Source organism: Xylophilus sp. GW821-FHT01B05 (assembly GCA_038961845.1).
Classification (GTDB): domain Bacteria; phylum Pseudomonadota; class Gammaproteobacteria; order Burkholderiales; family Burkholderiaceae_C; genus Xylophilus.
In genome coordinates this window covers 506840-616607 of the sequence record CP152408.1, presented here as the reverse complement: position 1 = coordinate 616607, position 109768 = coordinate 506840, and the positions used below count along the sequence as shown (strand labels likewise).

Sequence of the window (109768 nt, the reverse complement as noted above, 5' to 3'; positions counted from 1 at the left end):
GCTCTATGCCGACCTGGGCTTCGAAGAGGTCCCGCCCTACTACCTGAGCCCCTTGAGCGGCGCGCATTACCTCAAGGCAAGTATTTGAATTTAAGCCCACCCCCAGGCTTCGCGCACTGCGTGTCGCTGCGCCAACCCCCTACCGGGGGCAACACCTGCGGCCCGGCGGAGCCGGTTCCGCGGTGTTTTTGGCATTGGGCTGTGCTGGCTTCGCGCGCAGTGCGCCGTGTGGGTGCTGAAATGGAAACGGCGCCTTGCGGGCGCCTTTTTTGAAGAAAAGCGGCTGAATCCCTTTATTCGCGCCGGCTTTTAGCTATTAAATAGCTAGCATCACTTCAAACTCAAGCCGTCTTGGCCTGCGCCAGCAGCGTGGCGGCATCGCTCACTTCGAACTTGCCGGGTGCTTCGATGTTGAGCGTCTTGACCACACCGTCTTGCACCAGCATCGAGTAGCGATTGCTGCGCAAGCCCATGCCGCGGCCGATCAGGTCCAGCGTCAGGCCGGTGGCCTGCGCAAAGGCGGCGCTGCCGTCACCCAGCATGCGCACCTTGCCGTCGGTCTTCTGGTCGCGCGCCCAGGCGCCCATCACGAAAGCGTCGTTCACCGACAGGCACCAGATCTCGTCAACGCCCGCTGCCTTGAGCGCGGCGGCATTTTCCACGTAGCCCGGCACATGCTTGGCCGAGCAGGTGGGCGTGAACGCGCCCGGCACGGCAAACAGCGCGATGGTCTTGCCGGCCGTGGCCTGCAGGACGTCCACCGGGTTCGGGCCGATGCTGCAGCCATTGCCTTCGACCTCGGAATATTCCATCAGCGTTGCCGCTGGCAGCTTGTCACCAATCTTGATCATGCGTCTCTCCTTGCGGGTTACGGGGCGCCCGATAGGGTGCCCCAAAAAGAAAAACGGCCCGCCAAAAGGAGGGCCGTTTTCATACGGTACGGGACCGAAGCCGAATCAACGGCTTCAGACCACCGCAGCCTTTTGAACCAGGCGGGTAGCAACCCAGTTCTTGGTGCGGGAGATCGGGCGGCTTTCCGTGATCTCGATGGTGTCGCCCAGCTTGTACTCGCCATTTTCGTCATGGGCGTGGTACTTGCTCGACTTGCCCACGATCTTGCCGTAGAGCTCGTGCTTCACACGGCGCTCGACCAGCACGGTCACGGTCTTGGCACGCTTGTCGCTAACCACCTTGCCAATCAAGGTGCGCTTGAGGGATTTTTTAGCTTCCGTCATGGTCACTCCTTACTTGGCAGCCTGGGACTCGGCCTGCTTTTGGGCAAGGATGGTCTTGGCGCGGGCGATGTCGCGGCGCGTGGTGCGCAGCGTCGACGTATTGTTGAGTTGTTGCGTGGCCTTCTGCATGCGCAGACCGAAGTGGGCCTTTTGCAGGGCCTTGATTTCGGCTTCGATACCAGCAACATCCTTTTGGCGCAGTTCAGCAGCTTTGGTCATGTCATTTCTCCTGATCAAGTGCCAAGCTGGCGAGCGACGAACGTGGTGCGCAGCGGCAGCTTGGCAGCAGCCAGGCGGAACGCTTCACGGGCCAGTTCTTCCGGCACACCGACAATCTCGAACACGATCTTGCCGGGCTGGATTTCAGCCACGTAGTACTCGGGGTTGCCCTTGCCGTTACCCATCCGCACTTCTGCGGGCTTGGTAGAGATTGGCTTGTCAGGGAACACACGAATCCAGATGCGGCCGCCACGCTTCACGTGACGGGAAATCGCACGACGTGCGGCTTCGAGCTGGCGGGCCGTCAGACGGCCGCGGTCGGTGCACTTCAGACCGAAGTCACCGAACGCCACCGAGTTGCCCCGGGTGGCGACGCCGGTGTTGCGGCCCTTTTGCTCCTTGCGGTACTTGCGGCGAGCGGGTTGCAGCATGATGTTTTTTCCTTAAACGACCGATTACTCGGTCTTGGCACCGTCCGCTGCTGCAGCGGGCGCGGCTACCTTGCGGACGCGCTTAACGGCTGAGGGGTCGGCGGCACCACCGGCACCGGCGGGCTTGTCGCTGCCATCGGCAGGCGCCACGTTGCCACCACCCACTGGGCGGGCATCGCGACGCGGACCACGGCGGTCGGCACCCGGACGGTCGCCACCTGGGCGGCCATCACGGCGCGGACCACGCGGGCGACGTTCGTCGTCACGCGGCTCGACCACGGCGGGCAGGTCGTTACGACCCAGGGTGTCACCCTTGTAGACCCAGACCTTGACGCCGATGACGCCGTAGGTGGTCTTGGCTTCAGAGGTACCGTAGTCGATGTCGGCACGCAGGGTGTGAAGCGGCACGCGACCTTCGCGGTACCACTCGCAACGAGCGATTTCGATGCCGTTCAGGCGGCCCGACGACATGATCTTGATACCTTGAGCGCCCAGGCGCATCGCGTTCTGCATGGCGCGCTTCATGGCGCGGCGGAACATGATGCGCTTTTCGAGCTGCTGGGTGATCGAGTCGGCGATCAGCTTGGCATCGATTTCAGGCTTGCGCACTTCTTCGATGTTGACGGCGACCGGCACCTTCAGGCGGGCTGCGAGCTCGCGCTTGAGGTTCTCGATGTCTTCACCCTTCTTGCCGATCACCACGCCCGGACGTGCCGAGAAAATGGTGATGCGGGCGTTCTTGGCAGGACGCTCGATCAGGATGCGCGAGACGGCGGCGTTTTTCAGCTTGGCCTTCAGGAACTCGCGCACCTTGATGTCTTCAGCCAGCATGCCGGCGAAGTCACGGTTGTTGGCATACCAGCGGCTGGACCAGTTACGGCTTACCGACAGACGGAAGCCGGTTGGGTGGATTTTCTGTCCCATATCTTCCAGACCTTCTGTTAGTTGCCCACCGTCACGTACACATGGCACGTGGGTTTGCTGATGCGGTTGCCACGGCCCTTGGCACGCGCGGTGAAGCGCTTGAGGGTGGCTCCCTGCTCGACGTAGATGGTCGTGACCTTCAGTTCGTCGATGTCGGCACCGTCATTGTGCTCGGCGTTGGCAATAGCCGACTCCAGCACTTTCTTGACGATCCCAGCTGCCTTCTTCTGCGTGAAGGACAGGATGTTGAGGGCTTGGTCCACTTTCTTGCCGCGGATCAGGTCAGCGACCAGACGACCCTTGTCGACCGAGAGACGGACGCCGCGGAGGACTGCACGTGTTTCAGACATGTCGGTGCTCCTTACTTCTTGACTTTCTTGTCCGCGGGGTGACCCTTGAACGTGCGCGTCAGGGCGAATTCGCCCAGCTTGTGGCCGACCATTTGGTCGGTGATGTAGACGGGCACGTGCTGCTTGCCGTTGTGCACGGCGATGGTCAGACCGATGAACTCGGGCAGAACCATGGAGCGACGCGACCAGGTCTTGATCGGCTTCTTGTCCTTGGTGGTCACCGCCTTGTCGGCCTTGGCCACAAGGTGATGGTCAACAAACGGACCCTTTTTGAGAGAGCGAGTCATTTGCTATCCCTTACTTCTTGCGACGCGACACGATCATGACCTGCGTGCGCTTGTTGTTGCGGGTGCGGTAACCCTTGGTCAGATTGCCCCACGGATCGACTGCGTGACGGCCTTCGCCGGTCTTGCCTTCACCACCGCCATGGGGGTGATCGACCGGGTTCATTGCCACACCGCGAACGGTCGGGCGAATACCCTGCCAGCGCTTGGCACCGGCCTTGCCGAGTTGGCGCAGGCTGTGTTCTTCGTTGGCGACTTCACCAATGGTGGCGCGGCACTCGATGTGGATCTTGCGCACTTCACCCGAGCGCAGGCGAACCTGAGCGTAGGTACCTTCGCGCGCCAGCAGCGTGGCCGAAGAGCCAGCCGAACGAGCAATTTGCGCGCCCTTGCCGGGTTGCATTTCGATCGCGTGGATGGTCGAACCCACCGGGATGTTGCGGATCGGCAGCGTGTTGCCGACGCGGATCGGGGCTTCCGAGCCGGACAGCAGCGTCGCGCCAGCTTCAACACCGCGCGGGGCGATGATGTAGCGGCGTTCGCCGTCGGCATACACCACCAGAGCGATGTGGGCCGTGCGGTTCGGATCGTATTCGATGCGCTCCACCTTGGCTGGGATGCCGTCCTTGTTACGGACGAAATCGACCACGCGGTAGTGGTGCTTGTGACCACCGCCCTTGTGGCGGGTGGTGATGTGACCGTTGTTATTACGGCCAGCCTTCTGGAACTGAGGTTCCAGCAGGGCTGCGTGCGGAGCACCCTTGTACAGGTGATCACGCGTGACCTTCACCACGGCACGGCGGCCAGGCGAGGTCGGTTTCATCTTGATGACAGCCATGATTACGCGGCCTCCCCGGACAGGTTCAGCTCTTGACCCGGTTGCAGCGTCACGTAGGCCTTGCGCACGTTGTCGCGGCGGCCAATGGACTTGCCAAAACGCTTGGTCTTGCCTTTGGTGTTGAGCACGGACACGCCCTTGACCTGGACCTTGAACATCAGTTCAACGGCAGCCTTGATCTCTGGCTTGGTGGCGTCCTGCAGCACCTTGAACGTGACGGCATTGGACTTCTCACCCACCATCGTGGCCTTTTCGGACACGATCGGTGCGAGCAGCACGGCCATCAAACGACCTTCATCAAACTTCGCGATGGGGGTGCTCATGCGAACATCTCCTTGAGTTTGTCGATCGCGCCCTTGGTGACGAGCACTTTCTTGTAGTGCACCAGCGACACCGGATCGGCGTAGCGCGGTTCAACAACCAGCACGTTCACCAGATTGCGCGATGCAAGGTACAGGTTTTCGTCGACTTCTTCGGCAATCACCATCACCGATTGCAGGTTCATCGCCTTGAACTTGTCGGCGAGCTGCTTGGTCTTGGGCGAATCCACGGTCAGCGAGTCAACCACAGCCAGGCGGCCTTCGCGGGCCAGCTGCGAGAAGATGGAGGCCATGCCGGCGCGGTACATCTTCTTGTTGATCTTCTGCGTGAAGTTTTCGTCAGGCATGTTCGGGAAAATCCGGCCGCCCCCACGCCACAGAGGCGAGGACGTCATACCGGCACGGGCGCGGCCCGTTCCCTTTTGCTTGAAAGGCTTCTTGGTCGAATGGTGGACCTGTTCGCGATCCTTCTGGGCACGGGTGCCCTGGCGCGCATTGGCCTGGAACGCGACGACGATCTGGTGCACCAGATCTTCGTTGTAGTCGCGACCGAACACGGTTTCCGGCGCTTCGAATTTGGAATCAGCCTGGCCTTGTGCGTTCAGGAGTTCGAGTTGCATCACTTCGCTCCCTCAGCAGCTGGCTTGGCCTTGATGGCCGGACGCACGGTCACGAAACCGCCCTTGGAGCCAGGAATGGCACCCTTGATCAGCAGCAGCTGACGGACTTCGTCCACGCGGATCACGTCGAGGTTCTGGGTGGTGACGAGGTCGTCGCCCAGGTGGCCCGACATCTTCTTGCCAGGGAACACGCGACCCGGATCCTGCGCCATCGAGATGGAGCCCGGAACGTTGTGCGAACGGCTGTTACCGTGCGACGCGCGTTGCGACTTGAAGTGATGGCGCTTGATCGTGCCGGTGAAGCCCTTACCGATGGTCGTGCCTTGCACGTCCACCTTCTGGCCCACCGTGAACAGCGACTCGGCCTTGACCACGCCGCCGGCTTGGTACTGGCCCGCTGCATCAGCGGTCACGCGGAATTCGCGGATGATTTCACCGGCTTCCACGCCAGCCTTGGCCAGGTGGCCCGCCAGGGGCTTGACCACGCGCGAGGCCTTACGTGCGCCGAACGTCACCTGAAGGGCGACGTAGCCATCGTTCTCTTGGGTTTTAACCTGGGTCACGCGGTTGTTGGACACGTCCACCACCGTGACAGGCACTGCGTCCCCGTCATCGGTGAAAAGACGCATCATGCCCACCTTGCGACCCAGCAACCCGAGGGAGTTGCTCAGACTCATGTGTTTTCTCCAAAACTCTCGCCGCAACGACTGCAATTGGCCGCTGCGTTTGCACGCGCGCCAAATCGAAGTTGCGCGTGCGCGAAAGAAGGTTGATAAAAATTCCGCCAGACCTACGCAAGACGCAAATCGGGCAGAGCCGCGCATTCTAGCCCGCCTAAAAAAATAGCGCAAGCATCCGATCTGGCAATGCCAGTACGCCCCATGAAAAAAGCCCATCCGGCGCAGGCACCGGATGGGCTTCAGACGGGCGCGCTGCGTGTTACTGCAGCTTGATTTCCACGTCGACGCCTGCCGGCAGGTCGAGCTTCATCAGCGCGTCAACCGTCTTGTCGGTTGGGTCGACGATGTCCATCAGACGCTGATGGGTGCGGATTTCGAACTGATCGCGGCTGGTCTTGTTGACGTGCGGCGAGCGCAGGATGTCGAAACGCTTCATGCGCGTCGGCAGGGGCACCGGGCCCTTGACGATGGCGCCGGTGCGCTTGGCGGTGTCAACGATTTCAGCGGCGGACTGGTCGATCAGCTTGTAATCGAAAGCCTTGAGGCGGATGCGGATCTTTTGCTTGGACATGATGGTGTTTCCTCGTGTTCGCGCAAATTACGCAATGATCTTGGCGACGACGCCCGAACCCACGGTACGGCCACCTTCGCGGATAGCGAAGCGCAGGCCTTCTTCCATGGCGATGGGGTTGATCAGCTTGACGGTGATCGACACGTTGTCGCCTGGCATGACCATTTCCTTGTCGGCCGGCAGCTCAATGGCGCCGGTGACGTCGGTGGTGCGGAAGTAGAACTGTGGACGGTAGTTGTTGAAGAAGGGCGTGTGACGGCCGCCTTCGTCCTTGCTCAGCACGTAGACTTCTGCGGTGAAGTGCGTGTGCGGCTTGATGGAGCCGGGCTTGCACAGCACTTGGCCGCGTTCGACGTCTTCACGCTTGGTGCCGCGCAGCAGCAGGCCGACGTTGTCGCCAGCTTGGCCCTGGTCGAGCAGCTTGCGGAACATTTCGACGCCGGTGCAGATGGTCTTTTGCGTGTCGCGGATGCCGACGATTTCGATTTCTTCGCCAACCTTAATGACGCCGCGCTCGACAGCGCCGGTCACGACGGTGCCGCGGCCAGAGATGGAGAAGACGTCTTCGACGGGCATCAGGAAGGCACCGTCCACTGCGCGCTCAGGCGTGGGGATGTAGGTGTCGAGGGCTTCGGCCAGCTTCATGATGGACTCTTCACCCAGCGGGCCCTTGTCGCCTTCGAGGGCGAGCTTGGCAGAGCCGTGGATGATGGGGGTGTCGTCGCCAGGGAACTCGTACTTGTCGAGCAGCTCGCGCACTTCCATTTCGACGAGTTCGAGCAGTTCGGCGTCGTCGACCATGTCGCACTTGTTCAGGAACACGATGATGTAGCCAACGCCCACTTGGCGGGCCAGCAGGATGTGTTCACGGGTCTGGGGCATCGGGCCGTCAGCGGCCGAGCACACCAGGATGGCGCCGTCCATTTGGGCAGCACCGGTGATCATGTTCTTGACGTAGTCGGCGTGACCAGGGCAGTCGACGTGTGCGTAGTGGCGGTTGGCCGTTTCGTACTCGACGTGTGCGGTGTTGATCGTGATGCCGCGGGCCTTTTCTTCGGGCGCTGCGTCGATCTGGTCGTAGGCCTTGGCTTCGCCGCCAAACTTGGCCGACAGCACGGTGGCGATCGCTGCCGTCAGCGTCGTCTTACCGTGGTCAACGTGGCCAATCGTGCCCACGTTCACGTGGGGCTTCGTGCGGGTGAATTTACCTTTTGCCATTTTTTCAACTCCAAAGAGCAATGTCCGTGTAACGGTTTAATGTCTGCACCCGATTGCTGGTTCGCCCCGCACGGACAACAGGGCGGCACCGGATCGCAGACAGGAAGAAAGCCACCAGAGCATCAAGCTCCGGTGGCTCAGTTTTTACTTGGCGCGCGAAGCGACGATGGCTTCAGCCACGTTACGCGGGGCTTCCGCGTAGTGCTTGAATTCCATCGTGTAGGTAGCACGGCCTTGCGACATCGAACGCAGCGTGGTCGAGTAGCCGAACATTTCGGACAGCGGCACTTCGGCCTTGATGGCCTTGCCGCCGCCGACCATGTCGTCCATGCCCTGCACCATGCCGCGACGCGAGGACAGATCGCCCATCACGTTGCCGGCGTAGTCTTCAGGCGTCTCGACTTCCACAGCCATCATGGGCTCCAGGATGACCGGGCCGGCCTTGCGGCAGCCTTCCTTGAAGCCGAAGATGGCAGCCATCTTGAACGCGAGTTCGTTCGAGTCCACATCGTGGTACGAGCCGAAGTGCAGCGTGACCTTGACGTCGACCACCGGGTAGTTGGCCAGCACACCTTGCGTGACGGCTTCATTGATGCCCTTCTCGACCGCAGGAATGAATTCGCGCGGCACGACACCGCCCTTGATCGCGTCGACGAACTCGATGCCCTTGCCCGGCTCGTTCGGCTCGATCTTCAGCACGACGTGGCCGTACTGGCCCTTGCCGCCGGATTGACGCACGAACTTGCCTTCAGCCTCTTCCACCGTCTTGCGGATGGTTTCGCGGTAGGCCACTTGCGGCTTGCCGACGTTGGCCTCGACACCGAATTCGCGCTTCATGCGGTCCACGATGATTTCAAGGTGGAGCTCGCCCATGCCGGCGATGATGGTCTGGCCAGACTCTTCGTCGGTCCGCACGCGGAACGAAGGATCTTCCTGGGCCAGGCGCTGCAGCGCGATGCCCATCTTTTCCTGGTCAGCCTTGGTCTTGGGCTCAACGGCCTGCGAGATCACGGACTCCGGGAACACCATGCGTTCGAGCGTCACGATAGCCGCTGGATCGCACAGGGTTTCGCCCGTGGTCACTTCCTTCAGGCCCACGCAAGCCGCGATGTCGCCGGCGCGGATTTCGCTGACTTCTTCACGGTTGTTGGCGTGCATTTGCACGATACGGCCGATACGCTCTTTCTTGCCGCGCACCGGGTTGTAGACGCTGTCGCCCTTGCTCAGCACGCCGGAGTAGACGCGCACGAAGGTCAACTGGCCCACGAACGGGTCGGTCATCAGCTTGAATGCCAGAGCCGAGAACTTCTCGTTGTCATCCGCCTTGCGGACCACCGGAGCTTCGTCTTCGTCCAGGCCATTGACCGGAGGAATGTCGGTCGGAGCCGGCATGTACTCGATCACGGCGTCGAGCATGGCTTGCACGCCCTTGTTCTTGAAGGCCGAGCCGCACAGCATCGGCTGGATTTCGCCAGCGATGGTGCGTTGACGGATGGCCGCCTTGATTTCTGCCTCGGTCAGCGCTTCGCCTTCGAGGTACTTGTTCATCAGCTCTTCGCTGGCTTCGGCAGCCGCTTCGACGAGCTTTTCACGGTATTCGTTGCAGACGTCGGTCAGGTTGGCGGGAATCTCGCCGTACTGGAAGGTCACGCCCTTGTCTTCGTCCCAGATGATGGCCTTCATCTTGACCAAGTCGACGATGCCCTGGAAGTGCTCTTCGGCACCGATCGGGATCTGGATCACGACGGGGTTGGCCTTCAGGCGGTCCACCATCATCTGGCGCACGCGCAGGAAGTCGGCGCCGGTACGGTCCATCTTGTTGACGAACGCGAGGCGGGGCACCTTGTACTTGTTGGCCTGGCGCCAGACGGTTTCGGATTGGGGCTGCACGCCGCCAACCGCGTCATACACCATCACGGCACCGTCGAGCACGCGCATCGAGCGCTCGACTTCAATGGTGAAGTCAACGTGGCCGGGGGTGTCAATGATGTTGATGCGGTGTTCTTCGAACTTGCCAGCCATGCCCTTCCAGAAGCAGGTGGTGGCAGCCGAGGTGATCGTGATGCCGCGCTCTTGCTCTTGCTCCATCCAGTCCATGGTGGCAGCGCCGTCGTGCACTTCACCAATCTTGTGGTTCACGCCGGTGTAGAAAAGAATGCGCTCGGTCGTCGTGGTCTTGCCAGCGTCGATGTGCGCCGAGATACCGATGTTGCGGTAGCGCTCGATAGGGGTCTTGCGGGACATGTGTTTCTCCTGGAACGGCGGAGAGCCCGCCCGCCGCGATATCGCAGCAGGTCGGGCTCACGCAGCCTGGGGGACTGAATAAGGACGGGTTCTTAGAAGCGGAAGTGGCTGAAGGCCTTGTTCGCTTCGGCCATGCGGTGCACTTCGTCACGCTTCTTCATGGCGCCGCCACGGCCTTCGGTGGCTTCGAGCAGCTCGTTGGCCAGGCGTTGAGCCATGGACTTTTCGCCACGCTTGCGAGCGGCTTCCTTGATCCAGCGCATCGACAGCGCCAGACGGCGCACGGGGCGCACTTCCACCGGGACCTGGTAGTTGGCACCACCGACGCGGCGGGACTTCACTTCCACCATGGGCTTGACGTTGTTGATGGCAACGGTGAAGGCTTCCAGGGGATCCTTGTCCGGGTTCTTCTTCTCGATCAGGTCGAGCGCGCCATAGATGATGCGCTCGGCGACGGCCTTCTTGCCGCCTTCCATGATGACGTTCATGAACTTGGACAGTTCGACATTGCCGTACTTAGGGTCCGGCAGGATTTCACGTTTAGGGACTTCGCGACGACGTGGCATTTTTCACCTCTTGTTTGCTTCAGTTGGCGCCCTGGCGGACACCGCGAGAGCCAGCAGGACTCTCACTTACTCGACCCGGACATCGGGTCACTACGCTGCATCTCCGCGCCACGCGGGAAACAGCACCTTCTAGACTGACGAAAAGCGCAGGGCTTACTTGGCCTTGGGCTTCTTGGCACCGTACTTGGAGCGCGATTGCTTGCGATCCTTGACGCCTTGCAAGTCGAGCGAACCACGAACGATGTGGTAGCGCACGCCTGGAAGATCCTTCACACGGCCGCCGCGGACCAGCACGACGCTGTGTTCCTGCAGGTTGTGGCCTTCACCGCCGATGTAGGAGATGACTTCGAAGCCGTTGGTCAGGCGAACCTTGGCGACCTTCCGCAGAGCGGAGTTTGGCTTCTTTGGCGTCGTGGTGTACACACGGGTGCATACGCCACGGCGCTGGGGCGAGTTTTGCATCGCGGGGCTCTTGGACTTGGTCTTTTCGACCTCGCGCCCCTGACGCACGAGCTGGTTGATGGTTGGCATTAAAACGTCCCTAAACGTTTGGAAAACGAAAACGTGAATCCCTTCGGAAGTTTTTCCGAAAAGCCCGCGAGTATAGCAGTGCCCCCCGATTGAGGGCAAATGCCGGCGATTTACTTGATCCAGAGGCGCATGGAATCCCAGGCGCGGCCGAAGAAGCCGGCCTGCGGCACGGCCTCCAGCACGACCAGCGGTACGTCGAGCAAGGGCTGGTCGGCCAGCGTCACCTTGAGCGTGCCGACGGCCTGGCCCTTGTCGAAGGGCGCCACCAGCGGATCGGGGCGCGCGACTTCGGTCTTGATCTTGGTGCCGCTGCCTGCAGGCACGGCAACGACGATGGCGCTGGGCCGGCCGAGCTTGATCTGGTTGCTGGAGCCCTTCCAGACGCTGGGGGTGACCACGGCCTGGTTGGCGTCGAACAGCTTGACCGCATCGAAAGCGGTATAGCCCCAGTTGAGCAGCTTCTGCGATTCATTGGCGCGCGCGCTGTCGCTGGCGGTGCCGAGCACGATGGATAGCAGGCGGCGCGAGCCAACGCCCGGGATGTCGCGCTTGGCGGTGGCGACCAGGCAGTAGCCGGCGGCTTGGGTGTGGCCGGTCTTCAGGCCGTCGACGGTGGGGTCGCGGTAGAGCAGCGTGTTGCGGTTGTGGCCGTTGCTGGCGGGCGTACCGGGATAGCGGTAGTCCTTCATGGCGTAGTAGCCGACGTATTCCGGGAAGTCCTGCATCAGCCGCGTGGCCAGGATGGAGAGGTCGCGCGCGGTGGTGGTGTGGCCGGGTTCGGTCAGGCCTTCAGGGTTCTTGTAGCCGGTGTTCTTCATGCCCAGGACCTTGGCCTGGTCATTCATCATCTGCACGAAGCGCTCGGCGCTGCCGCCGACGGCTTCGGCCAGGGCCATGGTGGCGTCGTTGCCGGACTGCACGATCATGCCCTTGATCAGGTCTTCCACCGGCACCTGCATCTTGGGGTCGATGAACATGCGCGAGCCGGGCATCTTCCAGGCGCGCACGCTGACCGGCATGGTCTGCTGCAGCGTGATCTTCTTGGCGCGTAGCGCGTCGAACACCAGGTAGGCCGACATCAGCTTGGTGAGCGAGGCGGGCTCGACCGGCATGTCTGCGTCTTTTTGCGCCAGGGTCTGGCCCGAGGTGACGTCAAACAGCAGGTAGGCGCGCGCGGCGATTTCCGGCGGTTGCGGCACCTGGGCGGCGGCCGGCAGCGCGGCGAGGAAAGGCGCGGCAAGCGCGGCGAAGACGAGCGCGCGAAGCGCCGGCAGGATGCGGGTCATGGAGGACGGAATACGGGGGATGAGGATGGAAGAAAGAGAAGAAACGCCGGAGCAGGCCACGCTCACGGCACCAGCAGGTGGCGCACCACCAGGCCCTTGAGCAGCGGCAATTGTCCGTGGAAAAAATGGCCGCCTCCGGGGACGACTGTGACAGGAAGTGTTTGCGGCCGGGCCCAATCCAGCACCGCGGCCAGGGGCACGGTGTCGTCCTGTTCGCCGTGCACGACCAGGGTGCGCGCATGGGCTTCGGGCGGCAGCGTGGCGACCTTGAAGCGGCTGGCTGCGGTGCCGACGAAGACGACCTGCTCGGCCGGCCGGGTGGGCCAGAGCGTGGCCAGCGCCTGGCTGGTGACGAAGGAGCCAAAGGAGAAGCCGGCCAGCGCCAGCGGGCCTTCGGGCGCCACCTGCTGGATCACCGCCAGCAGGTCTTCGGCCTCGCCACGGCCTTCGTCGTAAGTGCCGGCACTGGCGCCGACGCCACGAAAGTTGAAGCGCACCACCGTCCAGCCGCATTGCACGAAGGCGCGCGCCAGGGTTTGCACGACCTTGTTGTCCATGGTGCCGCCGAACAGCGGGTGCGGATGGCTGATGACGGCGACGCCGCGCGAGGGCGTGCCGTCGGCGGGCGCGTCGCGCAACGCCTCGATGGCGCCGGCGGCGCCGGTCAGGCGCAGGGACTCGGTTTGGGCATTCATGCGATTACTACTTTTTTCATAGCTATTAGCCCAGGCTGCACCTGGGCTAAAGCCACTTTTTATTCAAAAAATGTCAGCGACCCACGTGCGGCGGCAGCAGCAGGCGCTCGACGACTTCGCCGCGGCCCAGGTGGGCGTCGACGATCTCGTCGATGTCGGACTCGTCCACAAAGGTGTACCAGACCGCCTCGGGGTAGACCACGGCCACCGGGCCGCCGGCGCAACGGTCCAGGCAACCGGCCTTGTTCACGCGCACCTTGCCCGGGCCGGCCAGGCCGGCCGCCTTGACGCGTGCCTTGCAGTGGTCGAAGCCGCGCTGGGCGTCGTGCAGCGCGCAGCTGTCCTCGCCGTTCTTGCGCTCGTTCAAGCAGAAGAAGATGTGGCGTTCGTAATAAGAGGCGGAAGAGGAAGGCGCGGGCGTGCTCATCCGCGCCATTCTAGGCAGGGGCCTGTACCCGATCACGGCGCGATACCCGCACCAGCACATAGGCCAGCACCGCATACGGCCAGATCCAGCCCAGCCACTGCACCACGCCGTGGAAACGGATGAAGCGGCCCTGCTCCCAGGTCTGCAGGGTTTGCGCAAAGTAGGCGCTGGTGGGTGCGTCGTTGAGCAGGTTCAGGTGCACCGCCAGCGCCAGCAGGGCCAACGCCGCGCAGCCGCGGCGCGGCAGCGGCAGGGCCAGCGCGGCCAGTACCAGCGCGGCCGCCAGCCCGACCTGCACCGGGAAGGTCAGCCAGACCCAGGCATGGGCCGGCGCGTAGGTAAGGGCGGACGACAGCGTGGTCGCGGCCACGCCCAGTGCCAGGATGCAGACCGCGAACACCGCGCGCTGGCGCAAGGTGCGCACGATGCAGTAGCCCAGCAGGCAGGGGATGAGCGCGCCCAGCACCACGCACAGCAGCTCGGCGCCGGGCAGCAGGGGCTGCAGCTCGACGTCGCGCATCGGCAGCCATTCGAGGAAGGGCGTGCCGTCCAGCAGCGTGGCCAGGCCGTCTTCCAGGCGCTCCAGCACCTGGCCCAGGCCGAAGGGCACGGCCACCGGGAACAGCAGTGCCACCGGCCACAGCGCCAGCAAGGCCAGCGCGCCGCGGGCGTCGGGCACGAACCAGCGCTCGCGCAGGCGGTCCCAGCGGGCGATGGCGCCCAGCGGCTCCAGCAGCCAGGCCAGGAAGGCGCCGGCCGCAGCACCGGCGGTGTTGAGCGCCAGGTCCACATTGGAGGGCACGCGCGTGGGCAGGTAGCTTTGCAGCGTCTCCATCACCAGCGACAACAGGCCGCAGGCCAGCACCGCCCACAGCACGCCGCGCACGCCACGGCCCGAGCGCAGCGCCGCCAGCCCCAGCAGAAAACCCAGCGGCGCATAGCCCAGCACGTTGGAGACGACGTCGAACCAGGTCCACCAGCGCGGCAGCGGCGCCGCCAGGAAGGCCCAGGGCACGATGCCCTGGTCGCGCCAGTCAAAGAACGGGTACAGGCTGGCGTAGACGATCAGCGCCGCATAGGCCAGCGCCAGCGGCCAGGCCACGGTTTTGGGGCTGATCCCGAGCGGCTCGCCGCTTGGCCGGCGCATGATCAGAACGGCTTGACGACCACCAGCACGACGGCCGCCAGCAGCAGCAGCACCGGCACTTCATTGAACCAGCGGAACCAGACATGGCTGCGCTGGCTGCGGCCGGCCTCGAACTTGTGCAGCAGGCGGGCGCAGGCGTGGTGGTAGCCAATGGCCAGCAGCACGACGAACAGCTTGGCGTGCATCCAGCCGTTGCCCGGGCCGCGGCCAATGCCATAGCCCAGGAACAGCCAGCCGCCCAGCAGCACGGCCGGCACCGCCAGCAAGGCGGTGAAGCGCAGCAGCTTTCTGGCCATCAGCAGCAGGCGGTCGCGCTCTGCAACCGACCCAGGCGATACCTGCGCCAGGTTCACGAAGATCCGGGGCAGGTAGAACAGGCCAGCAAACCAGCTGGCGACGAAAACGATGTGCAGGGCTTTGATCCAGAGCATGGCCATCGGTCAAGTGTAGGACCAGGCCCGCAAGCAGGCCGGGCCGGCAAAAAAAAACCCGGCCCCTCTGAGAGGGCCGGGTGGAGGAAGCCTTTTTGCTGTCACACATCAAGGCACCCGCTCAGGGAGGAAAAGCGGGGGACGGCGCAAACCGTCCATGGGCGAATTTAGCGAAGTGTGACTTTTGTCGCAAGAAAAACTGTAACCATCGCCAAGCAGAATTCGGGCGGTGTGGTGCAATTGCCTCTCTCGCCCCATCTTCTGGCGCCCTGCCCCTTCGCTTTGCTGCCCGCCATGCACCACTCCGCTCCCACCCCCTACCCTCTCGCCCGGCCACGCCGGCTGCGCCGCGATGCCTTCAGCCGCAACCTGGTGCGCGAGCACATGCTGACCGCGCATGACCTGATCTACCCGGTTTTTGTGCTGGATGGCACGCAGCAGCGCCAGGCCGTCGCGTCGATGCCGGGCGTCGAGCGCCTGAGCCTGGACCTGCTGCTGCCGGTGGCCGAAGAGTGCGTCGCCCTGGGCATCCCGGTGCTGGCGCTGTTCCCGGTGATAGACCCGGCGCTGAAGACGCCCGACGGCCGCGAGGCGACCAACCCGAACGGCCTGGTGCCGCGCGTGGTGCGCGAGCTGAAGTCCCGCTTCCCCGAGCTGGGCGTGCTGACCGACGTGGCGCTGGACCCATACACCAGCCACGGCCAGGACGGCCTGCTGGATGACAACGGCTATGTGCTGAACGACGAAACCATCGAGGTGCTGGTGCGCCAGGCGCTGACCCAGGCCGAGGCCGGCGTGGACATCGTCGCGCCCAGCGACATGATGGACGGGCGCATCGGCGCGATACGCACCGCGCTGGAGGAGTGCGGCCATATCCACACCCGGATCATGGCCTACAGCGCCAAGTACGCGAGCGCCTTCTACGGCCCCTTCCGCGACGCCGTGGGCTCGGCCAAGAACCTGGGCAAGAGCGACAAGAAAACCTACCAGATGGACCCGGGCAACAGCGACGAGGCGCTGCGCGAGGTGGCCATGGACATCGCCGAAGGCGCCGACATGGTGATGGTCAAGCCCGGCATGCCTTACCTGGACATCGTGCGCCGGGTGAAGGACGAGTTCCGCGTGCCGACCTTCGCCTACCAGGTCAGCGGCGAATACGCCATGCTCAAGGCCGCCGCCGGCAACGGTTGGCTCGACAACGACGCCGCCGTGCTGGAAAGCCTGCTGGCCTTCAAGCGCGCGGGCTGCGACGGCATCCTGACCTACTGCGCGGTAGAAGCGGCACGGCTCCTTCAAAAACGATAGCTATAAGCCCAGGCGGCACCTGGGCTAGAGGCATATTCATGCGTATTTTCCAGATCCAGGCCAGCGGCGTCCAGGAAACCGGGGAACTGCCGCAGGCAGCGCCGGCTGCCGGCTTTGTCTGGATTTCATGCGCGCGCAGCGAGTTCACGGCGCAGCAGGCGCAGATCCAGGCCGCGCTGCAGGCCGCCGCCGGCACGCCGCTGGTGGACCTGCACATCAGTGACCTGCTGAACCCACACCTGCCCTCGCACTACGACTACACCTCGCAGTACGACCTGCTGGTGTTTCGCCGGCTGGCCACGCAATCGCGCGACAACGGCGCGGCCGCCCCTGACTCGCCGCCCGGCCCGCCCGCCATCCCGCTGCGCCGGGGCGGCCTGCCAGTGCTGCGCCGCATCGACACCCGGCCGGTGGGCTTTGCCGTGTTCGACCAGGTGCTGCTGACCGTGCACCCCGAAGACTGCACGGTGCGCGACGCCTACGCCCTGCGCCTGCTGGCCGGCCCGGGCGCCGAGGCGCGCGCCACCGGCAGCCGCCTGCCCAGCAGCCCGGCCGACCTGATGCTGCGCGTCGTCAACCTGATGGTCGACGGCTACCTGGAGCTGCGGCGCGACCTGACGCGCCAGCTCGACCACTGGCAGACCGAGCTGCTCAACCCGCGCAGCCGCTTCACCAACTGGACGGCGCTGCTGCAGGCGCGCATGGCGCTGCACCAGTTGGACGAGATCTGCGAAGACCAGCGCGCCGCCGTGCAGGACTGGATCGACACGCTCGAAGCCTTGCCCGCAGCCGGCACGCCCGCCGCGCAGCGCGAACGCGAACTGCTGCAGGTGCGCAGCCGCGACGTGCTGGAGCACATAGAGCGCGTGGTGCACCACGTGCGGCGGCTGGAGCAAAGCGCCGAAACCACGGTGCAGATGCACTTCAGCCTGCAGAGCAACCGCGCCAACGACACCATGCGCGTGCTCACCACGCTCACCGCCGTGTTCCTGCCGCTGAACCTGATCGCCGGCATCTTTGGCATGAACTTCGAGTTCATCCCGCTGGTGCACAAGCAGAACGGCTTCTGGTGGGCCATGGGCAGCATGGGCGTGATTTCCGTCGTACTCGTAGCCCTGTTCTGGCGCAAGCGATATCTCCGATCAGAGAGATAAACCACCCCCAGGCTGCGCGCTTCGCGTCTTCGCCAACCCCCTCAAGGGGGCACATCCAGCGGCCCGGCGGAGCCGGTTCCGCGGATGTCTTGGCATGGCCTGCTCCGCGGCCTTTTGAATCGTTCAGTTCGCGCGACGGTGGACGAATGAAAAAAGAGCCGGCGGCCTCACGGCCCCGGCTCTTTTGCTCTTTGTGGGCAGCGCCCGACCAGAACTTACATGGCGGAGTAGTCAGCCTCGCCGTGGGCGATCTGGCCCATGCGCACGGCTTGGCGGGCTTCAGCGGCCACGGCGGCACGGCTGACGGTGGAGGATTCCACTTGGGCCGCGTACTGCGAACGCTGGTCGCCTTCACCGTTGGCGGCCACTGGCGTCACGTCGCCCGTGGCGCGGGCCAGGATGGTGTAGCCAGCGGGTGCGACTTGCGGCTGGATCTGCAGTGCGCGCGACGATTGTTGGTCGCCTTCACCCATGGAGGTGGAAGCGGCTTGGGCGCCCACGGAGGCGGTGACGGCGAGAGCGGCGATAGCGAAGAGCTTGGATGCGTTCATGATGATTCTTTCTTAGTAGTAGTGGCAACTTCTGACAGCAGCCCCGGGCATCTGCTCTTGGACTTCGAGAAGCCCAGGGTTTGCATCTATTGCCCGGAGTGTGAATTCCATATGACACCAAAGTTTCGTGCTTAAATGCCCGCCGGAGGAATCACGGCATTTCGAAAATAGAAACAATCACCCGCCACGCCCCCAGGAATCCCGCTTTACACACAGCTTGTAAGCCGGCTCCTACAGAGGTAGAGCGCAACCGGAATGCCAGAGACTGGTTTCAGGAACTGAAACAATGGATTCCCTGGATTTGATCCGGACTTTTCGTGAAGTGGCCCTGCGCGGCAGCTTCTCCCGCGCCGCGGCACCGCTGGCCATGTCCAAGGCCAACGTCAGCAAGTACGTGGCAGAACTCGAATCGCGGCTGCAGGTGCGCCTGTTGCACCGCTCCACCCGCATGGTCAGCCTGACCGATGCCGGCAGCCTGCTGCTGGAGCGCAGCACGCCGCTGATCGAGATGATGACCCTGACCCACAACGAGCTGAGCCAGCGCGCGCTGGAGCCCAGCGGCCGCATCCGCATCGCCGCGCCGCACGGGCTGGCCGCAACCATGCTGCCCGAGCTGATCGGCCGCTTTCTGGAGCGGCACCCGCTGGTCAGCATCCACATGCAGCTGAGCAACCGCAAGGTCGACCTGATCGAGGACGGCATCGACCTGGCGCTGCGCGTGGGCCCGATCACCGATGCCAACGTCATCGTGAAGAAGCTGCGGCAGGTCGACTTCGCCGTCTGCGCCGCGCCCGCCTACTGGGACCGCCACGGCCGCCCGACGCACCCCGACGCACTGGCCCAGCACGCGGCGCTGGTCTATGCCCAGCCCGGCCCGCAGCCGCACTGGCGCTTCGAGGTGGACGGCCGGCCGCTGAGCATCGACCTCAAGAGCCGCATGGAGGCCACCGACGCGGCCCCGCTGATTTCATTGGCGATGCAGGGGCTGGGCGTGGTCTGCCTGCCCAAGCTGCTGCTGCAGCCGCATATCGACAGCGGCGCGCTGGAGCGGGTGCTGTGCGGCACCTCGCCGCGCGACACCTGGCTCTACATCGCCTACGCCCAGCGCCGCCACCAGAGCGCCGCGTTCAAGGCGCTGCTGGCATTTCTAGACGAACACTGGAAGGGCACTTAGCCCAGGTGCTTGGCGAAGAACGCCAGCGAGCGCTCGCGCGCCAGCTTGGCCGCGGGGGCGTCCCAGGAGCCGCGCTGGTCGCAGTTGAAGCCGTGGTCGGCCGGGTAGATGTGCACTTCGACCTCGGGCTGGCGCTTGATGAAGGCTTCCACGCTGGGCAGCGTGATGTGCTGGTCCTTGTCGCCGAAGTGCGCCAGCACCGGCACCTTGGGCGTGCGGCCGGCCTCGGCCTCGGTCGTGGCGCCGCCGCCGTAGTAGGCGACCGCGGCCGACAGGCCTTGCACCTGCTCGGCCGAGCGCCAGGTCAGCAGGCCGCCCCAGCAGTAGCCGACGATGCCGACCTTGCCGGCCTTGGCCGCGTACTGCACGGCGGCCTGTACGTCTTGCAGCACGCCCGGCGCGGGCAGGGCCTCGACGGCGGCCTTCAGCTCCATGCCGGCGCCCATGTCAGGCCCGGTGTAGCCCAGCTCCACGCCCGGCTTGACGCGCGTGAAGGTGGCCGGCGCCACGGCCAGGTAGCCCTCGGCGGCATAGCCGTCGGCGACCGAGCGGATGTGCGAGTTGACGCCGAAGATCTCTTGCAGCACCACGATGGCGCCCTTGGGCGTGCCCACGGGCTCGGCCACGTAGGCGGGGAACTGGAAGCCGTCGGCGGCGGTAAGGGTGACAGTGGAAGAACCCATGGTGGTCATGCTCCTGGTGATGAATGGCGTTGAAGTTTGCGTTGCAGAAAGTCCAGGCGGTCCTGGCCCCAGAAAATCTCGCCGCCCACGACATAGCTCGGGGCACCAAACACGCCGGCGGCAATCGCCTCTTCGGTGTTGGCCTCGTAGCGTTCGTGCGCGGCCTGGCTCAGCGACTGCTCCAGCAGTGCGGCGGGCAGCCCGGCCTCGTCGAGCAGCGCGGCCAGCACCTTGGGGTCGGCGATGTTGCGCTGCTGGGCCCAGACCGCGGCAAAGACGGCACCGCACAGGCGCATGGCGGCGGGCGTGCCCTCGCGCTGGTCGGCGGCAACGATAAGCCGCGCGGCGTCGCCGCTGGCCACGGGAAAGTATTTGGGCTGCGGGTGCATGGGCAAGGCCAAATACTCAGCCACGCGCCGCAGCTCAAGCAGGCGGTAGACCTGGCGCTGTGGCGCGCGCTTGCCCACCGGCACGCCACCCGACACCGGGAACACCTGGCCCAGATCCACCGGCAGCACCCGCACCCGGGCCCCATGCTGCTGCGCCAGCGCGGCAAAGCGCTGGTGGCCCAGGTAGGTCCAAGGGCTTTGCGGCGAGAAGAAGTAGTCGATCGTCAGCGGCCCTGGCGGGCTGGCCTGCGGCCGGGCGTGGAGGTCTTGGCTCAAGGCGGGTCTGCTTCGGGTGGAGATGCGCGTATGTGCGGCAGCGGGACGAAGCATGGGTTGTAGCGCATCTGCCGCAACCCTGCCGACGTGAGGTGATGCGGGCCCCATCGCCACGGGCGAAAGCCGGCGGCTCAGCCCAACACCGCCCAGCGAGGCTTTGACCACAGGGAGCGCAGGCCCTCTTTGGCGTCCTCTATAGTCATTGCGGCAGCGAGGCCGCATAGGGAGTACACGAGGCCCGCCATGCCTTCCCCCAACTACATGAGGAGTGATGCGATGCAGTTCCCGATTCCGTATTCCGCCGCCATGGCCGCCATCCTGTCGATGGGTGCCGCGCTGCCATCAACAGCGGGCGTATCGATAGCAGGCACCGGGGGCGCAAACGCGTTGTCGGTAACCGATGCGCAGACCTTCCAGATCAACCGCGGCGGCGGCACCGGGCACATTGCCATCGTTCCGTACTTCAGCACGCAGAACGGCAACTCCACCTTGCTGAGCATCACCAACACCGACTCGTACAACGGCAAGGTGGTCAAGCTGCGCTTCCGCGGCGCGAGCAACGGGGACAACCTGCTGGACCTCACGATCCTGCTGCAGGCAGGCGATGCCTGGGCGGCCAGCATTTCGCAGGACACGGACGGCCTGTCGCGCATCACGACGGAAGACACGTCCTGCACCTTGCCACGGGATACAAACCTCGCCTTCAGTACCAGCCGCGTGTCTACCGCCTTGAGTGCCACCGAGCGGGCCGCGTGGACGCGCGAAGGCTATATCGAGATCATTACGGCGGCCGACATACCGTTCGCAAGAGCCCAGAACGGAGGCTCCTACAGGCCACTCCCTGTCGCCATCGGAGCGGCAGGGCAGTACAAATGCCCCAAGGCCGATGCCCCAGCACTGGCCGCGCTGCTGAACGAACCGGCATCCGAGCAAGAGGCGCTCAGCATGGGCCTGGACACCCCCAGCACCGGCCTGCTGGTCAACTCCATCATCATCAATGTCGCCGGTGCCTCGGTGGCCTGGTCGACGCCGACCACGATGCTGACCGCCGTCACCGCTGCAGGGACGCCGGGCCGCGGCCGGCTGGTGTTTTCGCCGCAAACCGATGACACCGCCACGCAGGTAGACCAGCTCACCAACGATCCGCTGCTGCGCAGCGCAGCGCGGCGCGTGCAGCCCAGGCAGTTTGACCTGCCGGACCTGTCCACGCCCTATCTGGGTACGGCCGCCATCGATGCCGACGCGCCCTTTCGCCATGTCGAGGCGCTGTCTGCCGGCCTCTCCGTGCCGCGCCTGGTGAACGAATTCGTCCGCGACCTGCGCATCGACGCGCGCACCGACTGGACCGTCACCATGCCCACGCGGCGCTATGCCGTGGCGATGGAGCCCACCGCATTGCAGCCGGTGTTCAACGTAGGTGCGCATGGGAATTCGCGGTACTTCACGCCCGCCGTCTTCACGTCCCAAGCGCAGCGCATCTGCGCGACAAAACGCTATGTCTTCATGGAACGCCAGGGATACACCAGCGATGTAGAGTCCGGCGCGACGATCACCGGCTCCAACCAGTTCCGACTGACCACCCTGTGCGGCAACGCGAGCGTGTTGCCCATGGCGCTCACCTCACAGTCGGCGCTCAATGCGAGCCTCACAACGGCGGCCCGACTCTCCGGCAGGTTTGACCCGCCACCTTACCCGTACTACCAGGACCCCAACATCGCCGACGACGGCTGGGCGGTACTGGACCTGGATGGCCTGCCCGCCATTGGCAGCGCCTACTTCTACGCGCGCGGCCCGCTGGTGGCAGACAAGTCCACCAGCTTCGGCTGGGTCTACAACCACGCGATGAAGCCGTAGGCCCGGCGGCGCGCCCGGCTAGGGCGTGGCGGCTTGCGCCAGCCAGTCGCTGATCTGCTGGGCCGCATCGTCCGTGGCCGCCACCAGCGCCTTGGCGCCGCCAGCGGCATCGGCCGTGGGCGCGGGCTGGCGCGCCAGCACCAGGCGCTGGGCGATCAGGCGGTCGCCCTCGGGGGTGTTCTCGACCAGGGTGGCGCGCAGGCGGACCACGCCGCTGCTCTGGCTGGGGCTGTCGAAGATCTGGCTGAACTCTTCCAGTTGCAGGCGCAGGATGTTGGGCAGCTTGCCGTCGACGCGTTTGAGCGAAGCGCTGTCGTCCACGTCGAGCACGGCGCGGCGCTCGCCCAGGCGCTGGCGCAGGCGCTGGCTGACCAGTTGCGAGGGCGGCAGGGTCCAGCGCGCCAGTGCATAGGGCTGCAGCTGCTGGGCGTCGGCGTAGGCCAGGCGGTACATGACGGCGGCGCTGTCTAGCAGGCCGCTGGTGTCGATGTCGGCCAGCGCCAGGGGCGGCAGGTTGGCCTCGCGGGTCTGCGGCTGCGGCGCGACCTGGCCGGGGCCGAAGTCGTAGAGCACCGGGCGCGTGGGCCGGTCCGGCAGGGCCGAGCAGCCGGCCAGCGCTGCGGCCAGCAGGAATACAGAGCCAAATCGGCCCCAAGCCCAGGAATGGCCCCGGTTAATAGCTACCGATTCAATAGCAAAAGAAGCAGGCGTTTTCATCGGGTTCCTCCGGGGGCGGCAAAGCCGGGTTCGCCCGGGCCGGGGCGGGCGGCGCCGTTGCCAAAGAGCAGCGACTGCGGGTTGTCGTTGATGTTGGTGACGGTGCGGCCCAGTTGGCGCACGGCGCGCGAGGCGTCGTCGCCGACGCGGTTCAGGCGCGGCAGCGTGGTGGCGCCGAATTGGTCGACGGTGTGGCTGAGCGCGCCGGTGCCTTGCGCCAGGCGGTCGAGTGGGCCGTCTTTCTCGTTGAGGCGGCCGGCGGCGGTGCCGATCTCTGTCGCGGCGCTGGAGACGTTTTGCGCCGCAGCCTGCAAGGAGCGCAGCGTGACGCCGGCGTCGCCCATGACGCGCGGCATGCCGGCCAGCACCGGGTCGACGCGGTCGGTCAGGGTGCTGTCCAGGTGCGAGGTCAGGCGCGCGATGTTGTTCGAGGCCAGCGACAAGCCGCTGAGCGTGCTGGAGAAGCGCTGCTGGTTCTCGTCCGACAGCAGCGTGTTCAGCCGGCGACCGGCTTCTTCGACCTGCGCCAGGATGGCCGGCGCGCTCTCCGTCAGCTTGCCCAGTTGCGAGGGCTTGACCGGCAGGCGCGGCACGCCGTCGCTGCCCGCTGGCGGGGCCGGCAGCGCCTGGCCGTCGTCGTCCAGCAGGATGAAGGCCAGGCCGGTGATGCCCTGGTAGGCCAGGGTGCCGAAGGTGGTGGGCGTGAGCGGCGTGCCGTCTTCCACCGCGATGCGCACCAGCACGTTGCCGGCGGCCTCGCGGTCGAAGCCTATTTGCGTGACCTTGCCCACCGGCACACCCTTGTAGCGCACCGGCGCCTGCAGTTGCAGGCCGGTGACGGTGTCCTTGGTGGAGAGTTCGTAGGTCTTGTAGCTGCCGCTGTCGCGCGTGAGCCAGAAGGCCAGCAGCACCAGCAGCCCGGTGACCACCAGCACGAACAGGCCGGCGGCGAAGGCATGGGATTTGTTTTCCATGGAAGGACCTCTTTCTCTCTAGCTTTCAGGGCTCGGCCGGCCAGACCAGGGGTGGCGCTGGCGCCATGGCACGCCGGCCACGCTCGCCCAGGAAGTAGTCGTGAATAAACGGGTGGTCGACCAGCGCCACCTGCTGCGGCGTGCCGCTGGCGACGATGCGCTTGTCGGCCAGCACCACGACGCGGGTGCTGAGCGCAATCAGCGTGTCCAGGTCGTGCGTGACCATGACCACGGTCAGGCCCAGCTCCTGGTGCAGCTCCTGCAGCAGCGTGCAGAAGGCGTCGGAGCTGCTGGGGTCGAGGCCGGCGGTGGGCTCGTCCAGCAGCAGCAGCGGCGGGTCCATGGCCAGCGCGCGCGCCAGGGCCACGCGCTTGATCATGCCGCCCGACAGATCGGCCGGCATCTTGATGGCGTCGGCCGGCTTCAGGCCGACCATCTGCAGCTTGACCATGGCCGCGTCGCGCGCCATGGCCAGCGGCAGCGTGCCCAGCTCGCGCAGCGGGAAGGCGACGTTCTCCAGCACGTTGAAGGCCGAGAACAGCGCGCCCTGCTGGAACAGCATGCCGACCCGGCTCGACGCGCCGCGCCGGCCCATGCGCGCGGCCGGCTCGCCCAGCACGGAGACCTCGCCGCGCGCCGGCGCCTCCAGGCCCAGCATCTGGCGCAGCAGCACCGTCTTGCCGGTGCCCGAGCCGCCGACCAGGCTCAGGATCTCGCCGGGCTCGATCGTCAGGTCCAGGTCCTGGTGCACCACCACCTGCTGGCGGCCGCTGCCAAAGGCGGTCCACAGGCCACGGATCTCGACCACCGGCGCATCAGGGGCGCGCGGTGCGGCGGGGGTGTCGGTATCGCACAGCGTCACGCTATATCCCTACATTGCGAAAGACGATGGCGAATAAGGCGTCGATCAAGATCACCGCCGTGATCGAGGTAACCACCGAGGTCGTCGTGCCCTGCCCCAGGCTCTCGGTATTGGGCTTGACGCGCAGGCCGAAGTGGCAGCCCACCAGCGCGATCACCACGCCGAACACCAGCGACTTGAACAGCGCCACCGCCAGGTTGGAGGGCAGCACCGCCTGCGGCAGCGCATTGAGGAAGAAGGCCGGCGTCACGCCCATGGCCAGGTCGGCGGCGAACATGCCGCCGGCGAGCGATGCCAGCGTGGTCCACACGGCCACCAGCGGCATGGCAAGGGCCAGCGCAATGGCGCGCGGCATGACCAGCCGAAAGCCGTGCGGGATGCCCATGACGCGCATGGCGTCCAGCTCTTCGGTCACGCGCATCACGCCGATCTGCGCGGTGATGGCCGAGCCCGAGCGCCCCGCCACCAGGATGGCGGCCAGCAGCGGCCCGAGTTCACGGATCAGCGAAATGCCCAGGATGTTGACGATGAAGGAATCGGCGCCGAACTGCTTGAGCTGCATGCTCATCAAATAGGCCAGCACCACGCCGATCAGGAAGCCCACCAGCGCGGTGATGGGCAGCGCCATGGCGCCCATGCTGTAGAGGTGGCCCGAGATGTCGCGCCACGGCCCCTGCCAGGGCGCGCGCAGCAGGCGCAGGGTGTCGAACAGCAACTGGCCCAGCATGCGCGTGCCATAGCGCATGTGGCCCAGCGCCAGCAGCACCTTGCGGCCGAGCGAGTCGATGCCTTCGGCGACGCTGCTCTTGCACACCGTGGGCGGCGTTGGCACGGTGAAATGCGCCACGCGCTCGAGCATGGCGCGCTGGCCGTCGGACGCATCGACCGCATCGGGCCAGCGCTGCTGCCAGTGGTCCCACAGCAGTTGCGCGCCGATGTGGTCGAGCTGCTGCACGCTGCGCAGGTCCCAGCGGCCACCGGCGGCGGGCGCGCCCTGCAACTGTGCCCACAGGCCGCGCCAGGTGGCCCGGTCCGCCAACTGCGCCGCCGTCCAGCGGCCCTGCAACACGTACCCGCGCGCGCCGCCGTCGGTGTCGGCGGGGGTGATGCGGGGTTGGGCGTCGTCCATCAGTGGTGTTGGGGGCTTGGTGCGTGCCGGTGGGTGAAGAGGCCGTCTGATGCTAGTGGCGGCAGCGGGGGAACATTGTCAGCCAACAGCGCGCATTGTGGGTACGGTGTGTGAAGAGGCAGCGCGGGGCGGGTAAGCAGGTGCACGCAGCCTGGAGCGAACCCGGCTCACCACACGCGCTGCAGCGCCGCCAACGCTGCAGCCAGCGCCGGCTCGGCCTGCCGCGTGCGCAAACTGGCAAAGCCCAGCGTGCAGGCCAGCGACACCCGGTCTGCCACCACCAGCCCGCGCGCCTGGCTTTCGCGGATGGCGATGGCATCGCGCACCAGCGATAGGCCCACGCCGGATCGCACCAGATCGAGCATGGACGCCTCTTGATCGACCCGGGCGACGCGGCGCGGCTCCACGCCCAGCGGGCCGAACACGCCGGCCAGCAGGCGGTGGTGCACGGATTCTGGCGGCGTGCCCAGCCAGGGCAATGCGGCCAGCGCCTTCCACTGCCGGCCCAGCACCTGCGGGCCCCAGCCGGCCGGTGCCAGCACGCGGTAGGTGAAGCGCACCAGCGGGCGCAGCAGGATGTCGGCCGGCGGCGGCGCGGGCAGCTCGCCGAGGTAGAAGGCGCCATCCAGCGCGCCGCTGGCAAGCGCGGGCAGGTGGTCGCCGCTCATAGCCTGGCGCAGGTCGGTGTCGATCTGCGGCGCGGCCTCGAGCAGCTCGCGCAGGAAGGCGCCCAGGCGGGTGAATTCCGGGTCCAGGATGGTGCCTATGCGCAAGCTGCCGCGCGCCGTGCCGCGCAGTTGGCCGGCGTTGTGGTCGAAGTCGGTCAGCGCGGCCAGCGCGCGCTCGGCCTGCGGCAGCAGCGCCGCGCCGTCGGCCGTCAGCGCCAGGCCCTGCGGCGTGCGGCTGAACAGAACCAGGCCGGTGCGCGTGGCCAGCGCCTTCAACTGCAGGCTGACCGCCGGCTGCGACAAGTGCAGCTGCTGCGCGGCGCGCGTGACATTGCCCTCGCGCGCCACGGCGACAAAGGCGCGCAGGCTTTGCGGGTCGGGGCCGTAGGGGAGCGTTGCCATATTTGCATTATTTATGAATTGATTTGGCGATTCAATTGGCAATGCCCAGGCAGCTCCTGGACACTGGGCCTATTCAGCCATTTTTTATTCATAAATAAATCAAATATTAAAGGCGAGTGCTGCACTACCATGGCTCACTCCCTCCTCCGCCAAGGCTCGTCATGTCGCACCCCTCTTCCTCCCGGACCACGCTGGTCTCTGCCCTGCTCGCCTGCGCGCTGGCCTTTGCCGGCGGCACGCTGCACGCCGCGCCGGTGGCCGCCGTGCACGGCTTGGCCGAGCAGGAAAAAGCCCCCTTGCTCGACACGCTGCGCGACCTGGTCAACATCGAGTCCGGCAGCAAGGACAGCGAAGGCCTGGCGCAGATCGCAGCCCTGATCCGCGACCGCCTGGCGCAATTGGGCGGCCAGGTCGAGCTGATCCAGCCGACCGACATCTACCGCATGGACGACACGCCGCCGCAGCCCGGCGCCATGGTGCATGCGGTGTTCAAGGGCACGGGCAGCAAGAAGATCATGCTGATCGCCCACATGGACACGGTCTACCTGCGCGGCATGCTCAAAGACCAGCCGTTTCGCCTGGACGGCGAGCGCGCCTACGGCCTGGGCATTGCCGACGACAAGCAAGGCGTGGCGCTGATCATCCACACCATCGCGCTGCTGCAAAAGCTCAAGTTCAAGGACTACGGCACGCTGACCGTGCTGATCAACGGCGACGAAGAAATCAGCTCGCCCGGCGCGCGCAGCACCATCACGCGCCTAGGCGGCGAGCAAGACGCGGTGTTCTCTTTTGAAGGCGGCGGCCCGGACGGCCGCCTGCGCCTGGCCACCAGCGGCATTGGCGCGGCCTACCTGACGGTAGACGGCCGCGCCTCGCACGCCGGCGTGGCGCCCGAGAAGGGCGTGAACGCGCTCTACGAGCTGTCGCACCAGTTGCTGCAACTGCAAGACCTGTCGCAACCCGAGAAGGGCCTGAAGCTCAACTGGACCGTGGCCCAGGCCGGCACCAACCGCAACGTGATCCCGGCGCAGGCCACGGCCCAGGCCGATGCGCGTGCGCTCAAGGTGGCAGATTTTGAGCAGCTCGAAGCCGCGCTGCAGCAGCGCATACAGAACAAGCTGCTGCCCGAATCCAAGGTGCAGCTGCGCTTCGAGGTGCGCCGCCCGCCGCTCGAGGCCACGCCCGCCTCGCGCCAGTTGGCCGCGCACGGCACCGCCATCTATGAAGAAATCGGCCTGCCGCTGAAGGTGTTTGACAGCGCCACCGGCGGCGGCACCGACGCCGCCTTTGCCGCGCTCAAAACCAAGGCGGCCGTGATCGAAGGCTTTGGCCTGAGCGGCTTTGGCGCGCACTCCAACGACGCCGAATACGTGCACACCGGCACCATCGTGCCGCGCCTGTACCTGTCGGCCCGCATGGTCATGGACCTGTCGCAGGGCAAGCTGAAGTAGCCTCGCACCCACACCAAGAGGAGACAAGACAGATGAGCGAGACACTCGCCTTCGACTACATCGTGATCGGCGGCGGCACCGCCGGCGCGCTGCTGGCCAACCGGCTCAGCGCCGACGCGCGCCGCCGCGTGCTGCTGATCGAGGCCGGCCGCCGGGACGACTACCACTGGATCCACATCCCGGTCGGCTACCTGTATTGCATCGGCAACCCGCGCACCGACTGGCTCTACAACACCGAGCCCGACGCCGGCCTGAACGGCCGCACGCTGCGCTACCCGCGCGGCAAGACGCTGGGCGGCTGCAGCAGCATCAACGGCATGATCTACATGCGCGGCCAGGCGCGCGACTACGACGGCTGGGCGCAGGTCACCGGCGATGACAGCTGGCGCTGGGACCAGGTGCTGCCGGCCTTCCGCCACCACGAAGACCACTACAAGGGCGGCGACGCGCTACACGGCGCCGCCGGCATGGCCGCCAGCGACGGCTACCGCGGCAGCGGCCATGAATGGCGGGTAGAGAAGCAGCGTCTGCGCTGGGACATCCTCGACGCCTTTGCGCAGGCCGCGCAGCAGGCCGGCATCCCGGCCAGCGAAGACTTCAACCGCGGCGACAACGAGGGCGTGGGCTACTTCGAGGTCAACCAGAAGAGCGGCTGGCGCTGGAACACCGCCAAAGCCTTTTTGCGCCCCGTCTGCTACGGCCGGTCCAACTTCGAGATGTGGACCGGCGCCCAGGTCAGCCGCCTGCAGATCGAGCGCCAGCCCGACGGCAGCCTGCGCTGCAGCGGCGCCCAGGTCTGGAACGGCCAGCAGATGGTCACCGCCACCGCCACGCGCGAAGTGGTGCTGGCCGCCGGCAGCATCAACTCGCCGCAGTTGCTGCAGCTCTCCGGCATAGGCCCGGGCGCGCTGCTGCAGCAGCACGGCATCGCCGTGCAGGCCGAGCTGGCCGGCGTCGGCGCCAACCTGCAGGACCACCTGCAGATCCGCTCGGTCTACAAGGTGCAGGGCACGGGCACCGCCCACGCCACGCTCAACACCCTGGCCGGCAACCTCTGGGGCAAGGCACGCATAGGGCTGGAATACGCCTTGAAGCGCAGCGGCCCGATGAGCATGGCGCCCTCGCAACTGGGCGCCTTCACGCGCAGCGATGCGGCGCGGCCGCATCCCAACCTGCAGTACCACGTGCAGCCGCTGTCGCTGGACGCCTTTGGCGAGCCGCTGCACCGCTTCCCGGCCTTCACCGCCAGCGTCTGCAACCTGAACCCGACCAGCCGCGGCACGGTGCAGCTGAAGTCGCCGCGCTTCGAAGACGCCCCGGCGATCGCGCCCAACTACCTGTCCACCGCCGAAGACCGGCAGGTTGCCGCAGACTCCTTGCGCGTGACGCGCCGCATCGTCGCCCAGCCCGCGCTCGCGCCCTGGCAGCCCGAAGAATGGAAGCCCGGCACGCAGTACCAGAGCGACGAAGAGCTGGCGCGCCTGGCCGGCGACATCGCCACCACCATCTTCCACCCGGTCGGCACCACCCGCATGGGCCGCGCCGACGACCCGCAGGCCGTGGTCGACGCGCGCCTGCGCGTGCTCGACGGCCGTGGCGGCACCATCGCCGGCCTGCGCGTGGTGGACGCGGGCGTCATGCCCAGCATCACCAGCGGCAACACCAACAGCCCGACGCTGATGATTGCGGAGAAGGCTGCGCGCTGGATCATCGCGGAAGCGGCCTGAACCTTCCCATGGGCTGCTCCACGAACGCGGACGCACAAAACACAAAGGCTCAGAAGGCCGCGGAGCAGGCCAAGCCAAAACATCCGCGGAACCGGCTCCGCCGGGCCGCTGGATGTGCCCCCCTGGAGGGGGAAGGCGAAGACGCGAAGCGCGTAGCCTGGGGGTGTCCCAGGCTTAGCGTAGACGCCCGACGTAGCGGGGGTCTGGTCCGTCGGGCGCGGGCACGGGCGCTGCTGCCGCAGGTGGCGCCGCCGGCGGCAGCAGGCCCATGGCCCGCTCCAGCTTGTAGGCCCACTCTGCCAGCTCGGGGCGCTCTTCCTCGTCGGCCTTCTCCTGCGCAAAGTGCACTATCGCCGCCGCGTATTCCTTGTTGCTGGCCATCCATTCGGTGTCGGTCACGCGGCCGGTGATGCGCCGCAGCAGCACGTGCAGGTGGGCGGCGATGGCCAGTTTTTCGCTGTCGAGCATGTGGAATTCCTTCCTGTTCAGGAGGGGATGCGCTCCCGGTGCTGCGCCACGTCCAGGCCCTGCTGCTCGGCGCCCTCGTTCACCCGCAGCCCCACCAGGATGCGCACGATGGTCAGCACCACCGCCGTGCCCACCGCACTATAGGCCAGCGCCACCGCCGCGCTGATCGCCTGCACCGCGACACTGCCGGCGCTGCCGCCAATGCCCGGGTTGGCGAACACGCCCGTCAGCAGGCAGCCAACGATGCCGCCAATGCCGTGCACGCCGAACACGTCCAGCGAATCGTCCGCGTGCAGCAGGCGCTTGAGCCCGGTCGCGCCCCAATAGCAGGCCAGCCCGGCCACCAGGCCGATCACCAGCGCCGCGCGCGGCGTGACAAAGCCCGATGCCGGCGTGATCGCCACCAGCCCGGCCACCGCACCCGAGCACAGCCCCAGCAGCGAAGGCCGCCGGCGCATCACCCATTCGCCCACCATCCAGGCGATGGCCCCGGCCGAGGCCGCGATGTGCGTCACCACCAGCGCCAGCCCGGCGCGGCCATCGGCCGCCAGCGCCGAGCCCGCGTTGAAGCCAAACCAGCCGACCCACAGCAGTCCCGTGCCGGTCATGGTCAGGCCCAGGTTGAAGGGCTCGAACGGCTCACGGCCGTAGCCGCTGCGCGGCCCCAGCATCCAGGCGCAGACCAGCCCGGCCGCGCCGGCGTTGATGTGCACCACCGTGCCGCCAGCGAAATCCAGCGCGCCCAGTTGCGCCAGCCAGCCGCCCGGCTCCCAGACCCAGTGCGCCAGCGGCACATAGACCAGCACCGACCACAGGGCGGCAAACCACAGCACGGCCGAGAAGCGCATGCGCTCGACGAAGGCGCCCACCACCAGCGCCGGCGTGATGATGGCGAAGGTCAGCTGGAACATGGCGTACACGGCCTCGGGCACATGCGGCGCGATGTGGCTCACCGCCACCTGGCCCGCGCCCGGCAGCACCTCCAGGCCAGAGAACCAGAGCCGCTCGTTGCCGCCGATGAAGGCGTTGCCCGGCGTGAAGGCCCACGAGTAGCCCACAGAGAACCACAGCAGCGTGATGAGCGAGGCCACGCCGATCACGCAGGCCATGGTGTTGAGCACGTTCTTGCGCCGCACCATGCCGGCATAGAACAGCGCAATGCCCGGCAGCGTCATCAGCAGCACCAAGGCGGTGGCCGTCATCATCCAGGCCGTGTCGGCCGGCGCCAGGCTGTCGATAGGCACCAGAGAGGGGCGCACCACGGCGGGGGGTGCATCCGCCGCCCAGGCCGCAGCAAGCCCACTCAAACCCAGAAACGAGCCCATGAAAGCCCGCATCCATGCCCGTTGCCCAGTGATATTGCGCATCAGCGGCCTCGTTTTGTTGGATGCTTTGTGACAGCACGACCCGTGCCAACTGTTTCCGAAGGTAAAACACACGGGTAACACCCTATGCTCCGAAACAGTGCAAAGGCCTAAAGTCACGGGTACTCGCAGACAGGCCCCAGGCCAGTCTGGGCGGGGGCCGAGGAGACACAGCTAAGCAGAATCAGAACACCGATCCCAAGCATCCAGACACGAGATGCAGATCACCTATCCCAAGCGCCGCTAGTCGGCGCTTTTTTTTGGCCTGAAGTAGTAAGGCACACCCCCAGGCTACGCACTTCGTGTCTTCGCCTTCCCCCTCAAGGGGGCACATCCAGCGGCCCGGCAAAGCCGGTTCCGCGGATGTCTGCGCTTGGCCTGCTCCGCGGCCTCTTGTTCGATGCGGCCGTGGCGAGGGTCAGGGCGCGACTAGCTCCACATCTTCCACGCGGCGCGGCTTGCCTATTGGGGCGGTGGCCTTGCCGATGCGCACGGCAGCCATGTCTTCCTCGCTTGGGTACAGGCCGGCCAGCCAGTAGTCGAGCACGCGGCGCGCAATGGGTGCTGCGGCACCGGCGCCCCAGCCGGCGTTCTCGACGATGACGGCCACGGCGATCCTGGGCGCGTCGGCCGGCGCGAACCCCATGAACAGCGCATGGTCGCGCTGGTGCTCTTCGAGTGCGCGCGCGTTGTACTTGGTGTTCTGCGCCTGCGTCACCGCCTGCGCGGTGCCGGTCTTGCCGGCGGCGAGGTAGGGCGCGCCGGCAAAAACGCCGCGCGCAGTACCGCTGGTGACCACGCTGACCAGGCCGCCGCGCACCACCGCCACATTGGCCGGCTTGAAGCCCAGGTCCACCGCAGGCGGCTGCGGCACCGGCAACTGCTCGCCGCTCAACGGGTCCTTGGTGGCCAGCACCAGGTGCGGCCGGCGCTTGATGCCGCCGTCGGCCACGACCGACGCCGCCTGCGCCAGCTGCAGCATGGTGAAGCTGTTGTAGCCCTGGCCAATGCCCAGCGAGATGGTCTCGCCCGCATACCAGCGGCGTTGCTCGGGGCGCTTGTAGGCATTGCGCTTCCACTCGGTGCTGGGCAGCACGCCGCGCACCTCGCCGTTGATGTCGATGCCTGTGATCTGGCCAAAGCCCAGCGGCTTCATGAAGTCGTGGATCAGGTCCACACCCATCTCGTTGGCCAGGGTGTAGAAGTAGACGTTGGACGAGAGCTGGATCGCCCGCTGCATGTCGAGGTTGCCCAGGTAGCCCTCGGGGCTGCCGAAGCGGTGGCCCGCGAACATGTAGAAGCCCGGGTCGTTGATGACCACGCTGGGGCCGCGCTTGCCGGTCTGCAGCGCGCCCAGCGCCATGAAGGGCTTGTAGGTGGAGCCCGGCGGGTAGGTGCCGCGCAGGGCGCGGTTGAGCAGCGGCTTGTCGATGGATTCGTTCAGCGCGGCCCAGTTTTCCTGGTCGATGCCGTCAACGAACAGGTTCGGGTCGAAGGTCGGCTTGCTGACGAAGGCCAGCACCTCACCGGTGCGCGGGTCTATCGCCACCAGGGCGCCACGCCGGTCGCCAAACAGGTCCTCCACCATCTTCTGCAGCTTGACGTCGACCGACAGCACCACGGTCTTGCCGGGCGTGGCCGGATGGGTGGCCAGGGTGCGCACGGCACGGCCGCCGGCGGAGGTCTCCATCTGCTCGACGCCGGTGGCGCCATGCAGCTCACGCTCGAAGCTCTGCTCCACGCCCAGCTTGCCGATGACGTCGGTGCCACGGTAGTTGGGCGCGTCGTCGGAGTCCTCGATGCGCTCCTTCTCGCGCTGGTTGATGCGGCCGATATAGCCGATCACGTGGCTGGCGATATCGCCGAACGGGTAGCTGCGGAACAGCCGCGCCTTGATCTCCACGCCCGGAAAGCGGTAGCGCTGCACGGCGAAGCGCGCCACCTCTTCGTCGGTGAGGCGGGTGCGTACCGGCAGCGACTCGAAGCTGCGCGACTCCTCCATCAGCTTCTTGAAGCGGCGGCGGTCGCGCGGCGTGATCTCGACCAGCTCCGACAGCGCGTCGATCACCTCGTCCACCGGCCCGCTACGCGAGGGCGTGATCTCCAGCGTATAGGCCGAATAGTTGGTGGCCAGCACCAGGCCGTTGCGGTCCAGGATCAACCCGCGGTTGGGCACGATGGGCACGACCGCCGTGCGGTTGCTCTCGGCCTGCGCGGCCAGGTCGTCGTAGCGCACGATCTGCAAATACACCAGCCGCCCGACGATCAGACCGAACGCGCCCAGCACCACCAGGGCGATCACCAACAGCCGGCGCCGGAAACGCGCCAGCTCGGCCTCGACATTGCGCAGTTCAGTCATGGCAGCCGCCGATCAGAGTGGACGATTTTCGTCTGGATCGGGAGCGCGGCGCTGCGGCGCGAGCAAGACCACACTGGCCAGCGGCCACAGCAATGCCTCCAGCACGGGCGCAATGACAAAGCCCCAGCCCGGGAAGACACCGCCGGCGATCAGCCGCACCAGCAGCTCAATCACCTGCGCGCTGAGGAACACCGGCAGCAGCAGCACGGTCTGGGCCGGCACACCCAGCCACAGCAGCCGGCGCTGCAACCGAAAGCCCAGGTAGACCAGCACGGTATAGCCCAGCGCATGCTGGCCCAGCAGTGAGGCCTGGTGCACGTCCATGCACAGCCCCAGCACAAAGGCCGCGCCCATGCCCACACGAGCAGGCTGGTGCACGCTCCAGAACACCAGCAGCAGCAGCAGTGGGTCAGGGGCCCAGATGGCGCGGCCGATCGGCAGCAGATCCAGCAGCAGCGCCGCGCCCAGGCTGGCCCAGATGAAAAGAGGGTTGGCCGGCAGCAGCAGTTGCTGTTGGCCCTTGCGCATGATCATGGCTGCCTCCCGGCCGGTGCAGCAGGTGTTGTTGCGGGCGCCGCCGGTGTACGACGGGCCGGCGCCGCCGTGGCGCCGGGCTTTGCCGCTGCGGGCGGTGGCTCCGGCTTGCGCCGCTGCTGCGGCGTCGCGTCCGCCGCCGTTCCCGCAGGCGGGCGCGGCGGCAGTTGCGCCGACAGCGGCTGCAGCACCATCACATGGCGCGCGCCCTCCATGCGCGCCAGCGGCTCGCAGTGGATGCGGGCAAAGGCGGAATCCGAGCGGCGCTCGACCCGGTCCACGCGCGCCACCGGCAGGCCGGCAGGGTAGACGCCGTCCACGCCGCTGGTGGTGAGCAGGTCGCCCTCCTGCACGTCGGCATTGCCGGGCATGAAGCGCAGCTCCAAGCCGCCGCCCGGGCCGGACAACGGGTTGCCGTAGGCCACGCTGCGCGCGCCGGTGCGGGTGTTGAGCACGGGAATGGCGTAGTCGCGCTCGACCAGCAGCGTGACCTCGGCCAGGAACGGGTGCACCCGCGTGATCTGCCCCAGCACCCCGAATTCGTCTATCACCGGCGAGCCCGGCGCCACGGCCTGCAGCGTGCCGCGGTCGATGATGACGCGGCGGGTATAGGGATCGGGCGCGTCATACAGAACCTCGGCCGTCTGCTCGGGTGCCTGGAGCCGGCCGCGCAAGCCCAGCAGGTCGCGCAGGCGCTGGTTTTCCAGCAGCAGTTCCTCGACCTGGTTGGCCCGCTGCGACTGCTGCAGCATCTGCCGGCGCGCGGAGTCTTCCAGCTCTTGCGCCGCGCGCATGGTCTGGAAATAGGCCCCGGTGTTGCGCACCCACTGCACCGGCTGCAGCGCCAGTTGCTCCAGCGGATACAGCACCACCGAGATGGCCGAGCGCAGCGGCGGCGTCAGCCCCAGGCGGGCGTCAGCCACCATCAGGAACAGCGCCAGCGCACCAAAGAAGATCAGCGTGGACAGCGCCGACGGCCCCTGCTTGAAGAAAGGGGGCGCGGTGCGGTCCAGGGTTCCCAGGGGCATGGGGAGAGTCGGGCGAAGGGACGAACGGGAGCGGCGTCAGGGTGGAAAAAAGCCGGCTGCATCATAGGCCAGCCGGCTCGGATCGTCACAGCGGCCCCCGCAGGGCGCCGAGGTTTATTCGCTGGTAAAAATGCTGCCCAGGCGGTCCATGCGCTCCAGCGCCATGCCGCAGCCGCGCACCACGCAGGTCAGTGGCTCTTCGGCCACCAGCACCGGCAGGCCGGTTTCCTCGGCCAGCAGGCGGTCCAGGTCGCGCAGCAGCGCGCCGCCGCCGGTCAGCATCATGCCGCGGTCGGCAATGTCGGCACCGAGTTCGGGCGGGGTTTGCTCCAGCGCGTTCTTGACGGCCGAGACGATGTTGTTGAGCGGGTCGGTCAGGGCTTCCAGCACTTCGTTGCTGCTGATGGTGAAGCTGCGCGGCACGCCTTCGGAGAGGTTGCGGCCCTTGACTTCCATCTCGCGCACTTCGGAGCCCGGGAAGGCGCTGCCGATCTTCTTCTTGATGGCCTCGGCGGTGGGCTCGCCGATCAACATGCCGTAGTTGCGGCGGATGTAGTTGATGATGGCTTCGTCGAACTTGTCGCCGCCGACACGGACCGAGCCCTTGTAAACCATGCCGCCAAGCGAGATCACGCCGACTTCGGTGGTGCCGCCGCCGATGTCGACCACCATGGAGCCAGAGGCTTCACTGACCGGCAGGCCAGCGCCGATACCGGCGGCCATGGGTTCTTCGATCAGATAGACGGCGGTGGCGCCAGCGGCCTCGGCCGCGTCCTTGATGGCGCGGCGCTCGACCTGGGTCGAGCCGCAGGGCACGCAGATGATGATGCGCGGGCTGGGGGTGAACAGCGTACGCGGGTGCACCATCTTGATGAACTGCTTGATCATCTGCTCGGTGATCACGAAGTCGGCAATCACGCCGTCCTTCATCGGGCGGATCGCCTCGATATTGCCGGGCACCTTGCCCAGCATGGCCTTGGCCTCGCGGCCCACAGCCTGGATCACCTTCTTGCCGTGCGGGCCGCCTTCGTGGCGAATCGCCACGACAGAGGGCTCATCGAGCACGATGCCCTTGTCACGGGCGAAGATCAGGGTGTTGGCCGTGCCAAGGTCGATGGCGAGATCGGTGGAAAAGTACCGACGGAAGGCTCCAAACATCACATGTCCTCTCGGGCACGGCATGCGCTCCGGCGTGCCGTCGCCTGGTTCTTGGGGGGTCGAAACGGGTTCGAAAAGGGGTTTTTACGCGCTGTTGACGGCAGGATCGCCGGCCAAACGGGCCTGAACAGGCCTCTCGCGGCGAAGGCGGGATAATACTCCATCCCCCGTGCGCCAAACCCCTTGGCGCTAGCGGTTTCCCTGCCTTTACCCCTACTTTTCCGGCGTCCCGAAGACGCCCGCCCCGCCATGGCCCTCACCTCCCAGGACATCGGCCGGATCGCCAATCTGGCCCGGCTGGAGCTTCGCCCCGAAGAAGGCGAGCGCATGCTCACCCAACTCAACGGCTTTTTCGACGTGGTCGAGCAGATGCGCGCGGTGGACACCACCGGCATCGAACCGCTGGCCCACCCCGTGGCCGCGATACAGGAGGTAGCGCTGCGCCTGCGCGAAGACGCGGTCGGCCATTTCCCCTCGCGGGAAGACAGCCAGAAAAGCGCCCCGGCCGTCGAAAGCGGCCTGTATCTGGTCCCGCGCGTGATCGAGTGAGCAGCCCCGCAATGACCCAGAACCTCCCCCTGCACGACCATACCGTTGCCCAGCTAGCCGCCCGCCTCGCCGCCCGCGAGGTTTCCGCCGTGGAAACGGCCCAGCACTTCCTGGACCGCGCCCAGACGCATGCCGCGCTGGGCGCCTATGTGGCGCTGGATACCAATGCCACACTGGCCCAGGCCCGCGCCGCCGACGCGCGCATCGCCGCCGGTACCGCCGGCCGCCTGGAAGGCGTGCCGCTGGCGCACAAGGACATCTTCGTCACCCGCGACTTCCCGACCACCGCGGGCTCGCGCATGCTGGCCGGCTATCGCTCCCCTTTTGATAGCACAGTCGTCAAGAATCTGGCCGACCAGGGCGTGGTTACGCTCGGCAAGCTGAGCTGCGACGAATTCGCCATGGGCTCGGCCAACGAGAACGTGGCGGTGCCGGCCGAAGGCGGCAGCGCCGTGCTGCCGGTGCGCAACCCCTGGGACACGACGCGCGTGCCCGGCGGCTCCTCCGGCGGCAGCGCCGCAGCCGTGGCCGCGCGCCTGGCGCCGGCGGCCACCGGCACCGACACCGGCGGCTCGATCCGCCAGCCGGCGGCCTTCTGCGGCATTACCGGCATCAAGCCAACCTACGGCCGCGCCTCGCGCTACGGCATGGTGGCCTTTGCCTCCAGCCTGGACCAGGCCGGCCCGATGGCACGCACGGCCGAAGACTGTGCGCTGCTGCTGTCGACCATCTGCGGCCCGGACCCGGACCGCGATTCGACTTCGCTCGATCTGCCCGCAGAAGACTTCACGCGCGGCCTGAACGACAAGCTGGACGGCCTGCGCATTGGCATCCCAGCCGAGTTCTTTGGCGAAGGCCTGTCGGCCGACGTGCGCGCAGCGGTCGATGGCGCACTGAAGGAATACGAGAAGCTCGGCGCCAAGCTGGTACCGATCAGCCTGCCGCGCACCGAGCTGTCGATCCCCGTCTACTACATCATTGCGCCGGCCGAGGCCTCGTCCAACCTGAGCCGCTTTGATGGCGTGAAGTTTGGCCACCGCGCAGACAAGTACACCGACCTGCTCGACATGTACAAGAAGACCCGTGCCGAAGGCTTTGGCGACGAGGTCAAGCGCCGCATCATGATCGGCACCTATGTGCTGTCGCACGGCTACTACGACGCCTACTACCTGCAGGCGCAAAAAATCCGCCGCATGATCGCCGACGACTTTCAGAACGCGTTCAAGCAATGCGACCTGATCGCCGGCCCGGTGGCGCCCACGGTCGCGTGGAAGATCGGCGAGCACGGCAACGACCCGCTGGCCGACTACCTGGCCGACATCTTCACCCTGCCCGCCTCGCTCGCCGGCCTGCCCGGCATGAGCGTGCCGGCCGGCTTTGGCGAAGGCGGCATGCCGGTGGGCCTGCAGCTGATCGGCAACTACTTTGCCGAAGGCAAGCTGCTGAACGCTGCACACCAGTTGCAGCAAGCGACCGACTTCCACCTCCGCGCGCCGGAGGGCATTTAAGGATGAGCGAATCCATGAATTCCTTTGCCGCACAACAGGAAGGCCGCCCCACCGGGCCGCTGGTGCAGGGTTATGAAGTCGTGATCGGCTTCGAAACGCACGCCCAGCTCTCGACCGTCTCCAAGATCTTCAGCCGCGCGCCCACCGCCTTTGGTGCTGCGCCCAACACCCAGGCCGCGCCGGTGGACCTGGCGCTGCCGGGCACGCTGCCGGTGATGAACAAGGGCGCGGTCGAGCGCGCCATCGAGCTGGGCCTGGCGCTGGGCTCGCACATCGCGCCGCGCAGCGTCTTTGCGCGCAAGAACTACTTCTACCCGGACCTGCCCAAGGGCTATCAGATCAGCCAGTTCGAGATCCCGGTGGTGCAAGGCGGCAGCGTCGAGTTCTTCCTGGGGGACGAGAAGAAGACCGTGCGCCTGGTGCGCGCCCACCTGGAAGAAGACGCCGGCAAATCGCTGCACGAGAACTTCATTGGCCAGAGCGGCATCGATCTGAACCGCGCCGGCACGCCGCTGCTGGAGATCGTGACCGAGCCCGACATCCGCTCGTCCGGAGAAGCGGTGGCTTACGCCCGCGAACTGCACAAGATCGTCACCTGGATCGGCATTTGCGACGGCAACATGCAAGAGGGCTCTTTCCGCTGCGACGCCAACGTGTCGGTGCGCAAGCCGGGCCAGCCGCTGGGCACGCGGCGCGAGATCAAGAACCTGAACAGCTTCAAGTTCATGCAGCAGGCGATCGACTTCGAGATCCGCTGGCAGATCGAAGAGATCGAGGACGGCCGCGAGATCCAGCAGGCCACCGTGCTGTTCGACCCCGACACCGGCGAGACGCGCGCCATGCGCACCAAGGAAGACGCGGCCGACTACCGCTATTTCCCTGACCCGGACCTGCCGCCGCTGGTGATCGCGCCCGAGTGGGTGGAACGGGTACGCAGCGAAATGGCCGAGCTGCCGCGCGCCATGGCCGCGCGCTTTGTGGCCCAGCACGGCCTGCCCGAATACGACGCGGCCCAGCTCACACAGAGCAAGGCCACGGCCGCCTACTTCGAGGCGGCCGTGCAGGCCGGCGCTGCGCCCAAACTGGCCAGCAACTGGATCATGGGCGAGCTGTCGCGCCGGCTGAACACGGGCGGCACCGACATCGCGCAGGCGCCGGTCGCGGCAGCGCAACTGGGCGCGCTGATCGTCCGCATCGGCGACGGCACCATCTCCAACAACGCTGCGCGCCAGGTGTTCGAGGCACTCTGGAACGGTGAAGGCGCGGACGTGGACGCAGTGATCGAGGCCAAGGGTCTGCGCCAGGAAAACGACAGCGGCGCGCTTGAAGCCATCCTGGACGAGGTGATCGCGGCCAACCCGAAGAACGTCGAAGAGTTCCGCGCCGGCAAGGACAAGGCCTTCAACGCCCTGGTCGGCCAGGCCATGAAGGCCAGCAAGGGCAAGGCCAACCCGACGCAGGTCAACGAGCTGCTGCGCAAGAAGCTGCAGCAGTAGCCATGAGCCGCCAGCCCGTCAGCGCGATGCGCTGGCGCTGGCGTCCGGCAATTGCGCCCACAGCGGGCGCAGCCGCAGCAGTTCGTTGTCGAAGCGTTGCTGGATGCGGCGCCGATCCTGCTCCATATCCGCGACAGCGTTCTGCTGGGTGCGCAGCGCCTGCACGATGTCCAGTTGCTCGCGCAGCAGGCCGGGCGGCATGCGCGCCCGGTCGTTGTCGAAGCGCGCCATGGCGGCCTTGACCTCCAGATGCTGCTGGTCGAGCTGGGCGATGCGCAGTCGCACCAGGGCCGCGCTCTCGTCCACCCGCTGCAGGGCGGCGGCGCGCTCGGCGTCGTGCGCGGACTGCTGCGGATAGCGCATCAGCAGCACGCGTTCGCCGCGCTCCTTCTCTTGTTGGCGCGCCAGCGCCTCGGCGTCGCGGCGATCGCGCTCGGCCTTGGCCGCCAGCTCACTGGCGGTGGGCGGCGGCAGCAAGGTACGGCGCGTGGTGCCGGAAGCATTGAGCTCACGCTGCTCGCGGTCCAGGCATTCGCGGATCGGGCGGTCTGATGTCAGCCGCCGGCCCTGGGCGTCGACGCAGGTATAGATGCCGCCAGCAGGCGCGGCCGGCTGGGCCTGCAGCGCCGCCGCGGCGGCTACCAGGAGGCTGCCGAGGACCATTGTTCTGCATCCACGGTAGCCAGCATCCACAGGAGCCCCTTGTCTAGTCGTTGACCCCGTAGCGTTGCCGATAGGCCAGCACGCGGGCATGGTGGGCAGCCGATTCGCCGCCAGTTACGTCCAGATACAGCAATAAATCTGCCAGCTTTGCGATGGTGCAGACCTGCAGGCCCAAACGGCCGCGCATGTACTGCACCGCGCTGTGTTCCACGTCCTGGCCGTTCTCGGTGGCTTTCTCCTGCCGGTCCAGCGCCAGGGCGATGCCATGCGGGGTGGCGCCGGCGGCCTGGATGATGGCGATGGACTCGCGCGCGGCAGTGCCGGCGGACATCACGTCGTCCACGATCAGCACCCGGCCGGCCAGCTTGGCGCCGACCAGGGTGCCGCCCTCGCCATGGTCCTTGGCCTCCTTGCGGTTGTAGGCAAAGGGCACGTTGCGGCCGCGCCGCGCCAGTTCCACCGCTACGGCGGCGGCCAACGGAATGCCCTTGTAGGCCGGCCCGAAGATCATGTCGAACTCGACGCCGCCGTCGATCAGCGCCTGTGCATAGAATTCCGCCAGCCGGCCGAGCTTGGCGCCGTCGTCGAACAGGCCTGCATTGAAGAAATACGGGCTCATGCGGCCCGCCTTGGTCTTGAATTCGCCAAAGCGCAGCACGCCGGCTTCAACGCAAAACTTCACAAAATCCTGGGCCTGCGCAGCGCCTGACGCCACCTGCTGACCCGCCCGGACGCCTTCAACCAGCATGGGGAAATCCTTGTTCAAATTGACCAGCCTGAACCTCAACGGCATCCGTTCCGCCGCCAGCAAGGGCGTAGAAGAATGGATCGCGGCATGGCAGCCGGATTGTATTTGCGTGCAAGAGATCAAGGCCCAGGCGGCCGACGTGCAGGGCAGATTCGAGCAGTTGGCCGGCCTGCAGGGGCACTTCCACTTCGCACAGAAGAAGGGCTATTCGGGCGTCGGCGTCTATACCAAGCACGAGCCCAGCGAGGTGCTGATCGGCTACGGCTCGGAGGAGTTCGACGCCGAAGGCCGCTATGTCGAGGTGCGCTTTGACACGCCGCAGCGCAAGTTCTCGCTGATTAGCTGCTACTTCCCCAGCGGCTCCTCGGGCGAGGAGCGGCAGGCGGCCAAGTTCCGCTTCCTGGCGGGCTTTCACCCGCATCTGATGCGGCTCAAGGCCGAGCGCGAGTTCATTTTGTGCGGCGACATCAACATCGCGCACCAGCAGATCGATCTGAAAAACTGGAAGAGCAACCAGAAAAACAGCGGTTTCCTGCCCGAAGAACGCGCCTGGATGACAAAAGTGTTGCACCTGACGGACGCAGAGGGCGGCCTGGTGGACGTTTACCGTCAGCTCCAGCCCGACGCCACCGACACCGCCTACACCTGGTGGAGCAACCGCGGCCAGGCCTATGCCAAGAACGTGGGCTGGCGACTGGACTATCAGTTGGCGACTCCTTCCGTTGCAGCAACCGCCCGTATCGCTGCCGTCTACAAGGACATCAAGTTCAGCGACCACGCACCTCTTACCATCGAGTACGACTTCTACCTTTGATCAATAGGCTCGGTCAGCTTTAGGCGTAAAGCGGCGGTTTGTAAAAGCTTCGTTCACCGTCCGCTGTGCCGCGAAAGCGGACACCGACGGCGCTCTAGCCCTTTCTTCGAGCCGACTTCAGCCAGTCGTTGACCTGATTCATCGTCCGGCGCTCCTGATCCGCCTCCGTGGAGAACGCCGGCTGCAACCGCGCCCGAGAGGCGCCCTGCGCGAGCAGGGTCAAGCTGTTTCCAAGGCCGTAGCCGCCATGCGTGATGAACGGGATCAGGTCCTTGCCTGACAGGTCGTGGCTCGACAGGAATCCACGGATCACCGGTGGCGCGGTCTCGCCCCAGATGGGAAAGCCGAGGTAGATCGTGTCGTACCTTGCAATGTCGGGAACCGAGCGCGCCAATGCCCTCGCGCGACCGTTGTCGCGCTCCTGGCGAGCCTCTTCGACAGTGGCCAGGTAGTCCTCGGGATAAGGGACCTCGGGCTGCATCTCGAAGAGGTCGGCTCCGAGCGACCGCTGAAGCAGCCCCGCAACGACACGGGTGTTGCCAGACCTCGAGAAGTAGACGACCAGCGACGACGTTCTTCCTGAGCGCCTACCGTCCCGCCGTTCCGTCGCCGCCGCGCTCGCGGTCAACGGGAGGGTGGTCATGGCCGCCATCAAGACGCGACGAACCGAGTCTGCACTGTCTTTCATCTGATGCTCCTTGATGCAGCCCCTGGACCGGCCCGTGCTTGGTTGGCCCGGTCACCGAATGCCGACCCGAAGGATCAGACGTTCTTCGCGTAGAACGGCGTCAACTTGGCCACAACCGCGTCGACGTACTTCGGGACCCAGTAGGTCTCGATGTGCGTGGCGCCTTCGATGAGGAACAGCTCCTTGCCCTTCGCGCCCGTCGCCTTGAGGAACGCCGCCTCGGTCATGTACAGGCTGTCCGCCTTGCTGCCGGCGATCATGAGCAGCGGTTGTTCGATCAACTCGAGCTGGTCCGTGGCGTCCCAGCGCATCAGGTCCAGCAAGCTGCTGGTGGTGTACTTGAAGGTCGAGCCCGGATGCGCATGCGTGCGCCAGTAATACTCGTAGCCTTGCCGGTACATCTCGAACGGCAGCGCGGCGATCTGCGCGTCCGTCATGTCGGCATCGCCCGAGTAGAGAATCTTGCCGCCGGCCACCTGCTGAGCGCGCGCGTCCGAGGCCTGCTTCATGCGCTGCTGGATCGTGGCCAGCTGAGAGTCAGCGAAGCCGTTGCGACGGACGCGGCCGGAGTTGAACATGCTGAGTGTCGCCACCGCCTTGAAGCGCTTGTCGGTCTTCGCTGCAGCGAGCGAATAGCCCCCGCCCCCGCAGATGCCGAGCAGGCCGAGTCGCGCGGCATCCACCCCGGCCCAGCGGGTGATGAAGTCCGCCATGCCGTGGATGTCCTCGATGCGGTTCGTCGGCGTGTCCACCGAGCGAGGCAAGCCACCGCTCCCGCCTTGGTAGGCCGCATCGGCCGCGATGGCGACGTAGCCGCGTTCCGCCAGCCGCTGCGCGTACAGGCCGGCCGTCTGTTCCTTCACGCCGCCGTTGGGGTGCGCGACGACGACCGCGGCATACTTCTTGGCCGGGTCGAAATTCGCCGGCGTGTAGACGTTGGCGACGATGTCCAGGCCGTTGAGCTTGTAGGTCATCGAGTGGATGTGGACTTTGCCGGGCGCGTTGGCGGTGATGGCATCTCCGTACACCAGGGTGAACGGGTTGTTCCGGTAATCGGCGGCTGCGGCGGGGGTGGGCACGGTCATCGCTGAAACTCCAAGGGTGGCTGCGGAAATGGCGAGAGCGGAAGTGCCGAGGAACTCGCGGCGCTTCATGTCGATGGCGTCATGGGTCATTGGGGTGTCGCTCGCTGTCGGTCGATGTCGATGTCGGAGGTCAGTCCAGCTTCTTCTGGACCAAAAAGGCGGTCACCAGGTCGGCGATCTGCACGTTGTTCAGGTCGGACATGAGGAAATGCGTGTTGCCGCGCACGCCGATGTCGGGGAGATGCACCAGCCGGGCGTCACCGCCATGCCGGTTCACGGCCTCCACCCAGAGACGAGCCATGGCCAGCCGCACGCGCCAGTTGTCCTGGCCGCGCTCCGTCGTCGGCTCGGTCGGGAAGTTGTCGCCGTAGAAGATCACGATGGGAATGCGGGTGAGCTTCTGGAAGTCTGCGGCGGACACGGCTTCGGGCGCAAGCGTGCCCGCGGTGCTGGGCATGGCGGGCGGCAACTCGCCCTCCGGGAAGATGAATCCGCTGCCCGGCTCGAAGGCGACGACCGCCTTCACGTTCGGGCTCCTGATGGCCGTCAGCCAGCCCGGACCGCCGCCCTGCGAGTGCGTGAACAGGATTGCCGGTCCCACCTTCGCGAAGAGCGCGGCCATGGCCTCGGAGATGACACCCGCGTCGTAGGGCCCGGTGTTGGGCGTGACCGAGCGCAGGAACTGGTTCAGCGTCTCGGGATCGCGGGCGAACTGGACATTGCTGAAGTAGCCGGGCCACTTGCCGAGCCGGAACTGGTCGAAGAAAAGCTGGTCGTTCGGCGTTGGCTCCGTCGTTGTCGCGATGGTGCTGTTGCCCGCTCGCCCGCGGCGAGGCTGGTCGACGAGGTACACCGGGAAGCCGCGGCGCAGGAAGATGGTCTGGAAACCTTCACGACCGTCCGCCGTCGTCTCCCAGCTGCGGGCCGACTGGAATGCTCCGTGCAGCATGACGATGGGCAGCGGTTTCGGGTGCTGCGGCACCTGATAGAAGGCGTAGAGGTGGTCGCCGTGGAAGCTCTGGCCCGCCGACGTCGGCTTGTTGTTGTCGTAGCTGCCAGGCGTCGTCTTCACGGTGCCACCCACGGTGAAGCTGCCCTGACTCTGGATGACCAGGGGCACCGTGCCGCCGCCTGGCTGCGAGGCACAGCCGCCCAGCAGCGCCGCCATCGCCAGGGTTCCGACGCACAGGTATCGAGGGACGTTCATGAATCAACCTTTCATTGCGGCGCTGATGGCCTGCTCGAGTGCTTCATTGGCCCTGGCGGCCTCTTGCGGACCGACGTGTTCAGCGAGCGCGCGAACGAGCTGCTTCAACTGCTGTGCGGTCAGGCCGACGCGCAGGCTGGCGCGCATGTGCGACCGGAGCTGAGCCTGCGCACCAGGTGTGGCGGCCAGCGCGCCCACCGTGGCCAGCTCGCGGCTCTGCCAGTCGAGGTTGTCGCGCTCGAAGATGTCGCCGAACAGATGGGACTGCAGGAACTGGTTGATGACGGGTGCAAACTCGAAGACCGGCCCCTGGACGGGCCCACCTGAAATCTCGGTCTGGTTCGTCTGGCCCGCGGCCACCAGTGCATCGCCGGTGGCGACTGGACGACTGGGCTCGCGCCCCAGGACGTCCTGCATGCCTTGCTGCTTGCGAAGGTCCACCACCTTCAGAAGCTCGCCCAGCGCGTTCAGGCTTCTGGGGAAGCCCGCGTAGGCGTAGAGCTGCACCAGGACTTCCTTGGCCTCGCTGATCGTGAGCCCGTCACCGAGGCCCTGGTTCAACGCGGCATTGAGACGCGGCATGTCGCTGGTGGCCATGAAGGCACCGGTCAGGACGATGGCGCGCTGCTTGGCGGTCAAGGTCTCGGAGCGAGGCGGAGCGGCCTTGGCGCTCGTTGCCTGCGGAACGTCCGAGACAGACAGTCCCGCCCCGGCCAACGCGGCGCGATAGTCCTGCTCGGTGACCTTGTCCTGCCAGGTCACCGCGGAGCCATTCTCCTTTTCCGCGATGGCCAGATGGACCATGGGACCGGAAGGACCCGCACCATGCCAATGACGCACGTGGGGAGGGATGGTCACGATGTCGCCGGGTCGGATGACGTGCGCGGGCTGCCCTTGCTGCTGCACCAGCCCCAGCCCTTCCACCACGATCAGCGTCTGACCCAGCGGGTGGGTGTGCCACGCCGTCCGGGCAGCAGCGGAGAACGTCACCGTGGCACCTCCCGCCGTGCCCGGAGACACCGCCTGGAAGGGAGAGCTGACGCGCACGGTACCGGTGAAGTTCTCGGCGGGGCTGGCCATGACGCGCTGCGAGGCGGCGGATCGGACCTCGACGACGCCTCGGACGGCCTCGGCCTCGGGAAGCGGCGCCGCGCTGGCCGCCGCCGCGCCGCCGAGCGCGACGAGAAGGAGTGATTTCATGAGAGGACCTCCAGACGTCGAGCCCGCCGATGGCGCGGCACGACGATGAAGAACAGGACGGCGATCAGCGCCAGGCCTACCAGCACTGCGGCCACGTCCATGACGGCTGAGATTCGAAGTGCGAGACCTGCGGCGTCATGGGTCGTTTCGGGCGCGGCATTCGCGAACACCAGCACCAGGAGACCGAGGCCCAAGGCGCTACCGAGTTGATGCGCCACGTTGACCAGCCCCGAGGCCGCGCCCGCATCCTTCTGGGCGACCCCGGCCACGCCGGCGGCGGTGAGCGGGGCCAGGAGCAAGCCCTGTCCGAGGCCGATGAGAATCATCGGCAGGGCAACACCGGTCCAGTATGTGGAGTCGACACCGGCTTGGCCGAGCCAGGCCAGACCGACCACACCAAGCAGGAGTCCGGCTGTCAGCAGCGCCTCGTTCCCGAACCGGCGGGCCAGCCTGGGCACCGCCATCGCCGAAGCGAAGTTGGGCAGCGTGACCGGCAGGAAGGCCAGTCCGGCCTGGATCGGACGCAGGTGAAGCACCCCCTGCAGGAACTGCGTGGAGAAGAACCAGAAGCCGACCGCGCCGCCCAGGAAGAGCATGCGCGCCAGATTGGCCGCGGTCCGTTCCCGGTTGGCCAGCAGGCGCAAGGGCAATATGGGTTGGCTGACGCTGCGCTCGATCACGACGAAGACGCCGATCAGGGCCACCCCACTGACCAGCGCGGCCAGGGCGAGCCGGTCGCCCCAACCGGCGTCGGCCGCTCGCACCAGTCCGTAGACCAGCGCCGTCATCCCCAGGGTGGAGGTGATGGCGCCGCCGATGTCGAAGCGGCCCGGGTGTCGTGGCGTTTCGTCGATGTGCCGGCGCGCGGCGGCGATGAGCAGCAGGCCGATGGGCAGGTTGATGAAGAACCCGGCCCGCCAGGAGACCAGGTCGGCGAAGAAGCCGCCCAACACCAGGCCCAAGGTCGCACCCACGCCTGCCGCGGCCGCATAGAGGGACAGCGCACGGGTGCGCTCCGGACCTTCGGCGAAGTGGGTGGAGAGCAAGGCCAGCGTCGACGGCGCCAGCACCGCGGCGCCGGCGCCCTGGATGGCGCGTGACGCCAGCAGCCAGTTCACGGACGGCGCGAACCCGATCACCACCGAGGCCAGCGTGAACACCGCCAGCCCGAGGATGAGCATGCGCTTGCGGCCAAGGATGTCCCCGGCCCGCGCGCCCAGTAGCAGCAAGCCGCCGAAGCTCAGGGTGTAGGCGTTGGTGACCCAGGAGAGCTGCGCGGCGGAAAAGCCCAGGCTGCTCTGGATGCGCGGCAGGCCGGTGATGACGATGGAGATGTCCACCACGATCATCAGGTAGCTGGCCACGATGATGGCCAGGATCGCAGCCGCGTTGCGCGGCGACGGGCTCGGTACGGCGATGCTCATGGTGTCGTTCAGATGTCGAGCTTGCGTTCGGACATCCACTTGACGATGGACGGATCGCGATGCGAGAAGAAGCTGCTCGTATTGGTGTCGAGCACGGCGATGCGAGCCATGTCGGCGTCATCGAGGGCGAAATCGAAGATGGCGATGTTCTCGGCCATGCGTTCCTTGCGGACGGACTTGGCGAGGGCCACGATGCCGCGTTGTACCAGCCAGCGCAGCACCACCTGGCCCACTGACTTCCCGTGCCGCTCGGCGATGCCCTTCAGCACCTCGTTCTGGAACAGGCCGTTGCGGCCCTCCGCGAAAGGCGCCCAGGCCTCGGCCTGTACGCCGATGTCGGCTATGAACGGTGCCGCCTCGCGTTGCTGCTGAAAGGGGTTGACCTCGACCTGGTTGACCGCTGGCGCGATTTCGTTGAACGCCTTGATGTCCATCAGGCGGTCCGGATGAAAGTTGCTCACGCCGATGGCGCGGAGCTTGCCGGCCCGGTAAGCATCCTCCATCGCTCGCCAGGAGCCATGAACGTCACCGAACGGCTGGTGGATCAGGTAGAGGTCCAGGTAGTCGAGTCGCAGCCGCCGAAGTGACTTCTCGATGGCCTGCTGGGTGCGCTCATAGCCGGTCTCCTGCACCCACAGCTTGCTGGTGACGAAGAGCTGGTCGCGCGCGATGCCGCTGGCCCGCAGGCCGTTGCCCACGGCTTCCTCGTTCATGTAGGAGGCCGCCGTGTCGATCAGGCGGTAGCCGGTCTCGATGGCGTCGACGACGCTTCGCTCGCACTCCTTGGCGTCGGCGATCTGGAAGACGCCATAACCGGCGATGGGCATCTGGAGACCGTTGTTCAGGACGACATGTTGCATGGGTTGTTCCTGGTGGGACGTTCAATGAGATGAACTGTAGGCATCGCACTGGCATCTGAATAGTGACATTCAGGTTGATAAATTGGCTCCAAATTGATGACAATGTCCATGAAGGAGAGCTTTCCATGGCCATCAACGAGCTACGCTCCATCACGACCTTCATCAAGGCCGCAGAGCTGGGGAGCCTGCGCAAGGCGGCACTGGCGCTTGGCATCAGTCCGCAGGCAGCAAGCAAGGCCCTGGCCCAGCTTGAAGCCCATCTGGATGCCCGTCTGTTCCATCGCACGACCCGGGTGATGTCGCTGACCGATGCCGGCCAGCGGCTGTTCGAGGACGTCCACCCGTCGCTACTGGGCATGCAGCGGGCGCTTCAGACGGCGAAATCGGCGAAGGACGAATTCGCCGGGCCGCTGCGCATCACTGGTCCGCGCACGACGTTCCAGCCGATCCTGTGGAGGCTCGTCGAGGAGTTCTGCGACCTGCATCCAGGCATCCAGCCCGACGTGCTGCTGGATGACCGCATCGGGAACTGGGTCGAGGACCGGGTGGATGTCGGATTCCGTCTCGGCCCGTCGCCCCACGAGGGCGTCATCGCACGCCGACTGTTTCCGGTGCAGTTGCCCATCTGCGGTGCGCCTTCGTACTTCCAGCGACACGGTGTGCCGCTGACGCTGGGGGACCTAGCTGCACACCAATGTAGTGCCTACCGACACCCGAGCACCGGGAAAGTTTTGCCCTGGCGCGTGAGGATTGACGACGAGCCGGCGGACCAGCCCGTGGTGCCGGCCATCTGCAGCAACGACGAGCTGTTCGAGCTTCAGGCCGTTCTTGCCGGACGTGTGCTGGGGCAACTCGCCGGCGTGACGGCGGCGCCTTACATCCGTTCGGGGCAGTTGGTGCCGGTCCTGGTCGAGCACATGCCCAACTACGCCAGCTACTTCGTCTACTACGGCAGCAGATCGTCGCAACCGGCGCGGGCGCGAGCGTTCATCGACCTGGCGCTTCAGCGGCTGGGCAAGACCTGCGAGTACGTCCTTGGACCAAAGGACTTGCGCAGCAATCCAGCGCCCAAACGCTCAGCCAAGAAGGTGTGAGGACGAGGTCCGCTCCCAGCCTGAAGCGGTCGTTCGCCTCCCAGCATTGAACGTCCGCTTCTGCTGACCACAGTTGCCTGACACCCGATCCATTTGCGGGTGTTTTGTGCGATTGACTACCACCTGGCAACGCCAGCTACCGCCGCGCTGGCGCGCAGCGAGCACATCTACAAGGATGTGAAGTTCTCTGATCACGCGCCGGTGACCATCGACTACGACTTCGACCTTTGATCAGACGTGGGTCAGGTCCGCTTTGGGCTCAATGAGTCTTCCGGTGCCTAAGATTGAAGGTCCGCTTTGCAGCTATTGCCCTCATTCGAGGACTCGACTTTCAAGACCGCTTTCTGCCAGGGTCGGTCGTTCTCCACTGCAGCGATCGCCAGATGCTGCCCATCACAACGGAGCGCTGCAAAGAAAGGTTTCGCGGTCGGCGGGCGGTCGGGGGAACCGTGCAATACGACTCAGCGGTTGACCACCGTGCAGCAATGGAAGAGGCTGCGCGGTGGTTCATGAGCATTGCGTTGGTTATTGAGGTCGTGTCTTTCAAACCAGCATTGACTGTTGGGCGAAGATGCCCGCCATCGCACCCTGTGAGGATGCTTGGGTGACCGATGGCAGGAAAGGCGTCGTGAGGTCACCGGCGGCGTAGATGCCGGGCATGCTGGTGACGCGGCGCTCGTCGACCTTGAGGACGATGCCGGTAGGCGTGTCCATTGTGGCGAGGCCCAGCGCTTCATGCAGGGTTGCGGACGGCTTGTTGCGCGGCTGGGCGAACAGGACGTCGACCGCGACCTTGCGGCCGGTATCGAGATTGACTGTGGAGATATGGCCCTTGTGATGGGCGATCTCGACGATCCGGCCATCGATGACAGGTATGTTGCGGCGCGCCAGATCGGCCTGGATATCGGGCGGGATGTCGTGACCATCGGCGAAGACAGTCAACTTGTCGGTCCAATCGCGGAACAGCTTGGCCTGATTGTGCGATTGCGGGCCGGACCAGACGAGGCCCCAATGCCGGTCGGCGACTTCAAAGCCGTCGCAATAGGGGCAGGGCACGATGGACGTGCCCCAGCTTTCGGCAAAGCCTGGAACCTCAGGCATCTGGTCGGCAACGCCGTAGCTCAGGATCACGCGGCGCGCCCCGAGGCTTTCGTGATCGTCAGTGACGACGCAGAAATCGTCGATGGCGCCGGAGACGCTCTCGGCCCGGGCATTGACCAGCCTGATCGTTGGATAGCGCGCCAGCTGCTGCCGCGCCTCGGCCAGGATGTCCAGCGGTGGCTTGTGATCGTGGCCGAGCAAGCCATGCGAGTGGCCGGCAAAGCGGTTGCGCGGCCGGCCGGTATCGAGCACGGTGACGGTGCGGCGGGCACGGCCGAGTTGCAGGGCGGCGGCGAGGCCGGCAAAGCTGCCGCCGATGATGATGACGTCGTTCATGGTGATGGGCTCCGGGTTGTGAAAGACTGGCGAGGGGAAGGGCTTGGCGGTTGGTTGTGCGTGAGCTAGGCCGATGGTGGAGAGCGCGGCCAGCGACAGCAGGGATCGTCGTTGCACAGAAGTCTCCCTACGGCTCGAAGCCGCCGGCGGCGACCAGGCCGGCAAAGCTGCAGCAGATGATGAGGACGTCATCCATGGGGATGGTCTCCTTGTGACGGATGGAGGGGGTTGCGCGCCGTGACGACCCACGCCGCGCCGTCGGTCATCACGGACCGTCCAACGGGAAGGGCTGCAAAGGCGGTGCGGACAGCGGCCGTAGCCCGGGCACGGACGTCGTTGGGCTGTTCCGCGAGCACGCGCGCCAAGGGGCCTGCGTCGATCGCTAACTGCACCCCATCGTCAATCGCCGCGTCCCGCGTCTCGCCTTGGCCGAAAGGGATGGAAGCGTCCAAGGGCGCCAGCGCAATCTCGGCGAACCCGGCCGTCGTCAGAATGCGCGCCACCCGTCCTTGATCGCCGAAGGAAAACGGGCCGGGTGCTTCGGCGACGGGCGGGACGGCCGAGGGGACGAGGCCCTCGATCGCCTCCATTGGAAGGCGCGCCCACCCGTTCTCGGCCGCGCTGCGCCAGCAAACGAAAGCGACCCGGCCACCGGGCCTGAGCGCCCGGCGCAGACGAGCGAACGCCCCTGTCGGATCGTCGAAAAACATCACCCCAAAACGCGAGAACAGGAGGTCGAACGCGCCATCGGGCAGCTCAGCGCTGCTGGCATCGGCCACCTGAAATTGGGCTGTTGCATCCGGTGGCGCCAGCGCGCGCGCTCGTGCGATCAGCGGGGCGGAGACGTCCACACCCAGCACCCGCCCTCCCGCGCCAACGAGGGTGGCCAGCGCAAAACTCGACGTGCCTGCGCCGCAGCCGACATCCAGCACGCGCTCGCCCACCACGGGCGCGGCGGCTTCGATCGCGGCCTTGCCAAACACCGCCAACATGGCATCGAGCCGAGCCTGATTGACGATCCAACGCTCCCCACTGGGTCCATTCCAGTCGGCAATCTGACGGGCGTTTTGCGGTGCCATCGTGGTTTCCTTGTGTTGATCAGCTTCTGCCAAGGCGGATTTCATTTGCTGTACTTACAAGTCCACTAATGTGCATTAGATATATTAAACTGTCAAGTACATTAAAAGCATCCATGAACAGCCTGCCCGTTATCGATCCCAAGCCACAGCGCGGGCGACCGCGCGATCCCGAGCGCGGCAGGCGCATCCTGGAAGCCGCGCAAAAGCACTTCAACGAGCATGGCCTAGAGCGTGCCAGCGTGGATGCCATCGCAGCGGACGCCGGTGTATCCAAGATGACCGTGTACAGCCACTTCGGCTCCAAGGAAGGGTTGTTTCATGCCGTCGTGCGCGACAAGACGGTGGCGGTGATGGCGGGAGTCTCGGAGGCGGGGGCGCTGGATCCGGATCAGCCTGAGCAGGTCCTCCTCGCGGTCGGCGCGCGGTTTCTCGCACTGTCGCGTGGGGAGGACGCCTTGGGCGCATTGCGCTCCGTCTACGGCGTCGCAGGTGCACAACCAGATGTGTGCCGTGGGCTCTACAAGGAGGGCCCGGAGCGTGTGACCAACGAGCTAGCGGACTACCTGCGGCTCGCCCACGCGGCGGGCACGCTGAAAGTACGCCATCCGCGCCAAGCAGCGGACCTGTTCCTGTCGATGTTCATGGGCTCAGGACACATGCGTGGACTGCTGAAGCTCGAGATGCCGGACTCTCGTGAGAATAAGTCCCTTCTGCGCGAGGCCGTACGGGTCTTCATGGCGGCGTTTGGCACGTAGGCTCCACGAAGATGCTCAAGGTCGAGAGCATTCGGCGGAAAGCGAACCTATCCCCAAGCCATAGCGAATCGCCTTAACTCGCATTCCGTTGCCGCCGAACCGCGCAAGTCGGTCTGTTCCGACTTGCGCTTCGAAGCAATTCGACCTTCCGCAAGAATCGCAAAGCTGTCTTTGAATAGGTTCTTATGACTGACCGAGATCATTCTGAAGCAGTCGTTCAGGGCCAAGCGTCGCCCGCGCGCAATTGGCCGGTCGCCGTCGTCTTGACGCGCCAGCGGCGCCCCGATCCATGTGTAGGTTTTTTGTCGTATTGACTACCACCTGGCAACGCCAGCCACCGCCGCGCTGGCGCGCAGCGAGCACATCTACAAGGACGTGAAGTTCTCTGATCACGCACCGGTGACGGTGGAGTACGACTTCACGCTGTGATCTGTGCCCGGGAAACAAGATTTCACGCCTCGTCGCCCCTCATGGAGTCGCTTCTGACCGAGTTTGTCGCCGCGCAGCAAAGCGCGCAGCGTCATCGCCAGCAAGCAGCGGACGCCTGTGCCGCTGACTGGAACGCCGTGCACGCGTCCATCGGTTCGTTCGCAGACGAACACTCCACTTTGTAATGGCGCAGTTCGACGTCCATCGCAACAAAGGGCCCCTGCGCGATTCCATTCCCTTCGTCGTGCTTGTCCAGTCCCAACAATTCGACCGCTACCGCAGACGAATGGTCGTCCCGCTGATGCGTCTGGACTTGCTTCCTCGCAACTCTTCCATCGCAGGCTCCAGGATGAACCCCGTATTTGCCATCGACGGTGTGCAGGTGGTCCTGCATCCACTGGACATGGTCTCGGTGGCTCTGGATCAATTGGGCGAGCTTGTGGGATCGCTGGCAGAGCAGGGGCAGGCCATTGCCGATGGCCTGGACGAACTGCTCACACGCTCGTAGGGCTGAGCGCCGGTAAATCCGCGGCTTCCCGCCCCGCATTCCGCGCCATGTAGATCTGGTGCAGCGTGATCTTGCGCACCTCGGCCTGGCTGGCGCCTATGTGGGCGCTGAGCAGGCGGGCCGCCTCTTCGCCGCGCTGGGCCTGCACGGCGCGCAGGATCTGGCCGTGCTCTTCGTAGGTGGCCTCTATGCGCGCGGCCCAGGTGAAATCCAGGCGCCGGATGATGCGGATGCGGTCGGTCACGTCGCTGTGCACCCGGGCCATCTCGGCGTTGCCGGTGGCGGCGACCAGGGCGCAGTGGAATTCCTCGTCCCAGCGGCCGACCTGCACCATGTCGCTGCTGCGTGCCTCGGGCGCCACCAGCCAGATGCCGGCCAGCGCGTCGAACTGGGTGCGTTCCATGCGCAGCGCACCAGAGCACAGGCGGCGCACGGCCTCGGTCTCCAGCACCATGCGCAGGTCATAGAGCTGCTCGAACTGCTGGAAGTCGATCGGCAGCACGCGCCAGCCGCTGCGAAACAGCACCTCGACAAAGCCCTCTTGCTGCAGGCGGAACAGCGCCTGGCGCACCGGCGTGCGCGACACGCCCAGGCGCTCGCTGATCTCGCCCTCGGTGAAGCGGTCGCCCGGCACCAGGCGGAACTCGGCCATGTCGCGCTTGAGCAGCGCATGGACGTCTTCCGCGCGGGAGCGCCGCGCGGGCTCGGCGGGCAAGGTGGCAGTGGGCGTAGTGGGTTTCGGCACAGGGGCGATGGTAATCAGGCCAACAGGCTGACGTGGGCGGCGACCACGCGCCAGCCCTCGGGCGTGCGCAGCCAGGTCTGGCTTTGGCGGCCGGTGCGCGCGCTGCCGGCGCGGCGGAACTCGATGTTGGCCGTGGCGAAGTCGCGGCCGTAGCTGGTGATGGCCGTGCGCAGCACCTCGCGCTCCAGGCCCTGCGCCGGGCGGCCGGCGCGGAAGGCCTGGATCTCGTCATAGCCGTAGAGGTTCTCGGTGGCGCCGTAGCGCAGCGTGTGCGGGCTGCGCCAGAACAGTTCGTCCAGCACGGCCACATCGTTGCCGGTCAAGGCTTTTTCATAGCGGGCGAACTGGGCGCTGACTTCGGCCAGCACCTCGGGCAGGTTGATATCCATGGGCATATTTTCAGAAAGAAGGGGAGCGGACACGGGCGATGCCGGCCTGTTCCAGCACGTGCGCAGCGCGCAGGGCCAGGTCTTCGCGCCACGGGGCGGCGATCAACTGCACGCCCAGCGGCAAGCCTTGCGGGCCGGCAGGCCAGAGCGGCGCGGCGACCACCGGGCAGCCGGCAAAGGAGACCGGCTGGGTCAGCAGGCCCATGGCCGCGCGGCAGGGCTGCGTCGTGCCGTTGATGTCCAGCCATTCGGTGCCTATGGGCGTGGCGCTGACCGGCGTGGCCGGCGCCAGCAGCAGGTCCCAGTCGGCAAACAGCGCGTTGACGCGGTCGCGGTAGGCGCGGCGAAAACGCTGTGCGCGCGTGACCCAATGCGCAGGCTGCAGCGCGCCGGCGATGAAGCGGTCTACCGACAACGGCTCGTAGTCGTCGGCCTGGGTGCGCAGGTGGTCCAGGTGCAGGCTTCCGCCCTCGCCCGCGGTGATGATGAAGGCGGCGGCGCGGGCCAGCGCGGCATCGGGCCACTCGACCGTGGCGCTGGCGCCCAGCGCGGCGGCTGCGGCCTGCACCGCCGCGCGCGCGGGCGCCGTGGCGTGCTCATGGAAGTAGCCGCCGAGCACGCCTATGCGCAGGCCCTGCACGCCCTGCTCCAGCGTGGGCACCACCGGTTGCACGGCCAGCGCGTGGCAGCCTGGGTCTTGCGCGTCGGGGTACTGCAATACGTCGTAGACCTGCGCCAGCATCTGCGCCGAATCAGCAAACGGCCCCAGGTGGTCGATGCTGTGCACAAAGGGATAGCTGCCGCGCCGCGACAGCCGGCCAAAGGTGGGCTTGAGCCCCCAGACGCCGCACAAGGATGCCGGCACGCGGATCGAGCCATTGGTGTCCGAGCCCAGCGCCACCGGCACCTGCTGCGCCGCCACCGCCGCGCCCGAGCCGCCGCTGGAGCCGCCGGCGATGCGCGTGAGGTCGTGCGGATTGCGCGTGGGGCCGTAGTGCGTGTTCTCGGTGGTGAAGCCGTAGGCGTATTCGTCCATGTTGAGCGTGCCGACCAGCACCGCGCCGGCCTCGCGCAGGCGCTGGACCAGCACGGCGTCTGCCATCGCAGACGCGTGGCTGCGGTTCACCTTGGAGCCGGCCAGCGTGACCTCGCCCTGCACGTCGAACAGGTTCTTCACCGCATAGGGCAGGCCGGCCAGCGGCGGCAGTGCCTCGCCACGGGCGCGGCGCGCATCGATGGCGTCGGCCTCGCGCCGGGCGCGCTCAAGAGTGCGGCCGGTGAAGGCGTTGACTTGGCCGTCGGTGGCCTCGATGCGGGCAATGCACTGCTCCAGCCAGGCGCGTGCGCTGCAGTCCCCCCGCGCCACGGCGGCAAGCATGGCGGCGCTGTCGGACGCTATTTTTTCCATAGCTACACCCCCTTATCCGACAAGGGCCAGAAGGCTGCAGGGCAATAAATCTCTGCCGGCTCGTCATCGGGCGCGAGCGGCGCGGCCTCCAGCAGTTGGGCCATGGCCGCGGTGCGCGCCAGGTGCGCGGCCACGCGCTGCGCGTGGGCCTGGTCCAGCGGCAGCCCGAGCAGCGCGGCGCTGGCATTTACGTAGGGCAGCAGATCGGGTGCACTCATCGCCGCACCTCGCGCTGGAAGATCTCCAGGCTCAGCTTCTTGGCGGCGATGAAGCTGGGCTGCGACAGCGTGTCTGTGGTGCGCGGGCGCGCGTCGGCGTAGTCGAGGATCTCGGCCACCTTGGTCGGCCGCTTGGTCAGCAGCAGCACCTGGTCGGCCAGGTAGACCGCTTCTTCCAGGTCGTGCGACACCAGCAGCATGGTGGTGCCGGTCTGCATGAACACCTCTTGCAGCTTCTCGCGGATGAAGAGGGTCATCTCGAAGTCGAGCGCGGAGAAAGGCTCGTCCAGAAACAACACCTCCGGGTTCGGCGCCAGCGCCCGCATGATGGAAGCGGTCTGCTGCTGCCCGCCCGACAGCTCGTAGGGGTAGCGCCGCAGGTCGAACTTGACGTCGAAGGAGGCGACGAGTTCTTCCATGCGCCGGTCGACCTCGGCCTTGCTGCGGCCCTCCAGCTTGAGCGGGTAGGCGATGTTGTCGATGGTGCGCATCCACGGGAACATGGCCTCGCGGTAGTTCTGGAACACGTAGCCGATCTTGGTGTCCTTGCGCTCCTTGCCGTCGAACAGGATCTGGCCGCTGTCGATGGGGATGAGCCCGGCGATCATGTTGATCAGCGTGCTCTTGCCGCAGCCGTTGGGGCCGAACACCGAGACGATCTTGCCCTTGGGAATGTCGAGGTCGAAGTTCTCGTACAGCGGCCAGCCGGCAAAGTACTTGGTCAGCCCGCGAATGGTGATGTGGGTGCCGGCCGGGCCGGGGCGAAAAGCCGGTGCGGGCACGTCGGCGAAGACCGGGGCGTTGAGTACGGCGTTCATCTTCCGCTCCAGTGAATGATGCGGCGCTCCAGCACCAGAAAGAGGATGTTGAGCACATAGCCCAGCGCACCCGCCGCCAGGATGGCCGCGTACATGGTCTTGACGTTGAGCACCTGCTGCGCATCGATGATGGCGTGGCCCAGGCCGTTCTCCGAGCCAATGAACATCTCGGCCACGATGACGATCACCAGCGCCATCGACACCGCCGAGCGCAGGCCGACAAAGCTCGGCTGCAGGCTTTCCCACACCAGCACGTCCTTGAAGATCTGCCAGCGCGAGGCGCCCATGACCTTGGCCGCCATCACGCGCTGCTTGCGCGCGTTGATCACGCCATAGGCGCTGTTGAAGACCACGATCAGCAGCGCGCCGAAGGCGGCAATGGCGACCTTGTTGATGTCGGACACGCCAAAGATCAGCAGGAACAGCGGGATCAGCGCCGAAGACGGCGTGGAGCGAAAGAAGTCGATCAAGAACTCCACGCTGCGGTAGGCCTTTTCATTGCTGCCCAGCAGCACGCCCAGCGGCATGCCGACTGCGGCGGCAATGACAAAGGCCTGCAGCGTGCGGCCCACGGTGACCAGGAAGTCGGTCAGCAGCGCGCCGCCGGCCAGGCCGGTGAGCAGGGTGGCGATGGTGTCGGCCGGCGGCGGCAGCAGGATGGCCTTGATCAGGCCGGCGCGCACCACCAGGTCCCAGATGATGAAGAGCACCACCGGGCCGATGAAAGGCAGCAGGCGCGAGCGGTCGAACTTCCTGGCTTGCGTGGCAGCCGCCGGGCTGGCCGGTGGCGCCCAGCCGGGGCCGCGCGCCGGCGTGGAAGATGTGCTTGGGGCAGACATGCTCTTCAAGCCTTGTAGAGCAGGCCTTCTACGGCGAGCTTCTTCGAGAAGATGCCCTTCTCGGTGAACAGGTCGTAGAACTTCTGGAAGTAGGCGACGTCGCTGGGCTTGAACTCGTTGTGCAGCATGTAGGCGGCCAGCGGCACCTCCTTGGTCAGCGCACCGTCGATGGCGGTGTAGCCCTTCATGAACTGGCGTGCCTCGTCGGGCTGCTTGCGCACCAGCTCGACGCCGCGGGTGTAGGCCGCGATGTATTTCTTCGCCGCCTCGGGGTTCTTCTGGATGAACTCGGTGGTCAGGCTGGCCGCGCCGCCGTGCCAGGGCGCCATCGGATCGCCAAGGATGTAGTGCGCTACCACGCCAGCCTCCAGCAGCCGCGTGATGCCGTTCAGGCGGCCGACCGTGCCGGTGGGCTCCAGCGTGTAGCAGGCATCGACCTGGCCTGCGGCGATGGCCGCCACATGCTGGCCGATCGGCAGTTCGACCACCGACGCGCCGGTGGCGCCGGCGCGCTCCAGCATGGTCTTGGCCAGCGTCACGTTCTGGATGCCGGGGCCGGAGGCAACCTTCTTGCCCTTCAGTTCAGCCACGCTCTTGATCGGGCTGTCTTTGGCGACCAGGAATTCTTCCAGCACGTCTTTCGCATTGCTGGGGTTGGTGCAGAAGATCTTGAACAGGCCGGGCTGCGCGATCTCGCCGATCGCCATGTTGGCCGAGCCGGTGCCGTTGGCGCTGCCGTCGCCGCGGCCTGACAGCATGGCCTCCATCACCTGCTGGGCGCCGGCGAACTTGAGCGGCTCGACATCCAGGCCCGCCTCCTTGAAATAGCCTTTCTCCACGGCAGCGAAGAAGGGCAGGCCCGCCGCCACCGGCCAGAAGCCGATGCGGATCTTCGGGCCGGTCTGCGCCCGCACGATGGCCGGCGCGGCCAGGGCACCAAGCGCGGCGGCGCCTGCCTGCAGAACACTGCGGCGGCGCGGCGAAACGGACGATGGGGTTTGCTGCATGACGAACTCCTGGAAGAAAAGAAGGGAAATGGAAACTTGCCTGGATGCTGCGATGCGTTCAGGGCCGCGCCGCTTGCGCCGCCACATAGGCGCGCCAGCCGCCGTAGGCCGTCACGTCCAGGGCGCCTTGCAGCGCATGGCCTTCGCAGATGAAGCCGTGCGCCCAGCGGCCGTCGGCCAGCTCGACACTGCCCAGGCCCAAGGGCTGCGGCACCAGCGCCAGAAAGCTGCCGACTGCGGCCAGCGGCACTTGCCAGACCTCGACCGCGATGGCGGCGCCACCTTCAGCCACGCGCTGCAGCCCGGGCTTGGGCGGCACGGTGCCGGGCAGCGCATGCAGGCGGTAATGCGCGGCGGTGTGCGTGGCCTCGGCCAGGCGCGCGCCGCGCTCGGTCAGTTGGTGGTTGAGCGGCAGGCCCGACAGGTGCGCGCCCACCACTACCAGCGGCAGGTGCGTGGCGGCCGTGGGCTGCAGGCCGGCAATGGCGACCGGTGCCGGCAGCGGCTTGCCGGTGGCGCCCTGCGGCAGGCCGGTGGCGTGATGAAAGCGCTGCCCCAGCTCGGCCAGTTGCCAGTCGCTGCCGGCCAGGCCCACCAGCGTGATGCCAAAGGGCAGGCCATCGGGCCGCAGGCTGGCCGGCACCGACAGCGCGGCGTAGTCCAGCAGGTTGACGAAGTTGGTGTAGTGGCCCAGCACGCGGTTGCGCGCCAGCGGGTCAGCCTGCATGGCGCTGATGCTGCAGTGCGTGGGCGCGGTCGGCAGGCACAGCAGGTCGATCTGCTGCCACATCGGCGCGGCCTGCGCGGCCAGGGCCTGCAGGCGGTGCTGGGCGTCGAACACATCGGCCGCGCCATAGCCCTTGCCGGCGGCCAGGATGGAGCGCACCGGCTCGATCACCGCCTCGGGCTGCGCATCGAAGAAGCCGCGCACCGCGGCATAGCGCTCGGCCACCAGCGCGCTGTCATAGAGCAGGCTGGCAGCGGCCGCGAGCGGCGTGTAGTCGATCGCCACCGGCGTGCCGCCCAGCGCCTGCAACTGCGCGCAGGCCTGGGCAAAGGCGGCCTCGGCCTGTGCGTCGCCAGCAAACTCCAGCACGGCTGGCACGCCAAAGCGGAAGGCCGCGGGAAAGGGCTCGGCCGCCATGGCCAGCCTGCGCGCATAGGGGTCGCGCGGATCAGGCGCCATGGCGGCCTCCAGCACGCGCACCGCAGTGGCCACGGTGCGCGCCAGCACCGACACGCAATCCACGCTCTGCGCCGCCGGCAGCACGCCGCCAGCGCTGATCAGACCCTTGGAGGGCTTGAGCCCCACGATGTTGTTGAGCCCGGCCGGCACGCGGCCCGAGCCTGCCGTGTCGGTGCCCAGCGCGAAGTCGACCTGCCCGCTGGCCACCACATAGGCCGAGCCCGAGCTGGAGCCGCCCGACACATAGCGCGCATCGATGGCATTGGGCACGGCGCCATAGGGCGAGCGCGTGCCGTTCAGGCCGCAGGCGAACTGGTCGAGGTTGGTCTTGCCCAGCAGCGTGGCGCCGGCGTCCAGCAGGCGCTGCACCACGGTGGCGTGCGCCGTGGGCGTGTAGGCGAACTCCGGGCAGGCGGCGGTGGTGGGCACGCCGGCCACGTCGATGTTGTCCTTGGCCGCAAAGCGCAGGCCAGCCAGCGCGCCGCCGGCAGCGCCAGGCAAAGGCTGGTCGAAGCGGCGAATCCAGGCGGATTCGGGCCGCCCGACCACCAGCGGAGCCGCTGGAACCACAGACGAAACGGTCTTGGGAGGGGAGTCTTTTGTTTGCACCACGTCAAGGCATCCAATCATGTACACAAGATGAGATGCAAGCCGTGTGCCAACACCACGGCGCTCCACCGGGGCGGTGGCGCGAGGCGTTCAAGCTATCGTTTCAATAGCTGAATGGCCAGGAATAACGGGCGATTCAGGCGGCTTCAGCCTGAATGCCAGGGCAAGCGCCACAGCGCGCACTCCCTGCGCCGGGCGCCCCAGCACAGTGCGGCAACCGGTGCCTTGCGGCCATTGCGAAATCGTGGAGATGCTATTTAATAGATAGCTAATACCCCAGAATCCACCTTGGTTTCAGGCACTTTTCTCTTGAAAAAACCGATTGCCCGGCCGTGGCAGCCCCAGGTTTTCGCGCAGGGTGCGGCCTTCGTATTCACGGCGGTAGATGCCGCGGCGCTGCAGCTCGGGCACGACCTTGTCGACAAAGGCGTCGAGCCCGGCGGGCAGGAAGGGAAACATGATGTTGAAGCCGTCCGAGCCCTCGGACAGCAGCCACTCCTCCATCTGGTCAGCGATGGTTTGCGCGGTGCCGACAAAGGCCAGCCCGCCGTAGCCGCCCAGGCGCTGGGCCAGTTGGCGCACGGTGAAGTTCTCGCGCCGCGCCAGGGCAATCACCCGCTCGCGGCCGCTCTTGCTCTGGTTGGTGTCGGGGATGTCCTCGGGCAGCGGGCGGTCGGGGTCGAAGCGCGTGGCGTCGCTGCCCAGCGAGATCGAGAGCGAGGCGATGGCGCTTTCGTAATGCACCAGGCCGTCGAGCCGGGCGCGGATGGCGTGCGCTTCTTCCACCGTGTCGCCCACCACGACGAAGGCGCCGGGCAGGATCTTCAAATGCTCCGGGTCGCGGCCGATGGCGCGCATGCGGCCCTTGACGTCGGCGTAGAAGCGCTGCCCCTCGGCCAGCGTGCCGTGCGCGGCAAACACCAGCTCGGCCGTCTCGGCCGCCAACTGGCGCCCGGGCTCGGAGGCGCCGGCCTGCACGATCACCGGCCAGCCCTGCACCGGCCGCGCAATGTGCAGCGGGCCACGCACCGACAGCTCCGGCCCCTTGTGGTTGAGCACATGCAGCTTGGCCGGGTCGAAGAAGCGGCCGCTGGCGGCGTCGCGCTCGAAGGCGTCGTCGGCCCAGCTGTCCCACAGGCCGGTGACCACCTCATAGAACTCGCGGGCGCGGGCATAGCGGTCGGCGTGCGCCGGCTGGTCTTCGCGGCCGAAGTTGCGCGCGGCGTCGGGGTTGCTGGTGGTGACGATGTTCCAGCCCGCGCGCCCTTCAGACAAATGGTCCAGCGAGGCAAAGCGCCGCGCGATGTGAAAGGGCTCGTCATAGGTAGTGGATGCCGTGGCCACCAGCCCCAGGTGCGTGGTGTGCTGCGACAGCGCCGACAGCAGCGTGAAAGGCTCGAAGGAGCTGACGGTGTGGCTGCGCTGCAGCGCCTCCATCGGCATATTGAGCACGGCCAGGTGGTCGGCCATGAAGAAGGCGTCGAAGCGCCCCTCTTCCAGCCGCTGTGCCAGGTACTTGATGCGCGTCAGGTTGAAGTTGGCGTCGCGCCACGCCCCCGGATAGCGCCAGGCGCCGGTGTGGATGCTGACGGGGCGCATGAAAGCACCAAGCTTGAGCTGGCGAGACGGCATGGGCAGGGTCCTGGAGTGAAGCTGGCACCGTAACGAGTCCGCCGCAACTGTGTAGGCGGCGCCGCCCTTGGCCCTGCGGCGGGCAGGGCAGAATTCCGCCCATGCTCCACTACCGCACGATTCCCGTTACCGCCTTTCAGCAGAACTGCTCGCTCCTGTGGGACGACGCCAGCATGGAGGGCGTGCTGATCGACCCCGGCGGCGACGTCGACCGGCTGCTGGCCGAGGCCGCGCACCAGGGCGTGACGCTGCGCCAGATCTGGCTCACGCACGCCCACATCGACCATGCCGGCGGCGTGGCCGAGCTGGTGGCGCGCGCCGGCCTGCCGGTGATCGGGCCGCACCCGGAGGACCAATTCCTGATCGACGGCCTGGCCGCGCAGGCCGCGGCCTTTGGCTTTCCGCCAGCCGGCGCCTTTGTGCCCGAGCGCTGGCTGCACGACGGCGACACGGTGACGCTGGGCGCGCACAGCTTTGCGGTGCGCCACTGCCCGGGCCACACGCCGGGGCACGTGGTGTTCCACAACGCGGAGATGAACCGCGCCTTTGTCGGCGATGTGCTGTTTGCCGGGTCGGTCGGCCGCACCGACTTCCCGCGCAGCGATCCGCAGGCGCTGATAGCCAGCATCGTCGGCAAGCTCTGGCCCATGGGCGACCAGACGGTGTTCATCCCGGGCCACGGGCCGGAGAGCAGCTTTGGCCGGGAGCGGCGCAGCAATCCTTACGTAGGCGGGACCTGAGACGGAGCGCGGCCAATAATAGGCAGCAACCTGGATACCCATGTCCGACAGTCCGAACACCGCCGCGCCCTCTTCCCCCACCGCACCGCACCGCTCCTGGCGCCAGGCGCTGCGCGTCTACCGCGAGCCGGCCAGCCTGCGCATGCTGGCGCTGGGTTTCTCCGCCGGCCTGCCCTTGCTGCTGGTGCTGGGCACGCTCAGTTTCTGGCTGCGCGAGGCCGGCGTTGACCGCACCACCATCGGCTACCTGAGCTGGGTTGGCCTGGCCTATGCCTTCAAGTGGGTCTGGGCGCCGCTGGTGGACCGGCTGCCGATACCGCTACTGACGCGCGCGCTGGGCCGGCGCCGCAGCTGGCTGCTGCTGGCGCAAGGCCTGGTCGTGGCCGGCCTGATCGGCATGGCGCTGCACGACCCGCGCGATGCGTTGCTGCCGGTGGTCTGGTGCGCGCTGGCGGTGGCCTTTGGCTCGGCCACGCAAGATGTGGCGCTGGACGCGTTCCGCATCGAATCGGCCGACGCCGACCGGCAGGCAGCGCTGGCCGCCACCTACCAGACCGGCTACCGCCTGGCCATGATCTGGGCTGGCGCCGGCGCGCTGTGGATTGCCGCGCGGGCCGAGGTCGCGGGCCTTGCCGGCTACCAGCCCGGCGCCTGGCGCGCGGCCTACTTTGCGATGGCGCTGTCGATGGCGGTGGGCATCGTCACCGTGCTGTGCTCGCCCGAGCCCGCGCCGCGCGCGCTGTCCAAGCCCCGCAATGCGGCCGAATGGCTGCGCGGCGCGCTGATCGAGCCCTTTGCCGACTTCATCCGCCGCTACCGCTGGCAGGCCGCGCTGATCCTGGCGCTGATCGCCATCTACCGCATCAGCGACGTGGTGATGGGCATCATGGCCAACCCCTTCTACGTGGACATGGGCTTCAGCAAGGATGAAGTGGCTGCGGTGTCCAAGATCTATGGTGTGGCCATGACGCTGGTGGGCGCCTTTCTGGGCGGCGTGCTGGCCATGCGCGTGGGCGTGATGCGGGTGCTGATGCTGGGTGCCGTGCTGTCGGCGCTGTCGAACCTGCTGTTTGCCTGGCTGGGCACGCGCGGCCATGACCTGACCGGGCTGATCGCCGTGGTGGCGGCCGACAACCTGGCCAGCGGCATTGCCTCGGCCGCCTTCATTGCCTATTTGTCGAGCCTGACCAACATCAACTACTCGGCCACGCAGTACGCGCTGTTCAGCTCGCTGATGCTGCTGCTGCCCAAATGGCTGGCGGGCTTCTCGGGCGCCTATGTCGACAGCTACGGCTACAGCTCCTTCTTCATCATGACCGCGCTGCTGGGGCTGCCGGTGCTGCTGCTGGTGGCGCTGGCCTCGCTCCCGAGTTTTTTACCCAAAAAGGCCTGAAGCCGGCGTAGAACCTGAGCCTATTGCTATATTTTTAGAAGCGCACACAGATCGTGCGCGACAGCCGTTTACCCAACTTTACGGACGCTACAACGCAAAGCGCGAGCATCGGCGCAAGGATGGAACCATGACCACGCAGCTTCTCATGATCGAAGACGACACCCGCCTGGCGCAGATGGTGGGTGAATACCTGACGCAATCGGGCTTCAGCGTTGCCCACGCCGGCGACGGCCTGGGCGGCCTGGAGCGCCTGCAGGGCGAAGGCAGCAGCAGCGGCGCCCCCGACCTGGTGATCCTGGACCTGATGCTGCCCGACATCGATGGGCTGGAAGTGTGCCGCCGCATCCGCGCGCTGCCGGGCTCGGCGGCGCAGGTGCCGGTGCTGATGCTCACCGCCAAGGGCGACCCGATGGACCGCATCATCGGCCTGGAGCTGGGCGCAGACGACTACCTGCCCAAGCCCTTCGAGCCGCGCGAGCTGCTGGCGCGCATACGCGCCATCCTGCGCCGCCGGGTCGAAGGCGCCACGCCCTCGACCCGCACCATGCGCTTTGGCTCGCTGGAGATCGACCGCGATGCGCGCTCGGTCACCATCGGCAGCCAGCCGGCCGACCTCACCTCCTACCAGTTCGACCTGCTGATCGCGCTGGCCGAACGCGCCGGCCGCGTGCTCACACGCGACCAGATCATGGAGGCCGTGCGCGGCCGCGAGCTGGAAGCCTTTGACCGCTCCATCGACGTGCACATGGGCCGCATCCGCGCCGCGATCGAGGTCGACGCCAAGAACCCGAAACGCATCCTGACCGTGCGCGGCGTCGGTTACGTCTTCGCCAAGCAACAAGACTAATGGCCGCCACGCTATCCGGCACGACCGCGCCGCCGCGCCATATGCGCACCGTCGCCCGCCTTGGCCAGCGGCTGTATGTGCGCATCTGGCTGGCGGTGGTGCTGGCCGTGGCGGTGCTGACGCTGCTGGTGGGCTGGGCCTGGCAGATGGCGTCCGACCCGCCGCCGCGCGAGCTGATCGTGCGCAGCGTGGACGGCAGCGTGGTGGGCAACGGCATCCTGCGGCGGCGCCCGCCGCCGGGCGAGCAGCTCATCCCCGAGCCCGGCCAGAGCCCGTTCCCGCCCAACCTGCATCCGCCGCCGCCGGCGCGCACCGGGCCTGAATTTGTCGTCACCATGAGCGACGGGCGCCTGCTGACCATGCACCTGCAGCGCCCGCCGCCGGGCTTCTGGAGCCGGCCGCCGTTTGGCTTCTTCTGGACGCTGGGCCTGGTCGCCGTGGCCGTGGCGCTGGCCACCTACCCGATCATCCGCAAGCTCACGCGCCGGCTCGAGCGCCTGCAGCAAGGCGTGGAGCAATGGGGCCGTGGCGACCTCACCGCGCGCGTGCCGGTGCAGGGCAGCGACGAGGTCGCCTTCCTGGCGCGGCGCTTCAACCACTCGGCCGAGCGCATCGAGACCCTGGTCGACTCGCACAAATCGCTGCTGGCCAATGCCTCGCACGAGCTGCGCTCGCCGCTCACGCGCATCCGCATGGGCCTGGAGCTGATGGGCGCCACGCCTTCGGCCGCGTTCAAGGAAGAGATCGCGCGCAACATCGCCGAGCTGGACCAGCTGATAGACGAGATCCTGCTCGCCAGCCGCCTGGACGCCCAAGAGGCCGACATCGGCACGCTGGAGACCATGGACCTGACCGGCCTGGCCGCCGAGGAATGCGCCCGCGTCGACGCCGAGCTGGAAGTGCCCGACGACGCGCGCAGCGGTGTTGCCGTGCGCGGTGTCTCCAGGCTGTTGCGCCGCGCCGTGCGCAACCTGCTGGAGAACGCGCGCCGCTACAGCCATGGCGACATCCTGCTGCTGGTGCGCCGCGACGGCGACCGCGCCGTGCTGAGCGTCTGTGACCGTGGCCCGGGCGTGCCGCCCGAGCAGCGCGAACGCATCTTCGAGCCCTTCTACCGCCTGCCCGGCGCCAGCGAGCGCGAAGGCGGCGTGGGCCTGGGCCTGGCGCTGGTGCGCTCCATCGCGCTGCGGCACGGCGGCAGCGTGCGCTGCGAAGGCCGGCCAGACGGCGAGAGCGGCGCCTGCTTCATCCTGGAGCTGCCCGCGACGGCGGATTAGGCGCTTTTCGTCCAGGGCCAGAAGCGGTACATGACGCCGTACACCAAGGCCCCCAGCAACAGGGCGCCCGCCGCCACTGACAAGCCCCAGGCAAAGCCCTGCCCCGCCGTGGCGCTGCGATGCAGCAGCAGCGCCACCATCGGCGGCCCGGCGATCTGGCCGATGCCATAGGTGGCGGTCATCAACCCCGCAAAACTATCCCCCGCCGCCGGCCAGATGCGGCGCGCCTCCTGCAGCGCATAGAAGGTGAGCGCGGTAAACGGCAAGCCCAGCAGCAGGCTGCCCAGCGCAAAGCCGACGCGGTTGGGCCACAGCAGGCTCAGGCCAATGGCGCAGGCCTGCAAGGCATAGGCCGCCACCAGCAGCAGGCGCCGGTCCCAGCCGGCGGGCGTGCGCGTGGACAGCGCCGCGCCCAGCGCCACACCCGCGCCAAACAAGGGCCAGAACAGGTCCGGCCAGACCGAGCCGGCCGGCAGCGCGGCGCGCGCAATCACCGGCAGGAAGGTGGCGGTAACAATGTAGCCCAGCCCGGCCAGCCCGTAGGCCAACGTGAGCAGCGCGCGCTCGGTGCGCGGGTAAGCGTGTGGCGCTGCGGCGCTGTCTGCGTGTTTCGCGGCGCTGCCCGGCAGCCCGGCCGCGCCTTGCAACACCGGCCAGGCCGCCGTGCACAAGCCCGCGGCCAGCACGCCCAGCACCGCCCAGCCGGCTGCGGCCGACCAGTGCGCGGCCACCATGGCGCTGGCCAGCAAGCCGCTCAGCACAATGCCCAGGCCCGGCCCGCAGAAGATCAACCCGCCCATGGCCGGCCGGCCCAGCGCCACCAGCCGCACCATGCACCAGCCCGAGATATTGAGGAACACCATGGCGCTGGCCACGCCCGCGGCAAAGCGCAGCAGCGGCCAGGCGCCGGGCAGCGGCAGCGCCATGCCCAGCGTGAGCAGCACCGTCGCCACCAGCCCCGCCCGTGCCAGCACCGCTGCGCCCGGCACGCCACTCCGGTGCCGGGCCAGCCAGGGCAGCGCCATGCAGGCCAGCGCGCCCACCAGGTAGCCGATGTAGTTGGCGGTGGCCAGCCAACTGCCGCCGGCCAGCGTCACCACGCCGTCGTGCAACATCATCGGCAGCAGCGGCGTGAAGGCGAAGCGGCCAATGCCCATGGCCGTGGCCAGGGACGCCATGCCGGCCAGGGCTACGGCATAGGGACGGTCACGAAGGGCAGGAAGCGCGGAAGAAGCAGTGGCGGGCATGGCGGTTGCCACCCCGGCGGGGGCGGCTTATCATCTGTTTTCAGGATTCTATTTTTAAAATCCATCTTTTATAAAGATATATCGTGGACTTTGTTGCCCTCGAGATTTTCCGTACCGTGGCCGCAGAAGGCAGCGTGACACGCGCGGCCGAGCGGCTGCAGCGCGCCCAGTCCAACGTCACCACCCGCGTGCAGCAGCTGGAAGACGAGCTGGGCGCCACCTTGTTCCTGCGCGAAGGCCGGCGCATGGCGCTGACGCCGGCCGGCCAGTCGCTGCTGGACTACGCCGGCCGCCTGCTGGCCCTGGCCGAGGAAGCGCGCCAGGCGGTGCACCCCGGCCAGCCCGGTGGCCGCTTGCGCCTGGGCGCCATGGAAAGCACCGCCGCCAGCCGGCTGCCGGGGCCGCTGGCGCAGTTGCACAGCCGCTGGCCCGAGGTGGTGCTGGAGCTATCCACCGCGCCATCACGTCAATTGGTAGAGAGTGTTCGCTCACATTCACTGGATTGCGCCCTGCTCGCCTGGCCGCCGCCGGGCATCGCCGAGGACGCGGCCGATTTGGAGCTCACGCCCTTCTTCAGCGAAGCGCTGCTGCTGGCGCTGCCGGCCCAGCACCCGGAAATCAGCAGCCCGCAAGACCTGCAGCTCGACACCCTGGCCGCCTTTGCGCCGGGCTGCACCTACCGCCGCATAGGCGAGGCCTGGATGACGCGCGACGGCAACCCGCCGCGCATCCTGGAGCTGGCCTCGTACCACGCGATCCTGGCCTGCGTGGCGGCCGGCCGCTGCGCCGGCGTGGTGCCGCGCTCGCTGCTGGACCTGATGCGCGAGCCGCCGGCGCTGCGCCTGGTGCCGCTGCAAAGCTGCGACACGGTGCTGGTGCAGCGGCGCGGCTACCAGTCGGCCGCGCTCGATGCGCTGCGCGAACTATTGATCCCTGCATGAGGCCCGACATGACCACCTCCCTGCTTGACTCCCTGCACCTGCGCCTGCCCATCATCCAGGGCCCGATGACCGGCTCTGACACGCCTGCGCTGGCCGCCGCCGTCTCTGCTGCGGGCGGGCTGGGCACGCTGGGCTGCGGCATGCGCTCGCCCCAGGCCATGGCCGAGGCGGTGGCCGAAGTCCGGCGCCGCACCGACCGCCCCTTTGGCCTGAACCTGTTCGTGCAAGACACGCCCGCGCCCGACGCCGCCACGGTCAGCACCGCCATGGCACGGCTGGCGCCGTTCTATGCCCGCTTCAATCTGACGCCCAGCGTGCCCGCGCAGTGGTGCGAAGACTTCGGCGCGCAGTTCGAGGCGCTGCTGGCGGCGCGCCCGGCCGTTGCCAGCTTCACCTTCGGCATCCTGGGCGCCGCTGCGGTCGAGCGCCTGCACGCCGCCGGCTGCTACGTGATCGGCACCGCCACCACGGTGGCCGAGGCCCTGGCCTGGCAGGCGGTGGGCGCGGACGCGGTCTGCGCCTCGGGCGCCGAGGCCGGCGGCCATCGCGGCACTTTCCTGGGGGACTTTGCATCGTCCATGGTCAGCACCCTGGCGCTGGTGCCGGCCTGCGTGGATGCGCTGCAAATCCCGGTGATCGCCGCCGGCGCCATCATGGACGGGCGCGGCATTGCCGCAGCCCAGGCGCTGGGCGCACAGGCGGTGCAGATGGGCACGGCCTTTCTGGCCAGCGACGAAGCCGGCATTGGCGCGGCCTACCGGCAGGCGCTGCGCACCGCGACCGGCACCGACACGCGCACCACCCGCGTCTTCTCGGGCCGGCCAGCGCGCGGCATCGTCAACGCCATGATGGAAGCACTCGCCGCCGACGAAGCCGCCGTGCCGGCCTACCCGGTGCAGAACGCGCTGACCGGGGCCCTGCGGCGTGCCGCCGCTGCGGCCGGGGATGCGGATTACCTGTCGCTCTGGGCCGGCCAGGGCGTGGGCCAGTTGCGGCCCATGGCGGCGGCGGCGCTGGTGGATGTGCTCGAAGCGGAGTGGCGCGCGGCGCGGGCCAGCTTAACCTGAACAGTGCGCACACCAACTAGAACTGAAGGCCGCGGAGCAGGCCAAGCCAGGACATCCGCGGAACCGGCTTTGCCGGGCCGCTGGATGTGCCCCCTTTAGGGGGTTGGCGAAGACGCGAAGCGCGAAGCCTGGGGGGTGCTTCAGTTACGCCAGGCCAGTTCGCGCGCCTGGCCCTGGATGACGGGTTGCGTGGCATTGAGCTTCTCGCCGGCCAGCACGCGCTCGTAGACCCGCAGGTAGTCGCGCGCCATGCGCTCGGCGCCGAAGTGCTCCAGCACATGGGCGTTGCAGCGGCGCGGGTCGAAGCGGTTGTTGCGCACGGCCTCGGCCAGCGCCTCGGCGTTGTCGGCCAGCACGCCGCAGTCGGCCGGCACCAGCTCGGGCAGCGCGCCGTAGGGCGTGGCAAACACCGGGGCGCCAAAGTACAGGCTCTCGATGATGGCCAGGCCAAAGGGCTCGTGCCAACGCACCGGGAACACCATGCCGCGCGAGCCATTCAGCAGCCCGGCCTTCTGCTCGCCGCCGACCATGCCGTGGAAGCGGATGCGGCGCGACAAGGTATAGCGGAAACCACGGCGGAAATTGAGCCGCTCGCCGCCCAGCACATCCAGCAGCACGCCGGCCTTCTTGGCCACGGTGATCGCGCCCTGCACGTTCTTCACGCGCCAGGCCGCCTTGCCCAGGAAGTGGTAGTACTCGCGCGGCCGATCAAAGTCGACCGGGCCGTAGGCCGACCAGTCCAGCCCGTTGTGCACGAACTGCGTGGAGCCATAGCGCGCCGCGTGGTCGCGCGACAAAAACACGGTGTTGAGCGGCAGCGGCCGCGCCTTACGCGCATTGCCGTGCTCGGTCACCAGGTAGGGCCGACCCAGCGCGTCTTCGGACTCGAACTTGGGGTGGAACTGAAAGTGCACGATGTCCACGTCGGTCGGCACCTGCTCGGCCCAAGGCCGCTCGGTATCGATGGGCAGCACATGGGTGGCGAAATCGCAGTGCGAGCCGGCCGGCACCAGGTAGCTGACCTTGTGCCCCATGCCCACCAGCATGCGGCCCAGGTCCCAGATGACGCGCTCGGTGCCGCCATAGGCAAACACCGGGATCGGCGAGTTATTGACCAGCAGGACGTGCATGGGCATGTGCTCCGTTGCGAGGGACCACCGCCCCGGTGCCGCGCAGGCAGCCGTAGATCAGCAGGTTGAAGAAGATGTAGCAGAGGTTGCCGCTGTTGTGGGCCATGAAGACCTGCGTCAGGCCAAAGCCGATGCAGGCGACCGGCACCAGCACGCCCAGCAGGCGCAGCGCCAGCACTGAGGCGCGCTCCTCGGGATCGGTGTGCGCATCCAGGCGCCGCCGTGTCGGCCAGAACAGCCACAGCGGCACGCCGTAGAAGAACAGCAGCGCGGCCACGCCGGGCAGGCCGCGCTTGGCGAAGATGTCCAGCACCTCGTTGTGCGCGTGGCTGAAGCCCAGCACGCTTGGGTTGGCCAGGCCCGCGGCCACGCGGCGCGCCTTCTCCAGCTCGTAGCCGTGCTGGGTCCAGCCGGTCAGGGGCCGGTCCCAGCCCATCTGCCAGGCCAGCTTCCAGTGGTAGAGCCGCTGGCCAACCGAGGTGACGGAGTCGTCGCCAGCCTCGTACTGCACGATTTCGCTGCGCGCCTTCTCCAGGCGCTGGTCGATCAGGTGCGGCTGGGTGATGAACAGCGCCGTCAGGCCCACGATCACCACCAGCACCATCTGCAGGAAGTTGCGGCGCGGCAGCCATTGGCAGCACAGCAGGGCCATCACCGGCAGCACCACCAGCAGCGCCAGCCAGCCGCCGCGCGACTGCGACAGCACCGACCCCAGCGGGCCCAGCAGCGCGCCACAGGCCGCCAGCAGCAGCTCCCAGGGCCGCCGCAGGGACGGCGGGCGCACGGCCACCAGCGCCAGGGACATCAGGCCCAGCAGCAGGCTCAGGTCGCCATACTGGATGGCGTTGGTGTAGCCGGTGGAGCGCGGCAGGTGCAGGCCGTAGCACTGGTACAGCGCCACCAGCCCGCTGCCAATGGCCCCGACCACGATGCCCCACCACAGCGCGCGGGTGCGCGGCGCGTAGGCATGCAGAAAGAACAGGCAGGGCAGCGCCAGCAGGTACTTCACCGGGCGGTCGAAGCCACCCCAGTCGCTGCGGCCCGAGCGCGCGTCCAGCAGCCAGAACAGCCCCATGACGACGATGGACAGCGCCAGCCAGCCAGCGCCGCCCAGCGGCCGCAGGCTGCGCGACCAGCGGCCCGCAAAAACCAGCGCCCCCAGCAGCAGCACCACCACGCCATAGGAATAGCCCGAGGGCAGCCACAGCGCCACGCCGGGAACAAGAAAGGCCGCCGCGGACGCGACCCGCAGCCCGTACTGGTCGGACCTCATCGCCCGACCCGCCCGGAAAGATCGTCGCGGTCGTAGTGCAGTGCCGCGTAGCGGAAGAAGCTCTCCAGCGCCACGAACAGGCAGTACAGGAATCCGGCGCCGCCGCACAGAAAGCCCAGCCGCAGCACATACAGCCGCACGAACATGCTGATGCCCGACGCCAAGCCGCGCAGCACGCCGCCGCGCTTGCCCAGCGCGGCGCGCTTGGCCGCGCCCAGCATGGCGTACTGGGTGAGCTTGTCGAGGCTGGCGCGCACCGTCTCGCGCGAGTGGTGCAACAGCGGCGCGCGCACCAAGTGGCGCGGCACCGGCTCGCCCAGCAGTTGCGCCTCTTCATGGACCACGCCGGTGAATTCGCGCAGCATGTCGCGCCGGAACAGGCGCTCGATCTGCGACTTGGCGCGGTACCAGGTCAGCGGGCGGCCAAAGGCCACCATGCGCCAGCGGATCTTCCAGACCGCGCGCTCGTTGCGCTGCACGATGGCCTGCAGCTCATCGCGCAAGGCCGGCGTCATCTGCTCGTCGGCATCCAGAAAGAACACATAGTCGCCCGTGCAATGCGCCAGCAGCCGATTGCGCTGCACCGCAAAGCCCTGCCAGTCGGGATAGGAGAAGACCCGCGCGCCAGCGGCTTCGGCGGCGGCCACGGTGCCGTCGGTGCTGCCGCTGTCGACCACCACCAGTTCATGGGCGATGGCGGCGGCGCTCTCCAGGCAGGCGCGGATACGGTGGGCTTCGTTGTGGGTCAGGACCGCGACCGAGAGCGTAGGCGCTGCCGGGCGGTGTATGCCGCCTGCGCGGTCATCCTGCATCGGCAAAGCAGCTCAGTGGCCGGCGCGCACGGTCTCGCCGGCCTTCAGGCGGTAGACCGTGCCGCAATAGGGGCACTTGGCCTCGCCGCTGTGCGCCACGTCCAGGTAGACCTTGGGGTGGTTGTTCCAGAGCTTCATGTCGGCCTTGGGGCTGGGGCAGAACACGCCGCCCTGGGCGTTGAGGTCGCTGGCGAGCAGTTCGACCACGACGATCGGCCGGCGCACGGCGCTGGCAAGAGTGGAGGAGGCAGTCATGCGGATCAGACCTTGGTGAGCCAGTGGGCGTATTGGGGATTGCGGCCGTTGACGATGTCGAAGAAGGCGCTCTGCACCTTCTCCGTGACCGGGCCGCGGCTGCCGATGCCGATCTCGATGCGGTCGAGCTCGCGGATCGGCGTGACTTCAGCGGCGGTGCCGGTGAAGAAGGCCTCGTCGGCGATATACACCTCGTCACGGGTGATGCGCTTTTGCACCACTTCTATGCCCAGGTCCTTGGCGATATGCAGGATGGTGTTGCGGGTGATGCCGTTCAGGGCGCCGGCCGACAGGTCGGGCGTGTAGATCACGCCGTTCTTCACCACGAACACGTTCTCGCCCGCGCCTTCGGAGACAAAGCCGGAGGCATCGAGCAGCAATGCTTCGTCGTAGCCGTCTTCCGTGGCTTCCATGTTGGCGAGGATGGAGTTGGTGTAGTTGCTGACCGCCTTGGCCTGCGTCATGGTGATGTTGACGTGGTGGCGCGTGTAACTGGAAGTCTTCACGCGGATGCCGCGCTTCAGGCCGTCCTCGCCCAGGTAGGCGCCCCAGGACCAGGCCGCCACCATGGTGTGGATGGTGTTGCCCTTGGGCGAGACGCCCAGCTTTTCAGAGCCAATGAAGACCAGCGGGCGGATATAGCCCGACTTCAGGCCGTTTTCGCGGATCACGGTCTTCTGCGCCTCGTTCACCTCGTCCTGGCTGAAGGGCAGCTTCATGCGCAGGATCTTGGCGCTGTTGAACAGGCGCTCGGTGTGCTCCTGCAGGCGGAAGATGGCCGGGCCGTTGACCGTGTCATAGGCGCGCACGCCTTCGAAAACGCCGCAGCCGTAGTGCAGGGTGTGGCTCAGGACGTGGATCTTGGCATCGCGCCAGTCGACGAGCTGGCCGTCCATCCAGATCTTGCCGTCACGGTCGGAAAGGGCGGTCGCGGGGGGGACGAGGCTCATGCAGGGTGTCCTTGGGAGAAGGTCGGGTTTGGCGGAAAGCCGGCGATTTTAAGCCCCCGCCGCCGGCGTAACGTCCGCTGACACCGGTGGGCGGGTGAGCTGCCAGCGCGTCAGCCGGCCGTCCTGAAAGGTGCAATCCACGAAAGAGGCGCCGCCATCGGTCCAGCGAAACACCTCGGGCTGGGTGTCGACCGGGCTTTGCTGCGCGCCCAGCGACTTGGTCATGGCCACCACGTGCAGCAGGGTGAGCTTGGGCTTGAGCTTGGCGTTGAGCATCACGGCGCTGCCGACATAGCCGACCGGCCGGTCTGACGCCCGCTTGAGCACGGTCATCATCCGCGTGAAATGCAGCAGCAGCCACATCAGGATGCCGCCGCCCACGACGGCCACGCCGCGCCAGCCATAGCTGCTGAAGGCCGCCGCCAGCAGCACCAGGCAGCCGACGGGAATAAGCACTTTGGAAAAGTTGTTCATCCCGCCATTTTCGCAGCGCCGCGCGCGCCCTCCGCCACCGCGCCAATGGCGGGGGCGGCCATCGCCCTTTGGCAGCCCGCGAGGCAGGCCCGGCCCGGACAATCGGCACACCATGCCGTCCCCCGCAATCCCCGCCGCCGCAGAGGCGGATTTCCCCTACTGGCAGCGCAACCTCTACGTCTGCCTGTTCGGCTCCTTCACCACCGGCGTGGCCATGACCCTGCTGCTGCCCTTTCTGCCGCTGTACCTGGAGCAGTTGGGCGTGCAGGGCCATGCGGCGCTGGCGCAGTGGTCGGGCATTGCCTTTGGCGCCACCTTTCTTACCGCCGCGCTCACCGCCCCGCTCTGGGGCCGCCTGGCCGACCGCTACGGCCGCAAGCTGATGCTGATACGCGCCAGCCTGGGCATGGCCGTGACCATGGCGCTGATCGGCGTGGTGGAGAACGCCTGGCAACTGGTGGGGCTGCGGCTGCTGGCCGGGCTGCTGGGCGGCTACAGCTCGGGCTCGATGGTGCTGGTGGCCACGCAGACACCCAAGGCGCGCTCGGGCTGGGCGCTGGGCACGCTGTCCTCGGGCTTCATGGCCGGCAGCCTGTTGGGCCCGCTGGTGGGCGGCGGGCTGCCGCCACTGATCGGCATCCGCGCCACCTTCTTCCTGGCTGGCGGGGCGATCTTCATTGCCTTCCTGGCCACCTGCTTCCTGATACGGGAAGACCGGCCCCTGCGCCCGCCCACAGCGGCAAGCCACAAGCGCAGGGGACTCTGGGCACAGATCCCCGACCGCCGGCCGGTGCTGGCCATGCTGCTGACCGGCCTGCTACTGACGCTGGCGCATATGTCGGTGGAGCCGATCATCACCGTCTATGTGGCGCAGTTGCTGCCGGCCGGCGGGCAGGTGACCTGGTTCTCGGGCCTGGCGATGTCGGCGGCGGCGCTGGGCAGCATCCTGGCCGCGCCGCGCCTGGGCCGGCTGGCCGACCGCATCGGCCACCACAAGGTGATCGTCGCTTGCCTGCTGGCCGCCGCCGCGCTGCTGCTGCCGCAGGCCTTCGTGACCAATGCCTGGCAACTGGTGGGCCTGCGCCTTCTGATGGGCATGGCGCTGGCCGGCCTGCTGCCCTGCATCGCCAGCGTGATCCGGCAAAGCGTGCCGGCCGCCGTGGCCGGTGGCGTGCTGGGTTACTCCACCTCGTCGCAGTACGCGGGGCAGGTGGTGGGGCCGCTGCTGGGCGGCTTTGTCGGCGGGCAGATCGGCATGCGCGCCGTGTTCCTGGCCACCAGCGTGCTGATGGTGGCCGGGGCGCTGGTGGCGGCGCGCGCCGCGCGGCTAGCGCGCAGCTAGCGCCGGTGCAGGCGCGCCGCCAATCCAGCGGTAGATGCCGGCACCGATCACGCCGCCGACGATGGGCGCCAGCCAGAACAGCCACAGCTGCTGCAGCGCCCAGCTGCCCGCATACACCGCCACGCCCATGCTGCGCGCGGGGTTGACCGAGGTGTTGGTGACCGGGATGCTGATCAGGTGGATCAGCGTCAGCGCCAGCCCGATGGCGATGGGCGCAAAGCCCTCCGGCGCACGCGGGTCGGTGGCGCCCATGACCACGATCAGGAAGAACGCCGTCATGACCACCTCGCACAAGGCCGCCGCGGCCAGCGAATAGCCGCCGGGCGAATGCTCGCCATAGCCATTGGAGGCAAAGCCCGCCGTCACGTCAAAGCCGGCCTTGCCGCTGGCGATCAGGTAAAGCACGCCGCCCGCGACGATGCCGCCCAGCACCTGCGCCACGATGTAGGGCAGCAGCCGGTTGGCGGGAAAGCGCCCGCCGGCCCAGAGCCCTATGGAGATCGCCGGGTTGAGATGGCAGCCCGAGATATGCCCGATGGCAAAGGCCATGGTGAGCACCGTGAGGCCGAAGGCCAGCGCCACCCCATGAAACCCGATGCCAAGACCGGGAAACGCCGCCGCCAGTACCGCGCTGCCGCAGCCGCCCAGTACCAGCCAGAAAGTGCCGATGAACTCGGCACCGCATTGCCTCATGTTGTTATTCATGGTCCACACTCCTCAACGCCCCTTCCGGGGCGGAATGGTAAGAACGTATTTGCGGTCTGTATGGGGTCGCGCAAGTGTCTTTGCGGGATGGGATGCAAGGCGCGGTGCGCCGCCAATAGCACCGCTATTGGCAAGCGCCGCAACGCCGCAGACCGCCCGCAAAGACACTTGCCCTTCGGGTTGGAGTGAAATCGGGCGATTGAGCGCCCCATCTGCTTGCATGGGCATGGGCCCATGCGGCGCAGACTGGGCCGCCCACTCATCCCGATTGCACTCCAACGCGATCCCCATACAGATCGCAAACACGTTCTAAGCGCCTCGCGCCGCCGCGCGCGGCAGGAAGCTGGACATTTTCGGCAGCGCCGCAGCGGTCGGCGTTTGCCCCCGATGCCAAGGCCTTTGCCGGGCCGGATCGGTGCAGAGCGGACTCTATTGCAAGCGCCGCACTACGTCCATTGCCTCCTCTACCCGCTCCACGGCGTGGATTTCCAGGCCTTCGATGGGCTTTTTGGGCGCATTGGCCTTGGGCACCACGGCCACGGAGAAGCCGAGCTTGGCCGCCTCCTTCAGGCGCTCTTGCCCGCGCGGCGCGGGCCGCACCTCGCCGGCCAGGCCGACTTCGCCAAAGGCCAGGAAGCCCTTGGGCAGCGGCTTGCCGCGCAGGCTGCTGGTGATGGCCAGCAGCACGGCCAGGTCGGCCGCCGGCTCGGTGATGCGCACGCCGCCGACAGCGTTGACGAACACGTCCTGGTCCATGCAGGAGATGCCCGCATGCCGGTGCAGCACCGCCAGCAGCATGGCCAGCCGGTCGCGGTCCAGGCCGACCGACAGGCGGCGCGGGCTGGGGCCGCCGCTGTCGACCAGGGCCTGGATCTCTACCAGCATGGGCCGCGTGCCTTCGAGCGTGACCAGCACGCAACTGCCGGGCACCGGCTCGGCATGCTGGCTGAGGAAGATGGCGCTGGGGTTGGTCACGCCCTTCAGGCCGCGCTCGGTCATGGCGAACACGCCGATCTCATTGACCGCGCCAAAGCGGTTCTTGATGGCGCGCACCAGGCGAAAGCTGCTGTGCGTATCGCCCTCGAAGTACAGCACCGTGTCGACCATGTGCTCGAGCACACGCGGGCCGGCCAGCGAGCCGTCCTTGGTGACGTGGCCGACCAAAATGATGGCGACGCCGCTGGCCTTGGCCGCGCGCGTGAGGTGCGCCGCGCATTCGCGCACCTGCGCCACCGAGCCGGGCGCCGAGGTGAGCTGGTCGGAATACACCGTCTGGATCGAATCGATCACCGCCACCGCCGGCCGCAATTGGTCGAGCGTGGCCAGGATCTTCTCCAGCTGGATCTCGGCCAGCACCTGTACCTGCGAATGGTCCAGCCCCAGGCGGCGCGAGCGCAGCGCCACCTGGGCGCCGCTTTCTTCGCCGGTGACATAGAGCGTGTCCAGCCCGGCCGGCTCGTTGGCAGAGGCCGCCGAAGGCCGGCGCGACAGCGCGTCCAGCGCCTGCAGCAGCAGGGTCGATTTGCCGATGCCGGGGTCACCGCCGATCAGCACCACGCCGCCTTCGACGATGCCGCCGCCCAGCACGCGGTCGAGCTCGTCCATGCCGGTGGGCGTGCGCTCGAAATCGCTGGCCTCGATGTCGGCCAGCATCGCCACCTCGGCGGTCTGCGCCAGTGCGGCAAAGGCCGGTGTGCCCAAGCGGTTTTTGCTGGCTGCGGGCGCGGCTTGCGCCACCGTCTCCACCAGCGTGTTCCAGGCGCCGCAGCTCGGGCACTTGCCCAGCCAGCGCGGGCTGGTGCCGCCGCATTCAGAGCAGACGTAGTTGGTTTTTTCCTTGGCCATGGGCGGGGACTATAGGCGCTCGGTTGTGGGCGGCGGCCCGGGGGCGGGTGAATTTCGCTATTAAAAATATAGCTTATTGCCCAGGTGTACCCTGCATTTCATGCGCTTAAGCATCTGAAACACATGATGCACCTGGGCAACCAGCTATTTATTCAATAGCGTTCATTTCTTCCGCTGCGCCGGCAAACCAGGCCTCCAGCAGCGCCTCGGTCTGCGCCGGTTGCTCGTACTGCAGCCAGTGGCCGGCGTCTGGCAGCAGTTGCCAGCGGCGTGAGGCGCGGCCTGCCACCAGGGCCGGGCCGGTTTCTTGTGGTGTGGCGGTGACGTCGTGCGCGCCCCAGGCCAGCAGCAGCGGCACGCCGTGGGCGTCGAGCGCGTCCAGCGCCGGGGCCAGCACGGCGCGGCCGGCGTAGCCCTTGCTGCGAAAGCGCGTCTGCAGGCAGGCCTGGCGGTGCAGCGCCAACGCCAGGGCGTCGATGCGCGTCACGTCGTGCAGCATTAGCGCGCCCAGGTTGTGGCGCAGGCAGCGGTCGCGCTCGGCCGCGTCGTCCAGGCCCTTCCAGTCGAGCATCTTCATGCGGTCGCGCCGCATCATGCCGTGGCCGCTGGTGCCCAGCAGCGCCACGCGGCGCACCGCGCCGCCCTGCTCCAGCCGGCGCGCCGCAGCATGCGCCACGGTCAAACCGCCGAAAGAAAAACCGGCCAGGTCCAGCGGCGTGCCGGCGCCCAGCAGGCCATCGAGCGCCATGGCCAGCGCCTGTGCCAGGCGCTCGAGCGAGGGCGCGCCCTCTAGCGCGGCCGAGTCGCCATAGCTCGGCATGTCGGGCAGCCACAGCGTGTGCTGGCGCGACAGCGCATCAAGGTTGCGCACCCAGTGCAGCCAACTGCCATGGCCGCCGTGCACCAGCACCAGCGGCGGGCCGTTGCCAATGCGGCGGAAGACGACTTCATGGCCGTCAACCACGATGCGGTGTTGTTCAAGTTGCGCGTCGATTGCCGCGATCAAGGCGCGGGCTTCGGCGTCGGTGCTGGGGAGTGTGGGCGGCAGCAGGGAGAGAGACATGCGCGGATTGTGCCGGCTCGCAGACAATGCACAGACGCCGTCTTCACTCTTGCAGGCCCCTATGTCCTTTCACGTCTGGATCACCTTCTTTGCCGCCGCCTGGGCCATCAGCCTGTCGCCCGGCGCCGCCGCCGTCGCGGCCATGGGCTGCGGCCTGCAGCATGGCGGCGTGCGCGGCAGCCTGCCGCTGATCGCCGGGCTGGTGCTGGGCCTGTCCACCCAGGTGCTGGTGGTGGGCATCGGGCTGGGCGCGCTGATCGCCGCCTCGGCCACCGCCTTCCACGTGGTGCAGTGGGCCGGCGTGGCCTACCTGTGCTGGCTGGGCGTGCAGCAGTGGCGCGCGCCGGCCCATGCGCTGGTGGCGCCGGCCGATGCCGACGCGCCCGATCTGGCGCCCGCCGCCCTGCGCCGCCAACTGCTGCTGCGCGGCTGGACGGTGAACGCGCTCAACCCCAAGGGCACGGTGTTTTTGCTGGCGGTGCTGCCGCAGTTTCTGGACCTGGGCGCGCCGCTGGCGCCGCAGTACCTGCTGGTCGGTGCCACGCTGGCGCTGACCGAGGGCAGCGTGATGGCCGGCTACGCCGCCCTGGCCGCGCGCGTGCTGCGCCGGCTGCGCACCGAGCGCCAGGTGCGCTGGGTGCAGCGCACTTTTGGCTCGCTGTTCATCGCGGCCGGCGCACTGCTGGCCAGCTTTAAGAGATAGGCCGCGACAAGGCTCAGACATGGCACTGAACCTGGTCTGGCTCGGCTTTTTTGTGGTGGCCTTTGCCACCGCCTGCGTGCGGCTGGCCATGGGCGATGTGGAAGTGTTCTCGCGCCTGCTGGCCGCGCTGTTCGAGGCGGCGCGCAGTGGCTTTGACATTGCGCTGGGCCTGACCGGCGTCATGGCGCTGTGGCTGGGCCTGCTGCGCGTGGGCGAGCGCGCCGGCATGGTCGACCTGCTGGCGCGCGCCGCCGCGCCGCTGCTGCGCCAGTTGTTCCCGGGCGTGCCGGCCGGGCACCCGGCACAGGGCGCCATGACCATGAATGTCTCGGCCAATCTGCTGGGCCTGGACAACGCCGCCACGCCGCTGGGCCTGAAGGCCATGGCCGAGCTGGAAACGCTCAACCCGCGCCCCGGTACCGCCACTGACGCGCAGATCCTGTTCCTGGTGCTCAACACCGCCGGCATCACGCTGATCCCCACGGCCGTCATCGCCGTGCGCCAGAGCATTGCGCTGCGCCAGGGCGTGGCCCACTTCAACGCGGCCGACATCCTGCTGCCGACGCTGCTGGCCACCTTTGCCTCCTGCATTGCCGGGCTGCTGGCGGTGGCCGTATGCCAGCGCCTGCCGCTGTACAAGCCGCGCTTCCTGCTGCCGCTGGCCGGCGTGCTGGCCATGCTGGCGGCCTTGCTGGCCGGCCTGGCGCAACTGCCGGCCGAGCAGGCGGCGCGCATCACCGGCCTGGCCGGCGCCTTCTGCATCCTGGCACTGGTCACGGCCTTTCTGGTGGCCGGCGCCTGGCGCCGCGTGCCGGTTTATGACACTTTCGTCGAAGGCGCCAAGGAAGGCTTTGGCGTGGCGGTGCAAATCATTCCCTACCTGGTCGGCATGCTGTGCGCCATCGCCCTGTTTCGCGCCGCCGGCTGCATGGACTGGCTGCTGGCCGGCGTCGGCCACGGCGTGGCGGCACTGGGCTGGGATACCGACTTTTTGCCGGCGCTGCCGGTGGGCCTGATGAAGATCCTGTCCGGCGCCGGCGCGCGCGGGCTGATGGTGGATGTGATGCAGACCTATGGCGTCGAATCCTTCCCGGCCAAGCTCGCGGCCATCATCCAGGGCTCGACCGAAACCACCTTCTACGTGCTGGCCGTGTACGGCGGCAGCGTGGGCCTGAAGAACATGCGCCACGCGCTGGGCTGCGCGCTGTTTGCCGATGCGGCCGGGCTGGCGGCGGCGATTGGCATTGCTTACGCGTTCTTCCGGTAAAACCATCCCTTACCTCCAATACAGAGACACTCCATGAAGCAACAGATCGGCATGGTCGGCATCGGCCTGATGGGCCACGGCATTGCCAGCAACATCGCCAAACACGGCTACCCGCTCACGGTGCTGGAGCACGCCGGCAACCAGCCGCTGGACGCGCTGAAAGCCGCCGGCGCGCGCACACAGGCCAGCGCCGCGGCGCTGGCGGCCGGCGCCGACGTGGTGATCCTCTGCGTTACCGGCACGCCCCAGGTCGAGGCGGTCTTGCTGGGCGAAGGCGGCGTGCTGCAAGGCCTGCGCCCAGGCACCGTGGTGATCGATTGCTCCACCGCCATCCCCTCCTCCACCGAGCGCGTGGCGCAGGCGGTGCTGCAGGCCGGTGGCCGCTTTCTTGACGCGCCCATGACCCGCACGCCCAAGGAGGCGGCCGAGGGCCGGCTGAATCTGCTGGTGGGCGGCGACGCGGCGCTGTTTGACGAATGCCGGCCGCTGCTGGCCTGCTTTGCCGAGAACATCACCCACGCCGGCCCGATTGGCGCCGGCCACCGCATGAAGCTGCTGCACAACTACGTGTCGCTGGGCTTTGTCGCGCTGCTGGCCGAGGCCGCCGCCTGCGCCGAGCGCGCCGGCGTGGCGCCCGAGGTGCTGGTCGACGTGCTGGCCAAGGGCGGCGGCGGCGGCATCGCGCTGGAGCGGCTCAAGCCCTACCTGCTGGCCAAAGACGCCTCCGGCCTGCGCTTTGCCATGGCCAATGCACAGAAAGACCTGGGCTACTACACCGCCATGGCCGGCGACAGCGGCGCCGCCCGCGCCATTGCCGAAGGCGTGCACCAGACCTATGCCCGCGCAGCGCGCGAGGGTGATCCGCAGGCGTTGGTGCCGGAGCTGGTGGCGCTGCTGGCCAAAGGCGGCGAGGCGCACTGAAACGCTTCATTATTGATAGCTTATTGCCCTTGCCTGGTATGGGCTTTGGCCTCTTTTCATCAACAAACCCAACATCCGTGGCAAGTGCGCAAAAAAGTTGGCAAAAAATGTGGCGTATTTGATTAAATCCCCATTTACATCAATAGCTTGCACGCCTCATGATGTTGGCAATGGCAAGCCCTCTCTATAACTCCCCCCACCAGTTCGAGCCGCTTCTGCCGTCCGAGGCCAGGCAGCAGGATCTGCTGGCCAAGGCGCATGACCTGGCGCGCGCGGCCATGCAGTTGGGCAACCTGCCTGCCGCCCATGAACTACGTGGGTTGTTGCGGGGGATGAACTCCTACTACACCAACCGCATCGAGGGCCAGCACACCCGGCCCTATGAGATCGAACAGGCGCTGCGCCAGGACTTCTCGGACAACCAGGAACTGGCCGCCCGGCAGCGCATGGCGGTGGCGCATATCGAAGCAGAAGCCGATGTCGAAGCCCGCTACATCGGCGACGCCGGTGTAGGCCTGCTCTACCAGCCGGCCGCCGTGTGCGACCTGCACCGCAGCCTTTTCTCCCGGCTGCCGGCGCAGGATCTGGTGACCCCTGAAGGTGAACCCATCGTCCCCGGTGCGCTGCGCCAGCGCGATGTCCAGGTGGGCCAGCATGTGGCGCCCACCCATGACAGCCTGGGCCACTTTCTGTCGCGCTGGGCGGACGTCTACGGCAAGGTGCGCCGGGGCGAGGCATCGCTGGTCGCCTTGGCTGCTGCGCACCAGCGGCTCGGCTGGATCCACCCATTTCTAGACGGCAATGGGCGCGTGATGCGCCTGCACACCCACGCGCTGCTGCACGCCCTGGGCTACACACGCGGCTTATGGTCGCCGCTGCGCGGCTTCGCACGCTCCACGGATCGCTACTACGCGCTGCTGGCAGAAGCGGATGCACCCCGGCGCGGCGACCTGGACGGCCGTGGCAATCTGAGCGAGCAGGCGCTGGTCGCATGGATCGACTATGTGCTGGACATCTGCCTGGACCAGGTCACTTTCATGGCCGGCCTGCTTGATGTATCGACCATGGAAGGCCGGATCGCCGCCTGCCTGGCCTTCGAGGAAAGCAGCCTGCGCTCCGGCGTGCGCCGGGAATCGCTGCGACCGCTGCACTACCTGTTTTTGAGCGGCGGCGAACTTGAGCGCGGGGAATTCAAGGCCATGACCGGGCTGGGCGAGCGCACGGCGGGCTCGGCGCTGTCGGCCCTGCTCAAGCGGGGTTTGCTGAAGTCAGATACACCGCAGGGCAAGCTTCGCTTCGGGCTGCCCCTGCATGCGCTGCGCTTCTACTTTCCCAAGCTGTGGCCGGAGGCCGAGGCCGACCCCGGCGTCCTGTAGCGATCAATCCACGGCAAAAGCCACCCGCTGCGCCACGCCACACATCAGCTCATAGCCCAAAGTCCCCGCCGCCTGCGCTACCTCATCAATCGGCAGCACCGCGCCATTGGCGGCGCGGCCCCAGAGGGTGACCTCGGCGCCAAAGCCGGCGTCGGGTACGGGGCTCAGGTCGATGCCCACCATATCCATGCTGACCCGGCCCAGCAGCCGGGTGCGCACGCCGTTCACCAGCACCGGCGTGCCGGTATCGCACAGGCGCGGGTAGCCGTCGGCATAGCCGCAGGCGGCCACGCCCACGCGCATGGGGGCTTCGGCCGCAAAGCGCGAGCCATAGCCCACGCTGGCGCCGGCCTCTAGCTGTTGCACACCGATCAGGCGGGTGGACAGCGTCATGGTGGGCTGCAGCTCCCAGTGCGCCGCGTCGTGCGCGGGGAAGTCCGGCGCGCTGCCGTACAGCGCAATGCCCGGGCGCACCCAGTCGCCGCGCACCTGGGGCTGGCTGGCGTGGCGCAGCAGCGCGGCGCTGTTGCACAGGCTGCGCTCGCCGGGCAGATCGGCGGTGGTGGCCTGGAAGGTGGCTAGCTGGTGATCGATGCCGCGCGCGCCGTCAGCGTCGCTGAAATGGGTCATGAACGAGATCTCGTCCACCTGCGGCAGCGCACCCAGGCGTGCCCAGGCGGTGCGCAGGCGCTGCGGCGCAAAGCCGAGCCGGTTCATGCCGGAGTTCATCTTGAGGAAGATGCGGTGCGGTTGCTGGGTTTTGTGCGCAGCCAGCATGTCGATCTGCTCGTCGCAGTGCACCGTGTGCCACAGGCCCAGGCGCGAGCACAGCTCCAGATCGCGTGGCTCGAACACGCCCTCCAGCAGCAGGATGGGCCCGCGCCAGCCCTGCGCGCGCACCCGCTCGGCCTCGGCCAGGTCCAGCATGGCAAAGCCGTCGGCCGCACGCAGGCCCTCGAAGACCCGCTCTATGCCATGGCCATAGGCATTGGCCTTGACGACCGCCCAGACACGCGCGTCGGTCGCGGCCCGGCGCACGCGCTCAAGGTTGTGGCGCAGGGCCTCGGTGTGGACGGTGGCAAGGATCGGGCGGGGCATGCGGCACGGTGGTGGGAACAGGGGGCTGTCATTCTGGCAGCGTCCCCGCCGCACAAGGCTGCCCGGGCAGCCCGGATATCGGCTTTCAGGGCCTGGGCTGCGTGCTATAACCCGACCTCCCCACAAGAGACAGCCCGCACATCCACCCCTCTTCGCCGGCGTACAGGCCGGCCAGTCAGCTATCGAATGAAGCGCGGTTTCTACACGATCATGTCGGCCCAGTTCTTTTCGTCACTGGCCGACAACGCGCTTTTTGTGGCGGCGGTGGAGTTGTTGCGCTACGGCGGCGCCCCCGAATGGCAGCGCGCGGCCCTGGTGCCGATGTTTGCACTCTTCTACGTGGTGCTGGCGCCCTTCGTGGGCGCCTTTGCCGACGCCCTGCCCAAGGGCAAGGTGATGTTCTTCAGCAATGCGATCAAGGTGGTGGGCTGCCTGATGATGCTGTTCGGCGCCCATCCGCTGATGGCCTACGCCATCGTCGGCCTGGGCGCGGCGGCGTATTCGCCAGCCAAGTACGGCATCCTGACCGAGCTGCTGCCGGCCTCGCAACTGGTCAAGGCCAACGGCTGGATCGAGGGCCTGACGATTGGCTCCATCATTCTGGGCGTGCTGGTGGGCGGGCAACTGGTGGGCCGGCATCTCTCCGGCATGCTGCTGTCGATCGACTTCCCCATCATCGACACCGGCGTGGACACCCCGGCCGAGGCCGCCATCCTGGTGCTGATCTTTGTCTACATGCTGGCGGCCTGGTTCAACACCCGCATACCGCACACCGGCGTCGAGATGCGCCCCCTGCGCAAAGACCCGTCGCGCAGCGTCGCGCGCAACGCGCTGGAGCTGCTGCCGGACTTCTGGAGCTGCAATTCCCGCCTGTGGCGCGACAAGCTGGGGCAGATATCGCTGTCTACCACCACGCTGTTCTGGGGTGTCTCGGGCAACCTGCGCTACATCGTGCTGGCCTGGAGCGCTGCGGCGCTGGGCTATGGCACCACGCAGGCGTCTTCACTGGTGGGCGTGGTGGCCATCGGCACGGCCGTGGGGGCGGTGCTGGCCTCCATGCGCATGCGCCTGGACGTGGCCACGCGCGTGATCCCGCTGGGCATCTGCATGGGCCTGCTGGTGATAGGCATGAACTTCATCACCAATGTCTGGGTGGCAGCGCCCTTCCTGATCCTGCTGGGCGGCATCGGCGGCTTCCTGGTGGTGCCTATGAATGCGCTGCTGCAGCACCGCGGCCACAACCTGATGGGCGCGGGCCGCTCCATCGCGGTACAGAACTTCAACGAGCAGGCCTGCATCCTCGGGCTGGGCGCGCTCTACAGCCTGTCCACCAAGTTTGGCGTCTCTTCCTTTGGCGCGATCACCGGCTTTGGGCTGATCGTGGCGGTGGTGATGTGGCTGATCCAGCTGTGGCACCAGCGCAATATGCGGGTGCACAAGGATGAGGTCGAGCACCTGCTAGCCATAGCCCGCCACGACGACCACCATTAGTTCCTGGCTACCCAACGGCCGCAGGGCGGCGTTGCGGGGCCTGTCTGCGCATCCTCACGTACCTTCAGTACGCTCCGGTGCGCAGCCACCCGCGCCTTGCCCTGCGGCCGTTGGCTACGCCCTTGAGGCCGTCGGGGGGGCGCACTCCTTCTTTCCCTCCTTCCATGCCGTCTTCTGTTCTTGCTGCTCTTGCGCTGATGCTCAACGCCTTTGTCTGGGGCGTGTCCTGGTGGCCGTTTCGGCGGCTGGAGGGGTTTGGGCTGCATCCGCTGTGGGCCACCGCCGCTATTTATGCGCTGGCGCTGGTCTGTTTGCTGGCCTGGCGGCCGCGTGCGCTGCGGGCGCTGGCCACGCACCGTGGGCTGTGGCTGCTGGCGCTCGCGGCGGGCGTGACCAACCTGTGCTTCAACTGGGGCGTGACGCGCGGCGATGTGGTGCGGGTGGTGCTGCTGTTCTACCTGATGCCGGTGTGGACCGTGCTGCTGGCCTGGCTGCTGCTGGGCGAGCGGCCCCGGCCCGCGGCGCTGGCCCGCATGGCGCTGGCCGTGGCCGGCGTGGTGGTGGTGCTGCGCACGCCCGGCACGCCCTGGCCCTTGCCTGAGAGCCTGGCCGACTGGCTGGGGCTGATCGGCGGCCTGAGCTTTTCCTTTACCAACATCCAGCTGCGGCGCCTGCGCGATGCGCCGGATGAAAGCCGCATGGTCGCCATGTTTGGCGGCGGCCTGCTCACCGCCGCGCTGGTGGCGGGCGGGGGCGTGCTGCTGGGCCACATCGCGGCGCCGCCACTGCCGGCCATGGACTGGGTGCTGACCGCGCTGTTGCTGGCGCTGGCCTTTCTGGCCGGCAACGCCGGGCTGCAGTACGGCGCGGCGCGGCTGAGCGCCAATGGCACGGCACTCATCATGCTGTCGGAGGTGGTGTTTGCCAGCCTCTCGTCCGTGGCCCTGGGCGCGGCGCAACTGGCGCCGCGTACCTTAATCGGCGGCGCCATGGTGATGGCGGCTGCGGCCTGGGCCGCACTGGTCAGTGGCAGATCAGGCCGTCCTTCAGCATCGTGACCTCCAGGCTCAGGTTGCCCACGCGCGCCGCCTGGGCGCGGGCCAGCGTGCCGTCGGCGCGCCACTGGCGCAGTGCGGCGGCCAGCCAGTCGCGCGAGGCGGCATCGCCCGCCGCCAGCCGGATGGATGCTGGCTGGGCCTGCAGCGGCGGCTCGGGCAGCAGCGCGTAAAAGCGCCATTCAGGCTGCTGCTGCAGCCGCGCCAGCACGTCCGTGTCCTCGGCCAGGGCCGCGCATTCGCCGGCCATGAAGGCCGACACCGCATGCACCGCCGACGGATAGGGCTGCACCCGCGCGCCATAGCCATGCCGCAGCGCGCCCGCATAGCCGCTGCCGCGCGCCACGCACACGGCGCGGCCGCGCAGGTCCAGCCCGGTCTGCACCGCGCCACGGCGCAGCGCAATCAGGCGGCCGTCCCCCGCGCCGTAGCTGCCCGCGGGCTGGGCGACACCGGGCGGCGGTGCCGTGGGTGCGGCATCGCGCGCGCCAGCGGCCAGCAGGTCGATACCGCCGCTGCGCAGTACCTCGTCTTCACTGCCGGCGTCCACCGGCAACAGGCGCACGGGCAGGCCCAGCGCCTCGGCCAAGTCGCGGGCCAGGGCGGCATCCAGCGGATCGGGCTCAGCCGGTGTCGGCGCGCCCGGGGGCGCCGGACGCGGGTAGGCGCGCACGCCCACCACCAGGCTGCCGCGCGCGCGGGCCTGCGCCAGCGCCGGCCCCAGCGGCAGCGATGCCAGGGACGGCGCCTGCCAGGCACTGGAGGGCACGGCCGCAATGGCAGCGATGGCAGCGGCCATCACCAGCGCGCCCAGTACCCAACGTCTGGCTTCAGTCCTCAAGGCTCAGCCCCTTGCGCCAGCGCAGCAAATGCCGCTCCAGCAGCGCGAGCAGGTAATTGAGCAGCAGCCCCAGCGTGGCCAGCATCAGGATGCCGGCGTACATGGTGGGGATCTGGAAGGTCTCCTGCGAATTGAGCGTGAGAAAGCCCAGCCCCGAATGCGCACCAATCATCTCTGCCGCCACCAGCGCGGTGATGCAGTAGGCGCCCGCCAGTCGCACACCGGTAAAGACGGACGGCAGCGCCGCCGGCAGCACCACCTTGAAGAACACAAAGCCGCGCGACGCCCCCATGGACAGCGCCGAATTCACCAGCAGCCGGTCCACCTGCTTCACCCCGCCGATGGTGTTGAGCAGCACCGGCCAGAACGAGGCCCAGAAGATGATCGCCACCTTGGACGTCTCACCAATGCCCAGGAACAAGATAAACACCGGGAACAGCGCAAAGGCCGAGGTCTGGCGAAACAGCTGCAGCACCGGGTCGACGATGGCCTCCAGCCGCCGAAAGCCGCCCATGGCCAAGCCCAGCACCACGCCCGCGCCAATGGCCAGCAACAAGCCCCACAGCGAGCGCTGCAGGCTGGCCGTGATGTGCTTCCAAAGCTGGCCGTTATCCACCAACTGCGCAATCGCGGCCAGCACGGCCGAGGGCGGGCTGAGATAGGCCTGGCTCACGATGCCGCTGCGCGGCAAGGCCTCCCACAAGGCCAGCAATAGCAGCAAGCCCAGGCCGCGTTCAACGATACGGCCCACCAGACGTATCACCCGCAGCACTGATCGGTCAGAAGGCACCGCCACCGGCAGCGATTCAGCAATGCTCATTGCAACACCTCGCGTGGCACATGTCCCGCCAGTGGCCGCGCCTGTGAAGACACGGGTATCTCGTGCACCGACGCGGCCGGCAGCTCGTCACGCTCGGCCGGGTTGGCGGTGGCGCCCAGCGGGCGCACCGGCACCGGGCCAAACTGCACCTCATCCTTCAGCACCTCCCAGGCGCACTGGCGCAGCGCGAAAAACTCCGGCGCATTGCGCAGCTCGGCCGAGCGCGGCCGGGCCAGCGGGATGTCGATGATGGCCTTGACGCGGCCGGGGCGCTGCGTCATCACCGCCACCCGGTCCGACAGGTAGACCGCCTCGTCCAGGCTGTGCGTGATGAAGACGATGGTCTTCTTGTAGTGCCCCCAGATGCGCAGCAGTTCGCCCTGCAGGATCTCGCGCGTTTGCGCGTCCAGCGCAGCAAAGGGCTCGTCCATCAGCAGCACGTCGGGCCGGTAGGCCAGCGAGCGCGCGATGGCCACGCGCTGCTTCATGCCGCCAGACAGCTCATGCGGGTAGTTGTCGCCAAAGCCCTGCAGGCCGACCAGCTCCAGGTATTCCTGCGCAATGCGCCGCCGTGGCCCTTTGCCCATGCCGCGGATCTCCAGCCCCACGGCGATGTTGTCCAGCACGCTGCGCCACGGAAACAGCGCATAGCCCTGGAACACCACGCCCTGGTCGCGGTTGATGCCGGCCAGCGCGCGACCATCGATGGCGATGCTGCCGCCGGTGCGCTGCGTGAGCCCGGCCAGGATGCTCAGGAAAGTCGACTTGCCGCAGCCCGAGGGGCCCAGCACCGAGATGAATTCGCCCTCGCGCACATCCAGGTCAAAGCCCTCCAGCACACGCACCGGCTCGCCCGAGCCGCGTGCCGCGTAGTCCATGCGCACGCCGCGCGCTGCGATCTTGATACCCATGTCAGCCCTTTGCGGGCGCTTGCGCGAAGGGGTTAAAGGCGTTGGTATAAATGTCCTGCACCGTCACCTTGCCACTCGCGAGCTTGCCTTCTGACTGCAGGATGTCGATGTAGTACTGGATCGGCGCCTCGGTCACCACCAGGTCGTCTACATAGGCGTAGCGGTCTACGTTCTCCAGGGTCATGTTGATGCGCTTGGACACCAGCTTGCGCGCCTCCTCGGGGTTGGCATTGACCCAATTGGCGGCCTTGGCCAGCGCGGTGACCACGTCGCGCACGGCCTCTGGATGCTCACGGATGAACTTGCCATGCGCGCTGTAAGGCGCCATGCCACCCAGGCCGCCATCGAGGTCGTAGTCGCTCCATAGGCGCAGCAGCGGCTCTGCATGGTCGGCCCGGCCCGAGAACGGCGCGTGGATGATGGCCAGGTCGGTATTGCCGGTGACCAGGGTCTGCTCGGCCTGCTCGTCGGGCACCACCACGAAGTTGATCTTGTTCACGTCCACGCCGTGTTGGCGCAGGTACTTCTTGGTGACGAACTCGGCGCAGGCGCCAAAGCTGTTGAAGCCTACGGTCTTGCCTTCGAGGTCCTTGGGCGCGCGTATGCCCGAATCCTTGCGCACGAAGTACTTCATGTGCGGCGCCTCTTGCAGCGTCTTGCCGCCGGCAGCCACCACCTTCAGGTCGGCCCCGCTGGCAATGGCCGAGATCACCAGCGGCACCATGCGGCTGCCGAAGTCGATCTCGCCGGTGCCCACCAGCGGAATGATCTGCGGCGCGGCGATCTTGCCGATGTAGTTGGGGCGGGTGTTGGTGCCCTCGAAGTAGCCGAGTTGGTCGGCCAGGTAGACCAGGTCGAAGGATGGGTTGTCCGGGTACTTGAAGCTGACCTTGTCGCCCACCTGCTTGACCACGGCCGGCGCGCCGCCGGCCGCATCCTGGCGCGAGCAGCCCACCAACCCGGTGCCGCCCACGGCCAGCGCGGCCAGGGTACGCAGCGCCGCGCGGCGCGGCAGGAACGAGGAAGAGCGGAGCACGGTCTGTTGCATATGAATCCTTGGGTGCCGCAGTGGCGCAGAGAGGTCGGCCCGTACTCTAGAAAGCCCTGCCCGCTACGGCCACGAAGAATTTCAGCCGTGCATATGCGCAAGTGATTGGGATAGCATGCAAAACGCCTAACCACCAGAAAGACGCCATGCCCACGCTGTCTGATTTCCAAGCCCAGGCCATCGACGGCACGCCCGTGCCGCTCAGCCAGTACGCCGGCAGCGTGCTGCTGGTGGTGAACACCGCCAGCGCCTGCGGCTTCACGCCGCAGTTCGCCGGGCTGCAGGAACTGCACCAAACCTATGCCGGCCAGGGGCTGGCGGTGCTGGGTTTTCCGTGCAACCAGTTCGGCAGCCAGGACCCGGGCAGCGACGCCGAGATCGGCGCCTTCTGCCAGAAGAACTACGGCGTGGACTTTCCCATGATGTCCAAAATCGACGTCAACGGCGAGCAGGCGCACCCGCTGTTCCAGTGGCTCAAGAAGGAAGCGCCCGGCGTGCTTGGCAGCCAGGGCATCAAGTGGAACTTCACCAAGTTCCTGATCGGCCGCGACGGCCGGGTGATCAAGCGCTACGGCTCCATGGACAAGCCCGAGAGCCTCAAGGCAGACATCGAGGCCGCGCTGAAGGCCTGAGGCCGCGCCGGTCGCCCAGGCGACTGCGGGCAGCGCTCCCAGTCGCTTCTGAGACTTCGGGGAACCCATCGCCAATGGTGCAATGCGTGCGTTCGCAGTCCCTGCTGCGCCCATTCATCCAACATCAGGAGCACTCCATGCTGGGAGACCATTCCGCCAAGACCCGCGACCTGCTGCAGCGCCTGCAGGCCTTCTTCGACGAGCACATCTACCCGAATGAAGAGCGCTATGCGCGCGAGCTGGCCACCCTGCGCAGTGAAGGCAATCCCTGGCGCCATGTGCCGGTGGTGGAAGAGCTGAAGCCCATCGCGCGCAAGGCCGGCCTGTGGAACATGTTCTTGCCGCACGAGTACAAGGGCGTGCCCGGCATCTCCAACCTGGACTACGCGCCGCTGTGCGAGATCATGGGCCGCGTCACCTGGTCGAGCGAGGTGTTCAACTGCTCCGCGCCCGACACCGGCAACATGGAAACCATAGAGCGCTACGGCAGCGACGCGCATAAAAAGCAGTGGCTCGACCCACTGCTGGCCGGCGAGATCCGCTCGGCCTTCCTGATGACGGAGCCGGCCGTGGCCTCATCCGACGCCACCAACATCCAGTGCACCATCCGCCGCGAAGGCGACGAGTACGTGATCAACGGGCGCAAGTGGTTCTCGTCGGGCGCTGGCGTGCCGCACTGCAAGATCTTCATCGTCATGGGCAAGACCGATACCGAGGCGCCCAAGCACCAGCAGCAGTCCATGGTGCTGGTGCCGCGCGACACGCCCGGCGTGACCGTGCTGCGCCCGATCAGCGTGTTTGGCTATGACGACGCACCGCACGGCCACATGGAGATCCTGCTGGAGAACGTGCGCGTGCCGGTGTCCAACATCCTGCTGGGCGAAGGCCGCGGCTTCGAGATCGCCCAGGGCCGCCTTGGGCCCGGGCGCATCCACCACTGCATGCGCTCCATCGGCGCGGCCGAGCGCGCGTTGGAGCTGATGGTGGACCGCCTGCGCAGCCGCGTTGCCTTTGGCAAGCCGCTGTCCGAGCAATCGATCTGGCACGAGCGCATCGCCGAGTCGCGCTGCATGATCGACCAGGCGCGCCTGCTGGTGTTCAACGCCGCGCACAAGATGGACACCGCGGGCAACAAGGAAGCGCGCGCCGAGATCGCCATGATCAAGGTGGTCGCGCCCAACGTGTCCTGCAAGATCGTGGACTGGGCGATCCAGGCGCACGGCGGCGGCGGCGTCAGCCAGGACTTCTGGCTGGCCGAGGCCTATGCCCACCAGCGCACCGTGCGCATCGTGGACGGCCCGGACGAGGTGCACCGCAATGCGATTGCCAAGCTGGAGCTTGCCAAGCGCGCGGCGCTGGCGACAAAGCACTGAGGACCCAGGCGGGCACGTGCTACCGTGCCCGCCATGACCGACCGCCAGCTCGTCCCCGACCGGGACACCATCGCCACCCTGCCTGAATTCCCCCGCCTGGGCCTGGACGCCATCCGGCTCGTGGCCACGGCCGACGAGGCGCGGGCGGCAGAGGCCGCGCTGCAAGGCGTGGCCGCGCTGGGCTTTGATACCGAATCCAAACCCACCTTTGCGCGCGGCGAGGTCTCTGACGGCCCGCATGTGGCGCAGTTCTCTACCGCCAGCACGGCCTGGGTGTTTCAGCTGCGCGATGCGGAATGCCTGCGCGTGGCCGCGGCGCTGCTGGAGTCGCCCGCGGTGCGCAAGGTGGGCTTTGGCCTGTCGGGCGACTTGCGCCAATTGCGCGGCCGGCTGGGCGTGGAGCCGCAGGCGGTGCTGGACCTGGACAACGTGTTCCGCGAGCGCGGCTGGCGCAAGGAGGTGGGCGTGAAGGCGGCCATCGCCATCCTGTTTGGCCAGCGCTTCATCAAGTCCAAGAAGGTGGCGACCACCAACTGGGCCAACCCGCGCCTGACCGAATCGCAGATCACCTACGCCGCCAACGACGCCTATGCGGCGATGCGGGTGTTCGAGGCGCTGGATTTCCAAAAATAATGGCCAAATAGACCTCTAGCCCAGGTACAGCCTGGGCTTATAGCTACATATTCAGGAGCAAGACGTGGTGCCGGGTGCGGCCCGGCGCGCGCGCATCTCTTCTTCGGTGCGGCGGAACAGGTCGGCCAGCGTCTTGCCCGGCTCGTCGCGAAAGCCCTGCGCGCAGCGCTGGGCGGTGATGACGCGATCAACGCGAAAGGTGCGGAAGTCCTCCCGCACCTCGCACCAGCTGGCCAGGGTCCAGACCTGGCCCCAGAAGAAGCAGCCGAGCGGGCGCACGGTGCGCTCGGTGGCGCGGCCGGCCTCGTCGCGGTAGGACAGCTGCAGCCGCGCGCGGTCGCGCACCGCCTCGCGCAGCAGTTGCAGTTGCTGCAGCACCGCCGGCGGCGGGCGCAGGCCCGGGGCGAACAGCGCCAGGCCTTCGGCGGCGGCGCGCGCGCTGGTGGGCAGCACCGACAAAATCTTGCCCAGCGCCGCATCCACCGCAGCGGCCAGCGCCGGGTCCAGGCTGGGCTGGGCAATGCGCGCGGCCGCCACCAGCGCCTGCGCCTCTTCGTGCGTGAACATGAGCGGCGGCAAATCAAAGCCCGCGCCCAGCCGGTAGCCCACACCGGCCTCGCCGTCGATCGGCACGCCCTGGCGCTGCAGGTCGGCCACGTCGCGGTAGACGGTGCGCTCGGACACCTCCAGCCGCTGCGCCAGAAAGGCAGCCGTGGTCAGCCGGCGGCCACGGATGAGTTGGACGATGTGGAACAGGCGGTCGGCGCGGCGCATGGGGAGGGCGGTGGTATCGCGGTTGGATTCTGCGGGCAAATAAGGCCTGAAGTCCACATCAGGCGGCGACATGAAGCTATTAAAGATGTAGCACAGCAAGATCCGCCTCCATCGCCTCGGCGACCAGGCGCATGTCGGTGTCGCCGATGGAAAACAGGCCAAAGCGGAACGGCGCGCCCCAGTGCTGGCGGTCGGTGACAAAGGCGAAGTGGTCCAGCAGCGGCGCGATCGGTGCCTCGCGCGCTGGCAGATAGGCAATGTCGCGGCGCCAGGCGGCAAAACCCGCGCCCATGTCGAAGGCATAGGGCTCGCCCGGCTGCACCACGCCAATGGAGACAAAGCTCTGCAGCCGGTCGGCGCCGCGCGTGGTGGTGGCCGGTGCGTAGTAGGCCAGCCGGTCGCCCGGCTGCAGGCGCTGCAGCGGCGCATGCCGGCCGTGGCACAGCTGCATGAAGCCGACGGGCGCGTGGGCGCGGCCGCGCCGCGCGTGCTCGGCGCTGGCCACGGCAATCCAGTTGTGCGGGGCAGGCATGGTGCGCGCCCCTCTCAACGGGCCAACGTGTGCAGGCCGACCAGGTTGCCGTCCAGGTCGCGGATATGGGCGATGTAGCCCATGTCCTGCGGCAGCGCGGTGCAGTCGTCGACCACCTCGCCGCCGGCCGGCGCCACGCGCGCCAGCGCGGCCCCCAGGCTGGGCGCGCAGTCGAGGTAGATGCGCACGCCGGCGGCATCGGTGCTGCGGCGCTGCGGCCCCGCCGCCAGGCAACCGCCGGTGGCCGGTCGGTCATAGGCAAACACGGCCATGGGGTCGCCACCAAAATCCACCCGCTGCATGGGGCGGCCCAGCACTTTCTCGTAGAAAGCCTGGCCCCGGTCCAGGTCAGTGCAGGGGATCTCGAACCAGCTGATGGCGTTGACAGCAGCAGAGGTAGTAGTGGCGGTCATGGCATTCCCCACGAAGGGTGGAAGTTGCAAGGACCGCCATGGTGCGAGAGGTGTCCTGACAGCGTGGTGTCAGGAGAGGCTGATCGGGATCAGCCCTCGCGCGGGCCGCGCAGCTTGCGTGCGCGCTCCAAGGTCTGCCCGGCCGTGCGCGGGTCCAGCCCGTACATGTCGGCAAAGGCCTCGACCGTGGCGCCGCTGGCGTCGAAGGCGCGCAGCAGGGCTTCGTCCTTGGCGGCGCGGCCGGCGGCCTCGGCCAGGGCTTCGTCGAGCAGCGCGGTGGCGGCTTCGTCGCGGGTGCGCACCAGCTCGGCGTAGTCGGCACGCGACAGGCCGCTGGCCTCGAAGGCACGCGCGATGCGGCTGCGCCAGTGGTCGCGCAGCGCGGGCTTTTCGGCCTCGGGCGTGCGCTGCTCGCGGCGGCGCCAGAGCTCGGACAGCGCGTGGTGCACATGCTCGGGCGCCAGGTCTTCCACGGCCTCGCCTTGGAGGTTGCGCCGCTTCTGGCCCGCGGCCACCACCTGCAAATACGGGGCGGAGCGGGTGTGCAGGCCCAGGGCTACCTTCAGCGCTTCGCGCTCGAAAACGCCCGGGTGGGCCTCTTGCAGGTCCTGGAACACGCCACGCTTGAGCGGCTGGAACTGCTCGCCGAACAGGCCGGGGTAGAGCGCGGCCAGTTGCTCCAGCACCGGGTGCACACGGCGCGGCGCGCGGCCGGCGCCGAGCTGGGCGGCTGGCTGCGGCGTGCGGCGGCCGCCCCGGGGTTTGGGCGCACGCGGCGCCCTGGGTGCCGCGCCGGATGGGGCTGCTGCTTCGCTGGCCTGGGAAACAGGCTCAGGATGGGCCTGCAGCGGGGTCGCGGCTTGCTCGGCGTCTGCGGACACGGTGTCGGTCATGGCTTGGAGGACTTGGAGATGGTCGGGAGTCGAACCCTCGATCATGCCAGTGCTGGCGAACGCCTCCAAATCAGCCACGCTGCGGCCGGCCCGCAACGCGAAGTAACAGAGCACACGTCGCCCGCCAGGGCCTGGAGTAAGCTGCCTCTTCACACCACGAGGGAGCCGCATGAACACGTCGATCCAGGCCAACCCGGATGCCCCTCACTCGCGCGTTCCTGCGGCCGGCGTGGGAATGATGGTGGCCGCGCTGGGCGTGGTGTTTGGCGACATCGGCACCTCGCCGCTGTATGCCTTCAAAGAGTGCCTGAACCCGGCCCATGGCGTGCCGCTGGACCGGGCCGCGGTGCTGGGGCTGCTGTCCCTGGTGGTCTGGGGCCTGTTGCTGGTGGTGACGCTCAAATACGTGGTGTTCGTGCTGCGCGCCGACCAGGACGGCGAAGGCGGCATCCTGGCGCTGCAGGGCCTGGCGCGCGAGGCGGTGGCGCGCAGCGGCAAGCAGCGCTGGCTGATCAAGCTGGTGGGCGGCCTGGGCCTGGTCGGCGCCGCCATGTTCTATGGCGACAGCCTGATCACCCCGGCGATCTCGGTGCTGTCGGCGGCAGAGGGGCTGGAGATCGCCACGCCGGTGTTCAAGCCCTACATCGTGCCGATCACGGTGGTGGTGCTGGTCGGGCTGTTCCTGGTGCAGCGCCGTGGCACGGCCTCGGTGGGGCGCGTGTTCGGGCCGGTGATGCTGCTCTGGTTTGGCGTGCTGGCGGGCTCGGGCGTGGTGCACGTGGCCGGCAACCCCGAGGTGCTGGCCGCACTCGACCCGCGCTGGGCGCTGGGCTTTTTCAGCACGCACAGCGCGCAGTCGTTGGCCGTGCTGGGGGCGGTGTTCCTGGCCTTTACCGGCGGCGAAGCGCTGTATGCCGACATGGGCCACTTTGGCGCAAAGCCGATCCGCATGGCCTGGCTGTTCATTGCGCTGCCGGCGCTGGTGCTCAACTACTTTGGGCAGGGCGCGCTGGTGCTGGCCGACCCCAGCGCCATCGACAACCCCTTCTTCCGCCTGTTTCCGGGCTGGGCCACGGTGCCGATGGTGGTGCTCGCCGCTGCGGCAACGGTGATCGCCTCGCAGGCGGTGATCTCGGGCGCGTTCTCGATGACGGCGCATGCCATGCACATGGGCTACCTGCCGCGCATGCGCGTGGTGCAGACCTCGGGCCAGGCGATCGGGCAGATCTACCTGCCCACGGTGAACTGGCTGCTGATGGCCGGCGTGCTGTTGCTGGTGCTGGTATTTCGCAGCTCCAGCGGGCTGTCGGCCGCCTACGGCATTGCGGTGTCGGTGACCATGCTGACCACCACGCTGTTGGCCGGCATCGTCGCGCTGCGGCTGTGGCGCTGGAACGCGGTGGCGGTGCTGCTGGGCACGGCGCTGTTCGCGCTGGTGGACCTGACCTTCATCGTGGCCAACAGCCTGAAGATCGTCGACGGCGGCTGGGTCACGCTGGCCGTGGCCGGCAGCGTGATGTTCATCTTCACCACCTGGTACCGCGGCCGCCAGCTCAGCGCCAAGGCGGCCGAGGACGAGCGCCTGCCGCTGGAGCCCTTCATCGCGTCGCTCGCCGCCGACATGCCGCACCGGGTGCACCGCACCGCCGTGTTCCTGGCCGCAGACACGCACAGCGTGCCCTACGCGCTGCTGCACAACCTCAAGCACAACCAGGTGCTGCACGAGCGGGTGGTGGTGCTGGCCGTGCACACGCTGCCGGTGCCGCGCGTAGACGTGGCGCGGCGGCTGCAGGTGCAGGAAATGGGCGCGGGCTTCTGGCGCGTGGACGCGCAGCACGGTTTCATGGAGCCGCCCAACGTGCCCGAGCTGATCCGCCAACTGGCCTACCAGAAGGGGCTGCCGATCGAGGCCATGGCGACCTCGTACTTCGTGTCGCGCACCTCGGTCAGCAGCGGCCGCAAGGTGCGCGGCCTGGGCCGCCTGCGCAGCGCGGTGTTTGCATCGCTGCAGCGCAACGCGGGCCGCGCCTCGGACTATTTCCACCTGCCTGCCAATGGGCTGATCGAGATTGGAAGACGATCTGGCTAACCCCCAGGCTACGCGCTTCGCGTCTTCGCCAACCCCCTTGCAGGGGGCACATCCAGCGGCCCGGCAAAGCCGGTTCCGCGGATGTTTTGGCATGGCCTGCTCCGCGGCCTTCTGATTCTTTGTGGTTCAGCGTTGCAGTGCCGCGTCTACTACTTCCACCCAGTGTTTTACGGGCGTATCGGTGCCGCTTTGCAGGTGGGTGATGCAACCCACATTGGCCGACAGGATGGCCGTGGGCTGCAACTGGCCGAGGTGGCCCAGCTTGCGGTCGCGCAGCGGGTAGGCCAGCTCTGGCTGCAATACCGAATAGGTGCCGGCCGAGCCGCAGCACAGGTGCGATTCCTCGGGCGCCAGCTGCACATCAAAGCCCAGCGCGCGCAGTTGCGACTCGATGCCGCCGCGCAACTGCTGGCCGTGTTGCAGCGTGCAGGGCGGGTGGAAGGCCAGCACCTCGCGCGTGGCCTGCGGCGTGATCTGCTCCTGTAGCCGGGGCAGCAGTGCCGGCAGCAGTTCGCCCAGGTCGCGGGTCAGGGCGCTGATGCAGGTGGCCTTGTCGGCATAGGCCGGGTCGTCCTTCAGCAAATGGCCGTAGTCCTTGACGGTGACGCCGCAGCCCGAGGCGTTCATGACGATGGCCTCGACCTCGCCACTCTCCACCGATGGCCACCAGGCGTCGATGCTGGCGCGCATCTGCTCGCGGCCGCCGTCCTGGTCGTTGAGGTGGAACTTGACCGCGCCGCAGCAGCGCGCCTGCGGCGCCACCACAGTCTGGATGCCACAGGCGTCCAGCACGCGCGCGGTGGCGGCGTTGATGTTGGGCAGCATGGCCGGCTGCACGCAGCCTTGCAGCAGCAGCACCTTGCGCTCGCGGGTGGCCGTGGGCCAGGCGCCCGCCGATTGCGCTGCGGGCACCTTGGCGCGCAGCTTCTCGGGCAGCAGGCCGCGCACCATCTGGCCCGCCTTCATGGCCGGGGCAAACAGCGGTGAAGTCAGCCCCTCTTTGAGCGTCCAGCGCAGGGCGCGCTCACCCGCCGGGCGCTCCACCTTGGCATCGACCAGCTTGCGGCCGATGTCCACCAGGTGGCCGTACTGCACGCCGCTCGGGCAAGTGCTTTCGCAGTTGCGGCAGGTCAGGCAGCGGTCCAGGTGGGTTTGTGTCTTGCGGGTCGGCTCCTGGCCTTCCAGCACCTGCTTGATCAGGTAGATGCGGCCGCGCGGGCCATCCAGCTCGTCGCCCAGCAGTTGGTAGGTCGGGCAGGTGGCGGTGCAGAAGCCGCAGTGCACGCACTTGCGCAGGATGGCTTCGGCCTCTTGGCCGTCGGCGGTGTCGCGGTACTCGGGGGCGAGTGTGGTTTGCATCGGGTGGTCTCTATTTTTCTTTGCCGCGGGCGGCGGCCAGGCGCGCACGCCAGCGGGCTTGCATGCCCAGCATCAGCATGCGCAAATGCGAGCGCCGCCGCAGGTCGAACAGGAAGGGCGGCAGCGCCAGGGCCAGCAACAGCCCGGCCAGCGGAACGACCCACAGAAAGCCCACGTACTTGAAGCCCGCCGCGCCAAACAGCCCGCCCGCGACAAAGGCGGCCAGCAGGCCGCCGTGCAGGCGCATGCGGGCGCGGTTGGCACGCACATGGGCATCCGGCGGCAGGCCCTGGCGGTTGCGGTAGAACAGCTTGCCCAGCTCTATGCCCAGATCGGTCACGTTGCCGGTCATGTGCGTGCTGCGCACGCTGCCGGCAGAAGCCTTGGTGCCCAGCGCGTTCTGCAGGCCCATGATGAAGGACAGCAGCAGCACCGTGAGCGGCACGGCAAACGGTGTGCGCCAGCTCAGCGTGATCGCGCCCATCAGGCCAAAGGGCAGCAGCAGGCCGGCCTCCAGCAGCAAGGGCAGCGCGTAGATGCTGCGCAGCCGGTGCTGGCGCGCCCAGTTGACGAAGATGGCCGTGGTCGCCGCGCCGCACAAGAAGGCCAGCAGCGCGCCCAGCGCGTTGAGCAGCAGGGTGCCGTTGCCCAGCACCATGCTGTCGGCCACCTGCGAGGCAAAGCCGGTCATGTGCGAGGTGTACATGTGCACCACCAGCACGCCGCCCGCATTCACCGCGCCCGCGTTGAAGGCCAGGAAGAAGCCCAGCAGCCGCGTGGTGGACGGCGTGCGGTGGCGGTCGGCGATGTGGAACAGGCGGCGCACGGCGGCTCACAAACCGGGGTAGAGGCGACCGGGATTGAAGATGCCCGCCGGGTCGAACGCGGCCTTGAGCCGGCGGTGGATGCCGTCCAGCGCGGGCGTTAATGCATCAAATCGACCGCAAGCCCAGGACCTGCCTGGGCTACTAGCTATAAAAAGTGAAGCACCCCCACCCACGCTCTGCGCCGCCGCGCGCAGCACGGCCGGGGCCGCATCGTCGTCCGCAGCCAGCTGGTACCAGCGCTGGCCGCCATGCCATTCGACCAGCGGCAGGCCAAAGCGCGCCACATCCAGCGGCAGCACCGGCGCGGTCTGCGGCACGGATACGCGCCACAGGTCGTGGCCGGCCGGCCTTTGCGCGAACCAGGGCAGGCGCTGGTCGCGGCAAGCGGCCCAGTCGGCGGCGATGCGGGCGCGGTCGGCTTCGGCGGCATCGACGTGCTCACCGCCCAGCCGGGCGCAAGCGGCTTGCACCGCAGCGACGGCGCCGCGCAGGCGCAGGTAGAGCACGCCGCTGGCGGTATCGGCCGGGTCTTGCTGCAGCCAGCAACTGGCGTTCAGTGGCAGCGGCTGGCCGCCCCAGGCGTTGAGCCAGGCCAGCGCCTCGGCCTGGGTGCAGGCAAAGCGCAAGGTGGCCTGTGCCGGCGACACGGGCAGCACTTTCAGGCTGACCTGGGCGATCACGCCCAGTACGCCAAGCGAGCCGGCCAGCAGCCGCGAGACGTCGTAGCCCGCCACGTTCTTCATGACCTGGCCGCCGAACTGCAGCAGCTCACCCCGGCCGTTGACCAGGTGCGCGCCCAGCACGTAGTCGCGCACCGCGCCCACGCTGGCACGCGCCGGGCCAGACAAGCCCGCCGCCACCATGCCGCCGACGGTGGCGCGGCCGCTGCCGAAATGCGGCGGCTCAAAGGGCAGGCACTGGCCGCGCGCGGCCAGCTCGGCTTCCAGTTCAGCCAGCGGCGTGCCAGCGCGCGCGGTAACGACCAGTTCGCTCGGCTCGTAGTCCAGGATGCCGGCGAGCGGGCGCAGGTCCAGCAGCGCGCCGCGCGGCGGCTCGCCATAGAAATCCTTGGTGCCGCCGCCACGCAGGTAAAGCGGCGTGGCATCGGCCGCAGCGGCGCGAACGCGGTCAACGATGGTGCGAAGGGCTGTCTCCATCGGGCCATGGTAAGCCGGCACACGGCGCGCCTGCGCACTGCGGCACCTGAATTTTTTGGTGCCGCTGGCGGAAATTCAGCCCGGCCCGGGATCGAAGAAATTCACCGGCAGCCCCGGCACGTCGACACGCCGGCTCAGCACCCGGCCCGCCAGCGGCGTGCGCGCCAGCTCAGCCTCGGGGCGACCCTGGCGCGCGGTGGTGACAAAGAGCGTGCGCAGATCGTCGCCGCCAAAACAGGGCATGGTCGGGCAGGCCACGGGCAGCGGCAGCGCTTCGGCCACGCCACCGTCGGGCGCCAGGCGCAGCAGTTGGCCGCCCTCGAACATGGCGCAGAGGTAGTGGCCTTGCGCATCAACGGCGGCGCCATCGGGCCGGCCCTGGTAGCCGCCATCGCCCGGCTGCCAGCCCGCAGGCTTGGGCGCGAACTGGTGGAACACGCGGTGGCGGCGCAGCACTGGCGGGCCGGCCTCGCCCGCTTCGTAGTCCCAGGTATGGATCAGGTGGCGCGGCGTATCGGCCCACCAGGCGGTGCGCTGGTCAGGCGACCAGGCCACGCCATTGGCGGTGGTGGCGTTGTGGGCCATCAGCGTGACCTGCGGCTTGCCGCTGCGCATGTCGATGCAATACAGCTCGGCGCGGCGCTGGTCGCGCGGCTCGTAGATGGTGCCGGCCCAGAGCCGGCCCAGCGCGTCGCACTTGCCGTCGTTGAAGCGCGTGGTGCGCACGTCGTGCTGGAAGCGCACCAGCGGCTCCAGCGCAGCGCCCCAGTTGCGGGCGCGGTAGATGCCGTCGCGCAGCGCCACGACCAAGCCGCCTCCACGCACCGGCGCAATGCAGCCGGGCTCGCTGGGCAAGGCCCAGCTCTGCACTGCAGACGCATCGGCGGCGGCCCGCAGGATGCTGCGGCCCGGGATATCGACCCAGTACAGCGTGCGCTCGGTCGGGTGCCAGAACGGTGACTCGCCCAGCAGGCTGGCATGGTCGGTGAAGGGGGTCCAGGACATGGTGCTTGGTGTCTTGCAAGGCTGCGATGCCCTGGAGTGTCGCAGGCATGCACCGTTTCCGGTCAGCCTGGGCGCTGCACTGCACCCAGTTCCGTCCGCACAAAAAAAAGGGCCCGCATTGCTGCGGGCCCAACATCCAAAGGAGACTCTCGCTACAAAAAGAATTGCAGCGCTGACACTACCGCAAGGGCCGTGCCAGCATGCTGTCCATTAACGGTTGTAAGCGGTTTCGCCGTGGGAGGTGATGTCCAGACCTTCGCGCTCAGATTCTTCCGAGACACGCAGACCGACAACCAGGTCGACGATCTTGTAGGCGATGAAGGACACGACACCCGACCAGACGACGGTCAGCAGCACGCTCTTGACCTGCACATAGACCTGGTGGCCCATGGCGAAGTCAGCCGGCTGGGTACCGCCCAGGCTTGGGGCTGCAAAGACGCCGGTCAGGATGGCGCCGATGATGCCGCCCACGCCGTGCACGCCGAACACGTCAAACGCGTCGTCCGCACCCAGCAGCTTCTTCAGGCCGCTCACACCCCACAGGCAGACGATGCCGGCGATCAGGCCCAGCACGATCGAGCCCATCGGGCCGACAAAGCCGGCTGCAGGCGTAACCGCCACCAGGCCTGCCACCGCGCCGGACGCAGCGCCCAGCATGGAGGCCTTGCCGCGGTGCAGTGCTTCACCCACGATCCAGGACAGCGTCGCAGCAGCCGTGGCCAGCACGGTGTTGACGAAGGCCAGGCCGGCCACGCCGTTGGCAGCACCAGCCGAGCCGGCGTTGAAGCCGAACCAGCCCACCCACAGCAGCGAGGCACCGACCATGGTCAGCGTCAGCGAATGCGGCGTGAAGGCTTCCTTGCCGAAGCCCAGGCGCTTGCCCAGCATGTAGGCACCCACCAGGCCGGCAACACCGGCGTTGATGTGCACCACGGTGCCGCCGGCGAAGTCCAGCGCGCCGTCCTTGCCCAGCAGGCCGCCGCCCCACACGATGTGGGCGATTGGCACGTAGCTGAAGGTGAACCAGAGCACCGAGAACAGCAGCACGGCAGAGAACTTGATGCGCTCGGCGTAAGAGCCAACGATCAGCGCCACGGTGATGGCAGCGAAGGTCCCCTGGAACGCCACGAAGACGTACTCGGGAATCGTCGGCAGCGCACCAGAGAGCGTGTCGGGGGCGATGCCCTTCAGGAAGATCTTGTCGAAGCCGCCGAAGAACGAGCCCTCGCCCGCGAACGCCAGGCTGTAGCCGTAGATGGCCCACAGGATGGAGATCACCGCGAAGATCACGAACACCTGCATCAGCACCGACAGCATGTTCTTGGAGCGGGCCAGGCCGCCATAGAACAGTGCCAGGCCAGGGATGGTCATCAAGATGACCAGCAGGGTGGAGGTCAGCATCCAGGCGGTGTCGCCGGAGTCGAGCTTGGGCACTGGCGCGGCGGCCGGGGCTTCAGCCGTGGCGGCTGCCGCAGCCGGAGCTGCAGCAGCGGGCGCCTCGGCGGCCGGCGCTGTGACGGCAGCCGGTGCCGCTTCGGGCGTCGGCGTCTGCGCGACGGCCATCGAGCCGCCGGCAATCAAGCTGACGCCCAGCAATAGGGAGGCAAGCAGTTTTTTCATGTCTGTGCTTCTTTCGTCCAATACAGGTTCACAGTGCCTCGCGGCCGGTTTCGCCGGTGCGGATGCGCACCACTTGCTCCAGCTCGTACACAAAAATCTTGCCGTCGCCGATCTTGCCGGTGCGGGCTGCGCCCTCAACCGCTTCGATGACGCGCTCCACCAGGTCTTCCGAGACCGCGGCCTCGATCTTGACCTTGGGCAGGAAATCGACGACGTACTCCGCGCCGCGATAAAGCTCGGTGTGGCCCTTCTGCCGGCCGAAGCCCTTGACTTCGGTCACGGTGATGCCCTGCACGCCGATGGCGGAGAGTGCCTCGCGCACCTCGTCGAGCTTGAAAGGCTTGATGATCGCTGTCACCAGTTTCATTTGCATTTCCTCTGGGTTGTCGGAAAACCTGGCACGCCACAACAGCGCACCAAGCGGGTTACATGGTCTTGGTCAGGGCGACGACGAAGCGGTTCTTGTTGACGAAGCCGAAGAAGTCCTTCTTGTTCGCGCCCACCACCGAGCCGCTGAGCGACAGGCCATCGCCGAAGTCGTAGGCAGCGCCCACGCTGTAGTCGACGTAGTTGGGCACGCCCAGGTCCTTGATGTCGCTGGCGAAGCGGGTGTAACCGATGGCGCCCTTGAGGGTTACCTTGGGGATGATTTCCTGCGAGTAAGCCAGGTTCAGGTAGCCGGTGTTGGTGCCCTTCAGGCCCGAGCCCGCGCGATTGCCGGCCCAACCGAAGTAGTCCTTGGAGACCGTGTGCGAGTACTTCAGCACCAGCGGGCCCCAGCCGGCCGAGCCGTAGAGCTCGGTGGTGTTGCCGTTGGCATTGCCGGAATAGACATAGGTCAGGGCGCCGACGTCGAGGTCGAAATCGCTGAGCTTGAACTTGTAGCCGCCGTAGAAATCGCTTTCCAGGCTGTTGCCGGGGAGCCAGTCGACGCTGGAGTTCCAGTTGCCGACGTAGAAGCCGGTTTCGCCGAAGGCATAGTCAAAGCCCCCTTGCAGCGCGGGCTTGAGCCCCTTGGTGCGGCTTGCGTCCTGGTCCTGGCCACGGAACTTGTAGTTGCTGGTGAAACTGACATTAGCCGTCAACTGTGCGCTGGCAGCCAGAGGGAAGGCGACGGCAGCAGCGGCCGCAGCGATGGCCAACAGGGTTTTCTTCTTCATGACTCTTCTTCTCCAAAAGAAAAGGTTAGGGGGCGTGACAAATTGCCACAGCACCGGGTGCACGAACCGTGCCAACCGCCAGACTTGGCACCAAGGCCGCCCCTAGCCCGCAGGGGAAATTCCAAAAACGCACCCAAATGGCACGCACCGTGTGCGCAACAGCTTTGCGCGCACGGCACATGCACGCATTTCGTGCCACCCGCCCTCATCAACGCCCCATAGTCGGGCATAAGCGCCGCTGATTCAAGAGGCGGGCCGCCAACGCACAATGCGGCTGTTGTTACAACAATGGGGGGAGCCCGCCATGGCAATTGCCACCGTCCAGAGCCGCGCACTGCAAGGTCTAGATGCCACGCCCGTGACGGTCGAGGTGCATCTGGCCAACGGCCTGCCAAGCTTCACCCTGGTGGGGCTCGCCGATGTCGAGGTCAAGGAGGCGCGCGAGCGGGTGCGCAGCGCGCTGCAGAACGCCGGGCTGGAGTTCCCGCACAACAAGCGCATCACGGTCAACCTGGCGCCGGCCGACCTGCCCAAGGATTCGGGCCGCTTCGACCTGCCGATTGCGCTGGGCATCCTGGCCGCCAGTGGGCAAGTGGACGCCGCAAAGCTGGCGGGCTGGGAGTTTGCCGGCGAGCTGTCGCTGTCGGGCGAGCTGCGCCCGGTGCGCGGCGCGCTGGCCATGGCATTGGCCACGCGGCGCAGCGCCAACGTGGCGCCGCGGCTGGTGCTGCCCTTTGAGAGCGCAGAAGAAGCCGCGCTGGTGCCTGGCCGCGAGGTCTATGGTGCGCGCCACCTGCTCGACGTGGTGCAGCGCTTTCAGCCCGCGCCGCCGGCCGATGCCCCCGCAGCATCCGACGGCTGGGCCCGCGTGCAGCCAGCGCCGGTGCCAGAAGGCGCGCCCTACCCCGACCTGGCCGACGTCAAGGGCCAGGCCGGCGCCCGCCGCGCACTGGAGATCGCCGCGGCCGGCCAGCACAGCCTGCTGATGGTCGGGCCGCCGGGCTCGGGCAAGTCCATGCTGGCGCAGCGCTTTGCTGGCCTGCTGCCGGCCATGACATTGGATGAATCGCTGGAGAGCGCGGCCATCGCCAGCCTGGCCGGCCGCTTCCTGCCCGAGCACTGGGGCCGCCGGCCTACGGGCAGCCCGCACCACTCTGCCAGCGCGGTGGCGCTGGTAGGTGGCGGTTCACCCCCAAGGCCGGGCGAGATATCGCTGGCCCACCATGGCGTGCTGTTTTTGGATGAGCTGCCGGAATTCCCACGCGCTGCACTGGAGGCGCTGCGCGAGCCGCTGGAGACCGGCCAGATCACCATCGCACGGGCCGCGCGGCGGGCTGAATTCCCGGCGCGCTTCCAGCTGATCGCGGCGATGAATCCCTGCCCTTGCGGCTACCTGGGTTCGCCGCTGCGGGGCTGCCGCTGCTCGCCCGAGCAGGTGGCGCGCTACCAGGGGCGGCTGTCCGGCCCACTGCTGGACCGCATCGACCTGCATGTGGAAGTGCCCGCGCTGCCACCGGAACAGCTACTGCAAGCCGGTGCCGCCGAGGCCACCGAAGCGGTGCGTTCGCGTGCCGCTGCCGCACGCGAGCGCGCCGTGGTGCGCCAGGGCATGCCCAACCAGGCGCTGCAAGGCCAGGCGATCGACACCCACGCCGCACCGGACGAGGGCGCGCGCCAGTTCCTGCAGAAGGCCGCCGCGCGGCTGGGCTGGTCGGCGCGCAGCACGCACCGCACGCTGAAGGTGGCGCGCACCATTGCGGACCTGGCCGCCGCCGATACGGTGCAGGCCGCGCATGTGGCCGAGGCCATGCAGTACCGGCGCGCGCTGCACGCCCACTGAACATGCCCTATGGGCGCGGCTGGGCCCCCATCAGGAACATGTCGACGGCCCGGCTGACCACTTGCTGGATCTCGGCGGGCTCCAGTGGCGGCGGGTTTTGCTGGTACAGGCGCGGAGTGACCTCGGCCGTCAGCAGCGCCGTGAACTGCATGCCGGTGATGCGTGGATCGGTCTGGTGCAGCTCGCCACGCTCCATGGCTGCGGCCATCAGCTTGGTCAGTGCGGCGACGGACTGGCTTGGCCCCGCGTCATGGAATAGCTGGCCCACGTTGGAGCGGCCCGCTTCCGCCAGGATCATGCTGTGGATGGCGATGGCGCTCCTGTCGTTGGTGAGCACCTGCAGCATGCGCTCGCCAAAACGCACCAGCGTCGGCCTGAGCGCGCATTGCCCCTCGATGTCCTGCAGGACATCCTGGGTGGCATCGGCCAGGTGATCGGTGGCAAAGGCCTGCACCACCGCGACCAGCAAAGACTCCTTCGACGGGAAATAGCCATACAGCGTGGCCTTGGAGCCGCCCAGGCGCTTGGCCAGCTCGTTCATGGAGGCGGCTTCGTAGCCCACTTCCTCGAACAGCGTGGCCGCCGCCTCGACGATCTGATCGCGCCGCTCTTGGGTTCTAACCCTCATCTTGATCTCCTTAATTGAACAGCATCGTACGCTTTACTTGACAGCGCAATATCCGCCCCATACATTAACCGTACCGTACGGTTTAATTATGAGGTCAACCCCATGTCGCCCATCACCCGAGTACTCGGAAAAGTCTTTCTGCCGCTCTGCGCCGCCGCCCTGGCGGGCTGCGCCAGCACCAGCCCGGTGCCCTACTCCCAGCTCGCGTCTGCCTCGCAGCTGCGGCCCAATCCGCAGGACAGCTCCGGCCGCACGCCGTACAGCTCGCCCAAGCAGGCAGACTGGCGCAACTACTCGAGCGC

General features: G+C 67.4%; 115 protein-coding genes and 2 pseudogenes (2 of these 117 cut by a window edge). 36 read left to right on the top strand and 81 right to left on the bottom strand.

Annotated elements, in window-relative coordinates; genetic code table 11:
• Positions 1-88, top strand: the end of a protein-coding gene (locus AAFF27_02935) for a GNAT family N-acetyltransferase (protein ID XAH26371.1). The gene continues 386 nt to the left of window position 1, outside the view; only the last 88 of its 474 coding nucleotides appear in the window; the start codon falls outside the window, past its left edge; the stop codon is at positions 86-88.
• A gap of 253 nt (positions 89-341) precedes the next feature.
• On the opposite strand, the gene AAFF27_02930 is transcribed toward AAFF27_02935, so the two are convergent.
• The 21 genes from AAFF27_02930 to AAFF27_02830 all read right to left on the bottom strand — a co-directional run bounded on the left by AAFF27_02930 (position 342) and on the right by AAFF27_02830 (position 15017).
• On the bottom strand, positions 342-851 hold the full coding sequence (locus AAFF27_02930) for a peroxiredoxin (protein XAH24160.1): 510 nt from the start codon (positions 849-851) through the stop codon (positions 342-344).
• Between the two features lie 114 nt (positions 852-965).
• Complete coding sequence (gene rpsQ, locus AAFF27_02925) at positions 966-1235, bottom strand: 30S ribosomal protein S17 (protein XAH24159.1); 270 nt, start codon at positions 1233-1235, stop codon at positions 966-968.
• Positions 1236-1244: 9 nt separating this feature from the next.
• Positions 1245-1454 (bottom strand): 50S ribosomal protein L29, encoded by a 210-nt coding sequence (gene rpmC, locus AAFF27_02920; GenBank protein ID XAH24158.1) that lies wholly within the window; start codon positions 1452-1454, stop codon positions 1245-1247.
• A 14-nt stretch (positions 1455-1468) separates the two neighbouring features.
• The gene (gene rplP, locus AAFF27_02915) at positions 1469-1885 is read right to left on the bottom strand and encodes a 50S ribosomal protein L16 (GenBank protein XAH24157.1); all 417 of its coding nucleotides are present in this window, start codon (positions 1883-1885) and stop codon (positions 1469-1471) included.
• 24 nt (positions 1886-1909) lie between these two features.
• A complete protein-coding gene (gene rpsC, locus AAFF27_02910) occupies positions 1910-2809 on the bottom strand; it encodes a 30S ribosomal protein S3 (protein XAH24156.1) in 900 nt (299 codons plus the stop codon).
• A gap of 17 nt (positions 2810-2826) precedes the next feature.
• A complete protein-coding gene (gene rplV, locus AAFF27_02905; GenBank protein XAH24155.1) occupies positions 2827-3159 on the bottom strand; it encodes a 50S ribosomal protein L22 in 333 nt (110 codons plus the stop codon).
• A gap of 11 nt (positions 3160-3170) precedes the next feature.
• Positions 3171-3446 carry a 30S ribosomal protein S19 gene (gene rpsS / locus AAFF27_02900; GenBank protein ID XAH24154.1) on the bottom strand — a complete coding sequence of 92 codons (276 nt, stop codon included), beginning with the start codon at positions 3444-3446 and terminating at the stop codon, positions 3171-3173.
• Positions 3447-3456: 10 nt separating this feature from the next.
• Positions 3457-4281 (bottom strand): 50S ribosomal protein L2, encoded by an 825-nt coding sequence (gene rplB, locus AAFF27_02895; GenBank protein ID XAH24153.1) that lies wholly within the window; start codon positions 4279-4281, stop codon positions 3457-3459.
• A gap of 2 nt (positions 4282-4283) precedes the next feature.
• A complete protein-coding gene (rplW, locus tag AAFF27_02890) occupies positions 4284-4604 on the bottom strand; it encodes a 50S ribosomal protein L23 (GenBank protein XAH24152.1) in 321 nt (106 codons plus the stop codon).
• On the bottom strand, positions 4601-5221 hold the full coding sequence (gene rplD, locus AAFF27_02885) for a 50S ribosomal protein L4 (protein XAH24151.1): 621 nt from the start codon (positions 5219-5221) through the stop codon (positions 4601-4603). The genes rplW and rplD overlap by 4 nt, the downstream gene beginning before the upstream one ends.
• The gene (gene rplC / locus AAFF27_02880) at positions 5221-5898 is read right to left on the bottom strand and encodes a 50S ribosomal protein L3 (GenBank protein ID XAH24150.1); all 678 of its coding nucleotides are present in this window, start codon (positions 5896-5898) and stop codon (positions 5221-5223) included. The genes rplD and rplC overlap by 1 nt, the downstream gene beginning before the upstream one ends.
• A gap of 262 nt (positions 5899-6160) precedes the next feature.
• The gene (gene rpsJ, locus AAFF27_02875) at positions 6161-6472 is read right to left on the bottom strand and encodes a 30S ribosomal protein S10 (protein ID XAH24149.1); all 312 of its coding nucleotides are present in this window, start codon (positions 6470-6472) and stop codon (positions 6161-6163) included.
• Between the two features lie 27 nt (positions 6473-6499).
• Positions 6500-7690 carry an elongation factor Tu gene (gene tuf, locus AAFF27_02870; GenBank protein ID XAH24148.1) on the bottom strand — a complete coding sequence of 397 codons (1191 nt, stop codon included), beginning with the start codon at positions 7688-7690 and terminating at the stop codon, positions 6500-6502.
• 144 nt (positions 7691-7834) lie between these two features.
• Positions 7835-9934: an elongation factor G gene (gene fusA / locus AAFF27_02865; GenBank protein XAH24147.1), complete on the bottom strand. Its 2100-nt coding sequence runs from the start codon at positions 9932-9934 to the stop codon at positions 7835-7837.
• Between the two features lie 92 nt (positions 9935-10026).
• Complete coding sequence (gene rpsG / locus AAFF27_02860; GenBank protein XAH24146.1) at positions 10027-10500, bottom strand: 30S ribosomal protein S7; 474 nt, start codon at positions 10498-10500, stop codon at positions 10027-10029.
• A 153-nt stretch (positions 10501-10653) separates the two neighbouring features.
• Complete coding sequence (gene rpsL / locus AAFF27_02855) at positions 10654-11031, bottom strand: 30S ribosomal protein S12 (protein ID XAH24145.1); 378 nt, start codon at positions 11029-11031, stop codon at positions 10654-10656.
• A 110-nt stretch (positions 11032-11141) separates the two neighbouring features.
• On the bottom strand, positions 11142-12317 hold the full coding sequence (locus AAFF27_02850) for a D-alanyl-D-alanine carboxypeptidase family protein (protein XAH24144.1): 1176 nt from the start codon (positions 12315-12317) through the stop codon (positions 11142-11144).
• Positions 12318-12379: 62 nt separating this feature from the next.
• On the bottom strand, positions 12380-13012 hold the full coding sequence (locus AAFF27_02845) for an alpha/beta fold hydrolase (GenBank protein ID XAH24143.1): 633 nt from the start codon (positions 13010-13012) through the stop codon (positions 12380-12382).
• A 73-nt stretch (positions 13013-13085) separates the two neighbouring features.
• Complete coding sequence (locus AAFF27_02840; GenBank protein XAH24142.1) at positions 13086-13439, bottom strand: (2Fe-2S) ferredoxin domain-containing protein; 354 nt, start codon at positions 13437-13439, stop codon at positions 13086-13088.
• A 10-nt stretch (positions 13440-13449) separates the two neighbouring features.
• The gene (locus tag AAFF27_02835; GenBank protein XAH24141.1) at positions 13450-14586 is read right to left on the bottom strand and encodes a VanZ family protein; all 1137 of its coding nucleotides are present in this window, start codon (positions 14584-14586) and stop codon (positions 13450-13452) included.
• 2 nt (positions 14587-14588) lie between these two features.
• Complete coding sequence (locus AAFF27_02830) at positions 14589-15017, bottom strand: CopD family protein (protein ID XAH24140.1); 429 nt, start codon at positions 15015-15017, stop codon at positions 14589-14591.
• Positions 15018-15311: 294 nt separating this feature from the next.
• Here AAFF27_02830 and hemB point away from each other — a divergent pair, with 294 nt between their 5' ends.
• Both hemB and AAFF27_02820 read left to right on the top strand, forming a co-directional pair.
• A complete protein-coding gene (hemB, locus tag AAFF27_02825; protein ID XAH24139.1) occupies positions 15312-16322 on the top strand; it encodes a porphobilinogen synthase in 1011 nt (336 codons plus the stop codon).
• 38 nt (positions 16323-16360) lie between these two features.
• A complete protein-coding gene (locus tag AAFF27_02820; GenBank protein XAH24138.1) occupies positions 16361-17476 on the top strand; it encodes a magnesium transporter CorA family protein in 1116 nt (371 codons plus the stop codon).
• Positions 17477-17691: 215 nt separating this feature from the next.
• Here the strand turns inward: AAFF27_02820 and AAFF27_02815 are convergent, their stop codons facing one another.
• On the bottom strand, positions 17692-18027 hold the full coding sequence (locus AAFF27_02815) for a hypothetical protein (protein XAH24137.1): 336 nt from the start codon (positions 18025-18027) through the stop codon (positions 17692-17694).
• A 286-nt stretch (positions 18028-18313) separates the two neighbouring features.
• On the opposite strand from AAFF27_02815, the gene AAFF27_02810 reads away from it, so the two are divergent.
• On the top strand, positions 18314-19201 hold the full coding sequence (locus AAFF27_02810) for a LysR substrate-binding domain-containing protein (GenBank protein XAH24136.1): 888 nt from the start codon (positions 18314-18316) through the stop codon (positions 19199-19201).
• Here the strand turns inward: AAFF27_02810 and AAFF27_02805 are convergent.
• On the bottom strand, positions 19198-19884 hold the full coding sequence (locus tag AAFF27_02805; GenBank protein XAH24135.1) for a dienelactone hydrolase family protein: 687 nt from the start codon (positions 19882-19884) through the stop codon (positions 19198-19200). The genes AAFF27_02810 and AAFF27_02805 overlap by 4 nt on opposite strands.
• Positions 19885-19889: 5 nt before the next feature.
• Entirely contained in the window at positions 19890-20549 is a 660-nt protein-coding gene (locus AAFF27_02800; protein XAH24134.1) for a 2-hydroxychromene-2-carboxylate isomerase, read from the bottom strand.
• Positions 20550-20792: 243 nt separating this feature from the next.
• On the opposite strand from AAFF27_02800, the gene AAFF27_02795 reads away from it, so the two are divergent.
• The gene (locus AAFF27_02795) at positions 20793-22403 is read left to right on the top strand and encodes a hypothetical protein (GenBank protein XAH24133.1); all 1611 of its coding nucleotides are present in this window, start codon (positions 20793-20795) and stop codon (positions 22401-22403) included.
• Between the two features lie 18 nt (positions 22404-22421).
• Here the strand turns inward: AAFF27_02795 and AAFF27_02790 are convergent, their stop codons facing one another.
• The 5 genes from AAFF27_02790 to AAFF27_02770 form a co-directional block, all read right to left on the bottom strand.
• A complete protein-coding gene (locus tag AAFF27_02790) occupies positions 22422-23120 on the bottom strand; it encodes an ABC-type transport auxiliary lipoprotein family protein (protein XAH24132.1) in 699 nt (232 codons plus the stop codon).
• Positions 23117-24094 (bottom strand): MlaD family protein, encoded by a 978-nt coding sequence (locus AAFF27_02785; GenBank protein XAH24131.1) that lies wholly within the window; start codon positions 24092-24094, stop codon positions 23117-23119. The genes AAFF27_02790 and AAFF27_02785 overlap by 4 nt, the downstream gene beginning before the upstream one ends.
• A gap of 25 nt (positions 24095-24119) precedes the next feature.
• Entirely contained in the window at positions 24120-24956 is an 837-nt protein-coding gene (locus AAFF27_02780) for an ATP-binding cassette domain-containing protein (GenBank protein XAH24130.1), read from the bottom strand.
• A gap of 1 nt (position 24957) precedes the next feature.
• Positions 24958-26085 (bottom strand): ABC transporter permease, encoded by a 1128-nt coding sequence (locus tag AAFF27_02775; GenBank protein XAH24129.1) that lies wholly within the window; start codon positions 26083-26085, stop codon positions 24958-24960.
• A gap of 167 nt (positions 26086-26252) precedes the next feature.
• Positions 26253-27155 carry a LysR family transcriptional regulator gene (locus tag AAFF27_02770; protein ID XAH24128.1) on the bottom strand — a complete coding sequence of 301 codons (903 nt, stop codon included), beginning with the start codon at positions 27153-27155 and terminating at the stop codon, positions 26253-26255.
• Positions 27156-27316: 161 nt separating this feature from the next.
• On the opposite strand from AAFF27_02770, the gene AAFF27_02765 reads away from it, so the two are divergent.
• Both AAFF27_02765 and AAFF27_02760 read left to right on the top strand, forming a co-directional pair.
• On the top strand, positions 27317-28606 hold the full coding sequence (locus tag AAFF27_02765; GenBank protein ID XAH24127.1) for a M20/M25/M40 family metallo-hydrolase: 1290 nt from the start codon (positions 27317-27319) through the stop codon (positions 28604-28606).
• Between the two features lie 32 nt (positions 28607-28638).
• The gene (locus tag AAFF27_02760) at positions 28639-30333 is read left to right on the top strand and encodes a GMC family oxidoreductase N-terminal domain-containing protein (protein ID XAH24126.1); all 1695 of its coding nucleotides are present in this window, start codon (positions 28639-28641) and stop codon (positions 30331-30333) included.
• Between the two features lie 174 nt (positions 30334-30507).
• Here AAFF27_02760 and AAFF27_02755 read toward each other — a convergent pair whose 3' ends face one another.
• From AAFF27_02755 to AAFF27_02730, 6 genes are all read right to left on the bottom strand, one after another.
• Positions 30508-30801, bottom strand: a complete 294-nt coding sequence (locus tag AAFF27_02755) for a hypothetical protein (GenBank protein XAH24125.1) — start codon at positions 30799-30801, stop codon at positions 30508-30510.
• A 17-nt stretch (positions 30802-30818) separates the two neighbouring features.
• Complete coding sequence (locus tag AAFF27_02750) at positions 30819-32126, bottom strand: ammonium transporter (GenBank protein ID XAH26370.1); 1308 nt, start codon at positions 32124-32126, stop codon at positions 30819-30821.
• A gap of 457 nt (positions 32127-32583) precedes the next feature.
• Positions 32584-34524 carry a penicillin-binding protein 2 gene (gene mrdA / locus AAFF27_02745; GenBank protein ID XAH24124.1) on the bottom strand — a complete coding sequence of 647 codons (1941 nt, stop codon included), beginning with the start codon at positions 34522-34524 and terminating at the stop codon, positions 32584-32586.
• Positions 34525-34536: 12 nt separating this feature from the next.
• Positions 34537-35058, bottom strand: coding sequence for a rod shape-determining protein MreD (gene mreD / locus AAFF27_02740; GenBank protein ID XAH24123.1), 522 nt, complete (start codon positions 35056-35058; stop codon positions 34537-34539).
• Positions 35055-36086 carry a rod shape-determining protein MreC gene (gene mreC, locus AAFF27_02735; GenBank protein XAH24122.1) on the bottom strand — a complete coding sequence of 344 codons (1032 nt, stop codon included), beginning with the start codon at positions 36084-36086 and terminating at the stop codon, positions 35055-35057. Before mreC ends, mreD begins: the two co-directional genes overlap by 4 nt.
• A gap of 114 nt (positions 36087-36200) precedes the next feature.
• A complete protein-coding gene (locus tag AAFF27_02730) occupies positions 36201-37244 on the bottom strand; it encodes a rod shape-determining protein (protein XAH24121.1) in 1044 nt (347 codons plus the stop codon).
• Positions 37245-37493: 249 nt separating this feature from the next.
• Between AAFF27_02730 and gatC the strand changes: the two genes are divergently transcribed.
• The 3 genes from gatC to gatB are packed head-to-tail and all read left to right on the top strand — an operon-like array spanning position 37494 to position 40797.
• Entirely contained in the window at positions 37494-37793 is a 300-nt protein-coding gene (gatC, locus tag AAFF27_02725; GenBank protein ID XAH24120.1) for an Asp-tRNA(Asn)/Glu-tRNA(Gln) amidotransferase subunit GatC, read from the top strand.
• Positions 37794-37804: 11 nt separating this feature from the next.
• Positions 37805-39301, top strand: a complete 1497-nt coding sequence (gatA, locus tag AAFF27_02720) for an Asp-tRNA(Asn)/Glu-tRNA(Gln) amidotransferase subunit GatA (protein XAH24119.1) — start codon at positions 37805-37807, stop codon at positions 39299-39301.
• A 2-nt stretch (positions 39302-39303) separates the two neighbouring features.
• On the top strand, positions 39304-40797 hold the full coding sequence (gatB, locus tag AAFF27_02715) for an Asp-tRNA(Asn)/Glu-tRNA(Gln) amidotransferase subunit GatB (GenBank protein ID XAH24118.1): 1494 nt from the start codon (positions 39304-39306) through the stop codon (positions 40795-40797).
• 18 nt (positions 40798-40815) lie between these two features.
• Here the strand turns inward: gatB and AAFF27_02710 are convergent, their stop codons facing one another.
• Both AAFF27_02710 and pyrE read right to left on the bottom strand, forming a co-directional pair.
• Complete coding sequence (locus tag AAFF27_02710; GenBank protein ID XAH24117.1) at positions 40816-41460, bottom strand: DUF4124 domain-containing protein; 645 nt, start codon at positions 41458-41460, stop codon at positions 40816-40818.
• A 43-nt stretch (positions 41461-41503) separates the two neighbouring features.
• Complete coding sequence (gene pyrE / locus AAFF27_02705; GenBank protein ID XAH24116.1) at positions 41504-42208, bottom strand: orotate phosphoribosyltransferase; 705 nt, start codon at positions 42206-42208, stop codon at positions 41504-41506.
• 10 nt (positions 42209-42218) lie between these two features.
• On the opposite strand from pyrE, the gene AAFF27_02700 reads away from it, so the two are divergent.
• Positions 42219-43022, top strand: coding sequence for an exodeoxyribonuclease III (locus AAFF27_02700; GenBank protein XAH24115.1), 804 nt, complete (start codon positions 42219-42221; stop codon positions 43020-43022).
• 94 nt (positions 43023-43116) lie between these two features.
• Here AAFF27_02700 and AAFF27_02695 read toward each other — a convergent pair whose 3' ends face one another.
• The 6 genes from AAFF27_02695 to AAFF27_02670 form a co-directional block, all read right to left on the bottom strand.
• On the bottom strand, positions 43117-43710 hold the full coding sequence (locus AAFF27_02695; protein ID XAH24114.1) for a flavodoxin: 594 nt from the start codon (positions 43708-43710) through the stop codon (positions 43117-43119).
• A 74-nt stretch (positions 43711-43784) separates the two neighbouring features.
• Entirely contained in the window at positions 43785-44885 is a 1101-nt protein-coding gene (locus AAFF27_02690) for an alpha/beta hydrolase (GenBank protein ID XAH24113.1), read from the bottom strand.
• 40 nt (positions 44886-44925) lie between these two features.
• The gene (locus tag AAFF27_02685) at positions 44926-46002 is read right to left on the bottom strand and encodes an alpha/beta fold hydrolase (GenBank protein XAH24112.1); all 1077 of its coding nucleotides are present in this window, start codon (positions 46000-46002) and stop codon (positions 44926-44928) included.
• Positions 46003-46005: 3 nt separating this feature from the next.
• A complete protein-coding gene (locus AAFF27_02680; GenBank protein ID XAH24111.1) occupies positions 46006-47202 on the bottom strand; it encodes a carboxymuconolactone decarboxylase family protein in 1197 nt (398 codons plus the stop codon).
• Positions 47199-48626, bottom strand: a complete 1428-nt coding sequence (locus tag AAFF27_02675) for an MFS transporter (GenBank protein ID XAH24110.1) — start codon at positions 48624-48626, stop codon at positions 47199-47201. The genes AAFF27_02680 and AAFF27_02675 overlap by 4 nt, the downstream gene beginning before the upstream one ends.
• Positions 48627-48634: 8 nt before the next feature.
• Positions 48635-49486, bottom strand: coding sequence for an aldo/keto reductase (locus AAFF27_02670; GenBank protein XAH24109.1), 852 nt, complete (start codon positions 49484-49486; stop codon positions 48635-48637).
• A 125-nt stretch (positions 49487-49611) separates the two neighbouring features.
• Between AAFF27_02670 and AAFF27_02665 the strand changes: the two genes are divergently transcribed.
• Together AAFF27_02665 and AAFF27_02660 are read left to right on the top strand one after the other, a co-directional pair.
• On the top strand, positions 49612-50580 hold the full coding sequence (locus AAFF27_02665) for a LysR family transcriptional regulator (GenBank protein XAH24108.1): 969 nt from the start codon (positions 49612-49614) through the stop codon (positions 50578-50580).
• Between the two features lie 111 nt (positions 50581-50691).
• Positions 50692-50811: pseudogene (locus AAFF27_02660) on the top strand (exodeoxyribonuclease III).
• Positions 50812-51123: 312 nt separating this feature from the next.
• Here the strand turns inward: AAFF27_02660 and AAFF27_02655 are convergent.
• Positions 51124-52017: an NAD(P)/FAD-dependent oxidoreductase gene (locus AAFF27_02655; protein ID XAH24107.1), complete on the bottom strand. Its 894-nt coding sequence runs from the start codon at positions 52015-52017 to the stop codon at positions 51124-51126.
• A gap of 188 nt (positions 52018-52205) precedes the next feature.
• The gene (locus tag AAFF27_02650; protein XAH26369.1) at positions 52206-53096 is read right to left on the bottom strand and encodes a class I SAM-dependent methyltransferase; all 891 of its coding nucleotides are present in this window, start codon (positions 53094-53096) and stop codon (positions 52206-52208) included.
• Between the two features lie 113 nt (positions 53097-53209).
• Between AAFF27_02650 and AAFF27_02645 the strand changes: the two genes are divergently transcribed.
• From AAFF27_02645 to AAFF27_02630, 4 genes and pseudogenes are all read left to right on the top strand, one after another.
• Entirely contained in the window at positions 53210-53851 is a 642-nt protein-coding gene (locus AAFF27_02645; protein ID XAH24106.1) for a TetR/AcrR family transcriptional regulator, read from the top strand.
• A gap of 306 nt (positions 53852-54157) precedes the next feature.
• Positions 54158-54280: pseudogene (locus tag AAFF27_02640) on the top strand (exodeoxyribonuclease III).
• A 41-nt stretch (positions 54281-54321) separates the two neighbouring features.
• On the top strand, positions 54322-54465 hold the full coding sequence (locus AAFF27_02635; protein ID XAH24105.1) for a hypothetical protein: 144 nt from the start codon (positions 54322-54324) through the stop codon (positions 54463-54465).
• Positions 54465-54788 carry a CcdB family protein gene (locus tag AAFF27_02630; protein ID XAH24104.1) on the top strand — a complete coding sequence of 108 codons (324 nt, stop codon included), beginning with the start codon at positions 54465-54467 and terminating at the stop codon, positions 54786-54788. The genes AAFF27_02635 and AAFF27_02630 overlap by 1 nt, the downstream gene beginning before the upstream one ends.
• Here AAFF27_02630 and AAFF27_02625 read toward each other — a convergent pair.
• From AAFF27_02625 to AAFF27_02585, 9 genes are all read right to left on the bottom strand, one after another.
• On the bottom strand, positions 54775-55533 hold the full coding sequence (locus AAFF27_02625; GenBank protein ID XAH24103.1) for a GntR family transcriptional regulator: 759 nt from the start codon (positions 55531-55533) through the stop codon (positions 54775-54777). The two genes, AAFF27_02630 and AAFF27_02625, sit on opposite strands and share 14 nt — an antisense overlap.
• Before the next feature lie 14 nt (positions 55534-55547).
• Complete coding sequence (hpxZ, locus tag AAFF27_02620) at positions 55548-55922, bottom strand: oxalurate catabolism protein HpxZ (GenBank protein XAH24102.1); 375 nt, start codon at positions 55920-55922, stop codon at positions 55548-55550.
• A gap of 10 nt (positions 55923-55932) precedes the next feature.
• Positions 55933-57330 carry an AtzE family amidohydrolase gene (locus tag AAFF27_02615; GenBank protein XAH24101.1) on the bottom strand — a complete coding sequence of 466 codons (1398 nt, stop codon included), beginning with the start codon at positions 57328-57330 and terminating at the stop codon, positions 55933-55935.
• Positions 57331-57332: 2 nt separating this feature from the next.
• Positions 57333-57548, bottom strand: a complete 216-nt coding sequence (locus AAFF27_02610) for a DUF4089 domain-containing protein (GenBank protein ID XAH24100.1) — start codon at positions 57546-57548, stop codon at positions 57333-57335.
• Positions 57545-58366: an ABC transporter ATP-binding protein gene (locus AAFF27_02605; protein XAH24099.1), complete on the bottom strand. Its 822-nt coding sequence runs from the start codon at positions 58364-58366 to the stop codon at positions 57545-57547. Before AAFF27_02605 ends, AAFF27_02610 begins: the two co-directional genes overlap by 4 nt.
• The gene (locus AAFF27_02600) at positions 58363-59205 is read right to left on the bottom strand and encodes an ABC transporter permease (protein ID XAH24098.1); all 843 of its coding nucleotides are present in this window, start codon (positions 59203-59205) and stop codon (positions 58363-58365) included. Before AAFF27_02600 ends, AAFF27_02605 begins: the two co-directional genes overlap by 4 nt.
• Positions 59206-59210: 5 nt before the next feature.
• Positions 59211-60212, bottom strand: a complete 1002-nt coding sequence (locus AAFF27_02595) for an ABC transporter substrate-binding protein (GenBank protein ID XAH24097.1) — start codon at positions 60210-60212, stop codon at positions 59211-59213.
• 58 nt (positions 60213-60270) lie between these two features.
• Positions 60271-62028 carry an allophanate hydrolase gene (gene atzF / locus AAFF27_02590; protein XAH24096.1) on the bottom strand — a complete coding sequence of 586 codons (1758 nt, stop codon included), beginning with the start codon at positions 62026-62028 and terminating at the stop codon, positions 60271-60273.
• Positions 62029-62301: 273 nt separating this feature from the next.
• Complete coding sequence (locus AAFF27_02585) at positions 62302-63639, bottom strand: LLM class flavin-dependent oxidoreductase (protein ID XAH24095.1); 1338 nt, start codon at positions 63637-63639, stop codon at positions 62302-62304.
• 101 nt (positions 63640-63740) lie between these two features.
• Here AAFF27_02585 and AAFF27_02580 point away from each other — a divergent pair, with 101 nt between their 5' ends.
• The 4 genes from AAFF27_02580 to AAFF27_02565 all read left to right on the top strand — a co-directional run bounded on the left by AAFF27_02580 (position 63741) and on the right by AAFF27_02565 (position 67896).
• A complete protein-coding gene (locus tag AAFF27_02580; protein XAH24094.1) occupies positions 63741-64379 on the top strand; it encodes an MBL fold metallo-hydrolase in 639 nt (212 codons plus the stop codon).
• A 40-nt stretch (positions 64380-64419) separates the two neighbouring features.
• Complete coding sequence (locus AAFF27_02575) at positions 64420-65772, top strand: AmpG family muropeptide MFS transporter (GenBank protein XAH24093.1); 1353 nt, start codon at positions 64420-64422, stop codon at positions 65770-65772.
• A gap of 127 nt (positions 65773-65899) precedes the next feature.
• A complete protein-coding gene (locus tag AAFF27_02570; GenBank protein ID XAH24092.1) occupies positions 65900-66619 on the top strand; it encodes a response regulator transcription factor in 720 nt (239 codons plus the stop codon).
• A 41-nt stretch (positions 66620-66660) separates the two neighbouring features.
• Positions 66661-67896 (top strand): ATP-binding protein, encoded by a 1236-nt coding sequence (locus tag AAFF27_02565; GenBank protein ID XAH26368.1) that lies wholly within the window; start codon positions 66661-66663, stop codon positions 67894-67896.
• Here AAFF27_02565 and AAFF27_02560 read toward each other — a convergent pair.
• Positions 67893-69143, bottom strand: a complete 1251-nt coding sequence (locus AAFF27_02560) for a YbfB/YjiJ family MFS transporter (protein XAH24091.1) — start codon at positions 69141-69143, stop codon at positions 67893-67895. The two genes, AAFF27_02565 and AAFF27_02560, sit on opposite strands and share 4 nt — an antisense overlap.
• A gap of 83 nt (positions 69144-69226) precedes the next feature.
• Here AAFF27_02560 and AAFF27_02555 point away from each other — a divergent pair, with 83 nt between their 5' ends.
• Both AAFF27_02555 and AAFF27_02550 read left to right on the top strand, forming a co-directional pair.
• Positions 69227-70084 (top strand): LysR family transcriptional regulator, encoded by an 858-nt coding sequence (locus AAFF27_02555; protein ID XAH24090.1) that lies wholly within the window; start codon positions 69227-69229, stop codon positions 70082-70084.
• Between the two features lie 8 nt (positions 70085-70092).
• The gene (locus tag AAFF27_02550) at positions 70093-71151 is read left to right on the top strand and encodes a nitronate monooxygenase (protein XAH24089.1); all 1059 of its coding nucleotides are present in this window, start codon (positions 70093-70095) and stop codon (positions 71149-71151) included.
• Between the two features lie 140 nt (positions 71152-71291).
• Here the strand turns inward: AAFF27_02550 and AAFF27_02545 are convergent, their stop codons facing one another.
• From AAFF27_02545 to AAFF27_02520, 6 genes are read right to left on the bottom strand one after another with little or no spacing between them, the layout of a single operon-like run.
• A complete protein-coding gene (locus AAFF27_02545; protein XAH24088.1) occupies positions 71292-72281 on the bottom strand; it encodes a glycosyltransferase in 990 nt (329 codons plus the stop codon).
• Positions 72259-73554: an O-antigen ligase family protein gene (locus AAFF27_02540; protein XAH24087.1), complete on the bottom strand. Its 1296-nt coding sequence runs from the start codon at positions 73552-73554 to the stop codon at positions 72259-72261. The genes AAFF27_02545 and AAFF27_02540 overlap by 23 nt, the downstream gene beginning before the upstream one ends.
• The gene (locus tag AAFF27_02535; protein XAH24086.1) at positions 73551-74366 is read right to left on the bottom strand and encodes a glycosyltransferase family 2 protein; all 816 of its coding nucleotides are present in this window, start codon (positions 74364-74366) and stop codon (positions 73551-73553) included. Before AAFF27_02535 ends, AAFF27_02540 begins: the two co-directional genes overlap by 4 nt.
• Before the next feature lie 12 nt (positions 74367-74378).
• Positions 74379-74621 carry a zinc-finger domain-containing protein gene (locus tag AAFF27_02530; protein XAH24085.1) on the bottom strand — a complete coding sequence of 81 codons (243 nt, stop codon included), beginning with the start codon at positions 74619-74621 and terminating at the stop codon, positions 74379-74381.
• A 5-nt stretch (positions 74622-74626) separates the two neighbouring features.
• Entirely contained in the window at positions 74627-75571 is a 945-nt protein-coding gene (locus tag AAFF27_02525) for a branched-chain amino acid transaminase (protein XAH24084.1), read from the bottom strand.
• Between the two features lie 48 nt (positions 75572-75619).
• The gene (locus tag AAFF27_02520) at positions 75620-76045 is read right to left on the bottom strand and encodes a glycerate kinase (protein XAH24083.1); all 426 of its coding nucleotides are present in this window, start codon (positions 76043-76045) and stop codon (positions 75620-75622) included.
• 112 nt (positions 76046-76157) lie between these two features.
• On the opposite strand from AAFF27_02520, the gene AAFF27_02515 reads away from it, so the two are divergent.
• On the top strand, positions 76158-77387 hold the full coding sequence (locus tag AAFF27_02515; GenBank protein ID XAH24082.1) for an MFS transporter: 1230 nt from the start codon (positions 76158-76160) through the stop codon (positions 77385-77387).
• On the opposite strand, the gene aqpZ is transcribed toward AAFF27_02515, so the two are convergent.
• The 3 genes from aqpZ to AAFF27_02500 all read right to left on the bottom strand — a co-directional run bounded on the left by aqpZ (position 77373) and on the right by AAFF27_02500 (position 81000).
• Complete coding sequence (gene aqpZ / locus AAFF27_02510; protein XAH26367.1) at positions 77373-78080, bottom strand: aquaporin Z; 708 nt, start codon at positions 78078-78080, stop codon at positions 77373-77375. The two genes, AAFF27_02515 and aqpZ, sit on opposite strands and share 15 nt — an antisense overlap.
• Before the next feature lie 441 nt (positions 78081-78521).
• Positions 78522-79937, bottom strand: coding sequence for a DNA repair protein RadA (radA, locus tag AAFF27_02505; protein XAH24081.1), 1416 nt, complete (start codon positions 79935-79937; stop codon positions 78522-78524).
• A 148-nt stretch (positions 79938-80085) separates the two neighbouring features.
• Positions 80086-81000, bottom strand: coding sequence for an alpha/beta fold hydrolase (locus AAFF27_02500; protein XAH24080.1), 915 nt, complete (start codon positions 80998-81000; stop codon positions 80086-80088).
• A 61-nt stretch (positions 81001-81061) separates the two neighbouring features.
• Here AAFF27_02500 and AAFF27_02495 point away from each other — a divergent pair, with 61 nt between their 5' ends.
• From AAFF27_02495 to AAFF27_02480, 4 genes are all read left to right on the top strand, one after another.
• Positions 81062-81703 (top strand): LysE family transporter, encoded by a 642-nt coding sequence (locus tag AAFF27_02495; protein ID XAH24079.1) that lies wholly within the window; start codon positions 81062-81064, stop codon positions 81701-81703.
• 19 nt (positions 81704-81722) lie between these two features.
• A complete protein-coding gene (locus tag AAFF27_02490; GenBank protein XAH24078.1) occupies positions 81723-82970 on the top strand; it encodes a nucleoside recognition domain-containing protein in 1248 nt (415 codons plus the stop codon).
• 33 nt (positions 82971-83003) lie between these two features.
• Positions 83004-83891, top strand: coding sequence for an NAD(P)-dependent oxidoreductase (locus AAFF27_02485; GenBank protein ID XAH24077.1), 888 nt, complete (start codon positions 83004-83006; stop codon positions 83889-83891).
• Between the two features lie 170 nt (positions 83892-84061).
• Positions 84062-85267, top strand: a complete 1206-nt coding sequence (locus AAFF27_02480) for a Fic family protein (protein ID XAH24076.1) — start codon at positions 84062-84064, stop codon at positions 85265-85267.
• Positions 85268-85270: 3 nt separating this feature from the next.
• Here AAFF27_02480 and alr read toward each other — a convergent pair whose 3' ends face one another.
• On the bottom strand, positions 85271-86365 hold the full coding sequence (gene alr / locus AAFF27_02475) for an alanine racemase (protein ID XAH24075.1): 1095 nt from the start codon (positions 86363-86365) through the stop codon (positions 85271-85273).
• 186 nt (positions 86366-86551) lie between these two features.
• Between alr and lplT the strand changes: the two genes are divergently transcribed.
• Complete coding sequence (gene lplT / locus AAFF27_02470; protein ID XAH24074.1) at positions 86552-87856, top strand: lysophospholipid transporter LplT; 1305 nt, start codon at positions 86552-86554, stop codon at positions 87854-87856.
• Positions 87857-88020: 164 nt separating this feature from the next.
• Positions 88021-88914 carry a DMT family transporter gene (locus tag AAFF27_02465; GenBank protein XAH24073.1) on the top strand — a complete coding sequence of 298 codons (894 nt, stop codon included), beginning with the start codon at positions 88021-88023 and terminating at the stop codon, positions 88912-88914.
• On the opposite strand, the gene AAFF27_02460 is transcribed toward AAFF27_02465, so the two are convergent.
• The 4 genes from AAFF27_02460 to AAFF27_02445 are packed head-to-tail and all read right to left on the bottom strand — an operon-like array spanning position 88880 to position 92531.
• Positions 88880-89752 carry a transporter substrate-binding domain-containing protein gene (locus AAFF27_02460; protein XAH24072.1) on the bottom strand — a complete coding sequence of 291 codons (873 nt, stop codon included), beginning with the start codon at positions 89750-89752 and terminating at the stop codon, positions 88880-88882. The genes AAFF27_02465 and AAFF27_02460 overlap by 35 nt on opposite strands.
• Positions 89742-90572 (bottom strand): ABC transporter permease, encoded by an 831-nt coding sequence (locus AAFF27_02455; protein ID XAH24071.1) that lies wholly within the window; start codon positions 90570-90572, stop codon positions 89742-89744. The genes AAFF27_02460 and AAFF27_02455 overlap by 11 nt, the downstream gene beginning before the upstream one ends.
• Entirely contained in the window at positions 90569-91483 is a 915-nt protein-coding gene (locus tag AAFF27_02450; protein XAH24070.1) for an ABC transporter ATP-binding protein, read from the bottom strand. Before AAFF27_02450 ends, AAFF27_02455 begins: the two co-directional genes overlap by 4 nt.
• Before the next feature lies 1 nt (position 91484).
• Positions 91485-92531: an ABC transporter substrate-binding protein gene (locus AAFF27_02445; protein XAH24069.1), complete on the bottom strand. Its 1047-nt coding sequence runs from the start codon at positions 92529-92531 to the stop codon at positions 91485-91487.
• A gap of 146 nt (positions 92532-92677) precedes the next feature.
• Between AAFF27_02445 and AAFF27_02440 the strand changes: the two genes are divergently transcribed.
• The 3 genes from AAFF27_02440 (at position 92678) to AAFF27_02430 (ending at position 95169) form a co-directional block, all read left to right on the top strand.
• The gene (locus AAFF27_02440; protein ID XAH24068.1) at positions 92678-93163 is read left to right on the top strand and encodes a glutathione peroxidase; all 486 of its coding nucleotides are present in this window, start codon (positions 92678-92680) and stop codon (positions 93161-93163) included.
• A 137-nt stretch (positions 93164-93300) separates the two neighbouring features.
• The gene (locus tag AAFF27_02435; protein ID XAH24067.1) at positions 93301-94536 is read left to right on the top strand and encodes an acyl-CoA dehydrogenase family protein; all 1236 of its coding nucleotides are present in this window, start codon (positions 93301-93303) and stop codon (positions 94534-94536) included.
• Positions 94537-94569: 33 nt separating this feature from the next.
• Positions 94570-95169, top strand: coding sequence for a 3'-5' exonuclease (locus tag AAFF27_02430; protein ID XAH24066.1), 600 nt, complete (start codon positions 94570-94572; stop codon positions 95167-95169).
• Between the two features lie 51 nt (positions 95170-95220).
• On the opposite strand, the gene AAFF27_02425 is transcribed toward AAFF27_02430, so the two are convergent.
• The 4 genes from AAFF27_02425 to AAFF27_02410 all read right to left on the bottom strand — a co-directional run bounded on the left by AAFF27_02425 (position 95221) and on the right by AAFF27_02410 (position 97781).
• Positions 95221-95943 carry a YafY family protein gene (locus tag AAFF27_02425; GenBank protein ID XAH26366.1) on the bottom strand — a complete coding sequence of 241 codons (723 nt, stop codon included), beginning with the start codon at positions 95941-95943 and terminating at the stop codon, positions 95221-95223.
• A 79-nt stretch (positions 95944-96022) separates the two neighbouring features.
• The gene (locus AAFF27_02420) at positions 96023-96475 is read right to left on the bottom strand and encodes an EVE domain-containing protein (GenBank protein ID XAH24065.1); all 453 of its coding nucleotides are present in this window, start codon (positions 96473-96475) and stop codon (positions 96023-96025) included.
• Positions 96476-96489: 14 nt separating this feature from the next.
• Positions 96490-96888, bottom strand: a complete 399-nt coding sequence (locus AAFF27_02415; GenBank protein ID XAH24064.1) for a VOC family protein — start codon at positions 96886-96888, stop codon at positions 96490-96492.
• 89 nt (positions 96889-96977) lie between these two features.
• Positions 96978-97781, bottom strand: a complete 804-nt coding sequence (locus tag AAFF27_02410) for a ProQ/FINO family protein (GenBank protein ID XAH24063.1) — start codon at positions 97779-97781, stop codon at positions 96978-96980.
• A gap of 238 nt (positions 97782-98019) precedes the next feature.
• Here AAFF27_02410 and AAFF27_02405 point away from each other — a divergent pair, with 238 nt between their 5' ends.
• The gene (locus AAFF27_02405) at positions 98020-99870 is read left to right on the top strand and encodes a potassium transporter Kup (protein XAH26365.1); all 1851 of its coding nucleotides are present in this window, start codon (positions 98020-98022) and stop codon (positions 99868-99870) included.
• A 126-nt stretch (positions 99871-99996) separates the two neighbouring features.
• Here AAFF27_02405 and glcF read toward each other — a convergent pair whose 3' ends face one another.
• The 7 genes from glcF to AAFF27_02370 form a co-directional block, all read right to left on the bottom strand.
• Positions 99997-101229 (bottom strand): glycolate oxidase subunit GlcF, encoded by a 1233-nt coding sequence (gene glcF / locus AAFF27_02400; protein ID XAH24062.1) that lies wholly within the window; start codon positions 101227-101229, stop codon positions 99997-99999.
• A gap of 10 nt (positions 101230-101239) precedes the next feature.
• Positions 101240-102055, bottom strand: a complete 816-nt coding sequence (locus AAFF27_02395; GenBank protein XAH24061.1) for a YoaK family protein — start codon at positions 102053-102055, stop codon at positions 101240-101242.
• A 6-nt stretch (positions 102056-102061) separates the two neighbouring features.
• Entirely contained in the window at positions 102062-103213 is a 1152-nt protein-coding gene (gene glcE, locus AAFF27_02390) for a glycolate oxidase subunit GlcE (GenBank protein ID XAH24060.1), read from the bottom strand.
• 75 nt (positions 103214-103288) lie between these two features.
• Positions 103289-104218 carry an SMP-30/gluconolactonase/LRE family protein gene (locus tag AAFF27_02385; protein XAH24059.1) on the bottom strand — a complete coding sequence of 310 codons (930 nt, stop codon included), beginning with the start codon at positions 104216-104218 and terminating at the stop codon, positions 103289-103291.
• Positions 104219-104428: 210 nt separating this feature from the next.
• Positions 104429-105838, bottom strand: a complete 1410-nt coding sequence (amt, locus tag AAFF27_02380) for an ammonium transporter (GenBank protein ID XAH24058.1) — start codon at positions 105836-105838, stop codon at positions 104429-104431.
• 28 nt (positions 105839-105866) lie between these two features.
• Positions 105867-106205 (bottom strand): P-II family nitrogen regulator, encoded by a 339-nt coding sequence (gene glnK, locus AAFF27_02375; GenBank protein ID XAH24057.1) that lies wholly within the window; start codon positions 106203-106205, stop codon positions 105867-105869.
• A gap of 58 nt (positions 106206-106263) precedes the next feature.
• Positions 106264-106998, bottom strand: coding sequence for a TorF family putative porin (locus AAFF27_02370; protein XAH24056.1), 735 nt, complete (start codon positions 106996-106998; stop codon positions 106264-106266).
• Between the two features lie 304 nt (positions 106999-107302).
• Here AAFF27_02370 and AAFF27_02365 point away from each other — a divergent pair, with 304 nt between their 5' ends.
• Positions 107303-108838 (top strand): YifB family Mg chelatase-like AAA ATPase, encoded by a 1536-nt coding sequence (locus tag AAFF27_02365; protein ID XAH24055.1) that lies wholly within the window; start codon positions 107303-107305, stop codon positions 108836-108838.
• Between the two features lie 7 nt (positions 108839-108845).
• Here the strand turns inward: AAFF27_02365 and AAFF27_02360 are convergent, their stop codons facing one another.
• Entirely contained in the window at positions 108846-109466 is a 621-nt protein-coding gene (locus tag AAFF27_02360) for a TetR/AcrR family transcriptional regulator (GenBank protein ID XAH24054.1), read from the bottom strand.
• A gap of 102 nt (positions 109467-109568) precedes the next feature.
• Here AAFF27_02360 and AAFF27_02355 point away from each other — a divergent pair, with 102 nt between their 5' ends.
• Positions 109569-109768 carry the beginning of a DUF3313 domain-containing protein gene (locus AAFF27_02355; protein XAH24053.1) on the top strand. It continues 466 nt past the right edge of the window, so the window shows 200 of its 666 coding nt (coding positions 1-200); it begins with the start codon at positions 109569-109571; the stop codon falls past the right edge of the window.

Coding starts and splice junctions, on each gene's coding strand:
- AAFF27_02930 (XAH24160.1), bottom strand. CDS start 851: ATGATCAAGATTGGTGACAAGCTGCCAGCGGCAACGCTGATGGAATAT.
- rpsQ (XAH24159.1), bottom strand. CDS start 1,235: ATGACGGAAGCTAAAAAATCCCTCAAGCGCACCTTGATTGGCAAGGTG.
- rpmC (XAH24158.1), bottom strand. CDS start 1,454: ATGACCAAAGCTGCTGAACTGCGCCAAAAGGATGTTGCTGGTATCGAA.
- rplP (XAH24157.1), bottom strand. CDS start 1,885: ATGCTGCAACCCGCTCGCCGCAAGTACCGCAAGGAGCAAAAGGGCCGC.
- rpsC (XAH24156.1), bottom strand. CDS start 2,809: ATGGGACAGAAAATCCACCCAACCGGCTTCCGTCTGTCGGTAAGCCGT.
- rplV (XAH24155.1), bottom strand. CDS start 3,159: ATGTCTGAAACACGTGCAGTCCTCCGCGGCGTCCGTCTCTCGGTCGAC.
- rpsS (XAH24154.1), bottom strand. CDS start 3,446: ATGACTCGCTCTCTCAAAAAGGGTCCGTTTGTTGACCATCACCTTGTG.
- rplB (XAH24153.1), bottom strand. CDS start 4,281: ATGGCTGTCATCAAGATGAAACCGACCTCGCCTGGCCGCCGTGCCGTG.
- rplW (XAH24152.1), bottom strand. CDS start 4,604: ATGAGCACCCCCATCGCGAAGTTTGATGAAGGTCGTTTGATGGCCGTG.
- rplD (XAH24151.1), bottom strand. CDS start 5,221: ATGCAACTCGAACTCCTGAACGCACAAGGCCAGGCTGATTCCAAATTC.
- rplC (XAH24150.1), bottom strand. CDS start 5,898: ATGAGTCTGAGCAACTCCCTCGGGTTGCTGGGTCGCAAGGTGGGCATG.
- rpsJ (XAH24149.1), bottom strand. CDS start 6,472: ATGTCCAAGCAAAAGATCCGCATCCGCCTCAAGGCTTTCGATTACAAG.
- tuf (XAH24148.1), bottom strand. CDS start 7,690: ATGGCAAAAGGTAAATTCACCCGCACGAAGCCCCACGTGAACGTGGGC.
- fusA (XAH24147.1), bottom strand. CDS start 9,934: ATGTCCCGCAAGACCCCTATCGAGCGCTACCGCAACATCGGTATCTCG.
- rpsG (XAH24146.1), bottom strand. CDS start 10,500: ATGCCACGTCGTCGCGAAGTCCCTAAACGTGAAATCCTGCCGGACCCT.
- rpsL (XAH24145.1), bottom strand. CDS start 11,031: ATGCCAACCATCAACCAGCTCGTGCGTCAGGGGCGCGAGGTCGAAAAG.
- AAFF27_02850 (XAH24144.1), bottom strand. CDS start 12,317: ATGACCCGCATCCTGCCGGCGCTTCGCGCGCTCGTCTTCGCCGCGCTT.
- AAFF27_02845 (XAH24143.1), bottom strand. CDS start 13,012: ATGAATGCCCAAACCGAGTCCCTGCGCCTGACCGGCGCCGCCGGCGCC.
- AAFF27_02840 (XAH24142.1), bottom strand. CDS start 13,439: ATGAGCACGCCCGCGCCTTCCTCTTCCGCCTCTTATTACGAACGCCAC.
- AAFF27_02835 (XAH24141.1), bottom strand. CDS start 14,586: ATGCGCCGGCCAAGCGGCGAGCCGCTCGGGATCAGCCCCAAAACCGTG.
- AAFF27_02830 (XAH24140.1), bottom strand. CDS start 15,017: ATGCTCTGGATCAAAGCCCTGCACATCGTTTTCGTCGCCAGCTGGTTT.
- hemB (XAH24139.1), top strand. CDS start 15,312: ATGCACCACTCCGCTCCCACCCCCTACCCTCTCGCCCGGCCACGCCGG.
- AAFF27_02820 (XAH24138.1), top strand. CDS start 16,361: ATGCGTATTTTCCAGATCCAGGCCAGCGGCGTCCAGGAAACCGGGGAA.
- AAFF27_02815 (XAH24137.1), bottom strand. CDS start 18,027: ATGAACGCATCCAAGCTCTTCGCTATCGCCGCTCTCGCCGTCACCGCC.
- AAFF27_02810 (XAH24136.1), top strand. CDS start 18,314: ATGGATTCCCTGGATTTGATCCGGACTTTTCGTGAAGTGGCCCTGCGC.
- AAFF27_02805 (XAH24135.1), bottom strand. CDS start 19,884: ATGGGTTCTTCCACTGTCACCCTTACCGCCGCCGACGGCTTCCAGTTC.
- AAFF27_02795 (XAH24133.1), top strand. CDS start 20,793: ATGCCTTCCCCCAACTACATGAGGAGTGATGCGATGCAGTTCCCGATT.
- AAFF27_02790 (XAH24132.1), bottom strand. CDS start 23,120: ATGAAAACGCCTGCTTCTTTTGCTATTGAATCGGTAGCTATTAACCGG.
- AAFF27_02785 (XAH24131.1), bottom strand. CDS start 24,094: ATGGAAAACAAATCCCATGCCTTCGCCGCCGGCCTGTTCGTGCTGGTG.
- AAFF27_02775 (XAH24129.1), bottom strand. CDS start 26,085: ATGGACGACGCCCAACCCCGCATCACCCCCGCCGACACCGACGGCGGC.
- AAFF27_02770 (XAH24128.1), bottom strand. CDS start 27,155: ATGGCAACGCTCCCCTACGGCCCCGACCCGCAAAGCCTGCGCGCCTTT.
- AAFF27_02765 (XAH24127.1), top strand. CDS start 27,317: ATGTCGCACCCCTCTTCCTCCCGGACCACGCTGGTCTCTGCCCTGCTC.
- AAFF27_02760 (XAH24126.1), top strand. CDS start 28,639: ATGAGCGAGACACTCGCCTTCGACTACATCGTGATCGGCGGCGGCACC.
- AAFF27_02755 (XAH24125.1), bottom strand. CDS start 30,801: ATGCTCGACAGCGAAAAACTGGCCATCGCCGCCCACCTGCACGTGCTG.
- AAFF27_02750 (XAH26370.1), bottom strand. CDS start 32,126: ATGGGCTCGTTTCTGGGTTTGAGTGGGCTTGCTGCGGCCTGGGCGGCG.
- mrdA (XAH24124.1), bottom strand. CDS start 34,524: ATGACTGAACTGCGCAATGTCGAGGCCGAGCTGGCGCGTTTCCGGCGC.
- mreD (XAH24123.1), bottom strand. CDS start 35,058: ATGATCATGCGCAAGGGCCAACAGCAACTGCTGCTGCCGGCCAACCCT.
- mreC (XAH24122.1), bottom strand. CDS start 36,086: ATGCCCCTGGGAACCCTGGACCGCACCGCGCCCCCTTTCTTCAAGCAG.
- AAFF27_02730 (XAH24121.1), bottom strand. CDS start 37,244: ATGTTTGGAGCCTTCCGTCGGTACTTTTCCACCGATCTCGCCATCGAC.
- gatC (XAH24120.1), top strand. CDS start 37,494: ATGGCCCTCACCTCCCAGGACATCGGCCGGATCGCCAATCTGGCCCGG.
- gatA (XAH24119.1), top strand. CDS start 37,805: ATGACCCAGAACCTCCCCCTGCACGACCATACCGTTGCCCAGCTAGCC.
- gatB (XAH24118.1), top strand. CDS start 39,304: ATGAGCGAATCCATGAATTCCTTTGCCGCACAACAGGAAGGCCGCCCC.
- AAFF27_02710 (XAH24117.1), bottom strand. CDS start 41,460: ATGGTCCTCGGCAGCCTCCTGGTAGCCGCCGCGGCGGCGCTGCAGGCC.
- pyrE (XAH24116.1), bottom strand. CDS start 42,208: ATGCTGGTTGAAGGCGTCCGGGCGGGTCAGCAGGTGGCGTCAGGCGCT.
- AAFF27_02695 (XAH24114.1), bottom strand. CDS start 43,710: ATGAAAGACAGTGCAGACTCGGTTCGTCGCGTCTTGATGGCGGCCATG.
- AAFF27_02690 (XAH24113.1), bottom strand. CDS start 44,885: ATGACCCATGACGCCATCGACATGAAGCGCCGCGAGTTCCTCGGCACT.
- AAFF27_02685 (XAH24112.1), bottom strand. CDS start 46,002: ATGAACGTCCCTCGATACCTGTGCGTCGGAACCCTGGCGATGGCGGCG.
- AAFF27_02680 (XAH24111.1), bottom strand. CDS start 47,202: ATGAAATCACTCCTTCTCGTCGCGCTCGGCGGCGCGGCGGCGGCCAGC.
- AAFF27_02675 (XAH24110.1), bottom strand. CDS start 48,626: ATGAGCATCGCCGTACCGAGCCCGTCGCCGCGCAACGCGGCTGCGATC.
- AAFF27_02670 (XAH24109.1), bottom strand. CDS start 49,486: ATGCAACATGTCGTCCTGAACAACGGTCTCCAGATGCCCATCGCCGGT.
- AAFF27_02665 (XAH24108.1), top strand. CDS start 49,612: ATGGCCATCAACGAGCTACGCTCCATCACGACCTTCATCAAGGCCGCA.
- AAFF27_02655 (XAH24107.1), bottom strand. CDS start 52,017: ATGAACGACGTCATCATCATCGGCGGCAGCTTTGCCGGCCTCGCCGCC.
- AAFF27_02650 (XAH26369.1), bottom strand. CDS start 53,096: ATGGCACCGCAAAACGCCCGTCAGATTGCCGACTGGAATGGACCCAGT.
- AAFF27_02645 (XAH24106.1), top strand. CDS start 53,210: ATGAACAGCCTGCCCGTTATCGATCCCAAGCCACAGCGCGGGCGACCG.
- AAFF27_02635 (XAH24105.1), top strand. CDS start 54,322: ATGGAGTCGCTTCTGACCGAGTTTGTCGCCGCGCAGCAAAGCGCGCAG.
- AAFF27_02630 (XAH24104.1), top strand. CDS start 54,465: ATGGCGCAGTTCGACGTCCATCGCAACAAAGGGCCCCTGCGCGATTCC.
- hpxZ (XAH24102.1), bottom strand. CDS start 55,922: ATGGATATCAACCTGCCCGAGGTGCTGGCCGAAGTCAGCGCCCAGTTC.
- AAFF27_02615 (XAH24101.1), bottom strand. CDS start 57,330: ATGGAAAAAATAGCGTCCGACAGCGCCGCCATGCTTGCCGCCGTGGCG.
- AAFF27_02610 (XAH24100.1), bottom strand. CDS start 57,548: ATGAGTGCACCCGATCTGCTGCCCTACGTAAATGCCAGCGCCGCGCTG.
- AAFF27_02605 (XAH24099.1), bottom strand. CDS start 58,366: ATGAACGCCGTACTCAACGCCCCGGTCTTCGCCGACGTGCCCGCACCG.
- AAFF27_02600 (XAH24098.1), bottom strand. CDS start 59,205: ATGTCTGCCCCAAGCACATCTTCCACGCCGGCGCGCGGCCCCGGCTGG.
- AAFF27_02595 (XAH24097.1), bottom strand. CDS start 60,212: ATGCAGCAAACCCCATCGTCCGTTTCGCCGCGCCGCCGCAGTGTTCTG.
- atzF (XAH24096.1), bottom strand. CDS start 62,028: ATGATTGGATGCCTTGACGTGGTGCAAACAAAAGACTCCCCTCCCAAG.
- AAFF27_02585 (XAH24095.1), bottom strand. CDS start 63,639: ATGCCGTCTCGCCAGCTCAAGCTTGGTGCTTTCATGCGCCCCGTCAGC.
- AAFF27_02580 (XAH24094.1), top strand. CDS start 63,741: ATGCTCCACTACCGCACGATTCCCGTTACCGCCTTTCAGCAGAACTGC.
- AAFF27_02575 (XAH24093.1), top strand. CDS start 64,420: ATGTCCGACAGTCCGAACACCGCCGCGCCCTCTTCCCCCACCGCACCG.
- AAFF27_02570 (XAH24092.1), top strand. CDS start 65,900: ATGACCACGCAGCTTCTCATGATCGAAGACGACACCCGCCTGGCGCAG.
- AAFF27_02565 (XAH26368.1), top strand. CDS start 66,661: ATGCGCACCGTCGCCCGCCTTGGCCAGCGGCTGTATGTGCGCATCTGG.
- AAFF27_02560 (XAH24091.1), bottom strand. CDS start 69,143: ATGCCCGCCACTGCTTCTTCCGCGCTTCCTGCCCTTCGTGACCGTCCC.
- AAFF27_02550 (XAH24089.1), top strand. CDS start 70,093: ATGACCACCTCCCTGCTTGACTCCCTGCACCTGCGCCTGCCCATCATC.
- AAFF27_02545 (XAH24088.1), bottom strand. CDS start 72,281: ATGCACGTCCTGCTGGTCAATAACTCGCCGATCCCGGTGTTTGCCTAT.
- AAFF27_02540 (XAH24087.1), bottom strand. CDS start 73,554: ATGAGGTCCGACCAGTACGGGCTGCGGGTCGCGTCCGCGGCGGCCTTT.
- AAFF27_02535 (XAH24086.1), bottom strand. CDS start 74,366: ATGCAGGATGACCGCGCAGGCGGCATACACCGCCCGGCAGCGCCTACG.
- AAFF27_02530 (XAH24085.1), bottom strand. CDS start 74,621: ATGACTGCCTCCTCCACTCTTGCCAGCGCCGTGCGCCGGCCGATCGTC.
- AAFF27_02525 (XAH24084.1), bottom strand. CDS start 75,571: ATGAGCCTCGTCCCCCCCGCGACCGCCCTTTCCGACCGTGACGGCAAG.
- AAFF27_02520 (XAH24083.1), bottom strand. CDS start 76,045: ATGAACAACTTTTCCAAAGTGCTTATTCCCGTCGGCTGCCTGGTGCTG.
- AAFF27_02515 (XAH24082.1), top strand. CDS start 76,158: ATGCCGTCCCCCGCAATCCCCGCCGCCGCAGAGGCGGATTTCCCCTAC.
- aqpZ (XAH26367.1), bottom strand. CDS start 78,080: ATGAGGCAATGCGGTGCCGAGTTCATCGGCACTTTCTGGCTGGTACTG.
- radA (XAH24081.1), bottom strand. CDS start 79,937: ATGGCCAAGGAAAAAACCAACTACGTCTGCTCTGAATGCGGCGGCACC.
- AAFF27_02500 (XAH24080.1), bottom strand. CDS start 81,000: ATGTCTCTCTCCCTGCTGCCGCCCACACTCCCCAGCACCGACGCCGAA.
- AAFF27_02495 (XAH24079.1), top strand. CDS start 81,062: ATGTCCTTTCACGTCTGGATCACCTTCTTTGCCGCCGCCTGGGCCATC.
- AAFF27_02490 (XAH24078.1), top strand. CDS start 81,723: ATGGCACTGAACCTGGTCTGGCTCGGCTTTTTTGTGGTGGCCTTTGCC.
- AAFF27_02485 (XAH24077.1), top strand. CDS start 83,004: ATGAAGCAACAGATCGGCATGGTCGGCATCGGCCTGATGGGCCACGGC.
- AAFF27_02480 (XAH24076.1), top strand. CDS start 84,062: ATGGCAAGCCCTCTCTATAACTCCCCCCACCAGTTCGAGCCGCTTCTG.
- alr (XAH24075.1), bottom strand. CDS start 86,365: ATGCCCCGCCCGATCCTTGCCACCGTCCACACCGAGGCCCTGCGCCAC.
- lplT (XAH24074.1), top strand. CDS start 86,552: ATGAAGCGCGGTTTCTACACGATCATGTCGGCCCAGTTCTTTTCGTCA.
- AAFF27_02465 (XAH24073.1), top strand. CDS start 88,021: ATGCCGTCTTCTGTTCTTGCTGCTCTTGCGCTGATGCTCAACGCCTTT.
- AAFF27_02455 (XAH24071.1), bottom strand. CDS start 90,572: ATGAGCATTGCTGAATCGCTGCCGGTGGCGGTGCCTTCTGACCGATCA.
- AAFF27_02450 (XAH24070.1), bottom strand. CDS start 91,483: ATGGGTATCAAGATCGCAGCGCGCGGCGTGCGCATGGACTACGCGGCA.
- AAFF27_02445 (XAH24069.1), bottom strand. CDS start 92,531: ATGCAACAGACCGTGCTCCGCTCTTCCTCGTTCCTGCCGCGCCGCGCG.
- AAFF27_02440 (XAH24068.1), top strand. CDS start 92,678: ATGCCCACGCTGTCTGATTTCCAAGCCCAGGCCATCGACGGCACGCCC.
- AAFF27_02435 (XAH24067.1), top strand. CDS start 93,301: ATGCTGGGAGACCATTCCGCCAAGACCCGCGACCTGCTGCAGCGCCTG.
- AAFF27_02430 (XAH24066.1), top strand. CDS start 94,570: ATGACCGACCGCCAGCTCGTCCCCGACCGGGACACCATCGCCACCCTG.
- AAFF27_02425 (XAH26366.1), bottom strand. CDS start 95,943: ATGCGCCGCGCCGACCGCCTGTTCCACATCGTCCAACTCATCCGTGGC.
- AAFF27_02420 (XAH24065.1), bottom strand. CDS start 96,475: ATGCCTGCCCCGCACAACTGGATTGCCGTGGCCAGCGCCGAGCACGCG.
- AAFF27_02415 (XAH24064.1), bottom strand. CDS start 96,888: ATGACCGCCACTACTACCTCTGCTGCTGTCAACGCCATCAGCTGGTTC.
- AAFF27_02410 (XAH24063.1), bottom strand. CDS start 97,781: ATGACCGACACCGTGTCCGCAGACGCCGAGCAAGCCGCGACCCCGCTG.
- AAFF27_02405 (XAH26365.1), top strand. CDS start 98,020: ATGGTGGCCGCGCTGGGCGTGGTGTTTGGCGACATCGGCACCTCGCCG.
- glcF (XAH24062.1), bottom strand. CDS start 101,229: ATGCAAACCACACTCGCCCCCGAGTACCGCGACACCGCCGACGGCCAA.
- glcE (XAH24060.1), bottom strand. CDS start 103,213: ATGGAGACAGCCCTTCGCACCATCGTTGACCGCGTTCGCGCCGCTGCG.
- AAFF27_02385 (XAH24059.1), bottom strand. CDS start 104,218: ATGTCCTGGACCCCCTTCACCGACCATGCCAGCCTGCTGGGCGAGTCA.
- amt (XAH24058.1), bottom strand. CDS start 105,838: ATGAAAAAACTGCTTGCCTCCCTATTGCTGGGCGTCAGCTTGATTGCC.
- glnK (XAH24057.1), bottom strand. CDS start 106,205: ATGAAACTGGTGACAGCGATCATCAAGCCTTTCAAGCTCGACGAGGTG.
- AAFF27_02370 (XAH24056.1), bottom strand. CDS start 106,998: ATGAAGAAGAAAACCCTGTTGGCCATCGCTGCGGCCGCTGCTGCCGTC.
- AAFF27_02365 (XAH24055.1), top strand. CDS start 107,303: ATGGCAATTGCCACCGTCCAGAGCCGCGCACTGCAAGGTCTAGATGCC.
- AAFF27_02360 (XAH24054.1), bottom strand. CDS start 109,466: ATGAGGGTTAGAACCCAAGAGCGGCGCGATCAGATCGTCGAGGCGGCG.